The organism is Gemmiger formicilis (genome assembly GCF_016900095.1).
In the GTDB taxonomy this organism is placed as follows: domain Bacteria; phylum Bacillota; class Clostridia; order Oscillospirales; family Ruminococcaceae; genus Gemmiger; species Gemmiger formicilis_A.
The window spans coordinates 1-110,581 of sequence record NZ_JACJJP010000008.1; the positions used below are offsets into that span (position 1 = coordinate 1).

Below are 110,581 nucleotides of genomic sequence, written 5' to 3' on the forward strand. Positions count from 1 at the left end.
GGCTCCGCTTACGCTTCGCCAGTCCTGTTAAGGTCCCCACTACACGAGGGTCTTTTTATTCATGTCTACTAATTCTGGGGCAGTTCAAAAATCCGGCAGCGGGGTGGTTCGTTTATGGGTTACGATACACAGGCGCGCATGGATGTTTCCGGTGCGGTGTTCCGCACACAGGACACAGCGGGTTCGGGCAGAAATTCCTGCCGCAATTCCGCCACCGAGGGGAAAATGTAGTCCGGTTTTTCCTCACTGTCATACACATCGGCCCGGGTAGCTTCGCCGCTGAGCACCAGGGCGGTTTCCACCCCGGCGCGCCGTCCGCAGGCAATGTCGGTATACAGGCGGTCCCCCACCACCAGAGCTTTTTCCGGGGCGCAGCCGGCGTTTTGCAGGGCATACTGTACCATGGCGGGTTCCGGCTTGCCCAAGAATCTGGGGCGGCGATGGGTGGCGGTTTCGATCATGTTGCAGATGGCACCGCAGTCCGGCAGATACCCGAAGTCCACCGGGCAGACCAGGTCGGGATTGGTGGCGATGTAATCCACCTGCCGGGTGGTCAGCAGCAGGCAAACGTCCTTGATCTTGTCATAATTCAGGGCGTTATCATAGGAGACCAGCACGCAGGTGATGGCCGGGTCGGCGGCGTCGGTGGTCACCAGCAGGCCGTTCTGGCGGCATTCCGCGGTGAAGGAGTCGGTGGCCAGAATGTAGATGTGCTGCCCGGCGTAACGCTCCTGCATATACCGGATGGTGGCGTAAGCGGCGGTCAGATAGTTTTCCGGGCCGCTTTCCACCCCCAGGGTGCGGAAAAATCGGATGTAATCCGCCGTGCTGCGGGTAGCGTTGTTGGTGATGAAGACAAACTGCCCCCCGCTGCGCCGCACCGCCTGCAGGAACTCTCCCGCCCCGGGAATCAGGGCATTGCCCCGGCAGATGGTGCCGTCAATGTCCAGCAAAAACAGGCGTTTTTTCATGGGCATCACTCCGCCAGGCCGTCCCGCACCGTCAGCGCCAGTTTGGGGTCGTTGGTGATGACATCGGCGCCCTCTTCCATCAGCCAGCGCAGGTCCTCCGCCCCGTTGACCGTCCAGACCCGCACAGCCAGGCCGCTGTCCAGATAGGTTTTGAGCAGATTTCCCATCTTGACGCAGTACAGGCCGGGATGCAGCCCGCCCACGCCCCGTTGCGCGGCGTATTGCTCGATATCGCAGGGAATGTCCCCGAACAGATAGGCGGTCTGGGCTTCCGGGGCCAGGCGGCGCACTTCGGCGATGCTGTAATGGTTGAAGGAAGAATAGATAATGCGATCCTGCATGCCCAGTTCGGCCACCAGGTCCAGGGTCTTTTTCTCGATGCCCTCATACCAGAGAATGCCGGTCTTGAGCTCGATGTTCACCAACATCCTGCCGGGCCTGACCTGTTCCAGCACCTCCCGCAGGGTGGGGATGCGAACGTCGGCGTAGCCGGGCATACCGTTGTCGGCACAGAACTGCTTCAGTTCGGCCAGGGTATAGTCCCGTACCAGGCCGATGCCGTTGGTGGTGCGGTCCAGTTTTTCGTCGTGGATGACCACCAGTTCCCCGTCCTTGGTCAGATGCACGTCCAGCTCAATGCCGTCGGCGCCCTGCTCTTCGGCCAGTTGGAACGCGGGCAGGGTGTTTTCGGGGGCGTAGGCGCTGGCGCCGCGGTGGGCGTATACCTTTACATTTTTCATATACCAAATCATCCTTTCCTGCACAAAAACCGGGAAAAGCCCGCGCCTTTCCCGGTCAGTGCCTGTTTACAGATTATCCGTTGATAAGGTTGTAGGTTTCGATGGACTCGTTGACCTGCTCGGTGATGGACTGGACGGCTTCCTCGGGGGTCTGGCTGCCGTTGAGCATCTCCTCGATCTCGGTTTCCACGATCTGGCGGGATTCGGGGAAGACGCTGAGCAGCGCGCCCGCGTACTGCGGGGCGGAAGAATGCAGCTGGTCAATGGCCGTCTGGAACTGGGGATACTGTTCCATGTTCTGCTTGTACACGTCCTCCTCCGCGGCGGCGGTGGTCACCGGGAAGTAGCCGGTCTGGGCGTTCCAGTAAGCCTGGGATTCGGGCGAGATCAGGAATTCGATGAAGCGCCAGGTGGCCGCCAGCTTGACGGGGTCGTTGTTGTTCAGCGCCCACAGAGAACCGCCGCCGATGGACACGCCGCCTTCATCGGAGGAAGAAACCGCCGGGAAGTAGGCGGTGCCCACCTCAAAGGAATCGCCGGTGTCCTGCAGGACCTGCTTCAGGGAGGCGGTGGACCCCAGCATCATGGCCGCCTTGCCGGAGGTAAAGTCGGTGGTGGCGGTGTCGCTGCCGCTGCGGCCCACGTTGGGGGCATAGCCTTCGTCGTACAGTTTCTTCCAGGCATTCAGGATGTTCAGCGCGCCGCCGTTCTGGTCAAAGACCACGCTGGTGGCGGGGGCGGTACGGCCGTTGCCGTTGTCCACCATCTCCAGGCCCTGCTTGCACAGGAACTGCTCAAACCACCAGCCGTACACACTCATGGCCAGCACTTCCTGGGTACCGGCCTTCTCCTTCAGCTGGTCGCCCACCTCGGCGATTTCCTCCAGGCTGGTGGGCACTTCGGTGATGCCGGCGGCATCAAACATATCCTTGTTGTAGTACAGCAGCGGGGTGGAAGAGTTGAACGGCATGGAGTACAGCCCCGCGTCGGTGGTGTAGTAGGCCGCGATGTTGGGCTCGATCTGGGACAGATCATACCCGGCGGCATCGATGAGCTGCTGCATGGGGACAACCCAGCCGGAGTCGATCATGAAGCGGGTGCCGATGTCGTAAATCTGGACCAGGTCGGCGCCCATGTTGCCGATCTGGGCGCTCTTGAGCTTGTTGATGGCGTCATCGTAGCTGCCCTGGTAGACCGCTTCCACCGTGATGCCGTACTGGTTTTCCTGGTTGAACTTGTCCACCAGGGCGGTCATGGCCTCGCCGTTGACGCCGCCCATGGAATGCCAGAAGGTGATGGTGGTGCCGGTGGTGTCCAGGGTGTTGAAATCGGCGCCGATCAGCTGGGAGGCAGCTTCCGCCTCGCTGGCGGCGGCATCGGCGGCGGTGTCGCCGGTATTCACGGCGGCAGCGGTCTGGGTGGAGCCGCAGCCCGCCAGGGGCACGGCGACAAGGGCGGCGGCCATCAGGCCGGCCAGAATCTTTTTGGCTTTCATCTACTTACACACTCCTACAATATCACATTTGTCAACCAAAATCTATGTCAGGCGGGATGTCCCGCCGCAACAGCAAAACTCAGCCTTTCACCGCGCCGGAGAACATGCCCCGGATGAGCTGTTTCTGGCCGGCGATGAAGATGACCATGCTGGGGATGATCACCGAAACCACACCGGCCATCATCAGGGTGACCGACTGGGCGTCGGTATTGTCCAGCATGCTGATGCCGATCTGGACGGTACGCATTTCCTGGGAGCCGGTGACCAGCAGCGGCCACATGTACATGTTCCAGGCGTTGATGAAGGTGTACACCGACATGGCGCCGATGGCCGACTTGGTCAGGGGCAGCAGGATGCTGACGATGAACCGCAGGTTGCCGCAGCCGTCCAGTTTGGCAGATTCATACAGGGACATGGGGAAGGTCATATAGAACTGCCGGAACAGGAAGATACCCATGGCGGAGGTCAGGGAGGGCAGAATCAGCACCAGGTAGGTGTCCAGAATGCCCAGGGAACTGACGGTGAGGTAGTTGGAAATGATGGTGGCCTCGCCGGGAACCATCATGGTGGCCATGACCAGCATGAACAGCAGGTTCTTGCCCTTGAAGTTCAGGAAGGAGAAGGCAAAGGCCGCCAGGGAGCAGGTCAGGATCTGGCCCAGGGTGATGCAGCCCGCCACGATAAAGGAGTTGAGCACGAAGCGCAGCAGCGGCACCTGGGTCCAGGCGCGGATGTAGTTGCCGAAATCCGGATGTTTGGGCAGCAGGTTCATCTCCATGGTGAAGAGCTCATCCCCGGGCATCAGGGAGACGCTGACCGCGTACAGCAGCGGAAAGAGGATGAACAGGGCCATGATCACGTTGAGCACAATCAGTACCCCGGTGCGGATGCGCCGGCGGCGCAGGGCCGCCAGACCCATGCGGCGGTGCAGGGCGGCCAGCTCCTCCTGGGTGTAATTTTCGCGATGGAGGGTTGTGCCCGTGGGCGTTTTGAGGACAGCGGTATTTTCCATCAGTATTTGACTCCCTTCTTTTCAACCTTGAACATGACCAGTGTCAGCGCCATGATGATGAGGAACAGAATCACCGACTGCGCCGCCGCGCTGCCGAACTTGTAGTTGAAGAAGGCGTCGCGGTAGATGGAATAGACGATCAGGTTGGTGGATTCGCCGGGGCCGCCCTGGGTCAGGATCTTGACCTGGCCGAAGGACTGGAATGCCTGGATGATGTTGACCACCAGAGTGTAGAACATGATGGGGCTGAGACCCGGCAAAGTCAGGCGGAAGAACTTCTGCACGCCGCTGGCGCCGTCCACCGAGGCGCGCTCGTAGATGGACTCGTCAATGTTGCCCAGGCCGGCGGAGAAGTACAGGAAGTTGATGCCGCTGTTCAGCCAGGCGGTGAGCACGGCCACGCAGATCAGGGCGTAGCGGGGATCACTGATCCAGTTGATGTCCAGACCGGTGACCTTGTTGAACAGACCGATGGTGGGGTTGAGGATCACCTTGAAGATCATGGCCGCGCCGCTGGAGGCGATGGCCATGGGCAGTGCGTAGGAGGTGCTGAACGCCCGGATGCCCGGGAAGGTCTTGCTGCACAGCACCGCTGCCACCAGGCCCAGCAACATACTGCCGAACACCACGATGACCACAAAGATCAGGGTGACGAGGATGCTGTTGTAAAAGCTTTCGGAGGTGAGCAGGTCGATGTAGTTCTGCGCCCCCACAAAGATTTTGGCCCGGCCCAGCTTGTCGGTGAGGAACATGCTGAGGTAGATGGTCTTGACGAAGGGGTAAAACAGGAACATGGCAAAGATGGCAAAGCAGGGGATCAGATAGGCATAGGGGCTGCAACCCTTCAGTTTTTCCACAAAGGCTTTCATGCTTCGTTCCTCCACTGGTAGAAAAGATTCTGTTCGGTTTCGCCGTCAAAGAAGTGGGCGTTGGCCATGTCCAGATACAGAGCCGCTTCCTTGCCGGGCTGAGCACCGTGGTCCGGCGCCACCCGGGCGGCAAACTCGCCGTCCTCATTCTCAATGTGCACGATGGCTTCGGAGCCCAGGGCCTCGCAGGCGGTGACGTTGCCTTTCATCTCACCGTACACCTTGCCCGCATGGACAGGCGCGGTGTACAGGTCCTCCGGCCGGATGCCCAGCACCAGGGCCCGGTTGTCGTGCTGGGGCCACAGCACATGGGCCTGGTCCTCGGTCAAAGGGAAGATCTGGCCGCCCTCGGTGAGGAAGGCCGCCCCCTTCCCTGCCCGCTTGACCTTGCCCCGCAGGAAGTTCATGGCCGGGGAACCGATAAAGCCCGCCACAAACATGTTGGTAGGGTGGTTGTACAGGTCGATGGGGGTGGCCACCTGCTGGATATACCCGGCTTTCATAACCACAATGCGGTCAGCCAGGGTCATGGCCTCGGTCTGGTCGTGGGTGACGTAGATGGTGGTGATGCCCAGCTTGTGGTGCAGGTCTGCCAGTTCCACCCGCATATGGGTGCGCAGCTTGGCGTCCAGATTGGACAGGGGTTCGTCCATCAGGAAGGCTTTGGGCTTGCGCATGATGGCGCTGCCGATGGCCACACGCTGTTTCTGGCCGCCGGAAAGGGCCGCCGGACGGCGGTTCAGCAGGTTGGAGATGCCCAGCATTTCGGCGGTTTCCTCCACCCGGCGGCGGATTTCCTTTTTGGGGACCTTGCGCACCGACAGGGAGAAAGCCATGTTGTCATACACCGACATCTGGGGATACAGGGCGTAGTTCTGGAACACCATGGACAGGTCCCGTTCCCCGGGTTCTGCGTAGTTGCACAGCTCGTCCCCGATCCACAGTTCGCCCTTGGAGATATCCTCCAGGCCGGCGATCATCCGCAGGGTGGTGGACTTGCCGCAGCCCGAAGGCCCCACAAAAACCACAAATTCGCCGTCACGGATGCGCAGCGAAAAATCGCTCACCGCATATTGATCCTTCTCAAATACCTTGCATACATCTTTCAATACGATTTCAGCCATAGAAGATCCCGTTTCCTCCTCCGGTAACAATCACTGATGACGGGCACTCTCTGGCGCCCGTCGGATATAATACCGCAAAGGGTGGGATGCTGTCGTTCATGCTGGGGTAAAATATCCGAAAACATTTGAAAAGGCTGATTTTTTCGATGTCCGGTTATTTTTTCTTTTTGCAGCCTTCCCTTACCTGCCATTTTTTACCTCGGCTTTACGCCACGGACACCACGGCTTCCCGGTTTTTGACAAAACTTTTTCTTTGCCGGCCAAAACCCTCCGTTTTGTAAAAAGAGAAAAAGCCCACCGCAGAGCAAGTGCTCCGCAGCAGGCTATTGAAAGGAAAAAACAAAAACGCCCCGGTCAACGACCGGGGCGCAACGTTGGTGGAGGATGGGGGACTCGAACCCTCGACCTCTGCGATGTGAACGCAGCGCTCTAACCAGCTGAGCTAATCATCCGTAACGACATGTGTTATTATAGCGCATGGGCGGATGTTTGTCAAGCAGGTTTTTGGATTTTTTTCGCATCTGATTCAAAACAAAAGGTCCCGCCGGCGCAAGCAGGCGCGGGCGGGACAAAGACCGGCAAAACCGGTGGAAATTATTCCGGCAGGTAGATGTGATGGGGCAGGCCCTCCACGTAGATGGGGGTCAGCTCCGCCTGGATCAGCGGCATGGCGTAGGAGATGAATTCCGGCATCATGTCGGTATGGTCGGCGTTGATCCATTCCAGCGGAACCTTCTTTTCCAGGTTGGCCACCTCGCTGATGGGATGCAGTTCGGTGGTGGCCTGGTAGGGTGCGTTGGAGATGCGCTTGATGGCCACCATCTCCCCGGTATGGCCCTCAAAGGCAGCCTTGACGGCGGCACCGCCCACCTGGTAGGCTTCGGTGATGTCGGTGCGGCTGGTCAGGTGACCGGCGCAGCGCTGCAGGGTGGACAGCTCGATGCAGCGGGTCTTGGTGTCCAGGCGGCGGGCCACCGTATTGGCCAGGAAACGGGCGGTACCAGTCAGGGCCTTGTGACCGAAGGCATCCACCGCGTGAACGTCGTCGGCCAGCTCGCAGACATAGCGGCCATCCTCCAACTTGACGCCTTCGGACACGGCAATGACGATGCTGGGCTTTTTGGCCTGCATACGCTCCACCTTTTCCACAAAGCGGTCCACGTTGAAGGGAATTTCGGGCAGGCAGATCATGTCCACGCCCTCGCAGTCCTCGGCCCGGGCCAGGGCAGCGGCGGCGGTCAGCCAGCCGGCGTTGCGGCCCATGATCTCCACGATGGTGACGTACTTGGTGCCGTAGACAGTGGCATCCCGGATGATCTCCTTCATCACCACGCCGATGTACTTGGCGGCGCTGCCGTAACCGGGGGTATGATCGGTGACCATCAGGTCGTTGTCGATGGTCTTGGGCACACCCATGAACCGGATTTCGCTGCCGATGTGGGAGCCGTAGTCCGCCAGCTTGCCGATGGTGTCCATGCTGTCGTTGCCGCCGATATAGAAGAAGTAGCCGATGTCCAGCTCCTTCAGAATCTCAAACAGCTGCTTGTACACGGCCTCCCCTTCCGGGTCATGCCAGTCGGGCAGTTTGTAGCGGCAGCTGCCCAGATAGCTGGACGGGGTGCGCTTGAGCAGTTCGATGTCCATGGCGCAGGTCAGCTTGTCGTCCAGCACGCAGACCCGGCGTTCCAGCAGACCGGCCACACCGTGCATCATGCCGTAAACCTTCTCCGCTCCACGGCGTTTGCAGCTTTCAAACACACCCGCCAGGCTTGCGTTGATCACAGAAGTAGGACCGCCAGACTGGCCCACAATCGCATTTTTTGCCATATTGAACCTCCCGAAATGTTCCGGCGCCACATTGCTGCCGCGCTTGTTTTGTCTATATCAGTGTAGCATTTCTGCATGTGGTTGACCATTGTCGCAGTTGACAACCCACATTTCCGGGTTGTGCGCCTCCCTGGTTCCATTGAGCGGAACTGTGTTCCGCATGTTGAATTTTGGCTTTTCCTTGCGTTCCGCTCAGCGGAATGCCCCTGCTTTTCCGGGCTTTTTCTGCGCCCTCAAAAACATTGCAAAAATTGCGTTCTTGCCGTTTTTTGCTTCCCTTTCCCGATTTTCAATGTCATCCAATGCAAAGGGCCCGCCTCAACGCAAACAGCGCAGAGACGGGCTTTTTTCGCCTCACCCGGCCATATCCTGCCGAGCAAGACCTTCGATCAATTTTTGCGTATAAAGGGCGGCGCCCTCGGTGTTCAGATGGTTGTTGCTGTCATAAAACAGCGCGCCGTCCATGATGGCGTCGGGATAATCCACCAGCACCGGTAATCCCAGTTCCTGCCGCACCGCCCGGGCATACGCTTCATTCTCGGCGGCATCGCTGGTCACGCACAGGGCGTTGAGGGGCGCATGGCTGAACAGCACCGTCACCCCCCGCCGCTCCATCTTGTCTGTAAAGGTGCGGATGGCATTCACGGTGTCTTTGTCCAGAATGTCGGCACTGAGTGACACCATATCCTGGGTGTTGTATTTGTGTTCCAGAATGTTGGTGCGCGGGGTGATCACGTTGCCCGACGGCCCGAAATCCTCGCTGTGGGGCGTCTGGCCCGGGGGATAGTCGTAGCTTGTCCAGTGCAGCCCCTGCAGCGGGGTCCAGTCGGTGGGCCAGCGCTGGGCCAGATACCGCCCCGCACTGGCCGCCGCCCCCAGCCACAGGTCAGGCGGCACGCAGGCCCAGGCGTCCGGGTCGGTGCCGCAGGCCTGCCACAGCACCAGATAATCCACCCCGGTGTTGCGCAGCATCAGATGCTCCAGCATCAGGATCACCGTGTCCCCCGGCTGGGCGTAGCGGTCCAGCATGTTCAGGTACATCTGCATGCCCAGGTAGGCGGTGACCCCCACGCAGTAGGTGGGTCGGCCGGTGGCATCGGCGATGGCCTGACAGTCAGCGCCGTATTCGGTGGCAGAGCCCCCGGCAATCAGAATACGATCACCACCGGGGGTGTCCCGCAGCAGGTCCAGCTTGTAGTGCAGGGTGTAGAGCAGGCTTTGCTGGGTGGTTTCGGGCACAAACCCGATGCACCCGATGAGCAGAACAAAGGGCAGGCAAAGGGCCAGAAGAAAAGCCAGGACCTTGCCCAGATAACGCAGAATTTCTTTTCTTGTCATAAGGGCCCCCTGTCAGAACTGGAAGTAGATGAAATCGGCGGTAGCGCCGAAGGGGCGGGAGCACAGGGCCACCAGCACCCCAAAACAAAGCAGATAATAGAACCCATACCGCTGCCAGGGCCGGGCACGGCGGATGGCCTGCAGCGGGTCGGCACGGTAGGCGGCGTACCAGTCATACACCAGCAGCGCCGCAATCAGGGCAAAGGCCAGCCCCAGCAGGGCCGGGGTAAGCCCCGCCGCCTGGGCATACGCCACCAGGTGCACCGGGCTGAGTCCCTGCCCCAGATGAGTCAGCACATACAAAAGGTCGGACAGATCGTTGGCCCGGAAGAAGATCCAGCCAAAGCCCACAATGCAGCAGGTGACCACAGTGCGAAGAGTTGCAAAGGCGGCGCCCCGGCCCCCTTTCAGGCGGTTTTGCAGGGCTTCGATTTGGGGAAGGTAGAAGGTTTCGGCGCACAGCCACAGGCCGTGGTACAACCCCCACAGCACAAAGGTCCAGCTGGCACCATGCCACAATCCGCTGAGCAGGAAGGTCACCGCCAGGTTGCGCAGATGCCGCCACCGGCTGCACCGGCTGCCTCCCAGCGGGATATACACATAGTCGGTGAACCACCGGGTCAGGCTGATGTGCCAGCGCCGCCAGAAATCCTTGACGCTGCGGGCCATGTAGGGGCTGCGGAAGTTTTCCATCAGGTCGATGCCCAGCAGCCGGGCACTGCCCACGGCGATGTCGGAATAACCGGAGAAATCGCAGTAAATCTGCACGCTGAACAACAGGGTGGCCAGAATCAGGGTCAGGCCGCCCTTCCCCGCCAGGTCGTTGTACACATTGTTCACGTAGGTGGCCACAAAATCCGCAATAGCCACCTTCTTGAACATGCCCACGCAGATTTTGCGCAGACCGGCGCTGAAGGCCGCCCGGTCGGGGTCATGTTTCTGATGCAGCTGGGGCAGCAGGTTGCCGGCACGCTCGATGGGACCGGCCACCAGCTGGGGGAAAAAGCTGACGTACAGCGCATAATAGCCGAAATGGGGTTCAGCTTTCAGATCACCGCGGTAGACATCCACCACATAGCTGAGGGTCTGGAAGGTGTAAAAGCTGATGCCCACAGGAAGGACCAGTTCCAGGGTGGTGGGCTGCAGAGGCAGTCCCACCGCCTGCAGCAGCGCCGTCACATTCTGGGAAAAGAAGTTGAAATATTTGAAAAAGAACAGGCAGGCCAGGCACAGACCCACGCCGCTCCACAGGGCGGCTTTGCGCAGCACCGGACGTTGCAGCCGTTGCACCCCCAGCGCCGCGGCCCAGCTGACCACAGTGGTGAAGAGGATCAGCACGATCAGTTCCGGGTTCCAGCTCATATAAAAGTAATAGCTGAATCCCAGCAGCGCCACCCAGCGCAAGCGCTGGGGGAGCAGGAAATATACCAGGACGGCCAGCGGCAGAAAGACCGCGTAGGCCAGCGAGTTAAACAGCATGAAGGTCTCCCTGTCTCAATCACAAAAAGGTGTCCCCGCCGGGAAAACCGGCGAGGACAGCAAGGTAAAACAACGGACGTTCAGATTTTGGCGGGTGCTGACCGGCGGTAAAGCTGCCGGACCAGCAGCGCCACCAGGACCACCAGAACCAGGGTGGCAAACTCGGTGGGCCAGACGGTAAGCACACCGGTCTGGTACAGCATGGCGGGCAGGTTGGACACCGCATGGAGCACAATGGCCAGAGGATAGCCCCAGGCGGGCAGACGGCGGGTGACCACCATCCAGATCAGCATGGACAAGGCCAGATGCAGCCCGATGGCGCACAGGCGTTCAAACCCGGCGGCCAGCCACTGGGTGGCGGGCACGGCGGCCAGCTGGGCCAGCTGCTGCTGGGCCGCGGTCACCTGATCCCCTTCCAGGCCGGTGAGCAGGCTTTCGGTGTTGCCGCTGTTGATGGCGTACATGACCATCAGGTTGTTGAGCATGGTAAGTCCCGCCAGCAAAATGGCTTCGATGCCGCCATGGCCCACACCGTAGGCAAAGCCGATGGCCGGGCTCTTGTCCTTTTTGCACAGAGCCCGGAGGCCCAGATACCGGGCGGTCTCCTCGAACAGACCGGCGGCCAGGCCGCCGTACAGGCAGTAGACCGGAATGTTCTGCCGGATGTCCGGGTAGAGGGTGAACACCAGGCTGTGCAGGATCTGCTCCAGCACATAGGCGCCCACAATATAGCAGAACGCACCGATCATGATGGCGTATCCGCTGCCCTTGTGCTTGCGTGTGACCGCAATGCCAAGGCCGACCGGCACACCCACAATCACCAGCAGGCTGAGCATGGCGCTGGCCACCGAGAGGAACGGAACCGATGTAGGCATAAAAGCACCTCTTTTTTGTGCGAAAAAGCCCCGCGGGATGCACCCGCAGAGGATTTTTCCAATGTATGCCCCATTATACCCCACCAAAGGTCGGACTGTCAATTTGAGCCAAAAACAGTTTTGTAAAATTTATGATTGACTTATTTGCACATTTGGGGTATAATACAGTAGCTTAATGACAGCACAGCCATGTGCCCGTAGCTCAGTTGGTAGAGCATCTGACTTTTAATCAGAGGGTCCAGGATTCGAGTTCCTGCGGGCGCACCAAAAAGCCTTACGCTTTTGCGTAAGGCTTTTTTGTACGCTTTAGTGGATACCTCCGCCAGTTCCGAAGATAGCAGGATATCAATGCCCGTTTATAACCCGCTGTTCAAGCAGAATGGTGAATTTCTCAGTACTTCTTCTCTGTTCACTGTGGCTTTTATAGTCTCGCGACACCGTTCAAGCCCGGATGCCCCCCTTTGGAACTTCTTCGGTCATTTTCTATCCTTCCAGATTCGAGTCGGGATACGGTGCAAAAATTCCAGCGTATAGACCAAATATTTCCTTGTTTCTCAAAAGTTTTTTCACAATTGCATGAAAAAAAGTCTCCATCTATGTATTTTTATTGCATTTTCAGGTGAGAGGTATTATCATAAGCATATCCCGTTTTATTGATTTTCAAATATACAAGGGGTGCATTATGAAAACCACACTAATTATCATGGCGGCCGGCATTGGTTCCCGTTTTGGCGCTGGCATCAAGCAACTGGCAAAGATGGGTCCTAATGGCGAAATCATTATGGATTATTCAATTCACGACGCCAAAGAAGCCGGCTTTAATAAAGTAGTCATTATTATCCGCAAAGATATCGAAGAAGAATTCAAGCAAATTATAGGCAATCGTATCAGCAGTCAGATGGATGTGGAGTATGTATTTCAGTCCATCGATGACCTGCCCGCCGGCTTCTCCGTGCCGGAAGGCCGTTCCAAACCCTGGGGTACCGGCCAGGCCGTTCTTTGCTGCAAGAATATCGTGAAGGAGCCCTTTGCCATCATCAACGCCGACGACTACTATGGCAAAGAAGCCTTCAAATTGCTGCATGACTTTCTGATCCAACCTTATGAAAGCAACGGCATCTTCCGTATGGGCATGGCCGGCTTCATTTTGAAGAATACGCTCAGCGAGAACGGTACAGTAACCCGCGGTATCTGTATTACCGATGAAAACGGTATGCTGACCGATGTGCTGGAGACTACCGGCATCGGCTACAATGCCGAAGGTAAACTGGTCTGTGATCGGGAAGATTCCCAGGCTATTTTGAGCGAAGATGTGCCTGTTTCCATGAACATGTGGGCAGCTTATCCCGATTTTCTGGATTATCTGGAAGAAGGCTTCGCAGAATTTCTCAGCAAATTGGGCGACAATCCTACCAAAGCAGAATATTTGCTTCCCATCATCGTGGATGACCTGCTGAAAAAGGGAAAAGCCACCGTCAAAGTTATGAAAACGCCGGACAAGTGGATCGGAATCACCTACAAAGAAGACACTGAACTGGCGCAAAAGGGCTTCCGTGATATGGTCGCTTCCGGCTTGTATGCGGCAGATTTGTGGAGTAAATAAACTTTTGATGACTTCCCTGATGCTTGCCCTGGTCTGATTGTAAACGACTTTTCTTCCCTACTTCCGTGTAACTACTGTATGACGGTTGTGTACCTACTTTGTGTATGCTGAACTATTTGTGATAAAGCAACACTGCGTATGCTGTTTTATAGTGGCCTGAGAACTCATTACTATAGTAGCTCAGACGTTGCTTCTTGTGCCTGATCCCAGCGGCATAGCCATCAACTTTTGAAGCTATACCGGAAGCCCCTGATTCCTCTTTGCTAAAGCAAAAACAAAAGTGTCCCTTATGGAGAATAATTCCATAAGGGACATTTTTTGTTGACTATAGTTGTAAGCGACACATCCTTACTGACGCCATTTCCACCAGAGGTAACTCAAGTTGGTGGTGAAGTACCGCTTGAACAACCGCTTTGGGTCCTGCATCAAACGATAAAACCATTCCAGATTGCGCCGCTGCATCCACATAGGTGCTCGTTTGATATTCCCTGCCTCATAGTCAAAAGCCGCCCCCACGCCAATCATCAAGGCGTGGACCTCGTCTTCATGCGCTGCCATCCAGAGTTCTTGCTTGGGTGCACCCAGACCGACCCAAACGAAATCCGGGTGTGTCGCGTTGATTTGCTCTACACAAGCAGCGTCTTCCTGCGGCGTCAGAGCACGGAAAGGCGGGCTGTACATGCCGGCAATGATCGTACCGGGATAGCGCTCATGAATTTTCTGCTCCAGGGTCTTCAAGGTTTCCGGCGTTGATCCATAAAAATAATGCCGCCATTTTTTCTGAGGAGAGAGCTTCAGAATTTCCTGCATAAGATCAGGACCGGTAACACGTTGCGCTTCGGTATAGCCCTGTTCTCTGCTGTACTGTGACAACGGACCGCCATCCGGCAGGGCCATTGCCGCCCCTTGCTGGACCGCCTGGTACTTTTTGTCCTTGTGAGCAGTTACCGTTGTGTGCACATTGGCCACACAAATGTACTTTCCTCTCCAGTCCTCCAGCTTTTCCTCAATGGTCTGTATCGTCTTGTTCATATCCGTGACAACAATATCCACACCCATTATATTACAGGTGTCCATCATTTTCACGTCGATCAGGCGAAAGCCGTTTTCGATATAAAGCTGTGACCGTCCCCCCACAAAATCGTTGTACACCGGGATGACCGCCACCTCGATCTTATAGGTATCCGCAATTGCAATAATTGTCCGTAGCTGAAGGGCGCTCTGGGTATCCTGCGCAATAATAATCTTGTCCACCGCAACAGACTGCAAGACTTTTCGTAAATCTGCCACATCTCCTAGGTATTGCGGCATATGCTGCGAAGGTTGTGCATCCAGATACCCTATATAGTGCATCTCGAAATTTTTTTTCTGTACAACATCCTTATAATAGCGCTGAGCTGTCTCCGCACTGCCGATTATCAGTACATTGGTGTGCAGGTTTTTGCTTCGCTCGTGAGCGGTAGCAAGCTTATCCACAATCAGTCGCTTAGCAAGAATGGTAGCCGTTGTCAAAATATAGAAATACAGAAGCAACAACCGAGAAAACTGGGACAGTTGGAACACAAACAAAATTGTCGCCACCAATGCCAAACCCAGTACATTGATTACTGCAATCTTGAACCCCTCTTTCAAGAGGCCTGAACAGTGCAGACTGCGGTAGCAATTGGTTCCCGCATAACAAAGTACCATCACGATGGCATAAATCAATGCAATAGGGAAAAAACGTGACAAATCAATCGGGAAGAACTTGCTGCCCAAAGGCACTACCATACGAAGAAAGCCTGCAAGGAAGAAAGACAACAGCAGCAAAGCAAAATCTACTATTACATTCAGAAATGCAATAGCGACAGGTGTTCTATGATGCATATACAGTAACCCTCGTATTTAAACACAGTATTTGGATGCGTACATACCAAGACTAGCATATGTGTGTCTGAAAATACCTCGAACAGGCTCGAGAATACACAGAAAATAATCTCATTTTTTATCCTGACCTGTCAAATGTTCGCGGTACAGATGCATTCAAGACTTTCTATCAGTCGTAGCCATGATAAGATACGTGGTTTTACCGAATGAAGGATTTATTTGTTCAATCCTTATGTATGATAGCATACATGATTGTAAATAGCAAGAAACCCAAATCCAATCAGATAAAGCGCCATATATTTCGTAGAAATAAAAAGGCATGGTATGCAGATTTCTGGCAGAATGAAGTTGCGACACACCATTCTGGAAGGAGTCAGCAAACCATGCCTAAAAAGATTGTGCAGCTAAATAAGAAAGCTAGCAAGAAGCGGTTCGGGGAGCTTGTGTGAGGCAGCCTGGTACAAGTCCTCCATAAACAACCGGAAGCAAAGGCCGCAAGATTGATTCCGGCTGTACGGTACAAATGCAATGAACAATGCCAGGTCTGCCACAAAATTTAAGGTACATTCAACAGTATGAAAGAATACCGAAGCATTCGCCCCTGAAGGCAGCCATTGCGATCCAATTTGCACAAACCGCCCGACATTACACAATGTAAATAGCCTTTTATTTGGCTCCTTTTCCCGCAAAAACAACAGCAACAGTTTTGATCAGGATCTGAATATCCAAACCCAAAGACCAGTTGTCAATATACTGTGTGTCTAAGGAAACCACATCTTCAAAATTCTCTATGCTGGACCGCCCACTGACCTGCCACATGCCCGTAATGCCGGGCTTCATGCTCAGGCGACGCTTATGGTGACTCTCGTAATGCTTGTACTCGTCCACTGTAGGCGGCCGGGTTCCAACCAGACTCATATCTCCCCGAAGCACGTTCCAAAACTGCGGAAGTTCATCAATAGAGGTTTTCCTGATAAATTTACCGACTTTCGTGATGCGCGGGTCATCCGTCATCTTAAACATAAACCCGTTCATCTCATTTTTGGCCATGAGTTCTTTCTTGCGTTCTTCCGCATCCATATACATACTGCGCAGTTTATAGATGTAGAAGTAGCGGCCATTCAATCCCACACGTTTCTGTTTGAAAAACAGCGGCCCAGGACTCTCGATTTTGAGCGGGATTGCCACAATTGCGATAAAGGGAATACTGATCACCAAACCGACCAAAGCGCCACAAATATCTATAATCCGTTTAAGCAGAATATCACGGATATTGTGATGGACCGTGCTAATACCAATCAGATATGTGTTTCCTCGCCTTTCCAGGCTGGCAGCTGCCTGGCTGCGCCAGCCTTCGCCAGAGTGGCCACGGTACAGCTTTTCAAGAAGAGGCACGCTAAAATGCACGTCCAGCCCCATGCTTTCCAATTCTACCAGGTAATTTTCCAGCGAGGCACCACTGTCATAGGGAACATCCAGATACACTTCATCTAAAGCGTCACGGCGCACCCAGGTCATAAAATCTTCAAAACCGGCTTTAATGGGCAGACCATAAATCGTCTGTCCTATTTCCTCTTTCGTAGCATCCATCAGGGCAACGCCACAGATTTCCTTGCTCCAGTCCTTTTTCAAATCTTCCAGCAAAGGCTGCGCCCGGTCTGCAACGGTAAGGACCCCTACAAGCTTTTTCATAGGGCTTGCTTTGCCTGACTCACGCAAGTAACTTTTGACTGAAGTATGAAATACAGGCTGTAAAATAAAATTGAAGGCAAGAATTCCCACGAAGAAATATCGTGAATCCCCCAAAGGCATTTTTCCTAAGATCAGAAGCAACGCCAGCACCGCACCGATTGCGAATGTCATCACAGCCGCCCTGAGTATTTCTTTCTTCAGGCTCCGGTGGGTGATATCCTCTTCCTGATCAAAAAGTATAAAACCAATAGCAAAGGCTACGGCCAGCATCAAGTAAAATTGCAGATATTCCTGACTATTGTGTTCTTCCGGTATCATTTGAAGCCATGCATCAAAGATAAATCTGGATAAAACAACCGCACAAATCAGAGATGCCATATCTGCCAAAAAGGTCAAAATATATTCATATCTGGCTCTATACGACATACATATTCCACTCTTCCATCCCAATAAATTTGATAATCCTCTTGGTGTCACGCTCTCGACCAGGACAAGTATCATATCCTGCTGAAAAGCCTTCATACCGGCGTCTTGGAAACCAAAACTTTGCACCGGCAGAGCCCACCAGACCTTTATCATCAAGACACACAATAAAAAGCCGGTGGCCTTGCAGGCCATCCGGCTTGGGCATTGCTTACTTCTTGCCTGCGGTAACAGTCTTCTTCTTACGGGTCACCACAACAGCACCAGCGATAACTACCACAACGATAACTACCACGATGTAAATCCAGACATTGCTGCCTGTGGAAGTTTCCTCGACGCTTTCCTGGGGAGCTTCCTGGGGAGCGGGCGTCGCTGCAACAGAGCTATCTGCGGTGGTTGCCTGTTCGGCCGGTTGCTCTACAGTTACTTCCGTCTGCGCACGAGTCAAAATCATAACAGGCGAGAAAGAACTCATGGTCAAAGTAACCATGCCATCACCAGGCGTGCAGGGAATGACCTCAACATTCATCCCATCAACGGTGATGCTCTCATCTGCCTGCAACTTTTCCGCAACAGCCTTGGCATCCGTGAGATCGCCAACGAAATGCAGCGCAAGCACATCGCTTTCCGGCGTGATACCGTCCACCTTTACCGGGATCTCTACGCTGCCGCCTGCGGCCAGCATCTGTTCCATATCGCCACTCACAGACACGTCAAAGAGTGCTGCCGCTTCGTAGTTGTCCATATTATCATAGTCTGCAGCTTCCGTGGCGGCAATCTCAGCTTCCACTTGTGCCAGTTCCTGTTCTGCTGCAGCAATATCATCTTCACTGGCACCGTCCGCCTTCAACTGCTCCACCTTGGCCGACAACTCATCACGCTGTGCATTCAGTCGCTCAACGGTCACTGCCTTGTTGGCTGCAATCTGTGCCTCAATAGCCGAAGTAACTTCATTTGTATTGCCAAACCTGCTCACCAAATCACTGGTGGAATTGGTAGCCAGCGCAGCATAATAAACCACATTGGTCTTATCGCTGGTAGGCACATCCAATTTTCCAGAATAATCCAGCGTATTGGCAACATTGGTTACGAGAATACCGCCGTCGGACACATCGACTGTAGATTTCACGCCAGAAGCATCCGTAACCGTAAGCTGGTTGCCCGCCAACTCGGGACCAGTCTGGTAAGAGCTGTCAAACCACCCAGCAGCCGAAACGCCAGTCGCCAAAGTTGCTGCCATAGCAGTTGCCAAAAATGCAGATACAAGCTTTTTCATACATTTTCCCTCCATTGCTTTTGCTTATTTGTTTTTTACTGAATGCTGCCCATAACCATACGTTTTACCGTATTCCTTGTTATAGTAATAGCCAGATCGATAATAGCGATGGTAATACACATTTGATTTACTATTCATATCCGCTCGGTTGAGTACAATTCCAAGAAGAGGAGTCTCTGTCCGTTTGAGAAGCTGTACAGAGTTATCAACCATTTTACGCGGTGTTGAGCCGCTTCGTACAACCAGAACGGTTCCATCACAGTGGGTAGCAATATTCAAAGCATCCGCCACACTGCCGATGGGCGGGGTATCGATTAGAACATACTCAAACATTCTCTCGCAGGTTTCGATCATCTGGGAAAAGCGAGGGCCTTCCAGCAGGATGGTCGGGTTGGCAATGGCCGAGGCCACCGGCAAAATATAACCGTTGGGAATGCTTGTCTGATACAGCACATCATCAAGTTCCGATATACCTGCCAGATAATGGGCACCGCCCGTGAGTTTTCCTGTACTGCTTAGACCATACTTACTGCGCAGCTCCGAATTTCGGAAGTCACAGTCAATCAGCAGCGTAGGCGTGCCCACTTCCGCCATCTGTTTCCACAGCTGCATGGCCACAAAACTTTTTCCTTCATTGGGAACACTGCTGGTCAACATCACGGTTTTTACCTGATCACCGCAGAAGCCAAGGTTTACACGAAGCTGGTTCAGCGCCTCCGACATATCAAAGGGGAGTTCCGGCATATTGCGAATCTGCAATTCTTTCATTTTGTATCCCCTTTCTTGTGCTTGTTTTTCTTCTTTTTCCGTTTACGCCCGGCACTGTTGAAACTACCCAAATCTCCTTCCGGAATCGTAGCCAACGGCTGCACACCAAAATACTTGGCAATGTCATCCGGGGTAACGAAGGTATCGTTCATCAAGAACCGTACCAAAAGGACCGCGCAGCACAGAACTGCACCAGCCAACCCGCCAAGCATCGTATTCTTTGAATAGCTTGGGCTGGACTTTCCGGAAGGCGCAATGGCATCTTCCACAAGGTTCGGCGGATCTGTTTCCATGATATTCGGCAAGTAAATTCCCGCCTGGCGCACCAGCTCATTGGCAATATCAGCCGATTGCTGCGGATCCGAACTGGTCACCAGGATTTTCAGAATCCGTGTATCCTGCGTGTTGCTAATGCTGATCATGCTCTCCAATGTTTTATAGTCCATATTCAGGGAGAGGTTATTGATCACATCCTGCAAAAGAGGTCGGCTCAGAAGCAGCTCCTGATAGTCCGCTGTCAGCGAAGCACCAATCTGCAAGTCCGACAAATTCACCACTGAGTCATTGGAAGCCGATACAATGTAAATTTTAGCAGTTGCCTGATATAATGGCGTTACCAGAAAATAAGTATAGGAAAAAGCCACAGCCGCGCCAAGAATCAGGCAGAGAACAATCTGCCAAAGGTGGCCCCAGAAAAGGTAAAATACCTCTACCAGGTCTATGGTATCCTCCGCTTCTTGCCGCATTGCAATCACCTGCGGTTCAATTGGATATTCACTTAGTGTCTGTCGCTGCATATTTGCTTCTCCCATCAGCTATTACTTTTCTCGTAGAACAATGTCAGCATCGTCTGCTGGAGGCTGTCTTCATCCAGATAATAGGCAATGTGGTTATCCTCCACTTTGGACTCGCCATCGATGGTCAACAGATCCAGCTCGGTGTACTCTTTCATATACTGTCCCAGCTCTGTAACAGTTTTGCTGCCCATGTTGGTAACCATATAATCGAAGACTGCATCGTAGGCACGTACTGCAAAATCGGCATCCTGCTTTTCCATCTGTTTTTCAAGAGCCGCAAGATACTGCCGCTGACGTGCCATGCGGGAAAGATTGGACTGATCATCCACGTCCCTGCGGGCTCGCACGAAGGTCAACGCCTGATCTCCCTGCAAAGTCACAACCGTTCCCTCCTGGAGAGACGGATCCACTGCAGAAAAATCAGAGGAAACCTCTACCGGCACACCACCGACCATATCATTCAGAATGGCCACAGCATCCATGTTGAGTGCCATATAACCATCAATTTTTTGTCCATTGAAAAGGTTGGAGACGGTGTTTACCGTGTTTTCACAACTTTTCTTCTTTCCATCTCCATAGGAGTGGGCCAGCGTAAGTTGTTCAAACTCCGTTCCTATAACTTTTCCCGTCACCCCAAGGACAGGAACATCAACCATACTGTCTCGGTTCAGCTGCAGGATCTGCCATGTCTTGTTAATATGATCCACCACAAGAAGCATCTGCACATCAGCCTGTCCACCGCCAATATAGCTTTCCGTTCCGACGGCTTCTCCACTTTCGTCAATTCCCATCAGGAGCCAGGTCTGAAGGCCTTCCCGCTGAATATAATCGACGCCATTGTACGTAATATGTTTTCGTTCCTGAACGGCCGCTTCAGAAGTGAGTTCTGCATTAGCCGGCACATCATATTGATTATGCTCCCAGCTTGTGATTACCTTGAACACAAGCAAAGCAATCACAACCAAAAGAACCACAGCCACCGTTGCCCGGATGGCATCTTTACGCCGGATATGGCGATGTGAATAATTTGTATGACTCATACAGATACGAAATGTGATAGCAACATCATCTGGGCATTTTCATCCATATCAAGGAGGAATTGTTTGCCCAGTTTGCGTTCCACCACTTTTCTTCCCTCCCAGAGATTCGGCGCTCGACTCTTCATATTATGGCAGTCACTGCCCAACAATGGTTTGGCGGTATTTTCCAGAATCTCTAGTGCAGATTTTCGAGTTCTCCAATGTTGAAGAGCGCCCGCATTCACCTGCATAGGCAATGAGTATAGCCGGTCAAGCCATCTTTTGTTAGATCCAACTGTCAGCCGTTCCGGGTGAACAAGAACCACGTCAAAACCCGAATCCCAGGCCAAGGACATAACCTCATCAATCTGGAATGAATTCCAGTCGCTATATGGCATCTCCAACAAAAGCGTATTGGTTCCTTCCACGCAAAGACTATGCAGTTCCTTTTCTTCACTGATTCCGGAGTAATAAGCAACCTCTGCGCCAAGAAGGATGGAGATCGAAAAGGACTCCATCGCCGGTTGCAACTTTTGCCAAGCGGCAGCACGACGTGCCAGAAATGTTTCTACATTCATCCTTTCACGGTAGAAATGCGGTGTAGCGCATACAACATCTACATTGTGCTGTGCCATTGTTTGAAGGATCTTCAGAGAAGTGTCAACTCCATCGCTTCCATCATCGATTTGGGGCAAAATATGTGTATGTAAATCAATGATCGTTTTTATCGCCCCCAATCGGATTTTCGTAAAAAGCAATACGGTGCGAATGCTTCACCGGAAATCTGCACAAATTCCATTTTTAACTTCTAATTGTACTTTTACATCTTATCATGACAGGCACAAAAAATCAACGCGAAACAATCTTTTTCGCCCCTCATTCTATATATTAGACAAAAAGTGCCAAAACAATTGAAAACTGTTCGTCAAGACAAACGTATTGTCCTTATCAAATCCGGACAATATTTCCACAAATTATTATTTTTCCATTTATTTACGTTCTTTTTCTTTTAATTTTATAAAAAAATATACCACCTACCAAGGTCTGTTCGCCGTTGCAATGCACTCAGGAAAATCTGGTTCGAGTCCCCCTTATTGATCATAGACCGCTCTTATCCATCGTTTTGTCTATTGGATCATTTTCATTATCTGCCCGGTTATGGTTTATCTGGCAACGTTCGAGGAAAATTGCACGGATTCATTTATATAACATTTACATTTCTTCCTTTAATGTTCTATAAACATTGCTTTCGTGAATCCCAAAGTTTTTTGTCCCCTATGGTGCAAAAGACCGCTTGCCGGAATGGACCAACTCCTTTATAATACAACCACAGCAACTTATTTTTGTAAGGAGAACACAGAATGGAACAGCGCAAATTCGGAAAAACCGGTCGCATGGTGAGTGAGATCGGCCTGGGCACCTGGCAGTTGGGCACCAAGTGGGGCGAGCCGTTCAACGAGGAAGAAGCCCAGAAGATTCTGGAAGCCAGCTACGAAAACGGCATCCCCCTGATCGACACCGCCGACATCTACAACGGCGGAAACAGCGAGCGGCCATCGGCCGGTTTCTGAAACAGCATCCCGATCACTTTTTTGTGGTCACCAAATGCGGGCGGGGGCTCAAGCCCCATGCGGCGGAGGGTTACACGCCGGAAAACATCGAACATTTTGTAGACGGCAGCTTGCAGCGGCTGGGTACCAAGAGACTGGACCTGGTGCTGCTGCATTGCCCGCCCACATCGGTATACCAAAAGGACGAACTTTTCACCGGTCTGGACAAGCTGGTGGAAAAGGGAAAGATTGCCGCTTACGGTGTGAGCATCGAGAAGGTGACCGAGGGGTTGCAGGCGCTGGAATACCCCATCTCGGCCATTGAAGTCGTCTTCAACATGTTCCGGCCGAAACCGGTAGAAGAGTTGTTCCCCAAAGCCCAGGCACAGAATGTGGGGATTCTGGCCCGTGTGCCCCTGGCCAGCGGTCTGCTGACCGGCCGCTACACCAAGGATACGGTTTTTGGCCCCAAAGACCACCGCAGCTTCAACCGCCACGGGGAATCCTTTGATAAGGGCGAGACTTTCTCCGGGGTGGATTACGAACTGGGCTTGCAGGCCGTCGCGGAGCTGAAACAACTTTTCGGTACGGATCATCTGATTCCCTATGCCCTGCGCTGGATTCTGATGCATGACGCTGTCAGCGCAGTCATTCCCGGTGCCAGCAAGGCCGAACAGGTTTTGGCCAATGTGAAAGCCGCCGAACAGCCGCCCCTGACTCCGGAACAGATGCAGGGTGTGGCCCGCATCTATGACCGGTATCTTCGTGCTTCCATTCATCCTAACTGGTAATTCGGTACAGAAAACAGGCCCTGCCGGAGCAATCCCCCGGCAGGGCTTGTTGTTTGTTTCAAAACGTGGGCGCATTGCGCCGGGCGGCAGTTTCCGCCGCGGCAATCTCCATCAGGCGGGGTTCCGCATGGGCAAAGAACCGCCGGAAGGCCGCGCAGTAATAGTTTCCGGTCTTCCCTGCCCCGTCGGTGACCCAGTCCCGCGGACAGCCGCCAAAACACAACCGCTGCCATCGGCAATCCCCGCATTCCGCCGGGCGCTGCAATCCCCGCCGCAAAAAGTCCACGGCGCGTTCGCTCTTGCTGAGTTCGGCCAGAGATGTCTGCCGCAGGTTTCCCAGCTTCCAGTCATCCAGGGCAAAAAAGTCGCAGGGATACACGCTGCCGTCCCCTTCCACCACCGAGTAGGCCCCGCATCGCCCGCTGGTGGCACAGGTGGAAGGCGGCAGCCCCATAGCCAGGTGCACATAGTCCTCAAACAGGCGGAGGCTGGTATACCGTCCCTCTTTCCAGTCCCGGTACCAGGCGTCGAAAAGCACGCAGAGAAAGTGACCGTAGTCGTCCGGTGTGAGGGACCAGGGACGCCCACCCCGCACTTCCCCTATTGGGTCCAGGCAGGGAATGAATTGCAGGTACCGCACCCCCGTTTTCTGCAAGGCATGGTAGATGCGCCCGGCGCTTTTGGCACAGCGCTTGGTGACCACGCACAGCAGGTTGCAGTCCGCCCCTGCCCTTTGCAGCATGGCCAGATTCCGCTGTATCCGGGTCCAGGTACCCTTGCCGGAAGCATCCACCCGGAATTCGTCGTGGAGGGTCTTGTCCCCGTCCAGAGAAACGCCCACCAGGAAATGGTTTCGGGCCAAGAAGACTGCCCAGTCCTCATCCAAAGCCAGCGCATTGGTCTGGATGGCATAGGACACCGGCAGGCGGTTCGTGTTCTGCCGCCGGGTCTCGGCCACAAAATCCCGGAAAAACGGCAGTCCGGCCAGGGTGGGTTCCCCGCCCTGAAAAGCCACCTGCAGGCTGCCGTCCGGGCCGGCTGCCTCCAATGCCTGGCCAATCATCCGCCTTGCGGTGTCCCGGGTCATAACTCCCATGCTGGCCTGGGTGCGGTTGGCGGCCTCGTCCTCATAAAAGCAGTACCGACATCGCATGTTGCACAGACTGGAGGCCGGTTTGACCAACAGATTGACGATCGGCATTGTGTTCTCCTTACTCCACTTTCCTGCGGCAAAGTTCCAGAAACCGCTGCATGGAAGCGGTCAGATATTTTTCCTTGTGCCAGGCAGCCACCCGGGTCCGCTGCAGAGCGTGCCCCGCAATGGGACGCAGGCAGACCGTTCCCACCGCGGCGTCTTCCCGGACCCGTGATTCGGGCAGAACCGCCACACCCAGACCTTCGGCGGCGGCGCGCAGCAGCGCTTCGGTGCTGATGCTCTCCCACGCAATGGACATGGGCAGCCCTTGTTGGACCATGGCGTTTTGCAGCACCGCCCGGGCGGTGCTGCCCCACTCCCGCACCAGCAGCGGCACCCCGGAAAGCTGTTCCAGGGTAACGGCCGTTCCGGCAGCCAGCGGGTCATCCGGCGCCATGATAGCGCACAGAGAATCCGAGCCGATCTTCTCGGTGCGCAGATCGGGATTGGCAGGCACACTTTCCATCAGGGCCAGGTCCAGACGGTTTTCGCACAGGGCGGCGGTCAAGGTGTCGCCGTTGGCCACAGTGACCCGCAGTTCCATGCCCGGATTCTGTGCCGCAAACTGCCGGACCAGGGACGGCAGGACCGTGCCCCCCAGGGTAACGGTGGCCCCCACCCGGATCACGCCCAGGGCATCCCAGTCCCGCAGGCCGATTTCAATACGGTCAAAGTTATCCAGAAGCGGCAGCGCCTGGGAATACAGGCGCCGCCCTGCTTCGGTGGGCGACAGATGCCGGTACATCCGCTCAAACAGACGCACACCGTAATACTGTTCCAGTTCCCGCACAGCCCGGGTAACCGCCGGCTGGGTCATGTGAAGCTCTTCCGCCGCGTGGGTCACGTTTTCCTGGCGGTACACTTCCACAAAAATGCGCAGATGGCGTATGGTCACGGCAAACCTCTCTTTCCGACAAAAAACATATGAATATCATAAAAAATCGGCATTTTACGGCGACGGTCCTTTGGAGTATGATAGTAGCAAAGTCAAACGGGAGGAAGAGTATGGACCAACAGCATCAGCCGACAAGCCGGGCCGCCCGGCTGCGGGCACTTTTTTTCAGCACGCTGTACATCAGCGCCTTTACCTTCGGCGGCGGATTTGTGATTGTCACCTTTATGAAACGGAAATTCGTGGACGAACTGCACTGGATCGATGACCAGGAAATGCTGGATATGGCCGCCCTGGCCCAATCCTCCCCCGGAGCCATCGCCGTCAATGCGGCCATTCTGGTGGGCTGGCACGTGGAAGGTCTGGCCGGCATGGTCGTGGCAGTGCTGGGCACCATCATCCCGCCCATGGTCGTTTTGTCGGTGATTTCCTTTTTCTATGCCGCCTTTGCCTCTAACCTGTATGTGTCGCTGGTGCTCAAGGGCATGCAGGCCGGTGTGGCCGCCGTCATTCTGGATGTGGTCTGCAGCCTGGGCGGCGATGTGCTCAAAACAAAGTCCCCTGTGTACATCGGGCTGATGGTGGCGGCGTTTGTGGCCAATTTTGTGTTTGATGTGAACGTCATCCTGATCATCCTGGCCGCCGCTGCCTTCGGTGTGGTGCGTGCGGTGTTTCAGCAGGGAAAGGGGGCCAGATCGTGATCTATCTGCAGCTTTTTCTCAGCTTTTTGCAGGTGGGCCTGTTCAGCATTGGCGGCGGCTATGCAACCATGCCTTTGATCCAGAACCAGGTGGTGGAACTGCACCCCTGGCTGACCCTGCAGGAATTCACCGACCTGATCACCATTTCCCAGATGACCCCCGGGCCCATTGCCGTGAACTCGGCCACCTTTGTGGGCATCCGCATCGCCGGTATTCCCGGTGCCATCGTCGCCACCCTGGGATGTATCACCCCGGCCCTGATTCTGGTTTCGCTGCTGGCGTTTGTATACAATAAGTATAAAGATATATCTGTATTGCAGAATGTATTGTCCTGTCTGCGCCCGGTGGTGGTATCCCTCATTCTGGGAGCCGGGTTGTCCATCCTGGCCTTGGTACTTTTCAACGGCCAGACCCCCGATGTACAGGTGGTGGACTGGATTGGAACAGGCAGCTTTGTGGTGGCCTTTGTGCTGCTGCGGAAGTTCAAGTGGAATCCCATCCTGACCATGTGCCTGTGCGGTGCAGCGGAACTTGTGCTGCATCTTTTGCCGGTGTAAGGGGGGCTCTTTCCACCCATTATACGGAACCGGAAGGAAAACTGCAACCGCAGCTTTGCAGCCTGCCCTTTGTGCGGGCAATTTCTCCGTATAAGAAGCCCTCCGGCGCGGGAACCGTCCTGCGCCGGAGGGCTTTTTCGTACAATCAATCCAACGGGCTTCACTGATACTGTGCATTGAGGAACAGTGCCTTGACGGCCACCACCTCATCGTATTCTTCCTGGTCCACCTGCACATCGGCGTTCAGGGATTTCAAATCCTGCTTGACCACGTCCAGGGCCTGGGCGGGGGTATCGGCCCGGCCATCCCGCACGGCGCGCTGCATCCGCTGCAGCACCACCGGATGGGCATACCGGACGGGCACCGGGAAGTTGGGGCGATCGGACAGGTAGCGCTGCATCTCCTCCTGGGCTTTCTGTTCCTGTTTGAGGATGCTGTGGCGGTTGTTGCGGGCAGTGGGCAGCACGCTGAACCCGGCAAAGGTAAAGACAGCTGCCAGACCGAACAGGGCAAAATACACCCCAAATCCGCCCTTGCCCATCACGAGGCACCATAATCCGTATACGATGCCGAGAATACCCAGGGCGGTGATGGCCATGGCCACCCACCGGTAACTGGGGCTGGAGCGCTCATAGGCGCGTTTTCGCTGGGCCGCACGACTCAGATTCTTGCTCAGTTCCGGCTTTTCTTCCAGGTAGTCGATGGCCTGCTGCAGCTCCTGTATCACCTTTTTGCCATGGGGTGTCAGCGGGGGACGCCTGCGTTCGGCTTCCTCTTTTTCCGCCTGCCGCCTGGCCAGGCGTTCCTCGGCGGCGGCGCTGACCAGCTTGATCTGGGGCTGTTCCTTGGCCAGTTTGGCCAGAAAATCATCCACCTGTTCTTCGTGTTTGAAGTTGCACTGTTTCTGTTGGTCGTTGTCGAATTCCACCACCAGGTAGGGCATACTGGCAAACACGCCCCGGCCGGTGTAGCCGCCGCGGCTCATGGCCACCCGCTTGAACACCCGCCGCACCGCCGAGATGGGCACATAATACCGGCGGTCGATGAAAAAGCTGTTCAGATACAACGCCTTTTTGCCCAACCCGCAGGGACCGATCTTGCGGCAGTTCTTTTTGTCGGTTTCCAGCTCCCGGGGGTCCAGGCGGGCGGTGCTGAGGGGATAGGGTTTGAAGATCATGGCGTAAAACCTCGCTTGTTTGGAAGATACGCCAACACAAAAGCCGGCCGCTTTTGAACAGCGGCCGGCTCCTTGTTGTACGTTTGCCGGCTCAGCCGCGCAAGGCTCAGGCCTGCGCTTTTGCCGAATGTCTCTTGGTGGCCATCAGGAAGATGACGAGCAGGGCAATGGCAAAGATGATACCGATGGGATACGCAACCGCGGTGTTGTACACGGTGGCGCCGTCGGCCGTCTTGCCGTTGACCAGGCCGCCCAGGCATTCCGGAGCCAGGATGAAGTAGGTGCTGGAGACCGCGCTCATGAAGGTAGCGGGCACAGCGGTGATCCAGAAGTTCTTCTTTTCCACATACAGGAACATGGAAGCGGCCCACAGAACGATCATGGCCAGGGTCTGGTTGGTCCAGCTGAAGTAACGCCAGATGACGGTGTAATCAATGTAACCCAGGGCATTGCCGATACCCAGAACGGCACCGACACCCAGAACGGGGATGCAGAGCTTCAGACGGTTGGCATAAGAGCCCTGATCGATCTTGAACCAGTCGGCCAGAGTCAGGCGAGCGGAACGGAAGGCGGTATCGCCGGAGGTGATGGGGCAGACAACCACGCCGATCATGGCCAGCGCGGTGCCCACACCGCCCATGGTGCGGGAGCAGACGTCGTAGATGGCCGCAGACTGGCCTTCTGCCAGAGCAGCCGCCAGGCCGGTGTTCAGACCGCCGGTGACTTCATACAGAGCGCAGCCGGCAGCGGCCCAGATCAGGGCGATGATGCCCTCGGCGACCATAGCGCCGTAGAAGACGAAGTGGCCCTGCTTCTCGCTCTTCATGCAGCGCGCCATCAGGGGCGACTGGGTGGAGTGGAAGCCGGAAATGGCACCGCAGGCCACCGTGATGAACATGAAGCTCCAGACGGGGGTGGCAGAGGGGTGCATATTGTACAGATGGGTCCAGATTTCGGGGATGGTGAATTCGGGGTTGGTGTAGATGCCCACGATGACACCAATGGCCATGATGACCAGGCAGATACCGAACAGCGGATAAATCTTGCCGATGATCTTATCAATGGAAACGAAGGTAGCGATGAAGTAATAGATGAGAATCAGCACCAGCCAGAACAGGGTGGTGGCCAGGAAGCCGGTAGCACCGAAGTTCTTGCACAGGGTGACGATCAGGCCGGCAGGGCCCACCGCAAAGACGGTGCCCACCATGATCAGCAACACCACCGAGAACACACGCATGACGTTCTGCATGGCGTGGCCCAGATATTTGCCGGTCACTTCGGCGATGGAGCCGCCCTCGTTGCGTTCGCTGATCATACCGGAGAAGTAGTCATGAACGCCGCCGGCAAAGATGGTGCCGAAGGTGATCCACAGGAACACGATGGGTCCCCACAGAGCACCCTGCATGGCGCCGAAGATCGGTCCCAGGCCAGCAATGTTCAGCAACTGGACCAGGAACAGCTTCCACTGGGGCATCACGACATAGTCAACACCGTCATTGATGCGCACGGCGGGAGTTTCGCGATCGTCCGGGCCAAAGGTGTTGTCCACCACTTTACCGTAGGTAAAGTAGCCGATCACCAAAATGGCGAGGCAGATAACAAAACTTACCATAAAGATTCCTCCCTTTATCATTTCAGCACCGTTTCGCGCAGTGCTGTTTTTACAATGTTTCACAGGGTTTCTCTACTATGGATTTTCCTGATTTCCCCGTCTGTTATTATAGCACTCTGTCACAATAATTCAATATTTTTTTAATTTTTTTGTCCCATTTCGCCAATTTTCTGGAATTTTGACCCCACAGCGTGGTTTGTGCCGCGGATGGTTTTGGGACCTTTTGACGGGCGCATTTTTCCAAAAAGAAAAACCTCACGAAAGAACGTGAGGTTTTGAAACCGGATTTCTTTTTTCGGGCTTGCCGGGTGCAACCGGCACCGTTCCCGGCAAATCCGGGTTGTATTTTACAAAGTGCAGCAGCGCATGGGGTAGAAGAATTCAGGCATCCTCCTCGCGCCGGTCCCGGGCCCCGCCGGGAATGGTCTTGACCCCGAACAGGAAGTACAGCACATGGAACACCCACACGCAGCCCAGCACGATCCGCCCCACCGGCACCGCGTGCATCATGACAAAGCCGATACTCATGAGCACGGTCACCGTCGCCATGATGCGCACCTTGGTTGCGGTGGTCATTCCCCGCCCTGCCACATAGCTTTCCAGGTTTTCTTTGTACAGTCTGGTGGAGCGGAACCAGCGGTCCAGCTTCTCGGAACTTTTGCCGAAGCAGACCGCCGCCATCAGCAAAAACGGGAAGGCCGGCAACAGGGGCAGCACCGCCCCCACCCCGCCCAGAATCAGGCCCAGGAAGCCAAGCATCAGGTACAGCATTCGTTTCAGATTCATTGTTGGGTCTCCTTTTGCAGTTTCTGCCGCAGCGTTTCGGCCATATGGCGCAGGGCCAGGCCCGGGTGTACCAGCAGCATGCGCGGGCCGGAAAACCGCATCACCTGCCGGATTTTCTCCCGCATCTCCGGTTTGTAGCAGTGTACCGGGCACTGGGAACAGAAGGTCTTGTGCTCCATAAACGGGCAGCGGGCGCTGCGAGCCCGGGCATATTCCAGCAGAGCGGCGCAGTCGGGGCAAAGTTCTCCTTTGGTGTGGTGCTGCTTGCGGCAATACAGTTCGATCATACAGGCCACCACCTGCTGTTCCCGCTCCCGCTTGTGTTGCACCTCCATCAGCTGCACCTCCCGGCGTCCACCGTCACCACCCGGTCAGCAACGCGCATGGTGGACTGCCGGTGGGATACCAGCACCACCGTGCGGCCTTCCCGTTCCCGGCGCAGGGATTGCAGAATGACCGCCTCGTTCAGGCTGTCCAGGTTGCTGGTGGGTTCGTCCAGCAGCAGGAAGGGTGCATCGTGCAGGAAGGCACGGGCCAGGCCAAGACGCTGGCGTTCACCGCCGGACAGGGTGTCCCCCAGTTCCCCCACCGGGGTATCATACCCCTGGGGCAGAGAGAGGATGAACTCATGCACCGATGCCTTGCGGCAGGCTTCCTCGATCTGGGCGTCGGTGGCGTCCAGACGGGCAATGCGCAGATTGTTGCGGATGGTATCCTGGAACAGATGGGTCTGTTGGGTGACATAGCCCTCCATCCGACGGAGGTCGACGGTGTTCACCTGCCCCACCGGCCGATCGGACAGGCGGATTTCTCCCTTGTCCACCTCCCAGAAGCGCATGAACAGCTTGAGCAGGGTGGACTTGCCGCTGCCGCTGCGCCCCACAATGCCAAGAATCTGATTCCGGGGCACCTGCACCGACAAGTCCCGCAGGATGGGCTGGTCATTGTAGGCAAAACTGACCCGCTGGGCGTCGGCACCGGTAAACTCGGTGGGTGCCTGACCGGTGACATCCCGCACCAGCGGGGTTTCCTGCAGAATATCCAGCACCCGGTTGCCTGCGGCAAAGGTGTTCTGCAGGGTGCCGCCCAGGTTGGCCAGGGCCACCGTGGGACCGAAGGAGCTCATCAGCGCCACGGTGGGCACCAGAACTCCGTCAAATCCCACCTGCCCAGAGCGGTAGAGAACCGCCGCAGCCAGCAGCATGGCCAGGTCAAAGAGCAGAATCAGGGCGCTGGTCAGGGACATGCCCCAGCCTGCCGTCCATTTCAGGCGGGCTTCCTCCTCCACCAGAGCCCGGGTGCGGGCATCCAGTTCCTGCCGCCGCCGGGCCCCCTGGGCGTACTGGAGGGTTTCGGACAGACCGCGCAGGCTGTCCAGCACAAAGCTGCTCAGTTCTCCCGACCGGGTGCGGAACCGCAGCCCGTGGGCTCCGCTGGCCCGGGAAATCAGCACCGGCACCACCAATCCGATGCAGAGGTAGGCGCCCAAAGCCAGCAGCCCCAGCAGCGGATGATACTGCCCGATAAAGAGGGTGAGCACACCGCTGAACAGCACCGCAATGAGCACCGGGGAGATGGTGTGGGCGTAAAAGACCTCCAGCAGTTCGATGTCCGAGGTGATCACGCTGATCAGGTCGCCCCTATCCCGCACTTCCAGCTTGGCCGGAGCCAGTGCCCGCAGCGCCCGGAACACCTTGTCCCGCAGCAGGGCCAGCAGCTTGAAGGCGATGAAATGGTTGCAGGCCTGTTCCCCGTACCGCAGGGCTGCCCGCATCACCGCCATGACCGCCATGGCGATAAACAGGCCCGTCATGCCCAGCGGTGCCGCCAAGCCTACCACCGTGCACAGAGCGTACACCCCGAACACGGTGAGGAAGGCGGCGCACAGATGCCCGGCCAGCCCCATGGTGACCGCCAGGGCCATGTATCCGGACAGGGGGCGGACCAGACCGATCAGCTGCCCCATCACCGCAAAACCGCTCCGTCGTTTCATTGGGTTTCCTCCTCACACAGATTTTCCAGTTTTTGCTGGGCGTTCCACAGCCGGGCATACACACCCCGCCGTTCCAGCAGCTCCCCATGGGTACCGGCCTCCACCACCTGGCCGTTCTGCATCACATAGATGCGGTCAGCAGGTTCCAGGTTGGCCAGCCGGTGAGAAATCAGAATCACCGTTTTGCGACCAGCCATGGCGCGGATGCGGTCCATGATCACGTTTTCACTCTCCACATCAATGTTGGAGGTGGCCTCGTCAAAGATGTACACCGGGCTGTCGTGCAGGATGGCCCGGGCCAGGGCCAGGCGCTGGCACTGCCCGCCGGACAGGTTGGCGCCGCGCTCGGCCACCGGCGTATCCAGACCCTGCTCGCTGCGCAGGAAGTCCGCCAGGCGGACCTCCTCCAGCACCCGCCACAGCGCGGCGTCGTCGGCTTTCGGGTTGCCCATGCGCAGGTTGTCGCCCACCGTGCCCTTGAACAGGGTACTCTGGTGGCCCACATAGGTCACATTGGCCAGCAGGCTTTCCTCGGCGATTTTATCCAGAGGTACACCGCCCACGGTGACCCGGCCGGACCAGCCGCGGTTGCGTCCGGTGAGCACCCCGGCCACGGTGGATTTGCCGCAGCCGCTTTCCCCCGCGATGGCCACAAAGGCGCCCTGCCCGATGGGCAGGTCCACGCCGCGCAGCACCGGACGGTCCGGCTCATACCCGAAGGTCAGGTCCTCACACCGGATGGAAACATCCCGGCCGATGGTACGGGTGCCCGGCTTGGGTTCGGGGGTGTCCAGCAGGCGGAAGATTTTTTCCGATGCAGCCATGCCGTTCATGGCAATGTGGAAGTAGCTGCCCAGCAACCGCATAGGCAGAAAGAAATCCGCCGCCAGCAGCATGATGAACAAAGCCCCTTCCAGCCCCACGTGGCCGTTTCGGAAAGCCACGGCCGCCAGTACCATGCCCGCCGCCGCGCCGCCGTAGGCCACCAGGTCCATGATGGTGATGGAGTTGAGCTGCATGGTCAGCACTTTCATGGTGATGCGGCGGAATTTTTCCGATTCCCGGTTCATCTCCTCGTTCTTGAATCCGTCCGCCTGATAGATTTTCAGGGTGGTCAGCCCCTGCAGGTTTTCCAGAAAGGTATCCCCCAGGGCGGTGTACTGGCCCCAGTATCTGCTCAGCAGCTTTTTGGCCCAGGTCTGCACCGCCGCGATGGCGGCGGGAATCAGGGGCACGCAGACCAGCAGCACCGCGGCCGCCGGCAGGTTGACGCCAAAAAGCACCGCGAAGAGGGTCAGGGGGGCCAGCATAGCATAAAAGAACTGGGGCAGGTAGGCGCCGAAATAGGTTTCCAGCTGTTCCACCCCTTCCACTGCCACCTGCACCACCTCGCCGGTGCTGACCCGCTCCCGGTAGGAGGCGCCCAGCCGCAGCAGCTTGTCGTAAATCAGTCCCCGCAGCCGCAGCTTGACCGCCCGGCCGGACAGATAGGCCATGCGGGAAGCCCCCACGCCGCAGGCGATGCGCACCGCCACCGCCCCCAGTACCAGGGCAGCCGCCCGGGCCAGGGAAAGGGGCGCGCCGGTCCACAATCCGGCCAGCGCCCGGCAGAAGATGCCCATGATCAGGATGTTGGTCGCCAGGGATACCCACTGCAGGGCCACGTTGGCGGCAATGTACTTTTTGCTTTCCCCGACCGTGGCGATCAGGCGCTTGTTGATCATCATGAAGAACGTTTCCTTTCCGAAGATTTGAGGGCGCGGCGGCGGGCAAAGCCGTGGGCCGCCATGGCGCACAGGCACAGGATGCCCAGCACCCCGTGCACCGCCCCGGCCAGACCGCCCTGCATCAGGGCCGGCACACCGGTGGCAAAGGCAGCCAGCAGCAGAACCAGCAGCCCTACCCCCGCACCGGTGAGCTTTTTGCGGCAGGCAATCATATGCCCCACGCACAGCACCAGAAAGATGCTGGCAGCCATCTTATGCACCACAGACCCTGTCAGCGGCTGCAGCACCGTGAGCAATCCGCTGAGAATCAGGGCTCCGTACAACAGTTTTTTTCTCATGACTTGTCCTTTTCCCTCGCCGTAAGTTTGCTATGACTAACTTTTATTTCAAAGTAAAGCGCGCCCATGGTTAGAGCGCGCTAACTTAAGTATATTACCATGCCGGTCACAGTTTGTCAATCATTCCGAAAAAAAGTTTTTTTGATGACAGAATGGTGCTTTCCCCTTGCTTTTCCCGGCCAATCCGGGCATACTGTTGATAAGAGCCAACAAGGAGGACCTTTCCCATGTGTACAAGCATCACCGTATCTTCGCCCTTATGCCTGCACGGGCGCAACCTGGACCTGGAATATTCCTTTGGGGAACAGGTGGTCATCACACCGCGGGGGTACGAATTCCGGTTTCATTGCCGCCCTTCCCTGCCCAAGCATCTTGCTATGATCGGCATGGCCAATGTGGCCAACGAATATCCATTGTATGCCGAGGCGGTGAACGAAGCGGGGTTGTATATGGCCGGGCTGAATTTTCCCGGCAACGCCTTTTACCCGCCCCGGGAGGAAGTGACCGGCGAGGCCGTGACCCCCTATGAGCTGATTCCGCTGGTGCTGGGGCAATGCGAAACCCTGGCCCAGGCCCGGGAACTGCTTGCCTCGGTGCAGCTGGTGGGCATTCCCTTTGCCCCGGGCTATCCTTTGGCACCGCTGCACTGGCATATTGCCGACGCCATCGGGGCCCTGGTGGCGGAGCCCAGGAAAGACGGGCTGCATCTGTATGAGGACCCTGTCGGGGTGCTGACCAACAATCCGCCCTTCCCGTACCAGCTGGCAGCGCTGAACAATTTTCAACATTTGTCCCCCAAACCGGCGGAAAACCGGTTTGCCCCTGCTCTTCCCCTATCCGTCTACGGGCAGGGCATGGGCGCCATCGGGCTGCCGGGGGATTTTTCGCCCCAGTCCCGGTATGTGAAAGCCTGCTTCCTGAAGGCCAACGCAGTGTGGGGGGACACTCCCTCCGAAGCAGTAGCCCAGTTTTTCCACGTTCTGGACGGGGTGGCCATGGTGCGGGGCAGTGTGCGCACGCCGGAGGACAAGTGCGACATCACCACCTATTCCTGCTGCATGGATGCCGAAAAGGGCATTTACTACTTCAAGACCTACGACAACAACCGCATCCGGGCGGTGCACCTCCACGCCGAGGGCCTGGAATCCGGCAGCCTGTTCCGGTTTGCCCTGAAAGACCACCAGGATGTGGAACATCTGAACGGCAAGATTCCCGAAACCCGCTGAAACCGCAAGAGCCCGTTTCCGCAGCTGCGGAAACGGGCTCTTTTTCTTATTTCTTCTTGGTGTTGCCGCCCATCCGGCGATCCCGACGGGCGTATTCGGCCAGAGCCTCGTCGAAGCAGGCTTTGTCGAAGTCCGGGAACAGCACCGGGGTAAAGTAGAATTCGGCGTAGGCGCACTGCCACAGCAGGAAGTTGGACAGCCGCTCCTCCCCGCTGGTTCGGATCAGCAGGTCCACCGGGGGCAGGTCACGGTACAGGTGGCTTTCGATGGTGCGCTCGTCAATGGCGGCGGGATCCAGCTTGCCCTCCTTCACCTCGCCGGCGATGGCACGCACCGCGTCGGTGATCTCGGCGTGGCTGCCGTAGTTCAGACAGAAGTTGACGATGCCCTTCTTGTTGTCCTTGGTCAGGTTCATCATGTAGTCCATGGCGTCCAGAACCCGGGGCTGCAGGCCTTCCCGCCGGCCGCTGAACAGCACCTGGCATTCCCGCTCGTTCATCTCGTCGGCAATGGTGCGGAAGTTGTTGGCAAACAGGTCCATGAGGTAGCCCACTTCCTTGGCATCCCGGGCAAAGTTCTCGGTGGAAAAGACGTACAGGCTCAGTACATGGACGCCGCAGTCCCCCACTGCGTAGCGGGTGATCTCCTTCAGGCGCTCAAACCCGGCTTTGTGACCCAGGCTGGCGGGCATCAGCCGCTGACGGGCCCAGCGACGGTTGCCGTCCACAATGATGGCGGCATGGGTGGGAATGCGTTTTTCGTTGGCAGGCATGGTTGTCTCCTTTTCACTCTTGGGCCGACTGGGGCGGCACGGTCTCGGGGGCGGTTTCGCCGGGATGCTGGCGCCGCCAGTTCAAAAAGCTTTCCAGAATGACGGCAGCGGAAACCGAGTCCAGCCGCTCCTTGCGCTTGGCGCCGAAGGTATCGTTGCCGGCCAGGATGGCAGCCGCCGACACGGTGGTGCGCCGCTCATCCCACAGCACCACCGGCATACCGCAGGCGTCGGCCAGACGCTGGGCAAAGCGGCGGCTCTTGGCGGCGCGGGAACCCTCGGTGCCGTCCATATTTTTGGGCAGGCCCAGCACCACGCCTTCCGCCTTTTCCCGGAAAGCCACCGCCGCCACCGCCTGGGCGGCGCGATTCATGCTCTTTTCCTCGATCTGCGGCGTGATCGGTGCGCAGACCAGTTCGGTGGGGTCACACCCGGCCAGGCCGGTGCGGGAATCCCCGTAATCCACTGCAATCCATTTCATTGGCAAAGCCCTCCAAACCGATGCAAAATGTACGGCGCAGGGCCGCTTGTTCTTTCATTATACCATTGGGGCCCGTTGCACACAAGGCAATGCTCACAGGTGCATGCGCTTGTCCAGCCGCTGGGCCAACAGGGCGGCCAGCAGAATCTTGAGCGCATCTCCCGGCAGGTAGGGCAGCACGCACCAGACTAGGCTCTGCCACACACCGGTTCCCGTGATGACCATGAACCAGACGGTGCCCAGGGCATAGCAGCCCACGCAGCCCACCGCCATGGCGGCACACATGCGCCAGAATCCACGGCCCCACACCTGCACCAGCGCGCCGGTGAGCAGCGCTGCCAGCATGAAGCCGATGGCATAGCCGCCGGTCTTGCCGAAGAGCACCGCCGGACCGCCGGAAAGCCCGGCCATGACCGGAACCCCCACCGCAGCCAGCAGCAGATACACCAGCTGGCTACCCGCGCCCCACACGGCACCCAGCAGCAGCCCCGACATGTACGAGGCAAACAGCGCCAGATTGATGGGCACGCCCCAGGGCATGGGAACCTGGATCTGACTGCAGACGGCGGTAAGGGCGGTGAACAGGGCGCACAGGATCATCTTGCGCAGGCGCAGATGGGTGGTGGTATGCATGGAGGCATTCCTTCTTTCCTTGTTGTTTTAAGGCCGCGGGGGCGGACATCACTTGTTTTCAGTATATCGCAGGGGGCACCGCCGCGTCAACCGCAGACAAAGGAAGAAGCCCCGGCAGAGCCGGGGCTTCCATTGGGAAGGTAAACCGTATAGGGGGAAATCGATTAGCGCTGGATACGGCCGGAACCGTCGCCGCCAGCCAGCTTCTCCACCTCGGAAACGGTGACCATGTTGTAGTCGCCTTCGATGGAGTGCTTCAGAGCGGAAGCAGCCACAGCGAACTCCACGGCATCCTGGGTGCTCTTGCCGGACAGCAGAGCATAGATCAGGCCGCCGCCGAAGCTGTCACCGCCGCCGACGCGGTCGATGATGTGCAGGTCGTACTTCTTGCTGAAGCAGTATTCGTTGGAAGCAACGTCGTAGAGCATGGCGCTCCAGCCGTTGTCGAAAGCGGAATGGCTCTCACGCAGGGTGATGGCAACCTTCTCGAAGCCGAACTTGTCGGCCAGCTGCTTGGCCACGCTCTTGTAGCCTTCGCGGTTGATCTCGCCGGCGTAGATGTCGGTGGCTTCGGCCTCGATGCCGAACACGTCCTTGGCATCCTCCTCGTTGGAGATGCAGACGTCCACATACTGGCACAGGTCGGTCATGGCAGCGCGGGCTTCCTCACGGGTCCACAGCTTGCCGCGGTAGTTCAGGTCGCAGCTGATCTTGACGCCATGAGCCTTGGCAGCCTTACAGGCTTCGCGGCAGATGTCGACGACATTGGGGCCCAGGGCCGGGGTGATGCCGGTGAAGTGGAACCAATCCACGCCTTCGAAGATGGAATCCCAGTCGAAATCGGCAGTGGTGGCTTCCTGGATGGCGGAATGAGCACGGTCATAGATGCAGACAGAGCCGCGCTGAGAAGCGCCCTTCTCGTTGTAGTAGATGCCCACACGGTCGCCGCCACGGACAATCTTGGTGGTGTCCACGCCGTAGCGGCGCAGGCTGTTCACAGCGGCCTGGCCAATGGCATGGGCAGGCAGCTTGGTGACGTAGATGGCATGGGCGCCATAGTTGGCCAGAGAAACGGCCACGTTGGCTTCGCCGCCGCCGAAGGTGAATTCCAGGTGATCAGCCTGCACAAAACGCTCGTAGTTGTACGGCTGCAGACGGACCATCAGTTCGCCAAAAGTAACAACATTCATGGGAAACTTCTCCTTTTATACTTGAACTTTTCAGTTTGGGTACCGTAGGGGGGTTCGATTATTTCTGGACCAGGTGAATGGCAAAGCCGGCGATCTCGTCCGCCATGTAGATGGCAGTGGTCTTGCCGTTCTTGACGTTCTTGGAGTCCATATCAAACTTGACGCCGCGCAGGCCCAGGTGGTAGATGGCACGATCCACATTGTTGGTCTTGATGGCAATGTGGCCATGGGTGCCGCGGCCCGGCTTCTTCATGACTTCGATGGCCTTGTTGCCCACGAAGATGCTGGAGTTGCCCGGCTTAACAACCATGCTCAGCATGGTGCCCAGAGCCTCAGCGGTCTTGGCGGCTTCGGCGTCGTCGGCGCAGTTGATGCCGATGTGGCCCAGTTCCAGGCCCAGCATGACATCGACGGCTTCCTTGCACATGGCGGTGATTTCGTCCCAGGCGCCGGCCTTGATCTTGTCGCTCTTGCACATCCAGGTGCCGCCCACAGCGAAGATCTGGTCGTTGGCCAGGTACTCGTTGACGTTCTTGGCGTTGATGCCGCCGGTGCACATCCACTTGGCAGTCTTCAGGGCGCCGCCGATGTTCTTCAGCATGTTGACGCCGCCGTTGGCTTCGGCCGGGAAGAACTTGATGGCTTCGCAGCCCAGGTTCATGGCCTGCTGCATCTCACCGGGGGTGGAGGTACCGGGCATCATCAGGCCGCCCTTTTCCATGACGTGCTTGGTGACGTTGGGATCAAAGCCGGGGGCAACGATGAAGGAGGCGCCCGCAGCCATGGCGCGGTCAGCCTGATCTTCGGTCAGGACAGTGCCGGCGCCCAGCAGCATTTCAGGCACTTCGTCATGGATCTTCTTGATGCACTCTTCGGCGCAGGCGGTACGGAAGGTGACTTCCGCGGCGGGCAGGCCGCCGGCCACCAGGGCCTTGCACAGAGGCACGGCCTCGTCCACACTGTTGAAAGCAATAACAGGGATAATACCGATTTCGTAAACGCGCTGTACTACCGGATTCATAGCACATTTCTCCTTCGCATGAAATTTCCTGAGGTTTTTACCGTACCAAATTTGCGTTCGTGTGGTTCCATATATCGGAACGTCGTTCCGCAATTTGCTGATTTTATTATACAAACTCCCTTTCCCCGCGTCAATCGGGCAAAATTGCCAGTCGTTCGCCGTTGGATTTTGTGGTTTTTGCACGCGTTCCATCATTCGGCATGCCTCTTGCGAAATCGGCTCTTTCCTGCTATACTTAGTTCCGTATTGTGGAACCAGAGGAGATTTTCTCCGTCTTCCGGAACGGCAACTTTAAAATTATGAACATTTTGTAAATTTCCATACAGGAGGCCCCTTGGATGGCACAAACACCCGAAAAAGAAGCTGACCGCGGCGGCGTGCAGAGCGTTTCGCGCATTTTTGAACTGATTGAGGTACTGGCGGCCCACCCCGCCGGCGCCGGGCTGCAGAACCTGGCCAACGAAGCCCATCTGGCCAAAAGCACCGCCCACCGGCTGTTGGGCAGTCTGGTCAGCCTGGGCTATGCGGTGCAGGACGCCCAGACCGGCAAATACCGCCTGACCTTGAAAATGTTTGAGATTTCCTCCGGCATTGTCAACAGTATGGACATTATGAGCGTGGCCAAACTGCATCTGGAACGTCTTTCCCAGCGCACGGCCGAAGCCGTCCACCTGGTCATCCGCGACGGGGCGGATGTGGTCTACATTTATAAAACCGAAAGCGGCCCCATGCGGATGTCCAGCCGGGTGGGCCTGCGCAGCCCGCTGTACTGCACCGGGGTGGGCAAGGCCATTCTGGCCACCCTGCCCGACGCGGAGGTGGAACAGATCTGGCACCACAGCCGGCTGCAGAAGCTGACCGGCCGCACCGTCACCGATCTGGACCAGCTGCGCTCCCAGCTGCAGACGGTGCGCAACTGCGGGTACGCCATCGACGACGAGGAGAACGAGCTGGGCATCCGGTGTGTGGCCCTGGCCATTCCGGGGCCGGGAGGCCGGGCGGACAGTGCTTTCTCCATCAGCGGTCTGGCGCCTTACATGACGGCAGAGCGCATCCGCCGCATCAGCACCCTGGCCCTGGAGACCCGGGCCGACATTCTGCATGACCTAGGTCTTGTGAGCCAAACCTGACAGGTGGACAAACCCTGGGCCGCCTTGTATAATGAAGCCGGCATGCCCGAAAAAAACGGGCCATGTTTACCTTTATTTCATATTATGTATTTATAATAGTAGGGAAGGACCTGCCATGAATCTGATCTTCAGCGCCTTTGCCGCCATGGACGGTTTCCGGGAAAACGCCGATGCCAACCGCGGCCGGGAGGTATACTACCGCTGCATTGTGGTGACACTGGTCAGCGCCAAGCAGCAGAATCCCGATTGCGAGGTGGCGCTGGTCACCAATGACCCGCTGCCTGCCCCCTTCGACAAGCAGCTGGCCCGGGCCGGTGTCAGCATCCACATCTGCCCCTTCGACCGGTTCCGCTTTGCCGCCGATCTGCCCTGGTCGCTGGCCTTCTACAAGCTGTGCGCCATGGACTGGGTGCTGAAGAACCTGACCTTCGATCACTGTGTCCTGCTGGACACCGACACCTACACCCAGTATCCCTTCACCGATCTGTGGCGGGAAGCCAACGAGGCCGTGCTGCTGTACCAGGTTCCCCATCCGGCCAGCCAGCCCATGGCGGCGGCCATCAGCGGCTGCTGCGACGCGCTGGACCCCGACGGAGCGCCCCATGTGCTGACCCATTTCGGCGGTGAGCTGATTGCCGGCAGCGCCCCACGGCTGCGGAACTTTATGGAACTGTGCCGCACCGTCTATGAGGAGATGCAGGCCCGCAGCGTACTGCCCCAGGACGGGGACGAGGTGATTCTCTGCATTGCGGCCTGGCGGGCCCTGCGCAGCGGCCATCCGGTGCGGGCCGCCAACGCCTATATCTGGCGGTACTGGCTGGGCGCGCGGCACTATTTTGTTTCCACCAACTACTGTCTGGTGCCTATCTGTGTGCTGCACCTGCCGGGCAGCGGCAAGGACCGGCAGCTGAAACTGCTGTACCGGCACTATACCAAGCGCGGGTGCTTTCCCGACCGCAAGGCGGTGTGGCGGCTGTGCGGACTGCCGACGGCCCATCCCCCGCTGTTCCGTACCCTGTGGGTACGGCTGCAGGCGGCATTGCCGGACTGATTTTTCTTGAATACCGAAAGGACCTTTTTTCTATGGCTGATCTGCCCAAGAATCCCCGCGGCCGGCTCTCGGTGGACCGGAGCAAGCTGCACCACGCGCGGCGCAAGCGCCCACCCGAGACCGACCAGCTGACCCCCATGATGCGCGCCATCAAGGCGGTGCACAGCGTGACATCCTCCGGTTCCACCAACCCCGACGACCTGGAACGTCAGCGCGCCGGGCAGGAGCTGTTCGGACGCCTGGTCAGCCCCACCCTGGGGCTGCGCAACGACCCGCTGACCGTCCGCGGCGGCCCGGTGCCGGTGCCGGCGGAATGGGTGAGCATCGAGGCCGGACACGACCGCCGTCATGTGGTGCTGTACTGCCACGGCGGCGGTTACACCTGCGGCCAGTTGGGCTATGCCCGGGTGCTGGCCAGCAAACTGGCCTTGGCCGCCGGCTGCGATGTGCTCTCCTTTGAATACCGGCTTTCCCCCGAGCATCCCTACCCCGCCGCCCTGACCGACGCCGTGGCCGTGTGGGACCACCTGGCCTATATGGGATATGGTGCCCGGGACATCATTGTGGCCGGGGATTCCGCCGGGGGCAATCTGGCCCTGGAACTGGCCCTGCGCCTGAAAGAACAGGGGCGCCGCCAGCCCCGGGCCCTGATTCTCATGAGCCCCTGGACCGATCTGACTGCCTCCGGTGCCAGCTACACCGAGCGGGCATCCCTGGACCCCATGCTGACCATGCAGTATATCGAATCGGTGCGCGCCGCCTATTGCAGCACCCGCACCGATTTTGCTTCGCCATGCTTCTCGCCGCTGTTTGCCGATCTGCGCGGCCTGCCTCCCACCCTGATTCAGGTGGGCACCAACGAGATTCTGTACTCCGATTCGGAGCAGCTGCACCGCAAGATGCAGGAGCAAAACGTTTTCAGCACGCTGGAAGTGTATGAAGACTGCTGGCATGTGTTCCAGCAGATGCCCATCCGCAGCGCCGCCCAGGCCATGGACAGCGTGGGACGGTTTATCCAACGGCAGCTTTGACCGCAGAAAGGGGGCTTTGCCGTGCCGGAAAACTGGTATAAAGTGGACAATGTGGCCAAGCTGTTTTTGGCCACCATGAACCGGCGTGACCCGCGGGTGTTCCGCATCAGCTGCACCTTGAAGGAGGAAGTGGACCCGGACCTGCTGGCCCGGGCCCTGGACCGCACCGCCCGGGAACTGCCGAATTTTCAAGTCACCCTGCACCGGGGGCTTTTCTGGCATTATTTTGAAGCCACCGACAAGCTGCCGGTCCCCGAGCCGGAAAACAAGCAGCCCTGTTCGGCGCTGTACGGTCCGGACCAAAAAAACGCCCTGCTGTACCGGGTCAGCTACTACGGTGCCCGCATCAATGTGGAGATGCTGCACGCCCTGACCGATGGCAACGGCGGTCTGGTGTTTCTCAAATGCCTGGTGCACAACTATCTGCAGCTGCAGCACCCCGACGCTCTGGCCGGGGTAGCCCGGGACGAGGGTGCTTCTGCCGCCGACATGGAACAGAATGCCTATTCCAAGTTCTATGCGGCCCGCCGGGCTTCCAAATCCGCGCCCGACCCGGCCGCCAAACGCCGGGTATGCCGTCTGCACGGGCGGCGTTTGCCCCTGGACCAGACCCAATTTTTTGAGGCCCACCTGTCCGCTTCCCAGGTGCTGGCCAAATCCCGGGCGCTGGGGGTGAGCATGACCAGCTACCTGGCCGCTGCCCAGATGCTGGCTGCCTGGCGGGAGATGCCCTCCATGGAGCGGGGGCACGCCCTGGCTGTGGGTCTGCCGGTGAACCTGCGCAACTATTTTCCTTCCGACACCGCCCGCAACTTTTTCAACACCGTACGGGTGGCCCATATCTTTACCGGGGAGGAAACTCTGGACGAGCTGGCCAGAGAGTTTGACGCCAAATTGCGGGACGCCCTTTCGGAGGACCGCATCAAGGCGCAGATGGATGGATTTGAACGGTTTGAGCGCATTCCCGGTGTGCGGCCTGTCCCCCTCTTCTTCAAGAACTGGGTGGTGGGGCTGTGTAACTGGGTGGAAGCCCGCAAGGTGACCCTGACCATTTCCAACATGGGTCGGGTTTCTGTGCCCGAAGCCGTGCGCCCATACATCCGGGGATTTGCCGCCTATTGCAGCACCCCCTCCCTGTTTACCACCGTCTGTTCCTACGGGGACGACCTGGTGCTGGGAACCACCTCGGCGTACCGCAGCACCAACGTTCTGAAAAACTTCTACCGCAGTCTGGCCGATTCCGGACTGTCCATCACCCTGTATGCGAGCGAGGTGCAAAGTCTATGAAAACCTGCCCACATTGCCATATCCAGGTGGGCAGCGGTTCCTACTGCCCCCTCTGCCAAAGCCCTTTGTCCGGCCCTGATGAACCGGATATCCCCTACTTTCCCCCGGCTCCGCCGCCGGGACGGCGCACCCCGCTGTTTTTCAAGCTGGCTGCCTTTTTCCTGCTGGCCGGGGTGGTGGTGTGCGCCGCCATCGACTTCCTTTTACAGGAAGACTGGCATCTGCACTGGAGTCTGGTGGTGGCGGCCTGCGTGGCCGCTGCCCTGTTGCTGCTGCGTGCCCTGATGCTGGGCAGCCACAATGCCCCCAAGCTGCTGTTCCAGATTCTGGTGGGGGCTTCCCTGCTGGTATGGTTCTGTGACTGGTTCCTGGATTGGGGCAATGTTTCCATTGATCTGGTCATTCCCATCCTGTGTACCGCCACATTGGTGCTGAATTTCCTGTTTGGCTTCATCAACCGGAAATTCACTGAAAACGGCCTGATTTATCTTTTGCTGAACATCGGGGTGGGCGTGGTGCCTTATGTTGTGCTGACCATCCGTCATACCCGCGCCGCCCTGCCCTGGGTCATCTGCCTGATTGTCAGCGTCATCACCTTTCTGGGGCTGGTCATCTTCAAAGGGCGGGCTCTCTGGTCGGAGTTTGCCAAGCGGCTGCACATGTAAAGAGTTTCTCATCAAAAAGCGCCTCTCTTTCCTGCCCGAAAGAGAGGCGTTTTTTATTCTTCGGTGAGGAGTCTGCGCAAGGTGGAATTGCTTACAAACAACACCGCGGGAATGACCGTCAGTATTCCACCCGCCAGAGATACCGGCACCACGCCGAAAATGTCGCCCAGAAACCCGTATGCCACCATGGAAAAGGCGGTGGTGCCCACGCAGGCCGCATTGAACAGGGCCAGGATCCGGCCATGGTAGGCAGGCTCGATGGCCTCCATCAAGGCCGGATACATGAACGTATTGGCCACCATGTTGCAGAAGGAGAATCCTGTGTACAGAGCGGTGCAAACCCGGAACCCGGATGTAACCATGGCCCCGATATACAGCAGATTGTATCCCACATTGGCCAGTGCCAACACATGCCAGCGGCGGCGGCGCGGAATGGGCACCAGGGTCATCAGTACGGTGGCGGCCAGCATGGCGGCACTTTCCGCCCCCAGAAACAGTCCGTACTGGGGAATGTCCATGCCCTTCTCCAGGCACCAGGCATACACGATGCCGGTAAATCCGCCGCAGGTCAGGTTGACGGTGGCGCCCACAAGCATCATGGTAGTCAGTCCACGGTGATGCTTCAGGTAGTCAAATCCGTCGGCAAAATCCCGGAGAAAGCTGTGGGATTCCGAGGCACGGGGCACGTCGGGCACCTGGATGAACCACTCCGTGACAGAGGAGAAAAGAAAAGTGGCCCCGTTGAACAGAATAATGCCCGGCACCCCGAACAGCACCACCAGAAAGCCACCCGCCGCGTTGCCGATCATCTGGATGGTAGACTGGGTGCTGTGCATCAGGGCAGAGGCCCGCATCAGGTTATTTTGCTCCACCAGCTGGGGCAGCAGAGAGTTCATGGCCGGATACAGCACTGCGCTGCACACAGAACTGATGGCCGCCACCAGCAGCACCTGCCAGACCTGCATTTTGCCGGCAAGTGCCAGTGCTCCCAGCGCCAGCATGGTCACACCGCAGACGGCATCGCTGCCGGCGGCCAGGTTACGGCGGTTGAAGCGGTCGGCCAGCACCCCGCCCAGAGGCTGCAGCAGCATGTTGCCGAAATAGCTGATAGCGGTGGTCATGCTCATCCAGGCGGCGGAATCGGTTTTGTCGTACACCCAGATGCCGATGGCAATGGCATACAACACGCTGCCGATTTTGGATTCCGCCATGCCCTGCCAGACCAGGAACAGATTTCGATTGAACCGGCGGCGGGGTGCCGTTTCAGTGTTTGCCATCATCTTCCTTTACCTCCCCTGCCCTGTAGGAAATCATGTCGAACCGGATGGGCGCCGTGCCGGGGCGCGGCTGGCTGTGCTTTTGCAGGTAATCGCCGATCATGTCCCGCAGTTCCAGGGCTTCCTGCCGGGTCAGATGGATGACACCGTTGGTCTCCATCAAACCCCAGGCATCATTCCAGTCCTGGCTGGGGCTCTGCTGCCAGTCTTTCATCATCTTCAGGACGCCTTCCCGAACCTGGCGGGCATTTTCTTCCAGCAGAAGCCGGGTGGGGTCCCACAGACCGGTGTTGCAAACATCCAGCGAGATGCATTTGTCGGTCAGGCGGTAGTAGGTAGCCAGAATGCCGTGGACCAGCTCCTGATGGTCCTTTTCCACCACCCCGATGGATTCCAGCTTCAGCATATGGTGCCGGGCAGAGCTGGGAGCAATGCCCAGCTCGTCGGCCAGCCGCTTGGAGGTCACCGGCTCGGCCAGAATCATCATTTTTTCCAGCATGCGCTGGCGCAGCGGGTGCATGAAAATGGCCACATCTTTTTCGTCGCTCAAAATCAGCATATCATCCCGGAACCGGGGCTTAAAGACCTTGTCCGTATCCTTGGGCTCTGTGGGAGGGTTGGAACGGTCCGCAGCGTCCACTGCACCGACCGCATCCCTGTTTGCGTTTGCATCGGTGGGCACCGGCACGGCTGCCGGCTGTTTGCCCCCACCGCGGGAAGTCTTTTTCTTCGTCTCTGTCTGTTTCATGACCCCATCCCCTTTCATTACACAAACTATATCATTACAATTATTGTGATGTCAAGAAGAAAATGGCATTTTCTGCCTTGTCCCTGCCAACTTTTTCGCCATTTTTTCCTTACGTGCTTCGGCCACGGCCGTTTTGGGGAGGGCTGCAAAAAAAGTTTATACTTTTTTGAGAAAAAGGCTTGACAAATTCCTGTACGCATGGTATAGTAATTAAGCTATCTCGAAAGAGACGCAACCAAATATCGCGGGGTAGAGCAGATGGTAGCTCGTCGGGCTCATAACCCGGAGGTCGCAGGTTCAAGTCCTGTCCCCGCAACCACATTGATTGGCCGATTTTACTGTCGGCCAATTTTTTATTGCTGTATCGTCAAAATACGACGTTTTGGAGCCTGCTGAGTGCAGGCTTTTTCCATTACTGTCGCCACCGCTGTCAGGCGGTTTTGGCAGGGATTTCCGTCTATAGAAGGCCGTCAGGCTCCCCTCTTCTGGGAGTTTGGCGGCCTTTTTCGGTTTTAGGCGAAAAAATCGCCGCAGAAGTATGGAAAATTTTCCGGCAGGATTTTGTTGGTTCTGCCGGTTTTCTGATTGCGATAGTGATAACAGCAATTTCATATACGTCTTTATTTATGGCCTGGTATCCGGCATCAGCTGGAGACTGGGCCTTTTGTTTGCTTACCCTGCTACCCGGCTGAGAAAAGCAGCCTTGTAGATAGATTCAACCTTATCCAAAACACGGAAAGCGAGGACACCCAATGATTCTTGGTATCGACCACGGCTATTACGCCATCAAAACACGAAACTGTTCCTTCCCGGCTGGCATTACACCTTTCGGTGACCGTGAACCCTACACCCGCCAGAATGTGCTTACGTTCGGCGGGTGTTTTTTTGTTTGCGGCAGCGGGCGGCAGCCGATCCAGCGGGACAAGACCGCCAACGACAACTACTACCTGCTGACGCTGGCGGCCATCGCCAAAGAGATCGAGGCCCGCGGCGCACCGCGGGAATGCAGCGTGACCATCGCGGCAGGACTGCCGCTGACCAGCTACGGCCGCGAGAAGCCTGCCTTCCGCAAGTACCTGCTGCGCAATGCGGGTCAGCCGACGGAATTCGCTTACGAGGGCAAGAAGTACCACATCACGATCGAGGACGTGCTGCTGTTTCCCCAGGGATTCACCGCGCTCATGACCCAGCCTGACCTGCTGGTGGACGAACCCTCTATGCTGCTGCTCGATATCGGCGGATGGACGGTCGATCTTATGCGCATCGACAACGGACGCCCGATCATCGACACCTGCCACAGCCTTGAGTTCGGCATGATCCGCTGCATTGACGATGTGCGGGAGCGAGTGCGGCAGAACACCGGGCTGTCCCTGACCGACGCCCAGATTGAGCAGGTGCTGGCCGGCCGCCCGTGCAGTTTAGACGAAACGGTGCGCAGCCTGATCCGTGAGCAGGGGCGGCTCTACACCGAGCGGCTGCTCTCGGCCGTACTGGAAGCGGGGTTTGATTACCATGCACTGCCGGTCGTCATGATGGGTGGCGGCGCGTCAGTGGTAAGCCGCCACATCCGCCCCAGTGACGGCCTGTGTCGCACCGTGACGCTGCTGGACGACCGTGTCAACGCGCAAGGCTACGAGCGCGCCGTGGCCGCGCTTTGGGGCGATGACGCGCAGGGGTGAACCGCCCGCAGTTCGTATTCCGCCCCAATCTGCGCGACCCGGCCCAGCGCCGTGCCTGGCAGCTGCTGCAGGGACAGCCGGCCGGGGAGCGCAGCGCCTATCTGGCTGCCTGCATCCTCAAGGCCAGTGACCAGGCTGCCGCACAAAAAGAGCTGCGTGCCATGCTGCGGGAAGAACTCGGCAAAATCCAAGTCACAGCTGCGCCTGCGGAACCGAAGCCGAAGAAGGCGGTGCCAAAATCAACGCTGGACTTTTTCTCTGCCTTGCAGGAGGACGCGCCCGAATAGATGCCCCCCACATTGCTGCGAAACACAAAATACAGCCAAAGTCCCACAGTTTGCCTTTGGCTGACACAAAGGAGATGAACCGAATTGGCTGTATTTCGAGTAGAACGAACGAGCGACTACACCGTTATGAGCAACTACCACCTGCGGGACAAGCGGCTCAGCCTGAAGGCCAAGGGGTTGTTGTCGCAGATGCTCTCACTGCCGGAGGATTGGGATTACACGCTGGCCGGCCTGTGTTACATCAACCGGGAGAGCAAGGATGCCATCCGCACCGCAATCCGCGAGCTGGAGCAGGCCGGTTACATACGCCGCCGTCAAACCATCGACAGCGGTGGCAAGTTCGCGGGCAACGAGTACACGATCTACGAACGACCGCAGGAACCGTTGCCGGGCGAACCGTCATCGGAAAAACCGTCGTCGGGAAATCCGACAACGGGAAAACCGATGCCGGAAAATCCCACACAACAAAATATAGAGAAACAAAATACAGATCAATCAAATACCGATTCGATTCTTTTCCGGGGATCGGCGGACAAGCCCCCGGAAGCGAAGCGAACCGAAGGAAGTTCGGCAGAGCAGATGGCGGAATACCGGGATCTAATCCGCGACAACATCCAGTACCCGCTGCTGGTGGCCCAGGACCCTGACGACGCTGACCTGATTGATGAGATCGTCGAGCTCATGACCGAGACCGTCTGTGCCCGCCGCAAGACCACCCGCGTCTGCGGGGCTGACTTCCCGGCCGAGGTAGTCAAATCGCAGCTGCTCAAGCTGGATGCCGAGCACATTCGCTTTGTGCTCCAATGCCTGCATGAGAATACCAGCAAGATCAAAAACATCAAGCAATACCTGCTGGCGACACTGTACAATGCGCCGCTGACCATCAACAGCTACTACAGCGCGCTGGTCAGCCATGACCTGGCCGAACCGGCTGGCAAAGCAGCAAAGGAGGTGGTGCCTATGATTGCCGAATAAGCTGTCCGCGGTATTTTCGCTCTTGATGGTATTGCTTTCGTTTGCACAATCATTGCATTCGTTCTTTGTTGGGTTTGGGTATAGCTATTAGACCGTCTTTGGAGTATGCTTGCATTGCAAGCAAAAACAAACGCAGATATGGCAGAAAGGAGTAACAATGGAAACCAAAGGCGTGACCTGCAAGATTCCCCTCGATTTGCACAATCGAATCACCGAGGAAATCCGGCAGAGCGAAAGCACGATGAGTAAATTCATCGAACAGATTATCTTGGAGCACTACGCGAAAGGAGCAATCACAATGGGTAAAACACGGACAATGGCCTTCCAGGTCAGCGAGGAACTCTTCCAGCAGATCAAGGAGTATCTGGCGCGCTACGAGCAGACCTATCACCGCAAACTCACTCAGAAGGAGTTCGTCATCGGCCTGATCGAGCAGGCGCTTGAGGAAGCGGACGAGGAATTCGAGGCGGCGGAGGCCGCCGAGGCCGAGGATGCGGCAGAGGACGCCGAAATCAACGATGATGTGGCTGAAATCGAAGATAACGGCCTGGAAGGTGAGGTGACCGGCGAGGATGAAGAGACCGAAGATGCGTAGCCGGATGACACGCCGGAAGAAGCTGAGGAAGCAGAGGACGCGACAGAAACCTGTGAGGATGACAATGCCGACGACGGATCTGCCGTCGATGCTGATGCCGAATCGTCGGCGCGACCGCAATGGGAATGAAATCCGCCCCGGCATGAGACTGACCGCCCACGGCTGCACAATGTACATCCTCACGGTGCCCACGCTGTACGCGGTGCTCGATCGGGGCTCGCGGAAAGCCACCCTGCGCTATGCGGCCGATTGCATCCGCACCGACAACGGCGATATCCAGCCGCTGGAATCACTGATCCTGGAAAACTGGGAGATACAGAAATAGTCCAACACCTTGCGGCCCGCAGCCAGACTGTGGGCCTTTTTCATTTGGGAGGTATGTAGAAAGACCATTCGTTTTATTGACATGTTCGCCGGCAACGGCGTGACGGTCACTGTGGTGGAAGCCATCGGCCGCAGGCTGGCGGCGGTGGATGCCGAACTGAACGGAGGTACGGCCCCTGCCCCTTGACTTCCGTGACCAGAAATTTGGCTGCGAGATCGAGATGACCGGCATCACCCGGCAGCAGGCCGCTGGTGCGGTGGCTGCGCTGTTTGGTACAACGGCGCGCCAGACGCATGAATCCCGCGTTTATGACCCCTGGGAAGTTGTTGACAATGAAGGCAAGAAATGGCGCTTTGTCTATGACAGCAGCATCCAGGCAACGCAGCGCGTTGGCCGGCGGCAGGAACCGGCCCGCGATTCGGCCTATAAGGTAGAGCTGAACTCGCCGGTGCTGGAATATGCCGAGATGGGCAAATTGCAGGAGGTTGTGCGGGCACTGCGCCATGCCGGGGCAGTGGTCAACCCCAGCTGCGGGCTGCACGTCCATGTGGATGCGGCGAATCATACGCCGCGCAGCCTGCGGAATCTGCTGTCCATCATGTACTCCAAAGAGGACCTGATCCTGAAAGCACTGGGGACCCAGCCGCGAAGGGTGCAGCAGTATTGCCACCTGTCACGGGAAAATGTGATGAAGGTGATCCGCAATATGCCACCGAGCCTTTCGATGGAGCAGTTGCGCCGCGCCTGGTACGAGGGCCGAGACGGTGCGCATGACCACTACAACTGGTCGAGGTACTATGCGCTGAATCTGCATTCGGTGTTTTACCACGGCACCGTGGAATGGCGCTGTTTTGAGAGTACACTCCACGCCGGGGAGGTCCGCGCCGACATCACGCTGGCGCTGGCCATGTCGGCCCAGGCCATCAACCTGCAAAAGACCGTGGCCCGCAAGACGCCGGTGGGGGATAACCCTGCATTCACATTCCGCACCTTCCTGCTCCGCCTTGGCCTGATCGGCCCCGAATACAAGAATGTGCGGATGCACCTGCTCAAGCGCCTGCCCGGCGACCCAGCCTGGCTGCGAGACCGAAACCAGTATGAAAGTTACCAGCGCCGCCATACCCGCGGCGATGCCCGATGAAGGAGGCGATGCTTTTGGAAGAACTGTATTTTGCCTATGGCTCCAACCTGAACCTTGGTCAGATAGCCGTCCGCTGCCCGCAGGCCAGGGTGGTCGGCAAGGCTGTGCTGGAAGGATACGAACTGGTCTTCCGTCGCGGCGTGCTGACGATCCTGCCCAAAGAGGGCGGCCGGGTGAATGGTCTGCTGTGGCGGATCAATGCCTGGGACGAGTTGACGCTCGACCGCTACGAGGGGTATCCGCACCTGTATACAAAGGAACTGCTGCCGGTGCAGACTGATTCCGGGCCGCAAACCGTTGTGGCCTATGTTATGACCGCTCCCTACTGTGAGAAAGTGCAGCCGCCTGCCGCCACTTATCTGCAAACGGTCTTGGATGGGTGCCGCATGGCCGGTTTCGACCCGAAAGCCGTGTTGCAAGCGGCAGCCCGAGCCAGGGACGTACAGACACAATCGCACAAGCGGCATCACTCTGGCACCGAAAGATAAATACGAACCTTTGACCCGCGCCCGCGGCATGATCGTGTATCCATCCATGCTGCGGGCTTTTTCATTGTCAACATAAGGAGAAAAGCCTATGAACTGCAAAATCAAAAGAAAGAGCTGGCGAAGGCTGTCTGCTGCGCTGCTGGCAGGGCTGTGCCTTCTGACCGGCAGCGGCGCGGCATTGGCCGCGCAGGCGGTGGGCGAGGCGGCCACATCCGGGCCAGTACAGGCGGCCCCCGGCGAAGCCACTGCCACACCGGAGACTGCGCCTGGCGGCGAGGCGGCCGCCACACCCGAGAGCGCCGCCCCAGATGAAGACCCCGGCACATCCACCCCCGAAACCGCTGCTGCTGCCGCACGGTTCAGCTTCACGGTGCTGGACGCCGACTACGAAGCCCCGGCCAGCGGCAACATCGACGAGTCGCTGTTCGGCATCGAGGCGGACGAAGCGCGGATGCCCGCCGGCGAGGCGGTGCCGGTTCTGCTGCAGGTGGTGGCCCCGGCCCCGGACAGCACCGTCACCGTGACCCTCTCGGACGGGGCGGTCTTTACCGATTCCGAGATGGAGACCGACGACGGCAGCATCTACACCCGCACCTTTGCGAGCGGCGAGCAGGCGTCCGCCTGGATGCTGTATGTGCGGGCGGACGGCGACTTCACCGCCGAAGCGGCCTATACTGCTTCGGATGGTGCGTCTCTCACCCGCACGATCACGGTTACGCGGAATCACAAAATTTCGTTGTTTTCCGCCTTCTCGGCGCGAGCCGGTGAACACCAGTACCACATCACCGATGTGACCAATGTCGGCGGCGAGTGGCTCATCACCTTTGAGGGGGAGGATCAGAGTTATTGTCTTGACCAGGGCATGAACGGCAAGCCCTCGGCCAGCGTGTACTGGACCTACTACGGCACCACCGACCTGCTGGACCAGGCGCGGGCCGCCGGCTGCAGCAGCAAGCTCGACATCCAGCGGTACGTCTGGGCGCACCGGCAGGAGGCCAGCGACAGCGGCAGCGCCTATGTTTACCAGGCCAGCGAAGCCTGGTGGCAGAACGTCATGACCACCTACCCGCCGGTGGACCAGCCAACCGAACCGGGCGAACCCGAAGAACCCCAGGAGTATTATGCCTCCTGGTCGGCTGGCCCGCAGACGGCCAGCGGGTCGCTGGATCTGAGCCATGGGCTCGATCTGCACAAGATCGGTCTCGTGACCGGCGAAACGATTGACGAAGCAGTGTTTGAGATCACGCCTTCGGTCACCGGCGGCAGCATTGACGGCGGCAGCTGGAGCCTGACGCCTGCCGGGTCGCAAACCGTGACCACCGGCGGCCACGTCATGGACGACACCTACCACACCACCGGCGGCAATGCCTCGGCCAGCTGGATGATGCACTACTCGGTCAGCAAGACCAGCGGTACGGCCAGCGGCAATGTGGGGCCGTACTCCTCGCAGGAAGAAGCCAACGCGGCGGCCAGTGCCGCCCAGAGCGAGGCAGTCAGCCGGCTGCAGGGCGAGGCGCAGGCGGCTGTGGACGCCGCCATTGCATCGGCGCGCAGCCAGATGGCGAACATCACCTTTACGGTGCGCGAGACCTCGGTTCCCCATGGCTTTGACGCCTATACCGACAGCACCGGCAGCGAGCAGCAGGTCTCTGTGCCCGCGGATGGCAGCACCGATGTAACCATCCACAATGAGGAATGGAGCATCCAGGTCAACATTGCCAAGATCGACAGCGAGACCCACCAGCTCATTGCGGCGGATGCCGAGTTTTCCGTGTTCGAGTGGGACACGGTCAAGCAGATGTACATTCCGTTTGGCGGGTACAACCAGTATTCGGTCGTCCGCAATGAGGACGGCAGCTATTCTGTTGCCAACGGCAGCAGCTATGCCACCGGCAGCCCGGCTGACCGCACCCTCTATTACACCCAGCGCAATGAGGGCAAGTTCATCATTGTCGAGACCCGCGCCCCAGAAGGCTATTATGGAAATTGGTCGGACATCACCCACCCCGGCACGGCCGGACAGGTAGAAGGCAAACGCGCCTATGCGTTCACCATCTCCAAAGGAAATGACGGCTCGGTCATCGACCTGTCCAACGAGGATTACAATGCGGACATCGGCACGGCCGACAGCGGCGGGACCCTGCTGCGCACGCCGGAGGGCAACACCGTAACCGTTACGCTGTATGACGCACCGCAGGAGGCCATCCGCACCTATGTGACCGACAGCAACGGGCTGGCGAACAATGAGGATTCGTACACCAGCACGCCGGTCAGCGGCAAGTTTACCAATGACCGCGTAATCGGTGAGATCGTGCTGACCAAGTCTGATCTGGATCAGGCCGTGGAAGGTGCCGACACCGCCTTGCACGGCACTGCCAGCATCGAGGGCGCGGTGTACGATCTGTACGCCGCCGAGGATATCCAGCACCCGGATGGCGTCAGCGGCACGGTGGACTACAGCAAAATCGTGGACGCCAACGGCAATCCGATCTGGCACACCACCGTCCTGACCAACGGCGGCTGGGATCCCGACTATTTGCCGGTTCTCGCCAAAGACCACCTAGTCGCCAGCGCCGAGATACGGGACGGCGTGCTGGCTTTTGCCAACCTGTATCTTGGCAAATACTATCTGGTCGAGCGCGCCACCGGTATTGTTCTGCCGGTGGATACGGACGGGCATTTCTATGTAACGGGTCAGTATCCCGTGCTGGATAAGACCTTGCAGCCCACTGGTGAAACCAAATCACTGAATACCAGTCGCGGTGAGTACACCGACTATGTCTACAAAAACCAGTACAGCGCGGTGGCTGAGGGTCGGGCATTGACCGGCATCAAGACCTACGATGGGTATTACCTCAGTTTCGCCACTGGTTACCTCTGTGACGAGATCAACCACTACGAAACCTTGACCTACGGCAGCGAAAGCCAGTATGTCGCCCGTGAAACAGACGGCTCCAAAGATGCGGTGCTGAAATCTGGCTTCTCCATTCAGAAGGTTGTCAGCACCACCGGCCCCGGCAGCCCGGCCCCCAAGTTGGAGGGTGCCGGCTTTACCGTCTACCGCATCTGGGAACTGAGCAAAGTGGATGAATTCCAGAAAAATGCAGACGGCACCTACAATGTGCAGTCCATCCTCGATGCTTACCGCAAGGACAGCTACGACAACAACACCGCTAAATATGATTTCACCGGCGAGGGCGCAGCGGTCGCCCGGATGTTTGAGTCGGACGCCAGCCTAGTGGCCGAGTACAACGCCAGTCTGACCGAAGCGGGAGACTACGCCAACGGTCAGGGCGACGGCTGGGTGCCGACCGGGGTGGAAAACGAGTACATTCTCTCGGAGATTTTCACCAACGAGGAAGGCATCATTCGTGTGACCGGCCTGCCGTATGGCCAGTATCTGGTCGTGGAAACGACGCTGCCCAAAGACCTGTTCCAGGCCGACCCGTTTGTGGTCACGGTGGATTCAGCTGCCCCGCAGAGCGTCCTGTGCCAGCCGGACGGCAGTGTAACCACACCCAGCAATTCCTACATGACCTACAATGTGCTGAACGAGGAACTGGAAGGCTATTTGCAGCTCATCAAGATCGACGCCGAAACCGGCAAGCCGGTCAAGATCGCCGACACCGCTTTCCAAATCTATAGGATTGCCGAGGACGGCACCGAGACGCTGCTGGAGATGCCCGACCCGGATTCCGGCAGCGCCACCGCCAAGACCTCCACTTTCTACACAGACGCAGACGGCTACCTCAAGACACCCGAAAAGCTGCCGCTTGGCCGCTATCGTGTGGTCGAGATCGAAGGGCCCGAAGGGTTCTTCAACGACGAACAGTACAATGTCGTGTTCGAGTTGACCAGCGAGCGCGTCTGGGAAGTTGTCGGCAACGCCGCCGACGACATGGACGACTTTATAATCACCGAAGAATACAGCAACCATGAAACCTTGGGCCAGCTCACCATCCGCAAGGTCGGCAACGTCCTGACCGGCTATGAAGACGGCCAGTTCCAGTATGAACAGGCCAACCTGGCCGGGGCCACCTACGAGATCCGCGCCCGCGGCGACATTGTCACCGGTGACCGCCAGGGCACGCTGTGGTATGCAGACGGCGACCTGGTCGCCACCGTGACCACCGGCGAAGAAGGCCAGGTGGATGAAGTCAGATTCAGTCCCACCCGCACACCTGCCACCCACGATTTCTTGACTGTTTCTCACGATGGCACCACCGGCGAAGTGACGATTACCCTACCTCTCGGCTCCTACGATATCACCGAGGTACAGGCTCCCTACGGTTTTGCGCTGACCAACCAAACCTACACGGTGACTTTTGGCTGGAATGACCAAAGCAACGATGTGGTTCTGACCCAGACCATTGTGGACCACACCCAGGACGGCGACGAAACCTACAGCTACGACATTGTCAACGCATCGGACGCCAGCGACGAGCAGCTTACCTGCCAGCCCGGCACCCTCGTGTTCGAGAACGCCCGGGTGCTTCCCGTACCCGAAACGCCGGAGGACCTCGTGGACAAAATCGGCGTCGGCATCCACAAGCAGGACACCGAAACCAGTCTGCCGCTGGCCGGGGCCGTGTATGAACTCTACACGGTGGACGCCATTTATGACGTGAACGGCAACAAGCTGGCCGATGCCGGTACCCTGCTCGCCACCAGTGCCCCGACCGACGAGAGCGGCTTCACCTGGTTCGATGTGGACGTGCCCATCCGCGGCGAAGCCTATGCAAACGGTGAGCTCGAACCGGCAGACGGCGTCTGGGATGCCCGCTACAACAGCGGCAACTACGAAATCGTAGAAATCGCCAGCCCGGACGGTTACCTGCTCGACCCGACGCCGATTGCGGTCAGCTTTACCTGCCCGGGCCCGCAAACGGCCTGGCAGGTGGTCGCCGGCACCCAGTCCGACCAGCCGCTTGACAAGCTGACCATCCATAAAACCGATGTTGGCGGCAAGGAACTGCCCGGCGCAGAACTGACCGTCACCACGCTGGACGGCGAACCGGTTGACAGCTGGGTGAGCGAGGATACGCCCCATGCACTGCCCATTCTGGAACCCGATGTTGAGGCGCAGGAAGGCGCGATTCGCTACTCGGATGCGGACAACGAATTTATCTACATCCTGCACGAGGATGCCGCGCCGGATGGTTATCTGGTTGCCACCGACATCCAGTTCAAGGTGGAAAAAGACGAGGACGGCCGCATCACGGTGTACACCCGCGCAACCGCCGCAGAAAGCTGGCACAAGGTGGACGGCGCATCGGTCACGATGGTGGACGAGGCCAAGCCGCAGCCCACGCCGACGCCCACGCCCACCACAACAACAGTCACGGCAACGGCGACGCCAAAACCTGTTGCCCATGTCCCTCAGACCGGCGACAGCACCCCACTGCTGGCGATGGTGATTGCGACCGCACTGGCGGCGGTAGGTTTTGTCGCGCTGCTGGTGATGCGCTGCCGCCGAAACCGGCTGGAAGAGGAAAGTGACCCGCAGCTAGAACCGCGGGACGATATGGAGGAAACCCATGAATAAACCGGAGAAACTGCGCGTTGTCATCGTGGAGCCGGGCCAATATGCTCGCGAAGCCGAGATTGACAACACCTTACAAGCCGAACAAGCGGTGGTCGGTGGCTCGATTGAAGTCATCTACCCCTGGCCGGACAAAAATGTTTGCCTCGTGCTCAACGATGAAGGAAAAGTCATTCCGTTGGAACCAAATCGTGGCTTACTCGAATACAGGGATATTGTGTTCGGCACCTTTTTCGTCTGCGGAGACAACGGTGAGGATTTTTGCAGCCTGAGCGATCTGCAGGTGAAGCGATTCCTTCAGCGCTTCAGCAGGCCGGAGGTGTTTGTTCCCTATTGTGGGCACCTTCTACCCATCCTGTATGATCGGCGTGACCTGCCGAATGTACCGGAAGCCGTCCGGCAGGAAACGAAGGAACGAAACGGTCTGCCGCAAATTTGCTTCAGCGATATGCCAGGGATACCCGAGGTGGTGTTGCTGGAATATGGAGAAAACCGCTGCTTGCCGCTGAGTGCTTCGCCGGAAGGCAAAACAGCCTCTCAGTATGCGGACGAGCTCAACGAGCGGATCGGTGTCACACCGGATCAGCAACGAGCCTTGCAGCGCGGCTTTGCCTGTGGCTGGAAAACTGGGCCAGACGACCGCACCGACAAAAAACATTCGCAGGACATGACGCGGTAAAACGCCGCGGCTTGTTCTATAACCGGGGCGCAGCTAGGCGGCTGCGCCCCTACATTTATTATAAAGGAGAAATTTTATGATCCATTTCTATTCTGCCGAATCGGTGACCGAAGGGCACCCCGATAAGCTCTGCGACCAGATCGCCGACGCAGTGCTGGACGGTTGCCTGACACTTGACCGCAATGCTCGCGTGGCCTGTGAGGTCGCGGCCACAAAAGGGCACATCTTCCTGATGGGCGAGATCACGGCGAGCACCCGACCCGACGAAGCCGAGATCGCCCGCGAGGTACTGCGCCGTGTCGGTTACAACCCCAAAGATTACGAAATTCACACGCTGATCCACCCCCAAAGCCCCGACATCGAAGCCGCCGTCAATGACCCGCTGGATACTGGGGCCGACCCCGACGCCATCGGCGCGGGCGACCAGTGCGTGGTGGTGGGCTATGCCACCGACGAGACACCCGAAATGCTGCCGCTGCCGGTGGTGCTGGCGCATCGCCTGACCAGCCGGTTGACCTGGGCCTGCATCAACGATGAACAGAAGCGTTTCGGTCCCGATGGCAAGGCAATGGCGATTGTCGAGTACGAGGATGACAGGCCTGTGCGGGTGGCGCGCATTGTGGTATCCTTCCAACACGCCCCCGAAGTGGACCCCACCGACCTCACCGAGCTTATCTGGCGGGACGTCATTCTGTCCGCCCTCAAGGGAATGCCCTACGATGACAGCCTGGAACTGATCCTCAACCCGGGCGGCCATTTTGTGCTGGGCGGCCCGGATGCCGACACCGGCCTGACCGGCCGTAAGCTGGCGGTGGATGCCTACGGCCCCTTTGTGCCCACCGGCGGTGGGGCGTTCTCCGGCAAAGACCCCACCAAGCTCGATCGCAGCGGGGCGTACATGGCGCGGTGCGTGGCCAAAAACATCGTGGCCAGCGGCATCGCGCAGCAGTGCCAGGTCACGCTGACCTACGCCATCGGCATGGCGAAACCGCTGGCGGTGGAGGTGGACACCTTCGGCACCGGCCTGCTCTGCGAGGACGACTGCCTTGCGGTGGCGGTGCAAAGCGCGTTCGACCTGACCCCGGCCGGCATCATTACCGAGCTCGACCTGCAGCGGCCGATTTACGCCCGTACCGCGGTGGGCGGCCACTTTGGCCGCGAAGATTTCCCCTGGGAAAAGCTCGACCGCACCGGCTTGCTGATGGCGACCATACGGTAATATGCCCCGCGTCACCAAAGAACAGGTCGCCGCCGCACGGCGGATGACAGCCATCGAGTTCCTGCGCCGATACCGGGCAGACGACCTTGTCAAGAGCAGTGCCCGCGGCGAATATGAACTGAAAAGCCATGACAGCTTCAAGATCAACGGCGAGTCAAGCCTCTGGCACTGGAAAAGCCGGGGCATCGGCGGCAAGTCGGCGCTGGATTATCTCGTCCATGTGGAGGGCTGTTCCTTTGTGGAAGCGGTGCAGCTCCTTTGCGATGAGCAGCCCAGCTTCATCCCGCAGCGCCATGAAGAAGTGGAACGCCAGCGTCCGCCGTTCAAGCTACCCGAAAAATCCCCGACCACCACGCGGGTGGAAGCCTACCTGCGCTGCCGGGGAATCTCGCCACAGGTGATACAGAAATGTATAGACGATGGCATTTTGTACGAGAGTCTGCCCTACCACAATTGTGTGTTTGTCGGGCGGGATGCAGACGGCACCCCCAGATACGCCGCCCTGCGGGGGACCTACACCTACGGGAAACAATTCAAGGCAGAATCCACCGGAAGTGACAAGCGGTTCGGCTTTTGCATCGCACCAACGGCAGAAAGCAGTGCGGTGGCTGTGTTTGAAGCCGCCATCGATGCCATGGCCGAAATGACGCTGGCCGGGGATGCGGCCGACAAATACCGTCTGTCTCTCGGCGGCATCTATGCGCCGGAGGAAGGCCGCGACATCCACCCGCCTGCAGCGCTGGAAGAATTTCTGCACCGTCACCCGCAGGTGAACCGCATCGAGTTCTGCCTCGACAACGACCCGCCCGGCCGTGCCGCCGCTGCAGCGTTGGCACGGCTCTACGGTGAGCGGTATCAGGTGGCCGTGCGTCTGCCACCGATCGAGGGCTTCGACTATGGTGATTTGGCGCAGGCGGCGATAGAATATCGTACAAAAGCCAAGGCCAAAAGCTGTGCAATACGCCAGAGTCAGAACAATTTCCCCACAAGGTAAAGAACCCGAACCACACAGCGAACAGGCGCCCGCCTTATGCCAACCGTGCAACGATTGACTTGGCAGACGCCTGTTTTTCTTTGCTGCTGCGTCAGTGAAACAATTCCGGGTAGTTGCTGGACGCCCAGACGATGCGTTCGATCACGACCTGCTCGCCGTCGATCCGATAAATCACGATGTGGTTGCCGTGTACGAGTTTGCGGAACCCCAGCGCGTTCAGATAGGCGTCCGGGTGTTCCTCTCCCATGCGGGGAAAGTCGGACAGCTTTTCGATGTGGTCCTGCAAATCGCCCACGGCCCGAAGCGCCGAATCTTCCCCGACCTTCTCGAAGTGGTAGTCCGCAATATCCAGCAGGTCTTGCAGCGCTTCTTTGGTGTAGATGAGCGGCGTTTTAGCCATGTTTCTCCCTCCGCCGGTTCAGCAGGTGCTGCCGGACCGCGTCCCGCACCTGTTCGGAGGTATAGGTCGGCTCACCGGACAGGCGGCCCAGCTCTGCCTCCAGCACCAACGCGCGGTGGTCAAGTACGGCTTCGCGCCGGTCGAGTTCTTCCTCCCGGCGTGTAAAGGCGTCCAGATCCATCAGGACGGTGTCGCCTTCGCCGTTGCGGGTGATGTAGATCGGCTGCCCCGTTGTGCGGGAACGTGCAGCAAGTTCGTTGTACTCTGTCCGCAGCGCCGATGCGGGTCGAATATCCATAGCCATCTGTGCGGCCCCCTTTCTTACCTACAGTATACCATAGTGACCAGCAAATAACAACCATATATGGAATATATTTGCTTGCCATCTTCGAACCCGATTCAAAATATAACGTGAGGTGATGTCACTTGAATGAAGTAACTTTCAAACTATATTCTCCGCTGACCGCAGAACTTCTGTCAGATGAGAATGAGATCTGGCTGGGCAATGCCCCCATCGAACTGCAGGGGTATGAAATGACCGATTATGCAGGAGCGATTGCGGCGCAGATCGTGGAGGAAGGCGCCAATATTGAGCAGTACATGGACGGGGAAGACAACCCCTACCTGGCAGCCCATGTCAAGAGCATCCGGCTTTCGGTCGAGGAACGGTATGGTGAACTGTGTGGCTGTGCCACCGTGATCGTGGACGAAGACCTGACCGAACGTGGCTGGAATGACCTGCAGGACTACATTACCGGCCAGTATTCGGACGGCTGGGGAGAGGGATTCGAGCAGCGCGATATCCAGGTGAAAGATGGTATCCTCAACGTCCACTTCTGGCAGGCGGATCACTTTGCCTTCACGGTGGAACAGGTTGTGAATGCACCGCAGCAAACCAAGCCTTCTCCTTCCACAAAGAAGTACGAGATCACCGACACTGCCCATCCCGTCTACCCGGAACTACACCGCATCCGCGCATTGCGGCAGGTGAGGGAGGATGTGCCGGTTGGTACGCTCGGCGGTTATGTGCAGAGCGAAGCCAACCTGTCGCAGGGCAACGACGACGCCTGGCTCTATGACGATTCTGTCAGCCGGGATGAGGCTTGTGTTTGCGATGATGCGCGGCTGTATGAGCAGGCGATGGTGCAGGACTTGGCATTGGCCCGTGGCAGTGTCATCATGTACGGCAACGCCATTGCCTGTGACAATGCGATCGTTACAGGTGGGCGTATCTGCAACGGTGCGCTCGTCTGCGGTAATGCCCGCGTCCGCGAAAATACCGTGACCCATATCGCGCCGGTAGTGGCCGGACACTGCGTGGTCATGGGCGACCTGGCGGGCAAGGTTGTGGTGTCTGGCAGTGGCAGCATTCTTCCGGGGCAAGTGGTGGACAATCCCACCCAGAACGTGGTCGCTATTGACGAACATGGTGCTGTCATCGTCCGGGAGCCCAATCTTGCCCCCGGCCGGGACAGAAAGAACCGCAATACCCCTGAACGCTGAGAAAGGAAGGATGCCTTTGACCAAAACTCCCGAAACCAACATCATTTTTGACCCGAGCGCCAAATTTGAAATGCCCGAACACACCGGCGGCGACGGCTGGACGATTCTCCACGGCGACTGCCTGCGCCTGATGCGTCAGATGCAGGACGGCGTGTTCGATGCCGTCATCACTGACCCGCCCTACGCCTCCGGCGGCAGCACGCCCGCCGAAAAGACCCGTTCGACCAACCAGAAATACAGCTCGATGTCCTCAGACAAAGCCCTGCCCGATTTTGCCGGCGATCAGATGGACCAGCGCAGCTGGACGAACTTCATGACCGACTGGCTCAATGAAGCCTACCGCCTGTGCAAACCCGGTGCGCCCATCTGCCTGTTCATCGACTGGAGGCAGTTGCCCTCCATGACGGATGCTTTGCAGCGTTCCGGCTGGATCTGGCGCGGCATTGCTGTGTGGGATAAGGTGACCTGCCGCCCGCAAAAGGGGCGCTTCCGCCAGCAGGCCGAATTCATCCTGTGGGGGTCCAAAGAAGGGATGCCCTTGCAGCGCAACGTCGGGTGTCTGCCCGGTGTGTTCCGGTATAGCAACCCGGCCAATGCCGGGCGCATCCATGTGACCGAGAAGTCCCTTCCCCTCATGCGGGACATCGTCCAGATCTGCGAGCCGGGCGGGCGTATCCTCGACCCGTTTGCCGGGGCAGGTACGACCATTCTGGCGGCGGTACGCGAGGGGTACGAGGCCGTGGGCATTGAGAAAACCGCCGTTTACTACAAACTCGGCTCCGACCGGGTCAGATTTGCGTTGGCAGCAGGAGAGAAAACCAAATAAACCGAGGTGGATTCCAATAGGAATCCACCCACAGAAGCAAGCCGCGCGGGGGGGATTCCTATTGGAATCCTCCCCGCTATTTTATGTGAAATTGGAAAGGAGACAACCGATATGAGACGACCTTGGGCCTTTATCTGTGCCGCAGCCACCACCAAATCCGAGACATTGCGCCGCTATTGCCGTGAACTCTACGAGCTCGGCTATGTGCCCATCTGCCCGCCGCTGCAGGACGGGCAGTATCTGGTGCTGGCCGATCCTGCCGAACGGGCTGATTACAACGAGATCGTGCGGGAAAAGATTTTGCGCAGCGCACTGCTGGTCTTCTGCGGCCGCAGAAGCGATGCAACCACCGCCGCCCAGATCGGCCTGGCCCAGAAGTACGGCCGCATCGTCACCGATCTTGACGGCCTGCGCGTTGCCGTGGAGCAGGGAGAGGCTCTCCCCTCCTGAGAGCTACCTGCTGGCAAGTTTTGCTAGCATAGCGTTTGGATATCCAAACGCAGATCCTTGGGGTGCACCCCAAACCCCCGACGGCCTGCGAAAACAGCGCCGTATTCAATTTGGAAAGGAACAGGTGAAAACTATGAGTGGATTTGAACTGCGAGCACAGTTTTACCCGCTGGTGTCTGATTTGGAACGACTGAAGGAAGAAGCGGCCGAGGGCGTGCCGTACCCCTTCCTTACCGAAGAAGTGCTGGAGCTCTCGCTCAAAGACTACCGGCAGTTCGGCAACGCCTTGGGACAGCGGTACGCCTTTGAAACCGACATTCCCAAGGAAGGCTATGATGCGGTGTATGGGGCTTTTCATTGTTCTCTGGTTACCACCGCGTCCGAAAAAGATGCAATTCTCCTGACAAGAGTGGCCGGGCAGATGTTTGGCGCTTATCTGCCGGACAGGACGATTCTGGATCTCGCGGGTGTGCCGAGGACGCAGGTGACGCTGGCGCCGTGCCAAGGCCCGGCGATCTGCATCGGGCCCCCGGATGCGGTTCGGTGAGCGGGCGAAAGCGCCGCCATATTGTTCCGATTCGGCTGACAGAAAAGGAGCTGCGCCATCTTAACCGCCAATCGAACTTGAGCGGCCTGTCACGTGAGGGTTATATCCGCGCCCTGATCCTGGGCGCTGAACTCCACCCGCGCCCCTGTACCCACCATGCCGACCTGCTGCGCAAGGTGGCGGGGCTTTGCAACAACGCCAACCAGCTCGCCCACCGCGCCAACTCCACCGGCGTGGCCGGGCAGGAGAGTGTAGACAGGATGACGGCACTGGCGGCAGAGATTTACCGCCTGGTCAAGGAAAACTGGTGATGCCGCATGGCCTACACCTCTCTCATTCCCGTGCGCCGCCTGGACAGGGCGGTGAAGTATGTGCGGGATAAATCCAAAACCACAAAGCCAAGTTCCTTGGAAGAAGCGGTGGACTATGCCCTCAACCGGGACAAGACTGAATCCGTCTGCTTTGAGACGGGGCTGAGCTGCTTGTGCGAGACGGCGTTTGCCGACATGAAAGAAAATGTGCGGCGCTGGCACAAGACCGGCGGCGTGCAGGGGTATCACCTTGTGCAGAGTTTTGCCGAGGGCGAGATCACGCCGGAATTGGCGCACCAAATCGGCGTGGAACTTGCCGACCAACTGTTGAATGGCCGATACCAGGCGATTGTAACGACCCATCTCAATACCAGCCACATCCATAACCACATTGTCTGGTGCGCGGTGGCTTTGGACAACGGCCGCAAATACCACAGCAACGCCAGAAGCTACTACACCGAGGTGCGGGCGAGGTCGGACGCTTTATGCCGCCAATATGGGTTGTCAGTCATTGAAACTCCGGAATCGGAGCGCGGCAAGCGCCAGTACGCCAAGTGGCAGGCGGAAACCAACGGCCAACCGACCTGGCGTACCGCTATCCGCATGGATATGGATGAGGTCGTCTCGATGGCGCTGACATGGCGGCAGTTTTTGGCGATTCTGGAACAGAAGGGCTACGAGATCCGCATGGGCCGCAAATATCCGACACTGCGGCCGCCCGGCAAAGAACGCTTTGTTCGGTTCAAGACGCTGGGCAAATCATATACGCCGGAAGCTATCCGGCAGCGGATTTTGTATCCGAAACGGCCTTTTACACCCGCTGCTGTCTGGCGCGGCCGCTTACATGGCACCCACCGCAAAGCCCGCAAGCTCACCGGCCTGCGGGCTTTGTATTATCGGTACCTGTACGAGTTGGGCGCGCTGCCCCGCAAGCAGCAGCGCCCCCGCTATGCCGTGCGGCAGGACATCCGCAATCTGGATAGGCGTATTCGGCAGATGGAATTTTTGTCACGGCACGGTATAGATACACTGGCCCAGCTGGATGCCTACCGCCAGTCGCAGGAAAAGGCCGTGGCGGATCTGCTGGCCGAGCGCCGCCAACTGCACCGCGCAGACCCAAGCGATGCGGTCAAGACCAGATTGGCGCAGATCACGCAGACCCTCAAACCGCTGCGGAGGGATATTCGCCTCTGTCAGCAGATTGCGGAGCAATCGGTACAGATGCAGGAACGGATGAAGCAGAGGGCCGAGCGGCTGTCCGAACAACCCAGAAGGCCGGAACGCGTACCGAACGCAAGGACAAGCCCAAGCCGGGAATAAAAAGCGCCCACCGCATCCATATGCGGCAGGCGTGGCCCGGTCAGGCTGGGGTGATGGTGATTTTTAATTTCAACGCGTTCATAATTTTGAGCAGCGTGTCCAGGTTGGGCGTTGTCTTAAACGATTCGATCCGTGCCACAGAGGACTGCGGCAACCCGCAGATTTCCGCCAGATCGCGCTGGCTCAACCCCAGCGTGTGACGCTGCGCAACCATTGCGCTGACAATCTGCGAAAGCGCCTCTATCTCTTCCAAATCTTGCTTGGCTTCGGAATCGGTCGCCTTGACATAGTCTTTGTAATCGTTCCAGGTTTTCATTTCTTCTGGCCCTCCTTCCTGGCTCGGTAATCATCGCGCTCCGCTTTGGCCCGCTCAATTTCCCGGAGCGGTGTCTTTTGCGATTTCTTTCGGAAATGGTGAAGCAGGACAAACGTGCCCTGTTCATAGCAGAAATAGAACACACGGTTGTTGCCGGGGCGCAGCTCCCAGATATCCTCTACGAGATGTTTGGTGACGGTTTCCGGCAAAAGCGTGCCATTTTCCTGTAGCAGCTGGATGTAAAAGCTCACCTGTTTATACTGTATGCGGGCATCTTTGCTCCGTTGCGCTTTTGTGCGCAGCTCCTCAAGGAAATCCCAGACGTCCGATTCGCCGTTTGCTTTTTCGTAAAACTCAACTTGATACATGAGCGCCGCCAACTCTCACACTTTCTACAGATATGATAGCACAAATGCTATCAAACGTCAACAGGAGGGATGTCAATGACAAACAATTCCAATCCAATCGACCGCTGGGCCTACCGCCGCGAATATGCCCGGCGCAGCTATCCGCCCGGCACTCGCATCCGATTGCTCGAGATGCCGAACGACCCCAACCCAGTACCTGTGGGCAGCTGCGGCACCGTCCTGGCTGTGGATGATGCGGGCCAGCTGCTTATGCAGTGGGACAACGGCCGCAGCCTGTCGCTGATTCCTGGTGTGGATAACTTTGAGGTGCTGGAACGGCCCCGGCATCGGGAGATTCCGGCACACAATCGCCACAGCAAAGGAGAAGCCAGATGAACTTGGGGTCTGACCCGGCCGACCAGGTCGTCCGCTACACGCTGGAGGGCACCGAGTTTGCGCTGCGAATCTCAGGCACCGCCGCCAAAAATTTTGCCATCTTTGCCGCCGCGGTGCTGCGAGACCAGAAGAAAACCCGCGGCAAGACCAACCTGACAAGGCTGCTGCGGGAGGGCAAACCGCTGAAGTTTTTCTCGGTCTCTGCCGACCGGATGAGGGAGTTTGCGCAGGAAGCCAAGCGCCACGGCCTGCTGTTCGTGCCGATGCGCGACCGCAACGACCCGGACCATATCGAGATCGCCATCTGGGCGGACGATTCCGCCAAAGTGGAGCGGGTCATCGACCGGATGCAGTTGGATGTGGTGGAAACCGGCGAGGCCGATATCATGTCGGAGGTCACACCCGAACAGAATATGCCGAGGCAGAAGGAAGCGGAACCTGACCATCCGGCAACCCAAACTGCCGATAGCCCCAGCCCGTTCGAGCTGGATGACGCCGACTATGACCTGGGTTTTACCCAACCGGCCCCGTCGTCTGCGGAGCCGGAGATCCCACTGCCTACCCGCTCGCCCCGAACGAACGCCCCTCAGTCCGAGAAGCCCTTAGCGCCATCCGCTGTCAGCAAAAGCAGATCGCCCAATACTTCTCCCACCCTACACGCCGGCGAGGTGCGGGCCAGGGGTGAGCGCCCCAGCGTGCGGGATGAACTGCGGTCGATCAAAGCCATGCTGCGCCAACGGGAATCTGTCACTCCACGCCCCAAAGCGCCGATCCGCATTCACCGCAGTGGCCAGGCGCGGTGAGCCGGAAGTTTTCTGTTTGTTTTCAATTGGAAGATAGCTTTTAGGGGGGCGTTATGGTAATGTTGAAAATGAAAAGAGTAAAATACAACGGCCGGGCCCCTCCCGGCAGACTGGAGGAAATCATGCGCCAGCATCCCATCCGCATCATGAAAATGGACCGCAACAATCGAACCGTTTTAATGCGGGCACTGTACGCGGATTTCTGCGCCAACCGGGAAGCGGGATTGCCCTACGGGAACCTGGCTGCGCTTATCACGAAGCTGCACGAGACCCGCCCCGGCAAACTGCCGCTGGATGATGGAGAGTTTCGCCTGGCCCGCAATGCCCTTAACCATTATCGAAACGAACGCATCGCCGGCGGCGGTTACACCGATGCGGCGGATGCGGCGCTGGTGAAACTTATCAAGGCCAAACCGCCGGTGTGGCCGTTTGGCTGAGTAGCGGCAACCTCCGCCACTTGCAACCGCTGCATAATATGTGTATAATAAAGGCAAGATAAATCACAGAAAGGCGGCGAGACGTATGCTGATCAAATCCTCTTCTGCACTGCGCAACGATTATGACGCAATGGCAAAACTGGCCAAAGAACAGCCCATCTACATCACCCGCAACGGCGAGGGCGAGATGGTCTTTCTCTCGCAGGAGCTGTATGAGCGCCGCGAGGCCGAGCTGACACTGCTGGAAAAGCTGCTGGAAGCAGAGCGGAACCGTCTGGCGGGTGCGCCGGTGTATTCTCTGGACGAGGTGGAGAAGGAACTGGAGGAAATCTATGCCGAAAGCTAAGGTCGTCCTCCTGACAGAAGCGCGGTTGCAGTTGCGGGACATTGCCATGATTCACAAGGCCAAAGTGGGGCCGCAGTCTGCCAAAAAGATCACGGATAAAATTTTGAAAGCCCTGCGGCACCTGGAAGATTTCCCGCTGCTGGGGGTCGAGCCCCGGAGCGAGCGGCTGGCAAAAGCTGGATACCGTATGCTGATTGCCGGGGAATATCTCTGCTTTTATCAGATACAGGGGGACGTGGTCTATGTCTCCCTGATCGTACACGGCAGCGTGGACTATGTACGTTGGCTGCTGGAATAAATCTCTGCCTCACCAAATAAATCAAATTGGTTTACTGCGTCTCCAAACATGGGGACGCTATTTTATTTTCAGGAAGAAGGTGTTTGCCCTATTTACGGATACAAACTGATTTCCCTTGGGAGGTTGCTTGTCTAAACTGCCAACCCCCTGGTGGGTCTGGCTGCTGCCGCTGCCGTTTGTCTGGTGGGCATCGGCCGGGCTGGCGATACGGTGGGATGCCGCCGCGGGGCTGGCCGGAATGCTGGCGGCCGTCAACGATCTGTTTGCACAACCGCTGCCGGTCTATTGCACACCTCAAACACCACGCTTTCTGCTGCTCGGCACTGTCCTCTATGCAGTCATCGCCATTGTCGTTACATCCGACCAGAAGAACACCCGCCCCGGCGAGGAACACGGTTCCGCACGCTGGGGTAATGTCTTTTCCTTGAATAGAAAGTATCAGGACAAGACTGGCCCCAACCTGCTGCTGACCCGACATTTTCGCATCGGGGTGGACGGCTACAAGCACAAACACAACACCAACATTCTGGTCGTGGGCGGTTCCGGTGCGGGTAAGACCCGCACCTATGCCGTGCCAAACGTGCTGGAAGCCGCCAGAGCTGGACCGGGCGGGAAAGGCTGTTCGCTGGTCATTACAGATCCAAAGGGAGAAATTCTGCGCAAGACCGGAAGATATTTGCTGAAGCAGGGCTACGAGGTGCGGGTGTTCGACCTCATTGACCCCAACGCCTCCTTCTGTTACAACCCGTTTGTCTATGTGCAGGACGATAAAGACGTGCTCCAACTCATCACCAACCTGATCCAAAACACCACGCCGTCCCATGCGCAAACCAATGATCCATTTTGGGAACGCTCCGAGACCGCCCTGCTGCAAGCCCTCATGCTCTACCTGCTGCACGAAGCCCCGCCAAGCGAGCAGAACTTCGGCATGGTCATGGAGATGCTTGAAAGCGCCGAGGTACGGGAGGAAGATGAAAGCTACCAGTCGCCGCTGGACGTGCTGTTCGAACGGCTCGAGGAACGGGAACCCGACAGCATTGCCGTCAAGCAATACCGCGTCTTCAAGCAAGCCGCGGGCAAAACCGCAAAGTCGATTTTGGTGAGCGTCGGCGTGCGGCTGGCGGCCTTCAACCTGCCGCAGATCAACCGGCTGACGATGACGGACGAGCTGCACCTGGACGAGCTGGGGGAGAAAAAAGTGGCGTTGTTCTGCTGCATCCCGGATTCGGACAAGAGCCTCAACTATCTCGTTGGCATGGTCTATACCCAACTCATTCAGACGCTCTACCGCCAGGCTGACCGCGTCCACAAGGGGCGGCTGCCGGTGCCGGTCCATTGCCTGATGGACGAGTTCCCGAACATTTCGCTGCCCAAGGACAGTTTCCTGTCTGCCTTGGCAACCATGCGTTCCCGCGGCATTTTCTGCTCGATCATCGTGCAGAACATCTCGCAACTCAAAGCTCTATACAAGGACAGCTGGGAATCGCTGATCGGCCTGTGCGACGAGTTTCTCTATCTCGGAGGCAACGAGCAGAGCACGCACAAGTACGTCTCCGAACTGATTGGCAAGGAGACCGTGGACACAACCAGCCACAGCCGCAGCCGGGGCCGCAGCGGCAGCTACAGCACCAGCGAGCAGCAGGTCGCCCGCGACCTGTTGACGCCGGATGAAGTGCGCCTGCTGCCGGACGGCAAATCCGTGCTGTTCGTGCGCGGGGAGAGGCCGGTCATCGACGACAAGTATGACCTGCTGCACCACCCCTGCATCCGCTTCACCGAGGATGGCTGCGCGCCGCCCTACGACTACACCGCAGCCGACCAGGCGGCGGACGACCTGCCCGGCGAGGCTGCCGATTGGGAACTGCTGGATATGGATGATTTTTTGCCGCAGCCTAAGCCGCCCCAACCGCAATTCCGAACCATACAAAGTAAAACCAAAAGGAGATCTGCCTATGAATCCCATGTATCGGAAAAACAGAAACCGGCTGAATAACCGGCCCACCACCCACCGCCTGCGCCGTGGCTTTGCGCTGTACGCCGTTGCCGCTCTGGCCTGCTGCCTGGCAACGCCCGCCCTGGCGGCTGGCGACCCACTGGCCGTCATCGACAACCTGAACACCTTTATTTTCAGCATCATCCGGGCCGTTGGCCTCATCTTGCTCGGCTGGGGCATTGTGCAGGTGGGCCTCTCGCTGCAAAGCCACGACCCGAGCCAGCGCAGCCAGGGCTTTTTGACGCTGGCGGGCGGTATAATTATCACCTTCGCAAAGGAAATCCTCGACCTAATCATCGGGACAGGCGCGTGAAGGCCGCGGCGATCGGCTGCCAGAAGGAGGTGATGCGATACGGACAATAGCTGGATCGTCGATAACTTGACGAATGCCTTGAACACCTGGAACGATAAGCTGGCCGAGATCTGGCAGCTGCTGACCGTCAGCCCGGTCAGCTACAACGGCGGCGCGGTCTGGAACGTCATGACCGGCATCTATGGCGCTTTACAAGCCATTGGATACGGGCTGCTGGTGCTGTTTTTCGCCGCTGGCGTCGTCAAGACCTGCGGCAGCTTTGCCGAGGTTCGCCGCCCGGAGCAGGCGCTCAAGCTGTTTGTGAGGTTTGCCCTTGCCAAAGCAGCCGTGGACTATGGCCTCGACCTCATGCTGGCGGTGTTCGACATTGTGCAGGGGATGGTCTCCCAGGTCATTGGCGCATCGGGGGCGAGCGGCATTGGCGGCACCACGCTGCCGCAGGAACTCATCGACACGATCAACGCCTGCGGCTTTTGGGAGAGCATCCCACTGTGGGCTGTAACTCTTATAGGCAGTCTGCTCATCACGGTGCTGTCCTTTGTCATGGTGCTGACCGTCTATGGCCGGATGTTTTCCCTTTGGATGTACGCCGCCATCGCACCGATCCCGCTGTCGGCTTTTGCCGGCGAACCCACCAGCAGCGTGGGCAAGAACTTTCTGCGCAGCTATGCGGGAGTGTGCTTACAGGGCGTGGCCATCGCCCTGGCCTGCATCATCTTTTCTGCCCTTGCCACCGGCGCACCCACCGTTGACCCCAACGCCAGCGCCATCACGGCGGTGTGGTCCTATGTGGGCTCGCTGGCGTTCAATCTGCTGGTGCTGGTGGGAGCCGTGAAGGGATGCGACCGAATCGTGAAGGAGATTATGGGGCTGTAAGGCGGCCGCCGCACGGCATCAGAACAAGCGAGCGCCAATCATCCGGGGCAAAATTAGCCAATCATCCGGTTGAAAGTCGGCCAATCATCCGAAAAATATTCGGCCAAGTATCCGGTTTGGTCTGCAATCCTCATCTCATCGATTATAATGTGAGTATATTGTGCGGAATGGCAAGTTGCGTTCAGAGGCAAGAAACTTCTTCGGTGCGGAACCAACCTCTGACAATTCGTCAACAGTTGAACCGGATGGCACAGATGGCTACCACGCATCATCCGGAGAATATACGGCAACCAGGTTCAATTCGGCATACGCTGTGTGCCGAATTGCCTGAGCGTTTTATCGATGGTTTCTGCATAGCACCAACGAATGGCGAATAAGCAGATAAGATTGGCAGGCAGTGATCATAAGGACGCCGCAACGATATAGGAGGGTGAAAATGTGAACCGACTGCTGTAAAATTCATCGTTGAATTTTACGCAATAATCCGCTATACTTAAAGCAGAAAGGACGGTGTTTTCCATGCCGAATATCAAGCCAATCTCCGATCTGCGCAATTACAATGAGGTCCTGCGGGATGTCGCGGCCGGGGAGCCGGTATTCCTGACCAAAAATGGCCGCGGTCGCTATGCGGTGGTGGATATTCAGGAGTACGAGAAAAGTCAGGCAATGGTCAAACTGCTGACCGAACTGGCCCGCGGCGTGCGCTCCGGGCAGGAAGAAGGCTGGCTCGCACTGGACGATGTGGAAAAAATGCTGTTGGGGTGAAGTATGGCAAAGGTACAAATCTCCCCGTTGGCACAGCAGGACTTGCTGAATATCCGTCAGTATATTGAAACAGAGCTGGCCAATCCTGTGGCCGCACGCCGCACGGTTGAGCGTGTGCTGAAAGCGATCCGCCAGCTGGAACAATTTCCCTTATCTGGGGCGCCCCTGCAGTATAATGGAGCAGACACAGGGTATCGCTATGTGACCAGCGGCAACTATGTGGCGTTCTATATTGGTACACACACCACTGTGCAGGTGGTGCGGGTGCTATATGGTCGCCGAGATACGATCCGCATCTTGCTGGGAAGCTCGTTCCGGCCAGAGGAACCAGAAGAAGATACAGAATAAACCACTGGGGCAGCCGTAAACGGTTGCCCCTTTTCTATTGAAAGACCCAATTGTGAGACTATAATAAATATCCCCCGGCAAAGCCGGGGGTTTTTCATAGACGGGTAAAACCCTGGAATACTAGCGCACGCGTCACGTCGCGTTGGTACGGTCTGCCAGCCGCGAAGGACTGTTACTTGCCGCCCGTAAACGGGCTTTTTAGATGTTTCCCATCGTTAACTGCTCTCCAGCCTTGTCTTCTTCCAGCTGGCGACGTATGTATTCCTCTATTTTCTTTGCATTTTTGCCTGCTGTGTCCACATAGTACCCTCTGCACCAGAATTCCCGGTTACGATATTTATACTTTAATTCCGGGTACTTCTCGTATATCATCAGGCTGCTCTTCCCTTTCAGGTATCCCATGAAACTGGATACCGAGTATTTGGGAGGTATCTCTACGAGCATGTGTATGTGGTCTGGGCATACTTCTGCTTCTATAATTTTCACTTTCTTCCAGTTACACAGTGTTCGCAGGATTTCTCCCACTTCTCTACGCTTCTGCCCATAAAACACTTTGCGCCGATATTTCGGCGCAAATACTATGTGATATTTGCAATTCCAGCTTGTGTGCGATAAACTATTTACGTCGTTCACTCCGAATGACCTCCCTTTGCTTGGCTTGTGCAGTTGGCAGACCGCACTTCCATTATAGCAAAGGGAGTTTTTCTTTCTGCAGTATCGACTATAGTCTTCTTTGGAACCACTCGCCTAGCGAGTGGTTTTCATTATACAAAATAAAAACCTGGAGCCTGCCAAAACAAGCTCCAGGTTTCATTTCTGGTGTTGGATGATCCACTGCAAAAGTTCGGCGGCGCTCGCCTGGCTTGCCGCGACTGCAAAGATAATGTCGATGAGTTCCTGCTGCGTGTAGGAAAGGTCGATGCCATTCAGCGCAAGAAAGACCAGCATGACATGGGTACCGATCCGCTTGTTGCCATCCACAAAGGGATGGTTGCCAACCAGCCCGAACCCAAGCTGTGCCGCCTTGGCCTGCACAGAAGGGTAGAGGCTTTGCCCGTCGAACGTCTGAAACGGGGCAGCCAACGCCGAGTCCAGCAGTCCCTCGTCACGGACACCGGGCGTTCCGCCGAACTCCTGCAGCAGCTGCTCATGAAGCAGCAGAACCTGCCGTTTTGTCAGCCGCTTCATTTGGCCAGCACCTCATAGGCTTCCTTATTCTTAGCCATGAGGCGTCTGGAAATCGCCAAGACATCCTCATCGGAAGCCTGCTGTTCGCTTTCCAGTTGGCTGAACTCGATCAGGACATAGCGCGGTGTGTTGTTTTTGAGAATGACGGCAGCGCCGTTCTCATCCACCAGCCTTGCCACACGGGAGAAGTTCTGGTTGGCTTCGGTGATGGACACCAGATTGTCTGTATTGATGACCATGTCAGGCACCTCCTTCTGCTACCAGTATACACGAGAAGTAGGAGAAATACAACCTATAAAAAGGAGATGGTTCCCATCGAAATCAAAATCCCCAAAGAAATCCGCAATTATCACGAGAACATCTTTTTCGGGCTGAACGCCCGGCAATTCGTCTGCTCACTGCTGGCGCTTGGCGCGGCGGTGGGCCTCTATTTTTGCCTGCGGCCCATCGTTGGTGCGGAGCAGGTGGGCTGGATGTGCATCCTTGGCGCTGCGCCGTTTGCCGCCTGCGGTTTCTTTTCCTACCACGGCATGACGGCCGAGCAGCTGCTGTGGGCATGGATCAAGTCCGAAATTCTTATGCCCAAACGATTGGTATTCAAGTCGGACTGCCTGTACTACCAGGCCGTACAGCCGGCCATTGCCGAGGGCTGCAAGCGCAAGCGTGCTACCAACCTGAAGAAAACGAAATCGAAACGGAGGAAACGTATGAATAAAAATGAAATGACCAAGACCCCGGAGGCCCGCCATTGACCAAGACGCTGGCAGCCGCCAGGCGCCAGGAGCGCGTGAAGTTCAAGGTCCCGCGCTCGGTCCAGGACGCCATCCCGATCCGCCGCATCTGGCCGGACGGCATCTTCCAGGTGGGTAACCAGTATTCCAAAAGCTGGTCCTTCACCGACATCAACTACGCCATCGCGGACAAGGATGACAAAATGGCGATGTTCCTTGACTACTGCGCCCTGCTCAATGCGCTGGACTCCGGCGCATCGGCCAAAATCACGATCCACAACCGCCGCATCGACAAGGAGGATTTCGAACGGTCGGTGCTGCTGCCGCTGCACGGCGACGCCCTCGACCACTACCGCGAGGAATTCAACGAGATGCTGCGCGCCCAGGTCACCGGCACCAGCAACAGCATGGTGCGCGAGCGCTACCTGACCGTCAGCATCGTCAAGCGCAGCATCGACGAGGCCCGCACCTACTTTGCCCGCGTCGGCACCGACCTGGTCACCCATCTGGCCAAGCTCAGCTCGGTGGCGGCGGAGTTGTCCACGCCCGACCGGCTGCGGCTGCTGCGGGATTTCTTCAAGGCCGGTCAGCCGCCTGCCTTCGATTTCGACCTGCGCCAGCACGCGAAGCGCGGCCACAGCTTCAAGGACTGGCTCTGCCCCGACAGCATGGAGTTCGCCGCCGACCACTTCCAAATCGACGCCCGCTTCGGGCGGGTGTTGTATCTGCAGGATTATGCCAGCTATATCAAGGACAGCTTCCTCTCGGAACTGTGCGACCTCGACCGCAGCATGATGCTGTCCATCGATATCCTGCCGGTACCCACCGACGAAGCCGCCCGCCAGATGCAGAACACGCTGCTGGGGGTGGAAACGAACATTGCCAACTGGCAGCGCAAACAGAACGCCGCCAACAACTGGTCGGCCACGATTCCTTACGACATGGAGCTCCAGCGCAAGGAAACCAAGGAGATGCTGGACGACCTGACCACCCGCGATCAGCGCATGATGTTCGGGCTGGTGACGCTCGTCCACATGGCCGACAGCCAGCAGCAGCTCGACAGCGACACTGAGACGCTGCAATCGGTGGGGCGCAAGCACCTGTGCCAGCTTTCCACCTTGCGCTGGCAGCAGAAGGACGGCCTGGACACCGTGCTGCCCTACGGCCTGCGCCGCATCCAGGCGCTGCGCACGCTGACCACCGAGAGCACCGCCGTGCTGATCCCGTTCCGCGCCCAGGAGATCTTGCAGCCCGGCGGTATCTACTACGGTCAGAACGCCGTAAGCAAGAATATGATCGTGGCCGACCGCACGAAACTGCTGAACGGCAACAGCTTCCGTCTGGGCGTGTCGGGCTCCGGCAAGTCGATGAGTGCCAAGGAAGAACTCGTGCAGATTGCGCTGGCAACCGAGGATGACATTCTCATCCTTGACCCCGAAAGCGAGTTTGGCCACCTGACCCGTGCGCTGGGCGGCGAGGTCATCCAGATCTCGGCCACCTCCGACACCCACATCAATGCGCTCGACATGGATCGCAGCTACGGCGACGAGCGCAACCCCATTGTCGCCAAAAGCGAGTTTGTGCTGTCGCTGTATGAGCAGTTGGTCGGCGGCGGGCAGGTGACGGCCAAGGAGAAGTCCATTTTGGGAAGATGCACCGAATTGGTTTACCAGCCATACATTCGCAACGGCTACCGGGGCACGCCGCCGACGCTGCGCGACTTTTACCGCCTGCTCAAGCTGCAGCCGGAACCGGAGGCCCAGGGGCTGGCGCTGGCCAGTGAGCTGTTTATCACGGGCACGCTCAACACCTTTGCCAAGTACACCAACGTCGATACCCAGGCCCGCATCATCGACTACGACATCCGGGAACTGGGCGAGCAGCTCATGCCGCTGGGGATGCTGGTGACGCTGGATGCCATCTACAACCGGGTCATCCAGAACCAGAAGCGCGGCAAGCGCACCTGGATCGTGGCGGATGAGTTTTACATCCTTTTTCGGTATGAGTACAGCGCCAACTTTTTCTACAAGCTGTGGAAGCGCATCCGCAAGTACAATGGTTTGATCACCGGGTTGACCCAAAATGTGGATGAGCTGCTGCGCTCCGACACGGCTCGTCTGATGCTGGCGAACAGCGAGTTCCTGATCCTGCTCAACCAGAGCGCCACCGACCGGGAGGAACTGGCCAAGCTGCTGCATATCTCGGATACCCAGCTCGGCTACATCACCGATGTCCCCGCCGGCTGCGGCCTGATCCGTTGCGGCGGCCAGCTCGTACCGTTCACCAATGCCTTCCCGCAAAATACCGACCTCTATCGTCTGATGAGCACCCGGCCGGGTGAGATGCTGAACTGACGATGCGGCGGACAAATAAAAACAGAGGGCCGCCCGGTCCTCCATAAAAGCACATATCAAAAGTTCCAGATGTTGTTTTCCAGCCCCCGCAGCCGGGCACGGAAATCGGCAGCCATTTTAGGCGCATCCGCCACATCCGGGAAGGTTACGAAGTAATCGTCCCCGGCCTGGTGAAAGCTCACCACGCCGGCCAGACCCGCCATCTCGGCCACCTTGACGAGCGAGTGAAAATCATATTCCAGCGAACTGATCATCAGGTTCATCGAAAACACACCTTTTGTTTCGTATCGCATTTGTTCCGAAAGCCAGATGCAACACCGCCAGCGCTCTATTTCGCCTGTGCCGGTGGCGACAACAACTGCTCAATCAGGTAGTGATACTCCGGCAACTGTGCATCATACGGCTGAACGCGGCGCAAAAACTCGTCTCGCTCCAGCTTATGCATCTGCCAAAGTTCATACTCGCGGTCGTTTTCAAGAAGGATGTCGTTGCCGATCTCAGTATAACACTTGTCGCAGATCTCTTCGGCAGAGTGGATCTCATCGGCACCATCAAAGCAGTCGCGTGTGGTATCAATAAAGAGCGACACATAGCACTGCCGTTTATTCGACCAGACGATCTCAAGATAATCTGCCTGGTCAATAAACGGGTTGAACACAGTCAGAACTCGCTCGATCTCGCGCTTCTGTTGATCGGTATACATGGTCCCCTCCTTACGCCAAGTCGGCAAAGCTCATCTGCCCATCCTCGCAGCTTCGTTCCAGCACCGGCGGCACGATGGTCAGCAGCGTCAGTGCCGCCTGCGGGTCGGTCAGCCAGGGGCGTACCTGGTCATGGGACAGAATCAGCGGCATACGGTCGTGGATGCCTTCGACCGAGGCATTGGGCGCGGTGGTCAGCACCACATAGCAGTTGGTGCCGTCCACATTGTCGTAGATTCCCGCCAGGTAGATCGGTTTGCCCGGCACCTGGAAGAAATACTTGTGCTTGCCCGCGTCCCATTCGTAATACCCGCTGGCCGGGATGACGCACCGCTGGGCTGCCATGCTGCGGCGGAACATTGGCTTTTCACAAACGGTCTCGGCGCGGGCGTTGATCATCAGCCCGCCGCGCCAGCCGGGGATGCCCCAACGCTGGAACTCGGCCACGACCTTGTCGCCGCTGGCGATCAGTACCGGTGCGACCTGGGTGGGGGCCACATCGCCGGCCATCGGGAAATTCAGTTCGCCCGGGAACTGCCCGCGGCTGCGGCGCTCGGCGTCGCGGATGATCTTTTGCATCTCGCGGCTTTCTTTGGAAGAAAACTGGTAACGGCCACACATGGCGTTCGCCCCCTTCTATAAGGAACAGCATCGGCAACTTATATGCAATAGCTTACCCCACCACGACCCCCGCAATGCGGAACTCGTCGCTTTCCCGCACCGGGATGGGGGAATAAGCCGGATTGAGTGAGACCAGATACACGCCGTCTGCATCATATTTCAGCTTTTTGCAGTAGCCTTGCTCGTTCAACACACACAGAACGATCTCGCCATTCTCGGCCTGCTCGGCCTTGCGCGCCCAGACGATCTGCCCGTCCGCAAACCGCGGCGACATACTGTCGCCCGCCAAGCGGACGCCGAATTCGGCCCTGGCCGGGACGGCATCGTCCACCTCCATCTCCTCGGCCAGATCGTCGTCCAGCCACTGGCCGGTGCCAGCGGAGGCAGGCTGCAAATAGACCGGCAGCGTGCGCAGACGATGTACGGCGGGCAGTTCCCTGAATTCGTCCGATTGCAGCAGCAGCCGGCGGTATTCCTCCAGCCGGTCCATCCCCAGCCGGTTGAGCTGCGGGCCGTCCACCTGGCTGAACAATTCGGAAACTTCGTGATAGCCCAGCGCCCGTGCCAGCGCGATGGCCTGGGTCACTTTGGGTTCGCTGTCGCCCTGTTCCCAGGCGATGAGGGTACGGGCAACGGCCGTCTTGCCCGCAGGCAGATACTCCCGCATTTTGTGCACGGTCTGCTCGCGGGTCAGTTTCTGCGCCTCCCGCGCCGCCTTGATGCGTTCATTCCAGCTCATAGCGCGCCTCCCTATACTTCTATGTCCTTATCATAGCATAGCCGGGACCGCAAGTCAAGCATACAATTACATGGATTTTCAAACATAAAGCCTTGAAAGTGAAGAAACAAGCAATTATAATAAGGCTGAAGGGGGTTGTCGTATGTCAGGCCGACACATACTCCATGTCGATGCCAACAGCTTCTATTCTTCGGTTGAAATGCAGGAAAACCCCACCTTACGTGGCAAACGGATCGCCGTCTGCGGCTCGAAGGAGGACCGGCACGGCATCGTGCTGACCGCCAGCTACCCGGCCAAGCGGATGGGGGTCAAGACCGGCATGGCCATCTGGGAGGCGCAGCGGTGCTGCCGCGACCTCATCATCGTGCCGCCGCACTACCGCGAGTATATGCGGTACAGCGGCTATATGCGGGAGATTTTGCAGGACTACACCGACCAGGTCGAGGCGTTTGGCCTGGATGAAAGCTGGGCGGATGTGAGCGGCAGTGTGGGCTTGTTCGGCAGCGCCATGACCATTGCGCGGGAGATCAGCGAGAGGGTCAAACGGGAGCTGGGAATCACGGTGAGCATCGGCGTTTCCGACAATAAAGTCACCGCAAAATTGGGCAGCGACTACAAAAAGCCGGACGCCATCACCCGCATTGAGGCGGATAATTACAAGGAGATCGTCTACCCGCTGCCGGTGCAGGACCTGCTCTATGTGGGTCACGCCACCCAGCACAAGCTCAATTATTATGGCATCCGCACGATTGGCCAGCTGGCGCAGACCAACCCGGAGACTCTGCATGGCTGGTTCGGCAAGGTGGGGTACTCGCTGTCGGCCTTCGCCCGCGGGCTGGACGCCTCGCCGGTGGCGAAGCAGGACCATGTGGCAGCGGTCAAGAGCGTGGGCAACAGCGGCACCACGCCGCGGGACCTCGTCAACAACGAGGATGTCTGGCTTATGCTGTTGGTCATGGCCGAGAGCGTTGCCATGCGGATGCGGGAACTGAACATGAAATGCACCGTGGTGGAGGTCAGCGTCCGGGACAGCGACCTGAACGGCTTTGTCCGCCAGCGCAAGATCGAAACGCCCACGAGCAGCAGTCTGGAGATCGCGCAGGTTGCCTTTGACCTGTTCAAAAGCAACTACCGCTGGGGCAAACCGCTGCGTGGCGTCGGTGTGCGCGGAGCCTCGCTGGTGCCCGCCGATACGCCGGTGCAGCTGGGTTTCTTCTGCAATGCAGAAAAGAGAGAAAAGCTGGAGCGGCTGGACAAGGCGGTGGACGGCGTGCGCGAACGGTACGGGTACACCAGCGTCCAGCGGGCGCGGATCTACACCGACCGCGGGCTGGGGGCGATCAACCCCAAGGATGACCACACGGTGCATCCGGTGGGGTTCTTTAACGCGGGATAAGAAATTTTGATGAGCGGCAAGGAGGCGCAGCGCAATGTCACGCAAGATCATTGGACGCGAAAAGCGGTATGTGGAAGTGGATGTCCGCTTCGAGCCGGACGGCCACCTGCGGCCGCTGGCGATCCGCTTTGGCCCGGAGCAGGTGTACGAGATCGACAAGATCAAGGATGTCAGCCGCCGCGCCGCCGAGGTGGGCGGTGTGGGGGATCGGTATGCCTGTGTGATCCACGGCCAGGAAACGAACCTCTGGATGGAAAAGGGACGATGGTTTGTGGAGGCCAAGCTGGTGGCCAAAGCGTGATATAATGCAGCCTTTATATAAAGCAAATGCCGCGGGTGCAGGTGTGAATCGGGTGATTCGGGAACCTGCCTCGCGGCGTTTTGCATCTATATGATGGCACGAAGCCTTATTTGTTGTCCGCGATCGGCCGGGCGATTGCCCTGGCATGGCCTTAAGCGGTGGGAACGGTATCGAGATTTCGGTACCGTTTTGTCTATGACTATAAGATACAGGATAATTTTGACAACCATTTGAAGTCTGTTTGAAGAAACTTCAAACAATTTATCACCAATTTGTGAAGGAGGCGATTGATGATATGGTAGAACCCAAACAGAAACCGGCAGGCAAGCCTGTCCACACGGCAGACAAAGCCCGCCTGCCGCGCACCGCGATGCGCGCCGTCTGGCTGCGCACCCGCGAAGGCACCCGGCGGCTTGTCGCGGAGGAACACCGGGATGGGCAGTATCAGGAAGCAGCGGCTCAAGAAGAACGCGCCGTGGATGCGGTTGCTTCCGCAACAGAAACGGCTGTCGGTACCGCGCTGCGCAGCGGAAAAAAGCTGGCGCAGCAGGTCGCCCAAAAGCGGAGGTCGGAAAAAACAGCGGAGCGGACAATGGACATAGGGACTCGGCCGCCGACAGATGTGCCGGGCAATCCGGATTCCCGGAACACTGCCGCTTCACCTTATTATAAAAGGCGGAACAGGCAGAGTCAGCCGGCGCGGAGACGATTCACAGCATTCCCAACGCAGATAGACGGAAATCAAGTGCGCCAGGCGGAAGCCGACAATCTCCACCAGAGCCGTCTGCGGCATGATTCGCTGGCGCGGTTCCAGGTAACCACACGGCGAAAAGCACAGCCGCAGCAAGCACCACTGCCCAAAACAGTATCTGCCGCCGGTAAGAAATCATCCAAAGCCCTACTTGCACAAACCCGAGCCGCCAAAACTGTGCAACGTGCCAAGCAGGCCGCACAGGCGGCCGGCTCGGCGGCGAAAAAGACGGCGGATGCCGTCATGGCGGGGCTCAAAACTCTGTGGGCTGCCACCCATACACTGGTGTTGGCCATCGCGGCGGGCGGAGCCTGCGCGGTGCTGGTCGTTATGATCGTCTGCATGATTGCGCTGGTGATCGGCTCGGGATTCGGCATCTTCTTTGCCGCAGAACCCGCCGGGGACGGCATGAGCCTGGCCGACGCCATCACCCAACTCAACGGCGAATACCAGGACCGGCTGGAAGAGATCGAGAACGACCACCCCCACGACCGCCTTGCGATCACCTCCAATGACGGCAGTTATGCCATCGCCTGGCAGGATGTCCTGGCAGTTTTCGCTGCCCGCACCAGCGGAGCCGAGAACGGCGCACCGGTGGCGTATCTGGACGAGGCCAACCTGGAGCGGCTGCGGCAGATCATGTGGGACATGAACGAAATCACCTGGGAAGTCGAGACACAGACCCACGAGGTAGAGACTACCCCGGCCACCGACACAACAGCCGACGCCACGGCAGCTACGACGGGAGAAGATTTCGGCACCCGCACAGCCTCGGCATCGGAACGCAGCGGCGGAGAGGGAACGCCCGCTTCTACTACCTCTGGCGCAGACGATCCGAGCACAGATAATTCAGATGAAAATGAGGACGGCCCCGCCACCACCACGGTGACCGAGACCGTCCTTATTCTAACTTTACACCACAAAACCGCCGAGGAAATGCGCGAGGAATATCGCTTCAACCCCCGCCAGAACGAGTACCTGACCCTGCTCAGTGCCGAGGACGCAGCCCCGCTCTGGGCCGATCTGCTCGGCGGCTTTGCCATGGGCGAGCTGGGCGGCGAGATCTTGGCGCCTGGTTCCGATACCACACTGGCCGATGGTGCCCTGCAATGGCCGCTGCCGGTGGCGGGCACGATCACCTCGCCGCAGGGCTACCGTACCGACCCGATCACCGGCGAAACCAGCTACCACAGCGGCACCGACATCGCTGTGCCCGAGGGCACCCCGATCCTGGCCGCCGCCGACGGCACCGTGACCATCGCCAACGCCCTTGACAGTTGGGGCGGCAGCTACGGCTACTACGTCAAAATCGACCACGGCGGCGGGCTGACCACGCTGTATGCGCATTGCTCGAGCATCTGCGTCACGACAGGCCAGCAGGTCAAAGCCGGCGAGGTCATCGCCTACGTCGGCCAGACCGGCCGCGCTACGGGACCGCATCTGCATTTTGAGGTTCATTCGTCCTGATGAGCAGTGTTTGTGTCCGAGTCCTCTTTGCCGGATGCCCTATGTACCTTCTCCAGCACCTCCCGCAAAACTGGCGGCACGGGCGCGCCCATCTCGGCGGCGTTTTCCAGAATGCTGCCCAGCTCCGTGGCGATGTACCAGGTCAGGACAATGGGCGTCAGCAGCATATCGTAGTCGAATGGCAGCTGCAGGCCGGGCACATGGTTGATTACCAGGCCCAAAAAGATGTCGGTCAGAACGCTCACACAGATCATAATCGTGCTGCCGCCCTTGTGCCACAGCCCCTGCCGCGCCTTGCTGGAGTTCCACGCCTTCTCCTTGATGGCCAGTGCGGTACCCGTCGCGCAATCCAGTAACATACAAATCGCATACAAAACCGCCAGCCACCCCAGCCAGCCGTGCAGGGCGGCCCACAGCCCGAGCGCCCCGACGCTCGCCAGTTTTTCCATTGTATCAGTCTGCATAGTTTTTCTCCTTCGTTGATGTGTTTCAAAAAATAAAGAGAGCAAACGGCGTCAAATGTAAACTGCTTTACATTTTTCCGTCTTTGCTCTCTTTATCTTTTGAGCGGCCGCTCAAAAAAACATAAAGGAGAAATGACAAATGGCTTACGAATTCAACCACTACTATGAACTGCAAAACGTGCAGACCCGGAAGTATGTGAATATCCTGGGCAACCATGAGGACGGCACCGTCAAGAATGGCGAGACGGTCAACTTGTTCGCGCGGACGGACAACCCTGACCAGCGTTGGGCGCTGGAAAACTACGGCGGCAGTGGGAATGTGCGGATCGTGCTGCAGCGCGGCGAGGGCTGGTATGCGCTGAACTACAATGTAAGCAACGCCAACTGCATTGTCTGGCACCTGAACACGGCGGAGGACACCGATACGGTCATCACCACCATCCCGGCTGACGGCAAGGCAAATACCTACTACTTTATGCTGCGGGATCGCTCACTTTATTTGACGGCGGTGGGAACTTCGCTAAAGTGGCAGCCTTACACTGGCGGCGAAGAGCAGATGTTCACGATCCTCGAACCCGGCACCGGCGGCGATGGCGGCGACGAGGGGGATGTCTCGACCGTGCCGGATTCCGACCTGGTTACCCGGTTCATTCCCGCATACGAGGGCAATTACACCAAGAACCGCACGGCACAGGGTGGTGTGATCTCGGAAATTACCATCCACCATTGCGCCGGCGTAATGACCATTGATTCCCTGGGCGCGCTTTGGCAGCGTGTGGGGCGGGAAGGTTCCTCGCACTATGGCGTCTCGGAGACCGAGATCGGCCAGTATGTGCATGAAAGCGACGTGGCTTGGACGAATGGCAACTGGGAGGCAAACTGCCGTGCTGTGACGATTGAGACTTCCAACAGCGGCGGCGCGCCGCAGTGGCCGGTTTCGGACACGACCTTTGCAACGCTCGTCACCCTGGTGGCGGATATTGCCCGCCGCAACGGGCTGGGCAAGCTCATCAAGGGGCAGAACCTGACCTGGCACAGCATGTACGCCGCCACCGCCTGCCCGGGACCGTACCTGTCCGGCAAGCTGCAGGAACTGGTCGACCGGGCCAACATGATCAACGGGTTCTAAAAAAATTTTTGATTTTTTTATTTTGACTGTTTACAAAACGCAACGTTCTGACTCTTTACTCTATGAACGTTCAACAAAGCGCTTGACGAAGCGCAAATCTAAATTAAAAAGGAGAAATGAAAAATGGCTTATGAAAACGGTGGCACCTATTGGATTTGTCCGGTAGACAACACCGGGGTTGCACTGAGCGTGCGCGGTGACAGTCAGGTCTCGCAGAACCGCGACGTCTTCCTCTACAAGAAAGAAGATATCGGCGATCAGCTCTGGCGCGTGGATGTCGGCAACGGTTTTGCCCGGATCAAGAGCACACTGGACGACCGGTATGCGCTGAACATTTACCTTTCCACCGGCAATTGCGATATCCACACCTGGGCAGACAACCTCGAGGATTCCAAGATCAACTTCCGCACAATTGACGCGAGCAACAACATCTATCAAATTCAGAATTATCGCAACAACGCGGACAACAACCTTTATCTGACCGCCAGCAAAGCGGCCAGCGGCGGCTTGGTGACCTGGAACGCTTCGAACGGCAGTTCTCTCCAGAAGTGGAAGCTGATCAAGAAAACGGGCGGCGGCACTGGCACCGCGCATGAGATTTCTATGCCGGTGAATATCAACCAGAAATATATCGGCAACTCCACGTTCGTTCAAGCAACCGGGTGTGCCCTTTGTTGTGGGGTTGATATTGCTTCTAAGCTTCACAACACCACTTATTCCATTTCGGATTTCCGACTCGGTACAGATTATACAGAGTACTGGAAGAACGGCGACCCCATCGCCTCCTACAACTGGACCGGTCCCGGTGGTTTCGATATGACACCTACCGAAGATTATAGGGCGATTAGCGAGGCCGACACTATTGAACGAATCCGGGCAAAAGTCCGAAGCGGTATTCCGATTGCCTGCCACGCAGTCGGGTCTGGAGGTAAAGAACATTGGTTTGTTCCCTACAAACTGGACGGCAGCACGGGGAGCACGTGGGCCACTTGTGGCATTTGGGTTCTTGATCCGTATAACGGTGATAAAAACTCGTATAATGGTCGCAAGGTTCCAATCTGGACTGCTATGCATGACAGTGGGGTTACTCTTGGGATCAACAGGGCTAGAATCCCCAAATAACTGTACGTAATAAATCTAGCCTCGCTTAATCTTCCACACGCCACAATAAAACATATAAGCACAAGCCCTCGCGATATGTAGGAATATTACGTATCGCGGGGGTTGTATGTTGTCCGCTGAAAGCAACAGAAAACGGTGGAGAGAAAGATATTGATTAGGAGAAAAAGTAATGGTTGTCAGAATGAGAGAGTATCGCCGCCAGCAAAATAAATTGTCCGATGATCAATTCGTTCGATTTCCTTGTTCGACAAATCAATTTCGTAACACTGCGGAAAGGTGATGCTTAGATCCGTAGAGTCAAAGAATTGCCAAGTGAAATCTTCTGGGTTTCCTTCATATAAAATCTTGATGCCAATAATGCGTCCATCCGAAACCATTTCTCCTGATATTTGCCATAAACCGGGAGCAGCGAACCAACCAACGCCATCCTTACACAGGCTATTTCCCGTTTCATCGATAGAAAGATTCAACTCTGGGAAATCTTCCAGCGATTCATAATAGACAAAGTCATCATCCGATTCCGATGTTTCATTATTTGATGAGGCTGCTGTTGATTCGGCTGAATTTTCGTTCCTCTTTTCTGAACTGGATGCAGAAGAAGGTATTTTTTCATCACTGGAAGTACCGTCCGCTGAAGAGATGACTGACGATTCGGCCGGTACCTCTGTCGATTGCGTCACCTGCGGGGAAGTGGTTTGTACAGGCGTGGCTGGATCGCCGGAAGAAGGAGTTTCCTCCGTTTCCGGCTCGGACTGCACTGCAGTGTCGGACGATGTTCCCGGCGATGCCGGTGAGATTGTGATGGTACACCCGCTGAGCAGCGCAGCGCCCATCGCACAGGACAGCAGAACGCTGCCGATTTTGCGTTTCATGGGAAAATCCTCCTTTGTCTAGATATTGCAATAATAATCCTATAAAAATCATATCGGTTCCGGCTGATCACGTCAACCATGTGGCGGATTTGTGCTGATCTTAACTGTTATAGTGCAGTGTTTTTGTCTTTGCCCCAAGCCTCTTTGATTTTTTGAAGCGCTTTGATTTTGGTTTGGTTGATGGCTTGCCGGGTTTTGTGCTTTTGCCGTGCTACTTCGGCAACAGATTGCTGTTCAAAATAGATGGCATAAATGATAGCAAACTCGTATTCATTCAAAACCTTATGCAAATCTTGAAGCGTCAATTGGTCGTATTGGTCACATGTACTTGTCTTCTGCGCATACTCAATGGCTTGTGGAAGCGTTGCATCTTCCAGGTAAGAAGTGCCCCGTTCTTTTGCCTTTTGCTTTGATAGCACTATATATTCGTTTTTCACCGAATTGGCTATGTAACGAATGACGGTTACATCATCCGTTGAAGATAAGCGGCTCATGTCCCATGTTTTCAGCATCGAGAGCAAAAAGCATTGTAAGTCCTCAAAGCTGTCTTCCCTGTGCAGGAAAAACGCATATCGCTTGATGAGCGGTTTGAACTTTTCAACAAGCTCTAAGGCAGCGTTGGCATCACCATCTTGATAAGCAAGAATTTGTTTGTAAATCTCTGCAGGCATTTTTCTCTACTACCCCTTGGGGTAAAGAGAAAAACACTGCAGGTTTGTAAAGCACTCAAAAGGGAAAATTATTGATCAATGCAAAAGACCAATCGACATTTGCTGACTGGCATAACCAATCCATACAATTGCGCCATGGCAGAGCCGAAAGAACAATGTTATACCGTTCTTTCGCTTTCCGGGTACAGCAGATATCCCTTCTTATTCACCGTCTTAATGGCTTGTTGCAGCCCCAGTTTCTTACGCAGAGAGGCGATGTGAATATCCAAAGTTCTCGTGGCTGTGCCGGGCGGAAAATGCCATACCGCCGACAGAAGTTCGTTCCTTGACAAGATTCGCCCCTGATTGCGAAGCAGGTAGCATAACAGCCTGTATTCGATGGGTGTCAGATGGATCGGGAGGCCCTGGCGGCGCACCTGTCCCGTGGTACCGGACACCAGGAGCGGGCCGTATTGGATCGTATCTGTGTCAGGCATTCCAATCCATCCCCTTCATCTCATAAGCATCCCGCAGCCACCCGGACAAAAACGCGGCCGTCACGAGCGCCACCGCCAGCAGAAGCAGCGCGATCCAGCCATAGCTGTAGGGAAGCCCCTCCTCACCGCCATACCCTTGCGTCGTCAACAGCGCCGCCGCGTGGAACAGCGGCCAGAAACCGAGCCACTCGATGCCGCCCTCCATGCCCGACAGGCTGAGCAGCGCCGGCAGGCAGTACCCCACCGCGCTGACAAACAAGGCGGGCAGCAGGTTGCCGAAGGCCCGGCCCAGTGTGAGCGTGACCGCGCCCATGCACAGGCAGGCAGCCGCCCGGCAGAGGAACCAGAACAGCAGCACATCCGACAACGTCACAAATGCGGGCAGGCTCTCAAACTCTGAAATGCTCATCGCCGGGGCGAAGATAACGGGCAGGCCGTAGTCCCGCAGCACCTGGATCAGATGGGGCAGGCAGGATGCCGCCGCGATTGCCACAGCCACGCCCGCGCTGGCCGCAAGCTTGGCCCGCACCGTGCGCTTGCGGCCGAGCGGCGTTGTGCAGAGGATCGTCTCCATGCCGCCGCGCCGCTCCATCGAGAACAGCCCCGCAAAGCACAGCGCGCAGGCCAGCCCGGCCAACAGCGCGTCCTGCACGTCGGCCTGGCCGGTGAAGCCGAACAGCTCTTTATACCCGCTCTCGTAGACCAGCCACGCGCCGGGGCGCTCCTTCAGATAGTAATTGATGTTCTGGTTGATGACCCGGCTGTAGACGCTGTACTTTTGTTGCAGCGAGCTGAACGCCAACATTGCGTCGCTGGACAGTTCCCCGGCCGCCACCTTCCGCTGCACTTCGAGCATCGGGGCAAACTCCTCGCCCTGCTGCTCAAGCCAGTCGTAACTTTCCTGCGTGAACGGCCCGGAGATATGTTTCATGTAGTAGGCGTAGTAAATCTCATCCGGGCCGATGTAGCTCTCGGCGGTCACGCCCTGATAAATGCCAAACCCGACGAGCGCCGCCAGCACCAACGCCGCCCCGTTGAGCAACAGCAGCTTGCGCGACTCTTCCTTATAAATCGTAGTCGCGCGCGTCTTGTGTCGCAGCCCCAGCAGGAACCCGCGCTTTGACGCAGACAGCAGTTGCGCGCGCGCAAACACCCAGCAGAAGCCAAACCCCAGCGCCCCGCCGTAGACGACCGCCGCCGTCCACTCGACGAGCGGCAGGCCGATGGGCGAGCCGAACCAATAGAGGTTGCGGTAGTTGCCCAGCAGTTCGTTGGTTTGCAGCAGGCTGGCTAAATTGGCGTATTTAATCACATTCAGCCGGCTGGTGGCCGGGATGATTGCCCGGATGCCGAACATCACGAGCGGCCCGGCCAGGGCGGCAGCCCATCCGGCAGCCGCGCGCCGGGCAACCAGCGCCGCCAGCATGACCCACAGCCCCATGACGAACGCCCCGACCCACTTGGCCAGCAGAAACCGGAACAGATACTGCCCAACCGTGATCTGCATCGTGCAGCGCATGAGGGCGGGCACGCTCTGGATCGTGCGGGTCAGCGGGCCAAGGCCGAACGTCGCGGCGCAGTAGGCGAGGTTGACGCCGTACAAAAGTGCGAGCACAGCCAACAGCGACAAGGCAAACGCGCCGAGCTTGGCCAGCGCCGTTTGCAGCCGTCCGCCGGGCAGTGAACGCACAAGCGACAGCAAACCGCTGTCCCGCTCCTGCCGAACGAGCAGCAGCGCCAGCACGAGCATTGAGGCCAGCAAAATCAGGTCGGTGAAGGCATACGAAATCGCGGTGTACAGCCCCTTTTGCGGGTAGTAGTCAATGGTCGTCTCGCCCAGACCCGCATAGACGTTGGCCGTGACCTCGATGTTTTTTAAGTCATACCCGGTCTCATCATTCTGGAAAATCGAGATGCCCGCCAGCTGCCCGGCCTTGGTCTGCACGCTGTCGAGGAAGTCGCCGTACCCGGCCACCGTGTCGTACTCGCTGACCAGTTGGGAGAGCAGCGCGTAGTCCAGCGACAGGCTGTCGGTGTACAGCGTGTAGGTCTTGTCGAGGTAGGTCTGTTCCCAGGCGTCAAACAGGTCGGCGTTCTGCTCGCGGTAATACTGCAAGGTCACGCTGTTGCCGTAGGCGAGGTCGCGGTAGTAGTTTTCGAGGCGCAGCAGCGACTCGGTTTCGTCGAGTTTGCCGTGCAGAAAGTCGCCCTTGGCGGCCATGTCCGAACCCCGGGCAGACAAATCAGCCCCCACGGCGCGGTAGGCCGCGGCGGGGGGCTGGTTGGCGGTGGGGCGGGTGCCCATCCAGAGTAATAGAAGGTTGGCGGCCACGAGCACGGCCAGCATCATCGGGAACACCCGGTTGCCCCAGACCTTGCGCAGTTCGGCGGTGAGAAGGCTCATTTCCCGTCCCCCTCCCCGAATACCGCGAGGTACACGTCCTCGAGCCCATGGCCGGGGGCGTACTTGGCGATGAGGTCTGGCACCGGCGCGGCGTCGACGATCTGCCCGGCGCGCAGCAAAATCACCTCGGTGGCGACGGTCTCGACGTCGCTGACGACGTGGGTGGCGACGAGGATGATGCGGTCGGCGGCCATCTGGGCGAGCAGAGTGCGCAGGCGCACGCGCTCCTTGGGGTCAAGACCAGCGGTGGGTTCGTCCAGGATCAGCAGCTTGGGATCGCCGAGCAGCGCCGAGGCCAGCAGCAGCCGCTGCTTCATGCCGCCGGAGTAGGCGGACAGGCGCTTGTCCAGCTCGGCCGAGAGATTGACCGCCGCAGCCACCCGGTCGACCTCGGCCGGGACGGCCTTGCGGGGCAATTCTTTGAGCGCGGCCATGTAAGCGAGAAACCGGCGGCCGGTGTAGCTGTCGTAGAGCCCCTGCTGCTGGGGCATATACCCGAGGATGCGGCGGAAGCGGATGCCCCGCGCGGGCTTGCCGCACCAGAGCACCTCGCCCGAATCGGCCGCCAGCGTGCCGGTGATGATGCCGATCAGCGTGCTCTTGCCCGCGCCGTTCGGGCCAAGAAGGCCGTAGAGGCCGGGAGTGAGGGTGAGGGAGACGCCGGCGAGGGCACGCTTGGATTTGAGCTGGTGTCTGTGATTTCTCAAATTAGGGACAGAGACATATTGCTTATAGAGTGCGTTGACCGATAGGACAGGTATGGACGGGTTCATAGAAAATTCCCTCGTATGATATTTTAGGAATCTTTTTGAGTCATGTAGAATGGTGCCGCTTTGATTAAATTGATAAGCACAGAGAGATAAGATCTACTCTTGTCCTCTGCGCATTTTGTTTTTTTGCGGGTGATTGCTGGGCATTTTCGTACATAAGAGATTTAACTTGCAATTCCTGTGATATATTCAAAATTAGGTACAGAATGCAGGTAGTCTTCTTTAGTAATCAAGGCGTATACTGGTACCAAATTTACTAAAGTATCACCCTCTCTAGTCTCATCCCATTTTGCTCGAACGAGCAATTTGTCGTTCATTTCTGACAGAATTAGCACTACATTTGTGCTTCCTTCATAGTAAAGGGTCATAGGATAGTATTCTCCGGTAAAAGGGTTTACATTATACGAAGCAAACTCGTCATCTTCGGTTAATGTGATTCTATACCAGTTGTCCCAAAGATCATATACGTTGATTCGGGCAGAATCCATACCACTCTCTGCCAGTAAACTGGCTGTTTGGTAAGTAGAGCTTTCTCCACTGATTAAATCCTGAAACGTCATCGTACATGTCGCGGCATCTCTCGTATCAACTGTGACAAGGGTATGGTTGTATATAACAAAGTTTTCTTGCGAGCCGGCAAGCTGTGAGGCAATAGGATCATCCAAAACGTTAGTGTCAGTATGATATACCTGGCCAACATCTGTCATGTCACCAGTTTCTTCATCATTTATAAATAAAGAAAAGGTTAGAGTTTGGCCGAAGCCAGAGGCAATTTGCCCATCTGCACCTTCCGGAAATCGGCACAAACTTTCAAAGGAATTATTTTGAAGATCAAACCGGTAAAGTTCCAAATATGAAGATGACCCAGAATAAACGGTGACAAGAGCGTATATATACGAACTGTCTGTATAAAGTTGAGGCATAATCGACGTGTTGGCATCCAATTCAATCAAGGTCTCAGGTGAGCTTCCATCTAGTCCAGCCACAATAATGCGTGGTAGCGTATCAGCTCCCGCTTCAGTTTGTACCACAAACAAGCGTTCACCAATAACAGCAAAAACCGGCATCGAAACACCGTCAATCAGTGCGTATGCTGTACAGGATGAATCAGAATGCGTACATTCAGGACGATTGCATAGAGGAACCTGAGTCTTAGTTTCGTAATCAATATAGGTGACAATACTATATCCGTTGACATCTTCGACTGTATAAAACCCGGCCTCGTTGCCTGAATTCACCTGTACAATCTCACCGCCAACGGGAGGTACTTCCATCGATTCTTCTTCCCCAGTAGGCATAGTCGCCTCCGAAGAAGATAAAAGACTTTCCGAATTATCAGCTACGATTTTTGAGCTCTCACCGCAGCCGCTGAGAGAAATCAGAAATGACATTGTTACCAAAAATCCAACTATAGTTTTTTTCATACGATTCTCCTTTTACAGGCAATATAGAATAACAGTATGCTGGTGCATGAAAAAGGTTTATACTGTGCCTTTTCATGCACCAGCACTTCTATGTCGGGAATTTTTTCCCTCTTATAGATAACGCACTTAGATAACGCACTGCTGTTAGACAAGTTGCTGGGACCATTTCTGAATCGGAGTAGTAGAAAAATAGACCGGTGAGCCGGATGCAGTAGACTGACACGTTAGGTACAGGTATTTTTCCTGTAATTTCAAAGGTTGACCGTTACCGCTCGGAGCAAAGAGTGAATCTGTGTTAATTTCATAATTCTGAGCGGAAACTGGCCAAAGGAAAGCATTATTCCCGTTCAAAAACGCCGCATTGTCTTTGTTAATCATGTACCATTGTACACCAGTTCCCGAGCCAGTATAGTCGACTCGATTAACCCCATAATAATATCCACTACTAAGCCCGTTCTTGACGTATACACGCTTGAAATTTTGATCCTTTCCTGGCGCGGATGTGCGATAAAGACTAAGCCGACGCATGTAAAGATTCGCACCAATATTGCCAGTCAAGTTCAGGAAAGTTGCTCCATCGCCGACATGAAAGCGATAAAAGCGAGCGCTTTCGCTATATTCCCCTTCTGATCTGGCAAACGCCGGTACGGCCATCACAACCGCCATCATCAGAGCCAGACAAGCGGTCAGAATACGTTTGTTCAGGGTTTTCATCGTATTGTCCTCCTTTTCATAGGATTTTTTTGGTGTTTCCTCGGGGCGAACACCATCACCTGCGCGCCGGTGACGGCCGTTACAAGTCGTGGTCAGTTTCCGGGTTCGCTGACCCTTTCCTGTATGTGCACTATAGCATACTGCACACAACATTTCCACAAATCTGTCGTGAAAGCAAAAAATATGCCACAAACGCAAAAATCCCCGCTGCGGACGACTGATTCCGCAGCGGGGAACGGCTGTTTAATTATCTGTATCCGGCCAGTCAGCGGTAAAAATAAACCGGCCATCCTCGAACGAGAAGGTATATTCAGCATGGTACTTGTCCAGAATGTCCTCCACGTTGCTCAGGCCAAACCCGTGCAGCAGAGGGTCTGACTTGGTCGTAGCGATCTGCCCGCCTGTGATCTGGACCGGGCGGGTCGGATTAATGATGGAAATGGACAACAACCCTTGCCCATACAGGATCTGGACGCTGACCCAGCGCTCGGTTTCCGGCATCTGGACACAGGCTTCCATAGCGTTGTCAAGCAAATTGGTAAGTACGATGGTCACATCGACACGCGGCAGTTTCAACGCCGAAAGGTCATTCACTCGAAACCGCATGTCAATTCCTTGCCGCCGCCCGGCATAGCCTTTCTGGTTCAGAACGGCATCAATGGCTGCATTGTGCGTGTTGATTAGCAGGATGCGTTCGCTCTGACGGCTTTTCATTTCCGATAAAAATGCCTTTGCTTCTTCCAGATTTCCCTGTTCCAGAAGTCCTGACAGCGTGGCAAGCTGTGCACGGTAATCATGGGTCATTTTCCGTTGCCCTGCGTATGCCTGGCTCAATGCCTGTATATTTTCGTCCTGTACATGTGCGCGCTCCGCAGCGGCCACCATCTTTTCCCGGTTAACAGCGCTTTGCTCCAGATGATCGAGCAGAAGAAGGGCAACCACATCCACTACATCGAGGATCAGCAGGCAGATTTGCCATGTTTGCTGCTCGTTCGGGAATGTGTAGATCTGCCAAATAATTAGCAGCGTACTCAACGGGAAAACAACCGACAACGGTACCCAGGCGCGGGCCTGTTTGCCAACGGATAACGGCGGGTGGTATTTTCGAATTATCAGTGCAACTACAAGGAGCAAGGCCAGACGGAGAAGAAAGACCGATGAATAGAGCGGAATATTCCAGATATATTCCTCGTGTGACAAGTGAAAAAGCGACGTACAGAGGCTATTTGTCCAATAGGAGGCAGAATACAAGACTGCATAGGTCGTTACTATAACAAACAGGCAGCGGTCCCAACGGCTTTGGTATAGGGTGATACATAAAACATAATATAGTGTCACCTCAAACAAAATTTTGAGTGTATACCCATAACTACTACTAACAAATATTGAAAATACCGAGATAGCTAAAACTTCTATAGCGACAATAATCCAGTGAAGATTTCCACGATTTTTACGGGGAAAGAAAGAATCACACAGGGCAATCTGGACACCTAAAGAAACTATACTGCCAATCAGACTGAGTACATTTCCCCAAATTTCTACCATATCTGCTGCGTCTTCCAGTCAACAAATTTTCGCTGATTTTCGCGGTAATTGCGGGCGCTTGCCTTCAAACTTTTTCCCGTGGTCAAAAGTGCGCCGGTGCTTTGCAGCGATTGCAGGTACGCCATGTTGACCAGAAATCGCTTATGAATACGCAAAAAGCCTTGCGGAAACAGCAATTCTTCCAGTTGGGCCATTGTCATTCGCGTGTACAATTCTTTTTTTGACCAACCTGTCAGGTGCAGGAGTTGTTCGTGTCCCTGGCTTTCTACATAGATAAGCGCCTGTACTGGGACTGGCATGCTTTCTCCTTCACAAAAAATTTCGACCTTACGCTGGCGGGTACGGCAAACGACAAGGGCATCCGAAAAATAGCCGGGCAGCTTTCGATCCAGTTCTGCTTTAGGCAGATAGCGGAACGCATCTACCTCATACCCTTCGGGGGCGTACTCGCTGAAATTGGTCACCAGAATCAGCACCGCTTCGGCGTTATGCACCCGCATGGTACGGGCCAACTCGATCCCGTTTTTGTCTCCCAGATCAATATCGAGAAAAAGAATATCGAATTTTGTCAGTTCCCCGGCGCTCATGGCACTGACATCCGTCAGGCACTGCACATTCATCGACTTGGGCGAATAGGCCGGTAAGGCCAGTATTTTTTTCGCCATGTCCTGTGCGAAAACAGCGTCATCATCGCAGATCAAAATGTGTACCATACTTCCCCCTATGGTGGCATACTTCCCGGGAATGAGATGTCTCTGTGCTTTCAAAATAGTGAATCCCCCAGAATTTGTCAAGAGTGCAGACGCAATTTTCTTATTGTATAGCATAAATGTGTCCAAAAATCAAGTTATGGACAAATTTGTGTCCACCAGAATTGTAAACTATACCTAGGCGAGGAGGGGGGCACTTATGGTAGATGACTTTGGGGCGCGCATTGCAAAGCTGCGAAAAGCTCGAAAGCTTTCGCAAAGGGCGTTGGCTGACCGCGCCAAGGCCCTTGACCCCAATTTGCGCTTATCTCATTCGGCTCTGGGCAATTACGAAAGAAATGTAACTGTGCCGCGTCTTGCGGAGGCAGTGGCACTTGCAGATGTGCTGGATGTCTCGCTGGATTTTTTGCTGCGCGGGGAAACTTATCGCACCCTGCCGCTTAGAAATCTCACTGAGGAACAAATACAGTTGCTGTTAGATCTTTCCGCTTATTTTCGGCAGCAAAACACCTCAAACCAGGAGAAAAAAGGTTCGGAGCCTACTAAAGAGCAGGTGGCATTGTTTGCCCGGATGATGAAAGAAATCTTTGGTTAAGTCCTTGCTTGAGCGACAGCTTTTGCGTTCGTGCTATTATTTTTGCATTCGTGTCGATTTTTTCGCTATTTTGTTTTTGATTTGTTAAAATGACGGCATCAGGAGTTGATCCCTATGGATACTTTGGCAGCAAGAGTAACACGCTTCTTTCTGCAAAAGCATTACATTGAATCTGAACAGGCCGAATGGTTTCAATACGGCCTTACCCGCCGGATGATGGGGTGCCTTACTTTCCTTTTACTCCTCCCTGTCGGAGCCATTCTCGTCGGATGGATCGGCTCTTTCCTCTACCTGTACAGCTTTCGCTTTCTGCGAACACGGACCGGTGGTTACCACGCAAAAACGCCGCACGGCTGCCTGCTGACCTCGCTTGGTACCATGTTTGCGGTGCTGGCCTTGGCAAAAACTTTTCATTCGCCACTTCTCATAGGTGCTGTTTTGTTTGCCGCAGCCCTGTGTATTTTTGTACTGGCGCCCGCAAACAACGCTTCGCTTCACCTGACAGCCAATGAAATTGCCGCTATTCGGCCACTGGCCCGCCTTCGCCTTGCTTGCGTTGTCCTTATTAGTTGCTTGCTGTTATACATCTGTGAGCCACTGGCAAGTTGTATGGCGTTCTCGCTGTTGGCGGTTGCGGTCATGCTTATATTGACAAATTTGGGGCTTGGCGCGCAGTAATGCGCTTTGTAAGCATTTAACTATTTAGGAGGGAAACTGCCATGAAAACAAAAGAACCGTTTGCACAAAGTCTGATCCATAAGGCGGCCCAGGCGATCGTTCATCGGGAACTCTATGGTTGGCCGCCGGACAGCCCCTGGGGTGCTTACCAGCCCCACCGCCCCGAAAAAACTCTGCCCAAACCGCAGGAAAAGAAGTAAGAGCTGCTGTTAAAAGCGGTCTCGCCAATTCAGGCCCGCCGCATCGCGTATGCGGCGGGCTATTTGTTTGATTTTGGGTTTCCATACGTCCATTCATATGAACTTCTATACGGGGAGGAACCACAGTGGAATCTACCAAAGACCGCAAAAAAGCCTATGCAAGGGAGCCGTTACGCTCCATTTTGGCCGCTGTTGCCTCGGCAATCGTCACTTCTGTCCTGACGTTCCTTCTGACCAACGCCACTACAGAAAACACCATTGTAACAGAGATGTCCGAGTACTTTTCCTCTGTCGATAAAAGCATGAGCTTCAAACAGGCGCTCGCCACAGTTTATGAAGGCAACCAAGAACTGCAAAACCAAGTCCAGCAACTTCAACAAACAAACGGACAGTTAAACACACAGGTTGAAGCCGCGCCAGAGGTCACTTTCTTCAGCCCTTCACTGGTGCAAGACGGTCTGGAAATTGCAGGAAATCAGCAGAATGGAGTGGCGATGATTAATGGAAGAACGTATATTTCAGCGGAAGCGGCCGACCCGTTTCTGAATGGAACGATCACTTTTGACCAAGAGCAAAACATTTTGGCGGCTGGCAACACCGAAACAGTTGCTGTAACAAAAGAGGAGTTGCTCAATACCAATGTACTTTATGACGGTGATCGGTACAGTATTATCCCCAACAACGATACCGAAGTTCTTACTGTTGCGGGAAGCGAATATCGAAAAGGTATATTGCTTAATGAAAGCCAGTATTATGATTGTTATGTCCTACTCAATCTAAAAAATGATTATTCTACATTACAAATCGAAATTGGCCGCCTGGATGGAAGTGATAAAACAGATGCCGAGTTGGAAGTATATCTCGATGATGAGCTGAGCACGACCTATAGCATTTCGGCCAGCACACCAATACAAACTATTGAGATTCCTCTCAACTATGCCAACAGTATGAAGTTGCGAATAGTGGCGGATGGTACCGCAAAGTATTGCATCGTTAACCCCGTGTTGATTAAATAAAGGTATGCCCCAATAAAAGTTGCGCCCCATTCTTTTATACTGTTTTATACTACGCCTGCCGCATACACAATGCGGCAGGCTCTGTTTTTCTGTAGCACAATTTATTTCGTTAAATGTATCAAAAGTTGAAAGGTTTAGGCGATAAGATACCCTCATAGCAAAGCGGAGGGAGGGAAACACGGTGCAGCCGAATGAGCGGCGCAGAAAGATCATCGAGATACTGAATCTGCGCCGCCATGACACGATGCAGAATCTCGCCAACGAATTCGGCGTATCACGGCTCACGATTTATCGGGATCTTTTGATTTTGGAAGAGGACTATCCCCTCATCCGCGTTTCCGGCCGTGCGGGCGGCATTGCTTTCCCCGATGGGTATTGTGCAAATAAGCACTATCTGAGTTCCCGTCAAGCCGATGCCATCCGCAGAAATTTGGAAGTGATTCGACCAGAAGATCGAGCAATTTTTCAAAGCATCCTCGACGACTTTGCTATACCTGGGTAACACCAGCCTTCACCTTGACAACTTCATACCCAGCACGGCAGGTACGTTCCTGCCCCAGCGAGCGACGCGGGAGGGCGCGCCGGGACGTGCGGAGGCAACTTCGCACCGAGCGATTTGACCCGTCCCCCAAGCAGCCCCGGCGGGCTGCCTTGCCACGACCTGGGGCGGCCCACAATGATACGCCTGTTGCCCCGCACGTCAGACGGGGTGGCCGAGCCCCGGTTGCAATCCTTAGACCCCGGCAGAGCCAGTGAGCGGCCGTTTGCCAGCGGCCCGCCTGTCATGTTCCCGATGCCAGGGGTGCGAGCGGCAAATGTGGCATACATGTTATTACTTCTTTTTCTTCTTTTCTTTCTTTTCCGACTTCAACAACCCCATGTGTTGATGTCGAACCCGTGCGGCGCAGCGCAGCAAGCCGCTGCGCCGTATCATTTTGCCATCAACAAACCCTGTTGCGGGGAGGGATGCCCTATCTTTCAATCCGAACCCATCGGCTATGCCACGGCCCATCAGATGCTGGAAACCATCTTCCGCCAACAACTGCCCACCCACGGTATGGCGGTGCGGGAAGGGCAGATCAAGCTCTGCCACGCCATGCTCGACGCCTTATATAATAAGGATGTCACCCTTTGCGACGCGGGCGTTGGCCTCGGCAAGACTTATGCGTATCTGGTTGCCTGTCTGCTCTGGCAGAGCCAGCGGCCGCGGGCCTTGTGGCAGCCGGTCGTGATCTCCACGGCCAGTGTGGCTTTGCAGGAGGCGATCCTGCAAGAATACATTCCGTTTTTGTCGTCTGTATTATTACAATACGGATATTTAGACACACCAATCCAAGCTGTACTGCGCAAGGGCAAGGAGCGCTTTGTTTGTGATCTCCGCCTGCTGGAACGGCAGCGGCAGATGGCGCAGCGCGGCGAGCGGTTTGCCCGGCGGGCCGTAATTCTGCGGCAGGCGCTGGGCTGCCTTGATTTGGACAAGCTGCCCGGCCTGTCGGGCTTCGACCGACGGCAAATCTGCGTGCCCGAGCACTGCCCGCGGCTCTGCCCCGCGCGCAGCCGCTGCCGTTACCAGCGGTATCTGCGGGAATCGAACGGCCCGGCCGTTTCCATCCAGGTCTGCAACCACAATTACCTGCTGGCCGACGCCCTGCACCGGCAGAATGGCTGGAAGCCGCTGTTGCGCGATTACCAGGCCGCCGTGATCGACGAAGCCCACCGCCTGCCCGAAGCGGCGGAACAAATGCTGACCAAACAGCTTTCCATAAAAGGGCTGCGGCAACTGATTCACCGGCTGGAACAACAGCACCTGACCCGCGGCGCCCAGAAACTACGCGCTACGACCGAAATGTTGGCCGCAGCCTACCAGCCGCAAGCGCCGAATCGGGCACGGGCAGATCGGCAGGTTCCATATCAGACAACCCCAGAGCGCCAGGCGGCACTGGCTGCCTTGCAAACCTGCATTGGCGAGCTGTTGCGGCGATACCCAGCCCGAATACCGACCTCCCTGTGCCACCAGCTTCAGGACGCAAGCAAAACGGCCGCGCTGTTTGCCTGGCCGCAGGAAGATTGGATTGCCTATATCGAATATGGCACCGTATCAGATAAGCAAACCGATACAGAGTTTACCCTCTATGCGGTGCCCCGCGACCAACCCGGCTATTTGCGCGATATGCTGTGGCAGCGGGAGAAGCCCGCTATTTTGACTTCCGGCACCTTGGCCGCGGGGCACGACTTCACCCACGTCCGGCGGCGGCTGGGATTGCAAGGCGGCTTGGCCGTACAGAACGTACAGGTTGCCTCCCCCTTCGACTATGCGAAAGACTGCCTGCTTTTGTTTCCGCCGCGGCCGTCTGCTCACAAAGTGGACAGGCCCATTGAGAAAGAAACGCACTATGAGCGCCTGGCCCGACAAATCGAGCAGCTTGTGCGCACGGCCCGCGGCCATACGCTGGTGCTGTTCACCTCGTATGACCAGATGGGTCATGTGTACGAACAGTTGGAAGGAAAACTGCCGGTGCCGCTGTTCAAAGCCCCGCGCGGCGGGCAGTTGTTTGTGGAGCAGTTCAAACGCTGCGACAACGCCGTGCTGCTGGCGGGCGGCCCCTGTTGGGAGGGCGTGGACTTTCCCGGCGATATTGTTTCGCTGCTGGTGATCGTGCGGCTGCCCTTCCCCGTGCCGAACCCGGTACGGGAAGCCCGGCGGCAGCAATACCCTGATCTGCACAGTTACATCCAGGCCGAGATCGTGCCCGAGATGCAGCAGAAACTGCGGCAGGGCTTCGGCCGCGCCATCCGCACCGAGACCGACAGTTGCGCGGTCGCCATTCTTGACCTGCGGGCTGCCCCTGGCGGGCGGTATCACCGGGCGGTGCTGGAGGCACTGCCAGCCGGCATCCCGATTGCCACCAAAACAGAAGATATACAACCCTTTCTCCGGGCTCGCAAAGGCCCGGATTTCTTTTTGCCAGACTTTGAAAATGACCCGAACGAAAAACAGCAATAGGAGGTAACACCCATGCGCGCCATCTGCTTTATCCAGGAAACCAGAGACTCTGACCTGACCCTGCGCCAGCAGCAGCTCATCTGCCACCGTGCCCTGCGCAAACTGCTCTGGCCCTGCGAACTCGAGCTGTTTGCCCAGGCCGGTACCGAGGAACAGCCGCTCTCACTGCGCCCCGGCATGGTGGACCTGCTGCGGGCTGCCGCGGCGGGCGAGGTGGATGTTCTGGTCGTCACCGACATTCCCCACCTGCACTGCGGCCGCGCCGAGCTAGACGGCCTGCTCATGTCGCTGCTGCAATACGGCGTCCACACGTTTGGTGCGAACGACGGCCAGTGGATCGAGCCGGGTGGACGGCATTGGATGATATTGCCGGGGTATGACTGTGAGGAATAAGGCGGAGGTGCCAAAGTGGATCAGAAAACTTTAGAGAAAACGCTGTATCATCCCCGCGCCTGGGTCTATGTACGGGCTGCTGAATATGGCCCTGCACTGTCAGAGTTGTGCGCGTCGGCACGGTGTGCCGGGTATGTGCTGGCAGGCCAGAGCTATGATCTGCCACAGCGGTTGTTGGGGCGCCATTCGGGACGAAATGCCCTGCTGCGTGCTGTCCGGAAAGGGCTTATTGACGATGTATTCATTACGCGGCTTTCTCAACTCTCCAGAAAACGTGGTCGGCTGCGCCGCATTTTGTTACGGTTCCAACGCAAGGGCGTCCGCATCCACACAAACGAGATCGACCTGCGGTATGACCTGTACCGCCACGGGCTGGACAACGTCCTGGTAGGAGGCTTCTCCACTCATGACTAATGGCAATACAGCGTCTGCACTTATACAACACGAAATCCAATACGCCGCAGCGTTGGAAATTCTGCACAACCTTTTGGCGCAGCACCTGATCGACCAGGCCAACGCCCGGCGGGCTGCTGTTGCTCTTGCCGAAATCTTCGGCGTTTTGCGGCGGTCGATTTAGTGGTTCTCGTGAATGGATAAACCACCGCTCTTGTGGTAGTGTTGTCGTTGCCAAAGGTTGGTCGCCGTTACTGTCGGCAGCAGCAAAACCACAAAGGAGGAATCCCGTATGCCGCAAATTCAGGTCATCGCCCCGCTGCGGGCCAGAGAACCGGCCAAACTGCGGGTTTGCGCCTATGCCCGCGTCAGCAGCGATTCCGCCGATCAACTCAATTCCTTTGCCTCGCAGGTGCGGTATTACACCAACCTGATCGCCGGCAACGAGGATTGGACGCTGGTGGATATTTACGCCGACCGCGGCATCACCGGCACAAGCACAGCCAAACGAACCGAGTTCCAGCGCATGATGGAGGATTGCCGCAAAGGCAAGATCGACCGCATTCTGGTCAAATCGCTCTCCCGCTTTGCCCGCAACACCCAGGACTGTATCGCCGCCCTGCGGGAACTGCGCCAGCTTGGCGTGACGGTGGTGTTCGAGAAAGAACACATCAACACCGGCACAATGGCCAACGAGATGCTCATCAGCATGATGAGTGCCTTTGCGCAGGAAGAATCGGTTTCGATCTCCAAGAATATGCGTAAAGGAGCCGTCATGCGGATGCAGAACGGCACATTCCGTATCTCGATGCCGCCATACGGCTACAGGTATGATGCGTCGGGAATTCTTGCCATCGAGCCATCTGAAGCGGCCATCGTGCAGGAAATCTTTGCGGCGTTTCTGAGCGGCGCCAATCTAGCGAAAATTGCAGAGGCCATGCAGATGCGCGGCGTGCCGAAACTCCGGGGAGAGTGCAAGTGGAGCAAACACGGTATCCGATATATCCTGACGAATGAGCGGTATATGGGAGATCAGCGATTCCGTAAATCCTTTCGGACGGATACGCTTCCTTATAAAAAGGTAGACAATCGCGGCCAGATGCCACAGTTTTACATGGCAGGCACCCATCCGGCCATCATCGAGCAAGAGATATTTCAAAAGGCGCAAACCTTACTTGCACAACACGGCCAACAATTTGGGCATGATCCTGTCAAGCATGATTCGCCCTGGGCCGGTGTGTTGTACTGCGCTGTATGCGGAGCGCCACTCTATCACCGATTGATCAACGGTCGGGAATACTGGGGCTGTTCCCTGCATCTGAAAGACAGACAAAGCTGTACGCTTCCTGCTGTTGCAGAAACAGACCTTGCGGCTTGCTTTTATGCGATGCTTGAAAAGTTGCAACAAAACTCTTGCCGCATACTGGAAGATCATCTCGAAAGGCTGGAACAAATCCAAGAACGGCTGTTGGCATCTGCGCCTGGCAGAAGTCATCTTCAACAACAAATGGCCGATCTTCTATCGCAGAGTCACACACTCAGTCGCCTGTTGGCGAATGGCTGTGTCGACTCTGCCTTTTTTATTGCCCAGAACAATGGCATACAAAAGAAGCTGGCGGAAATAAAGGACAAGATACAGCAACAGCAGTGTGAAAACGACCTGGAAGAAGTGATCGACCGCACACGCGATTTGATTGCCTATATACAGGACATCCAACTGCCCCATGAAAACAATGTGCTGTTGGAGCCGGTCATCACAAAGGCGACAGTCAAAGAATCTGGCGTTGTTTTTACCCTCGTAAACGGTCTTGAATTTGAGGAACGGTGGTGGAAACGATGAAACAGCAAACAGAGAAGAACCGTAAACAACCGTTTGGATACGGTGTACAGGAGGGCTTGATTTGCTGCCTCCCCGCCGAGGCCGAAACGGTTCAAGAAATCTATCGCCTATATATAAAAGGTATATCCATTGTGCAAATCGCAAAGGCAATGACCGTGCGGGGTGTTCTCTACCGCCAGGATGTTCCAGATTGGAACAAAAACATGGTGGCTCGCATTTTGGACGATTCACGCTATACCGGGCAACCACCGTATCCTGCCATCCTCGAGCAGAACCTTTTCGATCAGGTTTATGGATTGAGACAAAAGAACAGGTCGCTTCAGCTTACCAATCAGAACATTCGCTGGATTCGGGCCAAAGTTTCCTGCGCCCAATGCGGAACGCGGCTTATACGGAAAACGGACAAACGCCATCGCGGGACGATATGGTGCTGCCCCCAGTGTGCCATGACGACACGTCCTGTACCGGACGATGAATTGGTCCAACTGATCACAAGCAAATTGGCCGCCGCTGCGGACGCGCTTGAACATTCGCGGTTGCCAGAACCCGGAAGCCCGATTACCCTGCAGGAGCTTTGCTTGCGGCGAGAGTTTGACCGGGCACTATATGCGCCGCAACCTGATGTGGAACAGTTGCTTGCGCTGTCGCAAAAAATCACTGCCGAAGCCTATCAGCGCAGCCAATGTTCAAGTATTTGGCTGACGGCTCAGATTCGCAATCGGCTGCTTGCTTGGCAGCCCGATATGCCGTTGAAGCAGGAAGTGTTTGAAGCCGTTGTTTCCAAAATACTGCTGACAGCCGAGGCCGGCATACAGATACAACTCACCAATCAGCAAATTCTATAAGAAGGTAGACCATGACGAATGCATCATCGCCCAAGAAAGCCGTTCGGGAAATCGCGGCTGATCCGCAGCTCACCTGCCGCAGCCGCAAACGCCTGCGCGTTGCCGCCTACTGTCGCGTCAGCACCGAGCAGGAAGAACAGGAGAGCAGCTTTGAGGGGCAGGTGACCTATTACACCAACCTGATCGAGAACAACCCCGAATGGGAGATGGCCGGTATTTTTGCCGACCACGGGATCAGCGGCATCAAGGATACCACGCGGCCGGGCTTTATGCAGATGATCGAAGCCTGCAAAAAACATAAAATCGACATGATTCTGACCAAATCGCTGAGCCGGTTTTCCCGTAATACGCTGGACAGCATCCGTTACATCCGGCTGCTGAAAAGCCTGGGCGTGGTCATCGAGTTCGAGAAAGAGGGCTTGAATACCGGCGACCTGGGCAGCGAGATCTACCTGACCTGGTTCTCGGCCTTTGCTCAGGCCGAGAGCGAATCGCTGAGCCAGAATGTCACGATGGGCAAACGCCGCCTGTTCAAAGAGGGAAAGTGCCCGTTCCAATACAAGCACTTTATCGGCTACCGGCGCGGTGCGGATGGGCAGCCGGAGATCGACCCCGAGGGGGCCAAAACGATCGAACATATTTTCTATGGCTTTCTGGCGGGCAAAACTCCGGCGCAGCTCAAGATCGAGCTGGAAGAGATGCACATTCTTTCGCCCAGCGGCAAGACAACCTGGTCAAAAGCCACAATCCAAAACATTCTGCGCAACGAAAAGTACGCCGGCGATGTACTGCTGCAAAAAACATTCACCGCGGACTTCCTGACCAAAAAGGTCAAAAAGAACCGCGGTGAAGTGACGCAGTATTATGTGACGGACAACCACCCGGCCATCATCCCACGCGAGATTTTCCAGCAGGTTCAACTGGAACTGGCCCGCCGGAGCAGCAGGCCAAAGGTTTCGCAGCGCAAAACCAAAACCGAGCGTGGTAAGTATACAAGCAAGTTTGCGCTCTCGGAACGCCTCGTCTGCGGCGAGTGCGGCTGTTTGTACCGCCGCACCCAATGGATCAAGCGCGACGGCACCAAGGAATACGTCTGGCGCTGTGTTAACCGGCTGGAGAACGGCAGAAAATATTGTAAAAATTCTCCCAGCCTGAAGGAACCGCAGTTGCAGGAGGCCATTATGGCTGCCATACGCGAGCAGTTTACAGACCGGGATAAAGTAAAAGAGGCTTTGAAGGATGTAGAGGAAAAGATCATCCTACACGGTGACAGCCAACAGGACGTAGCGCCGCTCCTCACCCACATCCAGGAAATCGATCAAGCCATGTCCAACTTGCTGCTGCTCGTCAGCCACAGTGCGGACAGCGGCATCTATGATGCAAAGTTTAAGGAGCTGACAAAAGAAAAGGCAGATTTACAGGCGCAGGTGGATACGGTGGAACAGGTGGCCCGGCAGGATCAGGACAGGCAGTGGGAACTGCAAGCGGTGCTGGATGCGATTGATCGGCAGCCGGTGGAGTTGGCGAGGTATGATGATGAGTTGGTGAGGAGGATTGTTGATCAAATTTTCGTTATGCTAGATGGAAATCTGGAGTTTCGATTCGGGTGCAGGAACTTTGACTGATATCTCGGTATTATAAGAAGCAGTATTAATGTTTACGGTTTTATAGAATCGAAGAATCGTGATTCGTTTACACCAAGTGAACAATTTGCATAAATTTTGGCAAGCTCAAAAGAAAACAATTGTGCGCTGTTGCTGCCGCTTCACTTGCATGAGAAGATCATAAAGAGTATAATACTAATATATCAATGATGAAAAGGGGGGGAGACACCGATGGATTCTACAACTCAACGATACATTGACAACTTGGCTGAAGCAATAGTCAAGGCTTACGATATCACGATTCCAATTCACGATATAGATGCCGTTGTCCAAAAAATGGGGGGCGTTGTCAAAGAGCAAAAAGGTTTAGATGATTTGTATGATGGCACCATTTGCAAAACGGGGCGTGATAGTTTTTCCATTGTTATTTCCCCTTTTCAAAGTCAGAAGCGAAAAGTGTTTACGGTTGCGCATGAGTTGGGACATTTGTTTTTACACATGGGATTTCAGATCGATCCTGTGGTATGGGAAAATCAGGATGACACAGTTTATCGTCGCTTTGGTTCATCTGAGCAAGAATACCAGGCCAACGAATTTGCAGCTGCTTTGCTTATGCCCCGGAAAGAGTACGTGAAAGTATTGAAAAACAATGTGAGAAACGGACGAGTTGACATTTCTGCGGTAGCTAGCTATTTTCATGTATCCAATGCCGCCGCAGGAAACAGAGGAAGATTTTTAGGGTACCTTATATGACAAATTCCTCCAACAGTAAGTCGCTAATAAACGAAATAACCGAAAACCAGATGGATATCCCTGACGCTGTAAAACAAGCCCAGCAACAGGGATATCCATTAAAAGTTGATACAAATGAATTACCACCATCGGTAAAACTATTTTTTTCGTTTGATATTGTTAATTCGACAGTGTATAAAACAAATACGGCCGAGTGGCCGGTCATTATTAAAGGCTTTTTGTCTTATATCCGTCGGTGTGTACAAAGGGAAAATGATTTAGAAGGCTCTTTCTTGTGGCGTGTAATTGGCGATGAGATGGTCTTTGTGTATCCGATATCATCTAAAGATGAATTATATCTAGCGGTAGACGCCATTTTTCGAATCACACAAAGAGTATCGCTATCTATTCATACGGGTAAATTCTTTGAAACCTTAGAAGAGCAAAGTCTCGAAAGGCGCGAGATAGCTGTCTTGAAAAATCAAGATGTTTTATCTGTAAAAGCAGCTGCATGGATAGCGGCTATCACTCAGAAGATTAGTACTCCTTATGATACAATTCAAATCGAATATCCAGCTGATGCCTCAAATATGCCTATTATAGAATATTTGGGAAGAGATATGGATATTGGGTTCAGGTTAAAAGCATATACGCAGCGAAGACGGTTAGTTGTTAGTTTTGAACTTGCCTATTTATTAAATGACTTTCTTAAGGATAGCACACTAAGTAACTGTCTTAATATTATTGGATATGAAAAACTTAAAGGGGTGTGGAATGATTCATTATATCCCATCATCTGGTATTACGATGATAACACTGTGAGCGAAGTTTGGAAATCACTTGGATTATCCGGGGTTGCACCAAAATTTAAAGATAGCTTTTACTATGATGAAATGGTTGGCAACGAGTTGGTACAGCATTTTTTGGCTCGAACTCGCTTTCCTTCCGATAATAAAGATTTAATAGAACCTGCAATGTATAAGATCGACAATGCATGTTCTAAAATATGTAACGATAAAAATTTACATGAAAAGCTGAAGTATTTGAAAGAAACTATGGAGAGCGGTCCCCGAGTCACAGATCGGAAGGATTATGCGTTTCCGCTGCAACTTCATTGCGCTGTGGTTTGTTGTGATACGCAAAGAAAAGCAATACTAATTGCTCGGAGAGGCAGTAATCATCTGTACGATTGTGAAAAATGGGATTTTGGTTGTGCAAAGGCAGATGGAAATCACAATCTTGTGGAAAGAATTAAAGAAGCTTATCGTAATTTTTTTGGCGTAGACATTGATTTGGTTATGGATACAGGCCGAAAAGATTCGCAGCCAATTCCTCTTGCTGTATATGAGATACCTGCCCAGAATGATCACGCAACAAAAAAAGGAATTATTTTCGTTGCAAAGGTGAAAAATCCAAGTATCATAACAAAGTATAGAGAAAACCCTGGACACAGTTCGGTTAAGTGGCTCACCGAAGATCGAGTTGCAACAATCAAGGCCAATGAAGCTATTACAGATTTTCACAACACCGTAAATAAGGTATTTAGTAAGTGGGTTGACTTTTTTGGAGGTGAGGCCAAACATGACAAATGAGCCATATATTGCGTTTTTTGAAAAGCAGCTAGATCGAGCAAACTATTGGCTAGCTTATGCTGAAGCTAAAAATGCAGCAATAATAGCATTAAATATTGCAATAGTCGCTGCATTTATATCTGCATCTTTTACATATAATTTGTATAGGGTAGCAGGGAGCCTCTTGTTTATAGCATCCGTTGTCTCGTTGATAAGTTTTTGGCCATTTCTGGCTAGTGTTATCATTCCTAGAAGAAAAAATAAACTGGCAGAAAATTATATTTATTTTGGAGACATTGCCCTAGTCGATAACAAGGAAAGCTATATTGATTTTATTGTGGATTCTTACTTTAGTGGGCGTCAGATTAAAGAGTGCGATCGAAAATTGGTTTCGGACTTTGCAAGTGAAATCATATACAATAGTCGCCTCGCAACGGGCAAGTTTTTCTTTTCACGAGTCGCGTTAATCTTAGACTTAATTGCTCTCCTTCTAGTTATTGTTCAGTTTCTCGTTTGTGCATGACTAATTCATTTGAATAAGCATCACCATTTTATCTGCCAGTTTGGATCGCGTACAGTTGTTATTGATATGCTTTTGACCAATGTGGTATATCGCATGATGCTACTATTTCAATATAAGAACCTCCATCAAAGAACGGATTTGCCTTGTACGATGTGTTTGCTCCCACTTAATTTCGAAAACACTATTTGGGAATCGTAGCGACCAACGTGATTTGAAAAAGAACTACTTTAAGCCGCTTTCCCAAAAAGAGTGGAGATAAAGCAAACCTTCGCCAGTAAAACTGGCCAACCAACACACCAAGCCGGTCAACCGAATGGTTGACCGGCTTTTTCGTTGCTTTCGAGTAATTTAATCGAGAATTATATTTGGAGTCAGTAAAAAAGTATTGTTACAGAAAAATTTAAAAATCACTTTTACTTTGCATGGAAGCCAAAGCTATTATGTGATAGACTTAAAGTATTAATTACGTATATGAAGAGTAAAGAATGATGTGACTTTTTTGTGTACTCATTGAGTTTCCGCCAATGTTAAAGTATCTATGCAAATTTTTGGAGGATTTAGCGATGGCTTTTGAGCGAGGAGGAAGAACAGATAAATTTGGAAATCGTTACGAAGACCGCTATGTGGTAAACCGCATGATTGCATTGCTCAGAGAACAGATTTCCAGTATCATAATCGAGCCAGTTGGTGAAGACGAAAGTGGCGTTGATCTCCTTATTGACAAAGGAAACGGTATACAGGAATTTCAACAGTGTAAGTCCAGAAACGACGATTCGGACAGTTGGACCCTTGCAAGTTTAGCAAAGCACAAGATTTTTGCTCATATTCGAGAGCACGTCAAATCAAAAAATGAGTTTTATGTTTGGGTATCTCCACTTACCTTTATAGGGCTTTCAGATTTATGTACTGCTGCAAGAAATTCTCCTTCAGCAGACATTTTCTATAACTCTCAGCTGTCACTTGAGAGGAAGGGCCTTTTCGACCAGATTCGGAAAGGCTTCGGACTGTCGGAAAGTGAAGATGGTATATCCCATTTTGTGGGTGGATGCTCTGTACGAAAAAGTTCGTATAGACGGCAGAATTGTAAGTATGGCGATACTGGTGGTCTGTGGT

111 protein-coding genes, 3 tRNA genes and 3 pseudogenes are annotated in these 110,581 nt (G+C 56.3%); 61 read left to right on the plus strand and 56 right to left on the minus strand.

The window, feature by feature from the left end; genetic code table 11:
* Nucleotides 1-119: 119 nt before the first annotated feature.
* The 11 genes from H6B15_RS05275 to H6B15_RS05325 form a co-directional block, all read right to left on the minus strand.
* Nucleotides 120-971 carry an HAD-IIA family hydrolase gene (locus tag H6B15_RS05275; protein WP_243424293.1) on the minus strand — a complete coding sequence of 284 codons (852 nt, stop codon included), beginning with the start codon at nucleotides 969-971 and terminating at the stop codon, nucleotides 120-122.
* Between the two features lie 5 nt (nucleotides 972-976).
* Nucleotides 977-1,711 (minus strand): glycerophosphodiester phosphodiesterase, encoded by a 735-nt coding sequence (locus tag H6B15_RS05280; RefSeq protein WP_204646859.1) that lies wholly within the window; start codon nucleotides 1,709-1,711, stop codon nucleotides 977-979.
* 73 nt (nucleotides 1,712-1,784) lie between these two features.
* The gene (locus H6B15_RS05285; protein WP_204646860.1) at nucleotides 1,785-3,206 is read right to left on the minus strand and encodes an ABC transporter substrate-binding protein; all 1,422 of its coding nucleotides are present in this window, start codon (nucleotides 3,204-3,206) and stop codon (nucleotides 1,785-1,787) included.
* A 79-nt stretch (nucleotides 3,207-3,285) separates the two neighbouring features.
* Nucleotides 3,286-4,059: a carbohydrate ABC transporter permease gene (locus H6B15_RS05290; protein WP_430661828.1), complete on the minus strand. Its 774-nt coding sequence runs from the start codon at nucleotides 4,057-4,059 to the stop codon at nucleotides 3,286-3,288.
* Between the two features lie 158 nt (nucleotides 4,060-4,217).
* Entirely contained in the window at nucleotides 4,218-5,087 is an 870-nt protein-coding gene (locus H6B15_RS05295; RefSeq protein ID WP_204646862.1) for a carbohydrate ABC transporter permease, read from the minus strand.
* Nucleotides 5,084-6,211 carry an ABC transporter ATP-binding protein gene (locus H6B15_RS05300; protein WP_204646863.1) on the minus strand — a complete coding sequence of 376 codons (1,128 nt, stop codon included), beginning with the start codon at nucleotides 6,209-6,211 and terminating at the stop codon, nucleotides 5,084-5,086. Before H6B15_RS05300 ends, H6B15_RS05295 begins: the two co-directional genes overlap by 4 nt.
* 375 nt (nucleotides 6,212-6,586) lie before the next feature.
* Nucleotides 6,587-6,663 (minus strand) — tRNA-Val (locus tag H6B15_RS05305).
* Nucleotides 6,664-6,805: 142 nt separating this feature from the next.
* A complete protein-coding gene (locus tag H6B15_RS05310) occupies nucleotides 6,806-8,038 on the minus strand; it encodes a 6-phosphofructokinase (protein ID WP_204646864.1) in 1,233 nt (410 codons plus the stop codon).
* A gap of 354 nt (nucleotides 8,039-8,392) precedes the next feature.
* The gene (locus tag H6B15_RS05315) at nucleotides 8,393-9,376 is read right to left on the minus strand and encodes a hypothetical protein (RefSeq protein ID WP_204646865.1); all 984 of its coding nucleotides are present in this window, start codon (nucleotides 9,374-9,376) and stop codon (nucleotides 8,393-8,395) included.
* 12 nt (nucleotides 9,377-9,388) lie between these two features.
* On the minus strand, nucleotides 9,389-10,855 hold the full coding sequence (locus H6B15_RS05320; RefSeq protein ID WP_204646867.1) for an MBOAT family O-acyltransferase: 1,467 nt from the start codon (nucleotides 10,853-10,855) through the stop codon (nucleotides 9,389-9,391).
* Between the two features lie 80 nt (nucleotides 10,856-10,935).
* A complete protein-coding gene (locus tag H6B15_RS05325; RefSeq protein WP_204646869.1) occupies nucleotides 10,936-11,730 on the minus strand; it encodes a YhfC family intramembrane metalloprotease in 795 nt (264 codons plus the stop codon).
* Nucleotides 11,731-11,921: 191 nt separating this feature from the next.
* On the opposite strand from H6B15_RS05325, the gene H6B15_RS05330 reads away from it, so the two are divergent.
* A tRNA-Lys gene (locus H6B15_RS05330) sits at nucleotides 11,922-11,997 on the plus strand.
* Between the two features lie 415 nt (nucleotides 11,998-12,412).
* Nucleotides 12,413-13,333: a nucleotidyltransferase family protein gene (locus H6B15_RS05335; protein WP_204646871.1), complete on the plus strand. Its 921-nt coding sequence runs from the start codon at nucleotides 12,413-12,415 to the stop codon at nucleotides 13,331-13,333.
* Between the two features lie 348 nt (nucleotides 13,334-13,681).
* Here H6B15_RS05335 and H6B15_RS15775 read toward each other — a convergent pair whose 3' ends face one another.
* From H6B15_RS15775 to H6B15_RS05370, 7 genes are all read right to left on the minus strand, one after another.
* On the minus strand, nucleotides 13,682-15,199 hold the full coding sequence (locus H6B15_RS15775; RefSeq protein WP_204646873.1) for a WecB/TagA/CpsF family glycosyltransferase: 1,518 nt from the start codon (nucleotides 15,197-15,199) through the stop codon (nucleotides 13,682-13,684).
* 666 nt (nucleotides 15,200-15,865) lie between these two features.
* Complete coding sequence (locus H6B15_RS05345; RefSeq protein ID WP_204646875.1) at nucleotides 15,866-17,509, minus strand: sugar transferase; 1,644 nt, start codon at nucleotides 17,507-17,509, stop codon at nucleotides 15,866-15,868.
* A 16-nt stretch (nucleotides 17,510-17,525) separates the two neighbouring features.
* Nucleotides 17,526-18,590: a hypothetical protein gene (locus H6B15_RS05350; RefSeq protein WP_204646878.1), complete on the minus strand. Its 1,065-nt coding sequence runs from the start codon at nucleotides 18,588-18,590 to the stop codon at nucleotides 17,526-17,528.
* Nucleotides 18,591-18,614: 24 nt separating this feature from the next.
* The gene (locus tag H6B15_RS05355; RefSeq protein ID WP_204646880.1) at nucleotides 18,615-19,358 is read right to left on the minus strand and encodes a CpsD/CapB family tyrosine-protein kinase; all 744 of its coding nucleotides are present in this window, start codon (nucleotides 19,356-19,358) and stop codon (nucleotides 18,615-18,617) included.
* Nucleotides 19,355-20,155 (minus strand): YveK family protein, encoded by an 801-nt coding sequence (locus H6B15_RS05360; RefSeq protein ID WP_204646881.1) that lies wholly within the window; start codon nucleotides 20,153-20,155, stop codon nucleotides 19,355-19,357. Before H6B15_RS05360 ends, H6B15_RS05355 begins: the two co-directional genes overlap by 4 nt.
* A gap of 14 nt (nucleotides 20,156-20,169) precedes the next feature.
* Nucleotides 20,170-21,195 carry an LCP family protein gene (locus tag H6B15_RS05365; RefSeq protein WP_204646882.1) on the minus strand — a complete coding sequence of 342 codons (1,026 nt, stop codon included), beginning with the start codon at nucleotides 21,193-21,195 and terminating at the stop codon, nucleotides 20,170-20,172.
* On the minus strand, nucleotides 21,192-21,932 hold the full coding sequence (locus H6B15_RS05370; RefSeq protein WP_345941941.1) for a CpsB/CapC family capsule biosynthesis tyrosine phosphatase: 741 nt from the start codon (nucleotides 21,930-21,932) through the stop codon (nucleotides 21,192-21,194). The genes H6B15_RS05365 and H6B15_RS05370 overlap by 4 nt, the downstream gene beginning before the upstream one ends.
* Nucleotides 21,933-22,568: 636 nt before the next feature.
* On the opposite strand from H6B15_RS05370, the pseudogene H6B15_RS05380 reads away from it, so the two are divergent.
* A pseudogene (locus H6B15_RS05380) lies at nucleotides 22,569-23,515 on the plus strand (aldo/keto reductase).
* 58 nt (nucleotides 23,516-23,573) lie between these two features.
* On the opposite strand, the gene H6B15_RS05385 reads toward H6B15_RS05380, so the two are convergent.
* Both H6B15_RS05385 and H6B15_RS05390 read right to left on the minus strand, forming a co-directional pair.
* A complete protein-coding gene (locus H6B15_RS05385) occupies nucleotides 23,574-24,716 on the minus strand; it encodes an anaerobic sulfatase maturase (RefSeq protein ID WP_204646885.1) in 1,143 nt (380 codons plus the stop codon).
* Nucleotides 24,717-24,726: 10 nt separating this feature from the next.
* A complete protein-coding gene (locus tag H6B15_RS05390) occupies nucleotides 24,727-25,605 on the minus strand; it encodes a LysR substrate-binding domain-containing protein (protein WP_204646886.1) in 879 nt (292 codons plus the stop codon).
* 110 nt (nucleotides 25,606-25,715) lie between these two features.
* Here H6B15_RS05390 and H6B15_RS05395 point away from each other — a divergent pair, with 110 nt between their 5' ends.
* Both H6B15_RS05395 and H6B15_RS05400 read left to right on the plus strand, forming a co-directional pair.
* Complete coding sequence (locus H6B15_RS05395; RefSeq protein WP_204646887.1) at nucleotides 25,716-26,303, plus strand: chromate transporter; 588 nt, start codon at nucleotides 25,716-25,718, stop codon at nucleotides 26,301-26,303.
* Nucleotides 26,300-26,860: a chromate transporter gene (locus H6B15_RS05400; RefSeq protein WP_204646890.1), complete on the plus strand. Its 561-nt coding sequence runs from the start codon at nucleotides 26,300-26,302 to the stop codon at nucleotides 26,858-26,860. The genes H6B15_RS05395 and H6B15_RS05400 overlap by 4 nt, the downstream gene beginning before the upstream one ends.
* 160 nt (nucleotides 26,861-27,020) lie before the next feature.
* On the opposite strand, the gene H6B15_RS05405 is transcribed toward H6B15_RS05400, so the two are convergent.
* The 7 genes from H6B15_RS05405 to H6B15_RS05435 all read right to left on the minus strand — a co-directional run bounded on the left by H6B15_RS05405 (nucleotide 27,021) and on the right by H6B15_RS05435 (nucleotide 34,493).
* On the minus strand, nucleotides 27,021-28,037 hold the full coding sequence (locus H6B15_RS05405) for an ATPase P (RefSeq protein ID WP_204646892.1): 1,017 nt from the start codon (nucleotides 28,035-28,037) through the stop codon (nucleotides 27,021-27,023).
* 106 nt (nucleotides 28,038-28,143) lie between these two features.
* A complete protein-coding gene (locus H6B15_RS05410) occupies nucleotides 28,144-29,649 on the minus strand; it encodes a carbon starvation CstA family protein (protein ID WP_204646893.1) in 1,506 nt (501 codons plus the stop codon).
* Nucleotides 29,650-30,030: 381 nt separating this feature from the next.
* Entirely contained in the window at nucleotides 30,031-30,435 is a 405-nt protein-coding gene (locus tag H6B15_RS05415) for a YbaN family protein (protein WP_204646894.1), read from the minus strand.
* Nucleotides 30,432-30,770, minus strand: a complete 339-nt coding sequence (locus H6B15_RS05420) for a nitrous oxide-stimulated promoter family protein (RefSeq protein ID WP_204646895.1) — start codon at nucleotides 30,768-30,770, stop codon at nucleotides 30,432-30,434. Before H6B15_RS05420 ends, H6B15_RS05415 begins: the two co-directional genes overlap by 4 nt.
* A complete protein-coding gene (locus H6B15_RS05425; protein WP_204646896.1) occupies nucleotides 30,770-32,428 on the minus strand; it encodes an amino acid ABC transporter ATP-binding/permease protein in 1,659 nt (552 codons plus the stop codon). The genes H6B15_RS05420 and H6B15_RS05425 overlap by 1 nt, the downstream gene beginning before the upstream one ends.
* The gene (locus H6B15_RS05430) at nucleotides 32,425-34,155 is read right to left on the minus strand and encodes an ABC transporter ATP-binding protein/permease (RefSeq protein WP_204646897.1); all 1,731 of its coding nucleotides are present in this window, start codon (nucleotides 34,153-34,155) and stop codon (nucleotides 32,425-32,427) included. The genes H6B15_RS05425 and H6B15_RS05430 overlap by 4 nt, the downstream gene beginning before the upstream one ends.
* On the minus strand, nucleotides 34,152-34,493 hold the full coding sequence (locus tag H6B15_RS05435; protein ID WP_204646898.1) for a heme transporter CcmB: 342 nt from the start codon (nucleotides 34,491-34,493) through the stop codon (nucleotides 34,152-34,154). The genes H6B15_RS05430 and H6B15_RS05435 overlap by 4 nt, the downstream gene beginning before the upstream one ends.
* Before the next feature lie 227 nt (nucleotides 34,494-34,720).
* On the opposite strand from H6B15_RS05435, the gene bsh reads away from it, so the two are divergent.
* Entirely contained in the window at nucleotides 34,721-35,719 is a 999-nt protein-coding gene (bsh, locus tag H6B15_RS05440) for a choloylglycine hydrolase (protein ID WP_204646906.1), read from the plus strand.
* A 46-nt stretch (nucleotides 35,720-35,765) separates the two neighbouring features.
* On the opposite strand, the gene uppS is transcribed toward bsh, so the two are convergent.
* From uppS to eda, 5 genes are all read right to left on the minus strand, one after another.
* Nucleotides 35,766-36,491, minus strand: coding sequence for a polyprenyl diphosphate synthase (gene uppS, locus H6B15_RS05445; RefSeq protein ID WP_204646908.1), 726 nt, complete (start codon nucleotides 36,489-36,491; stop codon nucleotides 35,766-35,768).
* A 13-nt stretch (nucleotides 36,492-36,504) separates the two neighbouring features.
* A complete protein-coding gene (gene ruvX, locus H6B15_RS05450) occupies nucleotides 36,505-36,972 on the minus strand; it encodes a Holliday junction resolvase RuvX (protein ID WP_204646910.1) in 468 nt (155 codons plus the stop codon).
* 93 nt (nucleotides 36,973-37,065) lie between these two features.
* Nucleotides 37,066-37,605 carry a biotin transporter BioY gene (locus tag H6B15_RS05455; protein WP_204646911.1) on the minus strand — a complete coding sequence of 180 codons (540 nt, stop codon included), beginning with the start codon at nucleotides 37,603-37,605 and terminating at the stop codon, nucleotides 37,066-37,068.
* 164 nt (nucleotides 37,606-37,769) lie between these two features.
* Complete coding sequence (locus H6B15_RS05460; protein WP_204646913.1) at nucleotides 37,770-38,795, minus strand: sugar kinase; 1,026 nt, start codon at nucleotides 38,793-38,795, stop codon at nucleotides 37,770-37,772.
* 58 nt (nucleotides 38,796-38,853) lie between these two features.
* A complete protein-coding gene (gene eda, locus H6B15_RS05465) occupies nucleotides 38,854-39,816 on the minus strand; it encodes a bifunctional 4-hydroxy-2-oxoglutarate aldolase/2-dehydro-3-deoxy-phosphogluconate aldolase (RefSeq protein WP_204646914.1) in 963 nt (320 codons plus the stop codon).
* Between the two features lie 338 nt (nucleotides 39,817-40,154).
* Here eda and H6B15_RS05470 point away from each other — a divergent pair, with 338 nt between their 5' ends.
* The 5 genes from H6B15_RS05470 (at nucleotide 40,155) to H6B15_RS05490 (ending at nucleotide 44,980) form a co-directional block, all read left to right on the plus strand.
* Nucleotides 40,155-40,946, plus strand: a complete 792-nt coding sequence (locus tag H6B15_RS05470) for an IclR family transcriptional regulator (RefSeq protein ID WP_204646915.1) — start codon at nucleotides 40,155-40,157, stop codon at nucleotides 40,944-40,946.
* Nucleotides 40,947-41,061: 115 nt separating this feature from the next.
* Nucleotides 41,062-41,997 carry a hypothetical protein gene (locus H6B15_RS05475; RefSeq protein WP_204646916.1) on the plus strand — a complete coding sequence of 312 codons (936 nt, stop codon included), beginning with the start codon at nucleotides 41,062-41,064 and terminating at the stop codon, nucleotides 41,995-41,997.
* Nucleotides 41,998-42,029: 32 nt separating this feature from the next.
* Entirely contained in the window at nucleotides 42,030-43,028 is a 999-nt protein-coding gene (locus tag H6B15_RS05480; RefSeq protein WP_204646917.1) for an alpha/beta fold hydrolase, read from the plus strand.
* A 21-nt stretch (nucleotides 43,029-43,049) separates the two neighbouring features.
* Entirely contained in the window at nucleotides 43,050-44,315 is a 1,266-nt protein-coding gene (locus H6B15_RS05485; protein WP_204646918.1) for a phthiocerol/phthiodiolone dimycocerosyl transferase family protein, read from the plus strand.
* A complete protein-coding gene (locus H6B15_RS05490; RefSeq protein WP_204646919.1) occupies nucleotides 44,312-44,980 on the plus strand; it encodes a DUF6320 domain-containing protein in 669 nt (222 codons plus the stop codon). The genes H6B15_RS05485 and H6B15_RS05490 overlap by 4 nt, the downstream gene beginning before the upstream one ends.
* 53 nt (nucleotides 44,981-45,033) lie before the next feature.
* On the opposite strand, the gene H6B15_RS05495 is transcribed toward H6B15_RS05490, so the two are convergent.
* Together H6B15_RS05495 and H6B15_RS05500 are read right to left on the minus strand one after the other, a co-directional pair.
* The gene (locus H6B15_RS05495; RefSeq protein WP_204646920.1) at nucleotides 45,034-46,260 is read right to left on the minus strand and encodes an MFS transporter; all 1,227 of its coding nucleotides are present in this window, start codon (nucleotides 46,258-46,260) and stop codon (nucleotides 45,034-45,036) included.
* On the minus strand, nucleotides 46,244-47,005 hold the full coding sequence (locus H6B15_RS05500) for a winged helix-turn-helix domain-containing protein (RefSeq protein ID WP_204646922.1): 762 nt from the start codon (nucleotides 47,003-47,005) through the stop codon (nucleotides 46,244-46,246). The genes H6B15_RS05495 and H6B15_RS05500 overlap by 17 nt, the downstream gene beginning before the upstream one ends.
* Nucleotides 47,006-47,248: 243 nt before the next feature.
* Between H6B15_RS05500 and H6B15_RS05505 the strand changes: the two genes are divergently transcribed.
* A tRNA-Met gene (locus H6B15_RS05505) sits at nucleotides 47,249-47,324 on the plus strand.
* Here H6B15_RS05505 and H6B15_RS05510 read toward each other — a convergent pair.
* Nucleotides 47,303-47,617: a hypothetical protein gene (locus H6B15_RS05510; protein ID WP_204646923.1), complete on the minus strand. Its 315-nt coding sequence runs from the start codon at nucleotides 47,615-47,617 to the stop codon at nucleotides 47,303-47,305. The two genes, H6B15_RS05505 and H6B15_RS05510, sit on opposite strands and share 22 nt — an antisense overlap.
* A gap of 140 nt (nucleotides 47,618-47,757) precedes the next feature.
* On the opposite strand from H6B15_RS05510, the gene H6B15_RS05515 reads away from it, so the two are divergent.
* The 11 genes from H6B15_RS05515 to H6B15_RS05565 all read left to right on the plus strand — a co-directional run bounded on the left by H6B15_RS05515 (nucleotide 47,758) and on the right by H6B15_RS05565 (nucleotide 60,929).
* The gene (locus H6B15_RS05515; protein ID WP_204646924.1) at nucleotides 47,758-48,684 is read left to right on the plus strand and encodes a ParM/StbA family protein; all 927 of its coding nucleotides are present in this window, start codon (nucleotides 47,758-47,760) and stop codon (nucleotides 48,682-48,684) included.
* The gene (locus H6B15_RS05520; protein ID WP_204646925.1) at nucleotides 48,681-48,971 is read left to right on the plus strand and encodes a plasmid segregation centromere-binding protein ParR; all 291 of its coding nucleotides are present in this window, start codon (nucleotides 48,681-48,683) and stop codon (nucleotides 48,969-48,971) included. The genes H6B15_RS05515 and H6B15_RS05520 overlap by 4 nt, the downstream gene beginning before the upstream one ends.
* A gap of 84 nt (nucleotides 48,972-49,055) precedes the next feature.
* Complete coding sequence (locus H6B15_RS05525; RefSeq protein ID WP_204646926.1) at nucleotides 49,056-49,946, plus strand: DUF6017 domain-containing protein; 891 nt, start codon at nucleotides 49,056-49,058, stop codon at nucleotides 49,944-49,946.
* 157 nt (nucleotides 49,947-50,103) lie between these two features.
* Nucleotides 50,104-50,541, plus strand: a complete 438-nt coding sequence (locus H6B15_RS05530) for a translation initiation factor 2 (protein WP_204646927.1) — start codon at nucleotides 50,104-50,106, stop codon at nucleotides 50,539-50,541.
* A gap of 64 nt (nucleotides 50,542-50,605) precedes the next feature.
* Nucleotides 50,606-50,866, plus strand: coding sequence for a hypothetical protein (locus H6B15_RS05535; RefSeq protein WP_204646928.1), 261 nt, complete (start codon nucleotides 50,606-50,608; stop codon nucleotides 50,864-50,866).
* Between the two features lie 175 nt (nucleotides 50,867-51,041).
* A complete protein-coding gene (locus H6B15_RS05540; protein WP_204647035.1) occupies nucleotides 51,042-52,007 on the plus strand; it encodes an amidoligase family protein in 966 nt (321 codons plus the stop codon).
* A gap of 14 nt (nucleotides 52,008-52,021) precedes the next feature.
* A complete protein-coding gene (locus H6B15_RS05545; RefSeq protein ID WP_430661826.1) occupies nucleotides 52,022-52,495 on the plus strand; it encodes a gamma-glutamylcyclotransferase family protein in 474 nt (157 codons plus the stop codon).
* Between the two features lie 88 nt (nucleotides 52,496-52,583).
* A complete protein-coding gene (locus tag H6B15_RS05550) occupies nucleotides 52,584-58,040 on the plus strand; it encodes a SpaA isopeptide-forming pilin-related protein (RefSeq protein WP_204646931.1) in 5,457 nt (1,818 codons plus the stop codon).
* Nucleotides 58,033-58,716, plus strand: coding sequence for a DUF3846 domain-containing protein (locus H6B15_RS05555; RefSeq protein ID WP_204646933.1), 684 nt, complete (start codon nucleotides 58,033-58,035; stop codon nucleotides 58,714-58,716). Before H6B15_RS05550 ends, H6B15_RS05555 begins: the two co-directional genes overlap by 8 nt.
* A gap of 76 nt (nucleotides 58,717-58,792) precedes the next feature.
* The gene (gene metK / locus H6B15_RS05560; RefSeq protein WP_204646935.1) at nucleotides 58,793-59,935 is read left to right on the plus strand and encodes a methionine adenosyltransferase; all 1,143 of its coding nucleotides are present in this window, start codon (nucleotides 58,793-58,795) and stop codon (nucleotides 59,933-59,935) included.
* A 1-nt stretch (nucleotide 59,936) separates the two neighbouring features.
* Nucleotides 59,937-60,929 carry a DUF3991 domain-containing protein gene (locus H6B15_RS05565; RefSeq protein ID WP_204646937.1) on the plus strand — a complete coding sequence of 331 codons (993 nt, stop codon included), beginning with the start codon at nucleotides 59,937-59,939 and terminating at the stop codon, nucleotides 60,927-60,929.
* A 91-nt stretch (nucleotides 60,930-61,020) separates the two neighbouring features.
* Here H6B15_RS05565 and H6B15_RS05570 read toward each other — a convergent pair whose 3' ends face one another.
* Both H6B15_RS05570 and H6B15_RS05575 read right to left on the minus strand, forming a co-directional pair.
* Nucleotides 61,021-61,329: a type II toxin-antitoxin system RelE/ParE family toxin gene (locus H6B15_RS05570; protein ID WP_204646938.1), complete on the minus strand. Its 309-nt coding sequence runs from the start codon at nucleotides 61,327-61,329 to the stop codon at nucleotides 61,021-61,023.
* Nucleotides 61,322-61,633: a type II toxin-antitoxin system Phd/YefM family antitoxin gene (locus tag H6B15_RS05575; RefSeq protein WP_204646939.1), complete on the minus strand. Its 312-nt coding sequence runs from the start codon at nucleotides 61,631-61,633 to the stop codon at nucleotides 61,322-61,324. The genes H6B15_RS05570 and H6B15_RS05575 overlap by 8 nt, the downstream gene beginning before the upstream one ends.
* A gap of 122 nt (nucleotides 61,634-61,755) precedes the next feature.
* On the opposite strand from H6B15_RS05575, the gene H6B15_RS05580 reads away from it, so the two are divergent.
* The 6 genes from H6B15_RS05580 to H6B15_RS05605 all read left to right on the plus strand — a co-directional run bounded on the left by H6B15_RS05580 (nucleotide 61,756) and on the right by H6B15_RS05605 (nucleotide 66,286).
* Entirely contained in the window at nucleotides 61,756-62,832 is a 1,077-nt protein-coding gene (locus tag H6B15_RS05580; RefSeq protein WP_204646940.1) for a hypothetical protein, read from the plus strand.
* 70 nt (nucleotides 62,833-62,902) lie between these two features.
* Nucleotides 62,903-63,658, plus strand: coding sequence for a DNA-methyltransferase (locus tag H6B15_RS05585; RefSeq protein WP_204647036.1), 756 nt, complete (start codon nucleotides 62,903-62,905; stop codon nucleotides 63,656-63,658).
* 111 nt (nucleotides 63,659-63,769) lie between these two features.
* Complete coding sequence (locus tag H6B15_RS05590; protein WP_204646942.1) at nucleotides 63,770-64,108, plus strand: hypothetical protein; 339 nt, start codon at nucleotides 63,770-63,772, stop codon at nucleotides 64,106-64,108.
* Nucleotides 64,109-64,241: 133 nt separating this feature from the next.
* A complete protein-coding gene (locus H6B15_RS05595) occupies nucleotides 64,242-64,655 on the plus strand; it encodes a hypothetical protein (RefSeq protein WP_204646943.1) in 414 nt (137 codons plus the stop codon).
* On the plus strand, nucleotides 64,652-64,966 hold the full coding sequence (locus H6B15_RS05600) for a plasmid mobilization protein (protein WP_204646950.1): 315 nt from the start codon (nucleotides 64,652-64,654) through the stop codon (nucleotides 64,964-64,966). Before H6B15_RS05595 ends, H6B15_RS05600 begins: the two co-directional genes overlap by 4 nt.
* 96 nt (nucleotides 64,967-65,062) lie before the next feature.
* Nucleotides 65,063-66,286: a relaxase/mobilization nuclease domain-containing protein gene (locus H6B15_RS05605; RefSeq protein WP_345941943.1), complete on the plus strand. Its 1,224-nt coding sequence runs from the start codon at nucleotides 65,063-65,065 to the stop codon at nucleotides 66,284-66,286.
* A gap of 40 nt (nucleotides 66,287-66,326) precedes the next feature.
* Here the strand turns inward: H6B15_RS05605 and H6B15_RS05610 are convergent, their stop codons facing one another.
* Both H6B15_RS05610 and H6B15_RS05615 read right to left on the minus strand, forming a co-directional pair.
* Nucleotides 66,327-66,602 carry a helix-turn-helix domain-containing protein gene (locus tag H6B15_RS05610; protein WP_204646954.1) on the minus strand — a complete coding sequence of 92 codons (276 nt, stop codon included), beginning with the start codon at nucleotides 66,600-66,602 and terminating at the stop codon, nucleotides 66,327-66,329.
* The gene (locus tag H6B15_RS05615; RefSeq protein WP_243424295.1) at nucleotides 66,599-66,982 is read right to left on the minus strand and encodes a type II toxin-antitoxin system RelE/ParE family toxin; all 384 of its coding nucleotides are present in this window, start codon (nucleotides 66,980-66,982) and stop codon (nucleotides 66,599-66,601) included. The genes H6B15_RS05610 and H6B15_RS05615 overlap by 4 nt, the downstream gene beginning before the upstream one ends.
* A gap of 63 nt (nucleotides 66,983-67,045) precedes the next feature.
* Here H6B15_RS05615 and H6B15_RS05620 point away from each other — a divergent pair, with 63 nt between their 5' ends.
* The 10 genes from H6B15_RS05620 to H6B15_RS05665 all read left to right on the plus strand — a co-directional run bounded on the left by H6B15_RS05620 (nucleotide 67,046) and on the right by H6B15_RS05665 (nucleotide 73,524).
* Nucleotides 67,046-67,345 (plus strand): DUF4314 domain-containing protein, encoded by a 300-nt coding sequence (locus tag H6B15_RS05620; protein WP_204646956.1) that lies wholly within the window; start codon nucleotides 67,046-67,048, stop codon nucleotides 67,343-67,345.
* Nucleotides 67,342-68,148 (plus strand): PcfB family protein, encoded by an 807-nt coding sequence (locus tag H6B15_RS05625; protein ID WP_204646958.1) that lies wholly within the window; start codon nucleotides 67,342-67,344, stop codon nucleotides 68,146-68,148. The genes H6B15_RS05620 and H6B15_RS05625 overlap by 4 nt, the downstream gene beginning before the upstream one ends.
* Before the next feature lie 53 nt (nucleotides 68,149-68,201).
* On the plus strand, nucleotides 68,202-68,585 hold the full coding sequence (locus H6B15_RS05630) for a hypothetical protein (RefSeq protein WP_204647044.1): 384 nt from the start codon (nucleotides 68,202-68,204) through the stop codon (nucleotides 68,583-68,585).
* A gap of 85 nt (nucleotides 68,586-68,670) precedes the next feature.
* Nucleotides 68,671-68,931, plus strand: coding sequence for a type II toxin-antitoxin system Phd/YefM family antitoxin (locus H6B15_RS05635; protein ID WP_204646962.1), 261 nt, complete (start codon nucleotides 68,671-68,673; stop codon nucleotides 68,929-68,931).
* Nucleotides 68,918-69,229, plus strand: coding sequence for a type II toxin-antitoxin system RelE/ParE family toxin (locus H6B15_RS05640; RefSeq protein WP_204646963.1), 312 nt, complete (start codon nucleotides 68,918-68,920; stop codon nucleotides 69,227-69,229). The genes H6B15_RS05635 and H6B15_RS05640 overlap by 14 nt, the downstream gene beginning before the upstream one ends.
* Nucleotides 69,230-69,356: 127 nt before the next feature.
* Nucleotides 69,357-71,222, plus strand: coding sequence for a VirD4-like conjugal transfer protein, CD1115 family (locus tag H6B15_RS05645; protein WP_243424296.1), 1,866 nt, complete (start codon nucleotides 69,357-69,359; stop codon nucleotides 71,220-71,222).
* Nucleotides 71,191-71,535: a hypothetical protein gene (locus H6B15_RS05650; protein WP_430661827.1), complete on the plus strand. Its 345-nt coding sequence runs from the start codon at nucleotides 71,191-71,193 to the stop codon at nucleotides 71,533-71,535. Before H6B15_RS05645 ends, H6B15_RS05650 begins: the two co-directional genes overlap by 32 nt.
* A gap of 66 nt (nucleotides 71,536-71,601) precedes the next feature.
* Nucleotides 71,602-72,411, plus strand: a complete 810-nt coding sequence (locus H6B15_RS05655; RefSeq protein ID WP_207751494.1) for a hypothetical protein — start codon at nucleotides 71,602-71,604, stop codon at nucleotides 72,409-72,411.
* A 519-nt stretch (nucleotides 72,412-72,930) separates the two neighbouring features.
* Complete coding sequence (locus tag H6B15_RS05660) at nucleotides 72,931-73,176, plus strand: type II toxin-antitoxin system prevent-host-death family antitoxin (protein WP_204646965.1); 246 nt, start codon at nucleotides 72,931-72,933, stop codon at nucleotides 73,174-73,176.
* Between the two features lie 3 nt (nucleotides 73,177-73,179).
* Nucleotides 73,180-73,524 (plus strand): type II toxin-antitoxin system RelE/ParE family toxin, encoded by a 345-nt coding sequence (locus H6B15_RS05665; RefSeq protein ID WP_204646966.1) that lies wholly within the window; start codon nucleotides 73,180-73,182, stop codon nucleotides 73,522-73,524.
* 172 nt (nucleotides 73,525-73,696) lie between these two features.
* Here H6B15_RS05665 and tnpA read toward each other — a convergent pair.
* The 3 genes and pseudogenes from tnpA to H6B15_RS05680 all read right to left on the minus strand — a co-directional run bounded on the left by tnpA (nucleotide 73,697) and on the right by H6B15_RS05680 (nucleotide 74,951).
* Nucleotides 73,697-74,157, minus strand: a pseudogene (tnpA, locus tag H6B15_RS05670) (IS200/IS605 family transposase).
* Nucleotides 74,158-74,334: 177 nt separating this feature from the next.
* Nucleotides 74,335-74,712, minus strand: a complete 378-nt coding sequence (locus tag H6B15_RS05675) for a type II toxin-antitoxin system death-on-curing family toxin (RefSeq protein ID WP_204646974.1) — start codon at nucleotides 74,710-74,712, stop codon at nucleotides 74,335-74,337.
* Nucleotides 74,709-74,951 carry a type II toxin-antitoxin system Phd/YefM family antitoxin gene (locus H6B15_RS05680; RefSeq protein ID WP_204646982.1) on the minus strand — a complete coding sequence of 81 codons (243 nt, stop codon included), beginning with the start codon at nucleotides 74,949-74,951 and terminating at the stop codon, nucleotides 74,709-74,711. The genes H6B15_RS05675 and H6B15_RS05680 overlap by 4 nt, the downstream gene beginning before the upstream one ends.
* Nucleotides 74,952-75,026: 75 nt before the next feature.
* Here H6B15_RS05680 and H6B15_RS05685 point away from each other — a divergent pair, with 75 nt between their 5' ends.
* Both H6B15_RS05685 and H6B15_RS05690 read left to right on the plus strand, forming a co-directional pair.
* On the plus strand, nucleotides 75,027-75,464 hold the full coding sequence (locus H6B15_RS05685; protein ID WP_204647040.1) for a PrgI family mobile element protein: 438 nt from the start codon (nucleotides 75,027-75,029) through the stop codon (nucleotides 75,462-75,464).
* On the plus strand, nucleotides 75,461-77,797 hold the full coding sequence (locus tag H6B15_RS05690; protein ID WP_204646985.1) for a VirB4-like conjugal transfer ATPase, CD1110 family: 2,337 nt from the start codon (nucleotides 75,461-75,463) through the stop codon (nucleotides 77,795-77,797). The genes H6B15_RS05685 and H6B15_RS05690 overlap by 4 nt, the downstream gene beginning before the upstream one ends.
* A gap of 56 nt (nucleotides 77,798-77,853) precedes the next feature.
* Here the strand turns inward: H6B15_RS05690 and H6B15_RS05695 are convergent, their stop codons facing one another.
* The 4 genes from H6B15_RS05695 to H6B15_RS05710 form a co-directional block, all read right to left on the minus strand.
* Nucleotides 77,854-78,060, minus strand: coding sequence for a hypothetical protein (locus H6B15_RS05695; protein ID WP_204646987.1), 207 nt, complete (start codon nucleotides 78,058-78,060; stop codon nucleotides 77,854-77,856).
* Nucleotides 78,061-78,125: 65 nt separating this feature from the next.
* A complete protein-coding gene (locus H6B15_RS05700) occupies nucleotides 78,126-78,500 on the minus strand; it encodes a hypothetical protein (RefSeq protein ID WP_204646989.1) in 375 nt (124 codons plus the stop codon).
* A gap of 10 nt (nucleotides 78,501-78,510) precedes the next feature.
* Nucleotides 78,511-79,119, minus strand: coding sequence for an SOS response-associated peptidase (locus H6B15_RS05705; protein ID WP_204646990.1), 609 nt, complete (start codon nucleotides 79,117-79,119; stop codon nucleotides 78,511-78,513).
* Between the two features lie 52 nt (nucleotides 79,120-79,171).
* On the minus strand, nucleotides 79,172-79,858 hold the full coding sequence (locus tag H6B15_RS05710) for an XRE family transcriptional regulator (RefSeq protein ID WP_204646991.1): 687 nt from the start codon (nucleotides 79,856-79,858) through the stop codon (nucleotides 79,172-79,174).
* Between the two features lie 142 nt (nucleotides 79,859-80,000).
* On the opposite strand from H6B15_RS05710, the gene dinB reads away from it, so the two are divergent.
* From dinB to H6B15_RS15475, 3 genes are all read left to right on the plus strand, one after another.
* Entirely contained in the window at nucleotides 80,001-81,254 is a 1,254-nt protein-coding gene (gene dinB, locus H6B15_RS05715; protein WP_204646995.1) for a DNA polymerase IV, read from the plus strand.
* 34 nt (nucleotides 81,255-81,288) lie between these two features.
* Nucleotides 81,289-81,555, plus strand: coding sequence for a hypothetical protein (locus H6B15_RS05720; RefSeq protein ID WP_204646996.1), 267 nt, complete (start codon nucleotides 81,289-81,291; stop codon nucleotides 81,553-81,555).
* A 241-nt stretch (nucleotides 81,556-81,796) separates the two neighbouring features.
* A complete protein-coding gene (locus H6B15_RS15475; protein ID WP_243424298.1) occupies nucleotides 81,797-83,773 on the plus strand; it encodes a M23 family metallopeptidase in 1,977 nt (658 codons plus the stop codon).
* Here H6B15_RS15475 and H6B15_RS05730 read toward each other — a convergent pair.
* Complete coding sequence (locus H6B15_RS05730) at nucleotides 83,761-84,237, minus strand: phage holin family protein (protein WP_204646997.1); 477 nt, start codon at nucleotides 84,235-84,237, stop codon at nucleotides 83,761-83,763. The genes H6B15_RS15475 and H6B15_RS05730 overlap by 13 nt on opposite strands.
* 139 nt (nucleotides 84,238-84,376) lie before the next feature.
* On the opposite strand from H6B15_RS05730, the gene H6B15_RS05735 reads away from it, so the two are divergent.
* Complete coding sequence (locus H6B15_RS05735) at nucleotides 84,377-85,366, plus strand: N-acetylmuramoyl-L-alanine amidase (RefSeq protein WP_204646998.1); 990 nt, start codon at nucleotides 84,377-84,379, stop codon at nucleotides 85,364-85,366.
* Nucleotides 85,367-85,489: 123 nt separating this feature from the next.
* A complete protein-coding gene (locus H6B15_RS05740) occupies nucleotides 85,490-86,488 on the plus strand; it encodes an RICIN domain-containing protein (protein ID WP_204646999.1) in 999 nt (332 codons plus the stop codon).
* A gap of 176 nt (nucleotides 86,489-86,664) precedes the next feature.
* Here the strand turns inward: H6B15_RS05740 and H6B15_RS05745 are convergent, their stop codons facing one another.
* The 9 genes from H6B15_RS05745 to H6B15_RS05785 all read right to left on the minus strand — a co-directional run bounded on the left by H6B15_RS05745 (nucleotide 86,665) and on the right by H6B15_RS05785 (nucleotide 96,077).
* Entirely contained in the window at nucleotides 86,665-87,360 is a 696-nt protein-coding gene (locus tag H6B15_RS05745; protein WP_204647000.1) for a hypothetical protein, read from the minus strand.
* A 107-nt stretch (nucleotides 87,361-87,467) separates the two neighbouring features.
* On the minus strand, nucleotides 87,468-88,031 hold the full coding sequence (locus H6B15_RS05750; protein WP_204647001.1) for an RNA polymerase sigma factor: 564 nt from the start codon (nucleotides 88,029-88,031) through the stop codon (nucleotides 87,468-87,470).
* A gap of 158 nt (nucleotides 88,032-88,189) precedes the next feature.
* Nucleotides 88,190-88,507 (minus strand): winged helix-turn-helix domain-containing protein, encoded by a 318-nt coding sequence (locus H6B15_RS05755; protein WP_204647002.1) that lies wholly within the window; start codon nucleotides 88,505-88,507, stop codon nucleotides 88,190-88,192.
* A complete protein-coding gene (locus tag H6B15_RS05760) occupies nucleotides 88,500-90,911 on the minus strand; it encodes a hypothetical protein (protein WP_204647004.1) in 2,412 nt (803 codons plus the stop codon). The genes H6B15_RS05755 and H6B15_RS05760 overlap by 8 nt, the downstream gene beginning before the upstream one ends.
* Nucleotides 90,908-91,684 carry an ATP-binding cassette domain-containing protein gene (locus H6B15_RS05765; protein WP_204647006.1) on the minus strand — a complete coding sequence of 259 codons (777 nt, stop codon included), beginning with the start codon at nucleotides 91,682-91,684 and terminating at the stop codon, nucleotides 90,908-90,910. Before H6B15_RS05765 ends, H6B15_RS05760 begins: the two co-directional genes overlap by 4 nt.
* Nucleotides 91,685-91,845: 161 nt before the next feature.
* Nucleotides 91,846-93,105, minus strand: coding sequence for a hypothetical protein (locus tag H6B15_RS05770; protein WP_204647008.1), 1,260 nt, complete (start codon nucleotides 93,103-93,105; stop codon nucleotides 91,846-91,848).
* 144 nt (nucleotides 93,106-93,249) lie between these two features.
* A complete protein-coding gene (locus H6B15_RS05775) occupies nucleotides 93,250-93,819 on the minus strand; it encodes a hypothetical protein (RefSeq protein ID WP_204647010.1) in 570 nt (189 codons plus the stop codon).
* 243 nt (nucleotides 93,820-94,062) lie between these two features.
* The gene (locus H6B15_RS05780; RefSeq protein WP_204647012.1) at nucleotides 94,063-95,364 is read right to left on the minus strand and encodes a sensor histidine kinase; all 1,302 of its coding nucleotides are present in this window, start codon (nucleotides 95,362-95,364) and stop codon (nucleotides 94,063-94,065) included.
* Nucleotides 95,358-96,077, minus strand: a complete 720-nt coding sequence (locus H6B15_RS05785) for a LytR/AlgR family response regulator transcription factor (RefSeq protein ID WP_204647015.1) — start codon at nucleotides 96,075-96,077, stop codon at nucleotides 95,358-95,360. The genes H6B15_RS05780 and H6B15_RS05785 overlap by 7 nt, the downstream gene beginning before the upstream one ends.
* A 196-nt stretch (nucleotides 96,078-96,273) precedes the next feature.
* Between H6B15_RS05785 and H6B15_RS05790 the strand changes: the two genes are divergently transcribed.
* The 15 genes and pseudogenes from H6B15_RS05790 to H6B15_RS15485 all read left to right on the plus strand — a co-directional run.
* Entirely contained in the window at nucleotides 96,274-96,669 is a 396-nt protein-coding gene (locus H6B15_RS05790) for a helix-turn-helix domain-containing protein (protein WP_204647017.1), read from the plus strand.
* 114 nt (nucleotides 96,670-96,783) lie between these two features.
* Nucleotides 96,784-97,347 carry an accessory gene regulator B family protein gene (locus H6B15_RS05795; RefSeq protein ID WP_204647018.1) on the plus strand — a complete coding sequence of 188 codons (564 nt, stop codon included), beginning with the start codon at nucleotides 96,784-96,786 and terminating at the stop codon, nucleotides 97,345-97,347.
* 41 nt (nucleotides 97,348-97,388) lie between these two features.
* A complete protein-coding gene (locus H6B15_RS05800) occupies nucleotides 97,389-97,547 on the plus strand; it encodes a hypothetical protein (RefSeq protein ID WP_204647019.1) in 159 nt (52 codons plus the stop codon).
* A 125-nt stretch (nucleotides 97,548-97,672) separates the two neighbouring features.
* A complete protein-coding gene (locus H6B15_RS15780) occupies nucleotides 97,673-98,563 on the plus strand; it encodes an NPCBM/NEW2 domain-containing protein (RefSeq protein WP_204647020.1) in 891 nt (296 codons plus the stop codon).
* A 181-nt stretch (nucleotides 98,564-98,744) separates the two neighbouring features.
* The gene (locus tag H6B15_RS05810) at nucleotides 98,745-99,065 is read left to right on the plus strand and encodes a DeoR family transcriptional regulator (RefSeq protein WP_204647021.1); all 321 of its coding nucleotides are present in this window, start codon (nucleotides 98,745-98,747) and stop codon (nucleotides 99,063-99,065) included.
* Between the two features lie 324 nt (nucleotides 99,066-99,389).
* On the plus strand, nucleotides 99,390-101,567 hold the full coding sequence (locus H6B15_RS05815) for an ATP-dependent DNA helicase (RefSeq protein WP_243424299.1): 2,178 nt from the start codon (nucleotides 99,390-99,392) through the stop codon (nucleotides 101,565-101,567).
* A gap of 12 nt (nucleotides 101,568-101,579) precedes the next feature.
* On the plus strand, nucleotides 101,580-101,960 hold the full coding sequence (locus H6B15_RS05820) for a hypothetical protein (RefSeq protein ID WP_204647022.1): 381 nt from the start codon (nucleotides 101,580-101,582) through the stop codon (nucleotides 101,958-101,960).
* Between the two features lie 406 nt (nucleotides 101,961-102,366).
* Complete coding sequence (locus tag H6B15_RS05825) at nucleotides 102,367-102,537, plus strand: hypothetical protein (RefSeq protein ID WP_204647023.1); 171 nt, start codon at nucleotides 102,367-102,369, stop codon at nucleotides 102,535-102,537.
* Nucleotides 102,538-102,645: 108 nt separating this feature from the next.
* Entirely contained in the window at nucleotides 102,646-104,193 is a 1,548-nt protein-coding gene (locus H6B15_RS05830) for a recombinase family protein (protein ID WP_204647024.1), read from the plus strand.
* On the plus strand, nucleotides 104,190-105,038 hold the full coding sequence (locus H6B15_RS05835) for a recombinase family protein (RefSeq protein ID WP_204647025.1): 849 nt from the start codon (nucleotides 104,190-104,192) through the stop codon (nucleotides 105,036-105,038). Before H6B15_RS05830 ends, H6B15_RS05835 begins: the two co-directional genes overlap by 4 nt.
* 11 nt (nucleotides 105,039-105,049) lie before the next feature.
* Nucleotides 105,050-106,663: a recombinase family protein gene (locus H6B15_RS05840; RefSeq protein WP_204647027.1), complete on the plus strand. Its 1,614-nt coding sequence runs from the start codon at nucleotides 105,050-105,052 to the stop codon at nucleotides 106,661-106,663.
* A 210-nt stretch (nucleotides 106,664-106,873) separates the two neighbouring features.
* On the plus strand, nucleotides 106,874-107,395 hold the full coding sequence (locus H6B15_RS05845) for an ImmA/IrrE family metallo-endopeptidase (protein ID WP_204647029.1): 522 nt from the start codon (nucleotides 106,874-106,876) through the stop codon (nucleotides 107,393-107,395).
* Nucleotides 107,396-107,445: 50 nt separating this feature from the next.
* On the plus strand, nucleotides 107,446-108,966 hold the full coding sequence (locus tag H6B15_RS05850) for a hypothetical protein (protein ID WP_204647031.1): 1,521 nt from the start codon (nucleotides 107,446-107,448) through the stop codon (nucleotides 108,964-108,966).
* Nucleotides 108,956-109,468, plus strand: coding sequence for a hypothetical protein (locus H6B15_RS05855; protein WP_204647033.1), 513 nt, complete (start codon nucleotides 108,956-108,958; stop codon nucleotides 109,466-109,468). The genes H6B15_RS05850 and H6B15_RS05855 overlap by 11 nt, the downstream gene beginning before the upstream one ends.
* 1,008 nt (nucleotides 109,469-110,476) lie before the next feature.
* Nucleotides 110,477-110,581 (plus strand): annotated as a pseudogene (locus tag H6B15_RS15485) (transposase); the annotation flags it as partial.

Bases quoted from the DNA above. Each gene is read 5' to 3' on its own strand.
- H6B15_RS05535 (WP_204646928.1), top strand. From the start codon at position 50,606: ATGCCGACGACGGATCTGCCGTCGATGCTGATGCCGAATCGTCGGCGC.
- H6B15_RS05630 (WP_204647044.1), top strand. From the start codon at position 68,202: ATGGTAATGTTGAAAATGAAAAGAGTAAAATACAACGGCCGGGCCCCT.
- H6B15_RS05680 (WP_204646982.1), bottom strand. From the start codon at position 74,951: ATGGTCATCAATACAGACAATCTGGTGTCCATCACCGAAGCCAACCAG.
- H6B15_RS05750 (WP_204647001.1), bottom strand. From the start codon at position 88,031: ATGCCTGCAGAGATTTACAAACAAATTCTTGCTTATCAAGATGGTGAT.
- H6B15_RS05620 (WP_204646956.1), top strand. From the start codon at position 67,046: ATGACAAACAATTCCAATCCAATCGACCGCTGGGCCTACCGCCGCGAA.
- H6B15_RS05745 (WP_204647000.1), bottom strand. From the start codon at position 87,360: ATGAAACGCAAAATCGGCAGCGTTCTGCTGTCCTGTGCGATGGGCGCT.
- H6B15_RS05835 (WP_204647025.1), top strand. From the start codon at position 104,190: ATGAAACAGCAAACAGAGAAGAACCGTAAACAACCGTTTGGATACGGT.
- H6B15_RS05610 (WP_204646954.1), bottom strand. From the start codon at position 66,602: ATGAAAACCTGGAACGATTACAAAGACTATGTCAAGGCGACCGATTCC.
- H6B15_RS05310 (WP_204646864.1), bottom strand. From the start codon at position 8,038: ATGGCAAAAAATGCGATTGTGGGCCAGTCTGGCGGTCCTACTTCTGTG.
- H6B15_RS05790 (WP_204647017.1), top strand. From the start codon at position 96,274: ATGGTAGATGACTTTGGGGCGCGCATTGCAAAGCTGCGAAAAGCTCGA.
- H6B15_RS05385 (WP_204646885.1), bottom strand. From the start codon at position 24,716: ATGCCGATCGTCAATCTGTTGGTCAAACCGGCCTCCAGTCTGTGCAAC.
- H6B15_RS05770 (WP_204647008.1), bottom strand. From the start codon at position 93,105: ATGAAAAAAACTATAGTTGGATTTTTGGTAACAATGTCATTTCTGATT.
- dinB (WP_204646995.1), top strand. From the start codon at position 80,001: ATGTCAGGCCGACACATACTCCATGTCGATGCCAACAGCTTCTATTCT.
- H6B15_RS05705 (WP_204646990.1), bottom strand. From the start codon at position 79,119: ATGTGTGGCCGTTACCAGTTTTCTTCCAAAGAAAGCCGCGAGATGCAA.
- H6B15_RS05720 (WP_204646996.1), top strand. From the start codon at position 81,289: ATGTCACGCAAGATCATTGGACGCGAAAAGCGGTATGTGGAAGTGGAT.
- H6B15_RS05320 (WP_204646867.1), bottom strand. From the start codon at position 10,855: ATGCTGTTTAACTCGCTGGCCTACGCGGTCTTTCTGCCGCTGGCCGTC.
- H6B15_RS05635 (WP_204646962.1), top strand. From the start codon at position 68,671: ATGCTGATCAAATCCTCTTCTGCACTGCGCAACGATTATGACGCAATG.
- H6B15_RS05530 (WP_204646927.1), top strand. From the start codon at position 50,104: ATGGAAACCAAAGGCGTGACCTGCAAGATTCCCCTCGATTTGCACAAT.
- H6B15_RS05285 (WP_204646860.1), bottom strand. From the start codon at position 3,206: ATGAAAGCCAAAAAGATTCTGGCCGGCCTGATGGCCGCCGCCCTTGTC.
- H6B15_RS05665 (WP_204646966.1), top strand. From the start codon at position 73,180: ATGGCAAAGGTACAAATCTCCCCGTTGGCACAGCAGGACTTGCTGAAT.
- metK (WP_204646935.1), top strand. From the start codon at position 58,793: ATGATCCATTTCTATTCTGCCGAATCGGTGACCGAAGGGCACCCCGAT.
- H6B15_RS05435 (WP_204646898.1), bottom strand. From the start codon at position 34,493: ATGAGAAAAAAACTGTTGTACGGAGCCCTGATTCTCAGCGGATTGCTC.
- H6B15_RS05280 (WP_204646859.1), bottom strand. From the start codon at position 1,711: ATGAAAAATGTAAAGGTATACGCCCACCGCGGCGCCAGCGCCTACGCC.
- H6B15_RS05425 (WP_204646896.1), bottom strand. From the start codon at position 32,428: ATGAAACGACGGAGCGGTTTTGCGGTGATGGGGCAGCTGATCGGTCTG.
- H6B15_RS05755 (WP_204647002.1), bottom strand. From the start codon at position 88,507: ATGCCTGACACAGATACGATCCAATACGGCCCGCTCCTGGTGTCCGGT.
- eda (WP_204646914.1), bottom strand. From the start codon at position 39,816: ATGAATCCGGTAGTACAGCGCGTTTACGAAATCGGTATTATCCCTGTT.
- H6B15_RS05795 (WP_204647018.1), top strand. From the start codon at position 96,784: ATGGATACTTTGGCAGCAAGAGTAACACGCTTCTTTCTGCAAAAGCAT.
- H6B15_RS05325 (WP_204646869.1), bottom strand. From the start codon at position 11,730: ATGCCTACATCGGTTCCGTTCCTCTCGGTGGCCAGCGCCATGCTCAGC.
- H6B15_RS05740 (WP_204646999.1), top strand. From the start codon at position 85,490: ATGGCTTATGAAAACGGTGGCACCTATTGGATTTGTCCGGTAGACAAC.
- H6B15_RS05785 (WP_204647015.1), bottom strand. From the start codon at position 96,077: ATGGTACACATTTTGATCTGCGATGATGACGCTGTTTTCGCACAGGAC.
- H6B15_RS05650 (WP_430661827.1), top strand. From the start codon at position 71,191: ATGTATCGGAAAAACAGAAACCGGCTGAATAACCGGCCCACCACCCAC.
- H6B15_RS05395 (WP_204646887.1), top strand. From the start codon at position 25,716: ATGGACCAACAGCATCAGCCGACAAGCCGGGCCGCCCGGCTGCGGGCA.
- H6B15_RS05420 (WP_204646895.1), bottom strand. From the start codon at position 30,770: ATGGAGGTGCAACACAAGCGGGAGCGGGAACAGCAGGTGGTGGCCTGT.
- H6B15_RS05565 (WP_204646937.1), top strand. From the start codon at position 59,937: ATGCCCCGCGTCACCAAAGAACAGGTCGCCGCCGCACGGCGGATGACA.
- H6B15_RS05410 (WP_204646893.1), bottom strand. From the start codon at position 29,649: ATGGTAAGTTTTGTTATCTGCCTCGCCATTTTGGTGATCGGCTACTTT.
- H6B15_RS05730 (WP_204646997.1), bottom strand. From the start codon at position 84,237: ATGCAGACTGATACAATGGAAAAACTGGCGAGCGTCGGGGCGCTCGGG.
- H6B15_RS05515 (WP_204646924.1), top strand. From the start codon at position 47,758: ATGATTCTTGGTATCGACCACGGCTATTACGCCATCAAAACACGAAAC.
- H6B15_RS05300 (WP_204646863.1), bottom strand. From the start codon at position 6,211: ATGGCTGAAATCGTATTGAAAGATGTATGCAAGGTATTTGAGAAGGAT.
- H6B15_RS05780 (WP_204647012.1), bottom strand. From the start codon at position 95,364: ATGGTAGAAATTTGGGGAAATGTACTCAGTCTGATTGGCAGTATAGTT.
- H6B15_RS05510 (WP_204646923.1), bottom strand. From the start codon at position 47,617: ATGAAATTGCTGTTATCACTATCGCAATCAGAAAACCGGCAGAACCAA.
- H6B15_RS05460 (WP_204646913.1), bottom strand. From the start codon at position 38,795: ATGAATGTTGTTACTTTTGGCGAACTGATGGTCCGTCTGCAGCCGTAC.
- H6B15_RS05345 (WP_204646875.1), bottom strand. From the start codon at position 17,509: ATGGCCTGCAAGGCCACCGGCTTTTTATTGTGTGTCTTGATGATAAAG.
- H6B15_RS05295 (WP_204646862.1), bottom strand. From the start codon at position 5,087: ATGAAAGCCTTTGTGGAAAAACTGAAGGGTTGCAGCCCCTATGCCTAT.
- H6B15_RS05625 (WP_204646958.1), top strand. From the start codon at position 67,342: ATGAACTTGGGGTCTGACCCGGCCGACCAGGTCGTCCGCTACACGCTG.
- H6B15_RS05315 (WP_204646865.1), bottom strand. From the start codon at position 9,376: ATGACAAGAAAAGAAATTCTGCGTTATCTGGGCAAGGTCCTGGCTTTT.
- H6B15_RS05775 (WP_204647010.1), bottom strand. From the start codon at position 93,819: ATGAAAACCCTGAACAAACGTATTCTGACCGCTTGTCTGGCTCTGATG.
- bsh (WP_204646906.1), top strand. From the start codon at position 34,721: ATGTGTACAAGCATCACCGTATCTTCGCCCTTATGCCTGCACGGGCGC.
- H6B15_RS05700 (WP_204646989.1), bottom strand. From the start codon at position 78,500: ATGTATACCGATCAACAGAAGCGCGAGATCGAGCGAGTTCTGACTGTG.
- H6B15_RS05480 (WP_204646917.1), top strand. From the start codon at position 42,030: ATGGCTGATCTGCCCAAGAATCCCCGCGGCCGGCTCTCGGTGGACCGG.
- H6B15_RS05360 (WP_204646881.1), bottom strand. From the start codon at position 20,155: ATGCAGCGACAGACACTAAGTGAATATCCAATTGAACCGCAGGTGATT.
- uppS (WP_204646908.1), bottom strand. From the start codon at position 36,491: ATGCCTGCCAACGAAAAACGCATTCCCACCCATGCCGCCATCATTGTG.
- H6B15_RS05765 (WP_204647006.1), bottom strand. From the start codon at position 91,684: ATGAACCCGTCCATACCTGTCCTATCGGTCAACGCACTCTATAAGCAA.
- H6B15_RS05855 (WP_204647033.1), top strand. From the start codon at position 108,956: ATGACAAATGAGCCATATATTGCGTTTTTTGAAAAGCAGCTAGATCGA.
- H6B15_RS05355 (WP_204646880.1), bottom strand. From the start codon at position 19,358: ATGAAAGAATTGCAGATTCGCAATATGCCGGAACTCCCCTTTGATATG.
- H6B15_RS05760 (WP_204647004.1), bottom strand. From the start codon at position 90,911: ATGAGCCTTCTCACCGCCGAACTGCGCAAGGTCTGGGGCAACCGGGTG.
- H6B15_RS05470 (WP_204646915.1), top strand. From the start codon at position 40,155: ATGGCACAAACACCCGAAAAAGAAGCTGACCGCGGCGGCGTGCAGAGC.
- H6B15_RS05830 (WP_204647024.1), top strand. From the start codon at position 102,646: ATGCCGCAAATTCAGGTCATCGCCCCGCTGCGGGCCAGAGAACCGGCC.
- H6B15_RS05500 (WP_204646922.1), bottom strand. From the start codon at position 47,005: ATGAAACAGACAGAGACGAAGAAAAAGACTTCCCGCGGTGGGGGCAAA.
- H6B15_RS05570 (WP_204646938.1), bottom strand. From the start codon at position 61,329: ATGGCTAAAACGCCGCTCATCTACACCAAAGAAGCGCTGCAAGACCTG.
- H6B15_RS05845 (WP_204647029.1), top strand. From the start codon at position 106,874: ATGGATTCTACAACTCAACGATACATTGACAACTTGGCTGAAGCAATA.
- H6B15_RS15775 (WP_204646873.1), bottom strand. From the start codon at position 15,199: ATGCATCATAGAACACCTGTCGCTATTGCATTTCTGAATGTAATAGTA.
- H6B15_RS05490 (WP_204646919.1), top strand. From the start codon at position 44,312: ATGAAAACCTGCCCACATTGCCATATCCAGGTGGGCAGCGGTTCCTAC.
- H6B15_RS05660 (WP_204646965.1), top strand. From the start codon at position 72,931: ATGCCGAATATCAAGCCAATCTCCGATCTGCGCAATTACAATGAGGTC.
- H6B15_RS05335 (WP_204646871.1), top strand. From the start codon at position 12,413: ATGAAAACCACACTAATTATCATGGCGGCCGGCATTGGTTCCCGTTTT.
- H6B15_RS05590 (WP_204646942.1), top strand. From the start codon at position 63,770: ATGAGACGACCTTGGGCCTTTATCTGTGCCGCAGCCACCACCAAATCC.
- H6B15_RS05430 (WP_204646897.1), bottom strand. From the start codon at position 34,155: ATGATGATCAACAAGCGCCTGATCGCCACGGTCGGGGAAAGCAAAAAG.
- H6B15_RS05840 (WP_204647027.1), top strand. From the start codon at position 105,050: ATGACGAATGCATCATCGCCCAAGAAAGCCGTTCGGGAAATCGCGGCT.
- H6B15_RS05640 (WP_204646963.1), top strand. From the start codon at position 68,918: ATGCCGAAAGCTAAGGTCGTCCTCCTGACAGAAGCGCGGTTGCAGTTG.
- H6B15_RS05575 (WP_204646939.1), bottom strand. From the start codon at position 61,633: ATGGCTATGGATATTCGACCCGCATCGGCGCTGCGGACAGAGTACAAC.
- H6B15_RS05820 (WP_204647022.1), top strand. From the start codon at position 101,580: ATGCGCGCCATCTGCTTTATCCAGGAAACCAGAGACTCTGACCTGACC.
- H6B15_RS05850 (WP_204647031.1), top strand. From the start codon at position 107,446: ATGGATATCCCTGACGCTGTAAAACAAGCCCAGCAACAGGGATATCCA.
- H6B15_RS05550 (WP_204646931.1), top strand. From the start codon at position 52,584: ATGAACTGCAAAATCAAAAGAAAGAGCTGGCGAAGGCTGTCTGCTGCG.
- H6B15_RS05290 (WP_430661828.1), bottom strand. From the start codon at position 4,059: ATGGCCCTGTTCATCCTCTTTCCGCTGCTGTACGCGGTCAGCGTCTCC.
- ruvX (WP_204646910.1), bottom strand. From the start codon at position 36,972: ATGAAATGGATTGCAGTGGATTACGGGGATTCCCGCACCGGCCTGGCC.
- H6B15_RS05695 (WP_204646987.1), bottom strand. From the start codon at position 78,060: ATGAACCTGATGATCAGTTCGCTGGAATATGATTTTCACTCGCTCGTC.
- H6B15_RS05710 (WP_204646991.1), bottom strand. From the start codon at position 79,858: ATGAGCTGGAATGAACGCATCAAGGCGGCGCGGGAGGCGCAGAAACTG.
- H6B15_RS05825 (WP_204647023.1), top strand. From the start codon at position 102,367: ATGACTAATGGCAATACAGCGTCTGCACTTATACAACACGAAATCCAA.
- H6B15_RS05455 (WP_204646911.1), bottom strand. From the start codon at position 37,605: ATGCATACCACCACCCATCTGCGCCTGCGCAAGATGATCCTGTGCGCC.
- H6B15_RS05555 (WP_204646933.1), top strand. From the start codon at position 58,033: ATGAATAAACCGGAGAAACTGCGCGTTGTCATCGTGGAGCCGGGCCAA.
- H6B15_RS05735 (WP_204646998.1), top strand. From the start codon at position 84,377: ATGGCTTACGAATTCAACCACTACTATGAACTGCAAAACGTGCAGACC.
- H6B15_RS05675 (WP_204646974.1), bottom strand. From the start codon at position 74,712: ATGAAGCGGCTGACAAAACGGCAGGTTCTGCTGCTTCATGAGCAGCTG.
- H6B15_RS05800 (WP_204647019.1), top strand. From the start codon at position 97,389: ATGAAAACAAAAGAACCGTTTGCACAAAGTCTGATCCATAAGGCGGCC.
- H6B15_RS05405 (WP_204646892.1), bottom strand. From the start codon at position 28,037: ATGATCTTCAAACCCTATCCCCTCAGCACCGCCCGCCTGGACCCCCGG.
- H6B15_RS05595 (WP_204646943.1), top strand. From the start codon at position 64,242: ATGAGTGGATTTGAACTGCGAGCACAGTTTTACCCGCTGGTGTCTGAT.
- H6B15_RS05495 (WP_204646920.1), bottom strand. From the start codon at position 46,260: ATGATGGCAAACACTGAAACGGCACCCCGCCGCCGGTTCAATCGAAAT.
- H6B15_RS05585 (WP_204647036.1), top strand. From the start codon at position 62,903: ATGCCCGAACACACCGGCGGCGACGGCTGGACGATTCTCCACGGCGAC.
- H6B15_RS05350 (WP_204646878.1), bottom strand. From the start codon at position 18,590: ATGAAAAAGCTTGTATCTGCATTTTTGGCAACTGCTATGGCAGCAACT.
- H6B15_RS05475 (WP_204646916.1), top strand. From the start codon at position 41,062: ATGAATCTGATCTTCAGCGCCTTTGCCGCCATGGACGGTTTCCGGGAA.
- H6B15_RS05365 (WP_204646882.1), bottom strand. From the start codon at position 21,195: ATGAGTCATACAAATTATTCACATCGCCATATCCGGCGTAAAGATGCC.
- H6B15_RS05275 (WP_243424293.1), bottom strand. From the start codon at position 971: ATGAAAAAACGCCTGTTTTTGCTGGACATTGACGGCACCATCTGCCGG.
- H6B15_RS05415 (WP_204646894.1), bottom strand. From the start codon at position 30,435: ATGAATCTGAAACGAATGCTGTACCTGATGCTTGGCTTCCTGGGCCTG.
- H6B15_RS05815 (WP_243424299.1), top strand. From the start codon at position 99,390: ATGTTATTACTTCTTTTTCTTCTTTTCTTTCTTTTCCGACTTCAACAA.